We start from the raw sequence: 114,795 nt of genomic DNA on the forward strand, positions 1-114,795 counted from the left end.
TCTCGCCCGGATGAATGCCTTTGGGCAAATCCAAGAGCTTGTTCTCCACCCGTCCCGTATGGGTGACGATGATGGCCACCGCCTGCTGCTCATTGAGCGGGACGATCTGGATGGCTTTCAGCCGGTGTTCAAATATTTCCGGTCCCAGCACGATCGCCGTGTAGTTGGTCACCTGGGACAGGATGGATGCCGTGCTTTCAATCACCTGTTCGATGTGGTTGATCCGCTCGGCAAACACATTGCGGATATTGTTGAGCTCCTGCTCGGACAAATGCTCGGGACGAATCAGATTGTCCACGTAAAAACGGTACCCTTTGGTGGAGGGCACGCGTCCCGCAGAAGTGTGGGGTTGTTCCAGATAGCCCAATTCCTCCAAGTCCGCCATTTCGTTGCGGATGGTAGCGGATGAGAAACCGATATCGTTACGCTTGGAAATGGTTCGGGAGCCAACGGGTTCTGCGGAATGGATATAATTGTCAATAATCGCATTCAATATCAACCGCTGCCGCTCAGAAAGCATGCTGCTCCGCCCCCTTGAGAAACCTTGCTCTTCTTCCAATTTGTTAGCACTCCCGACAAACGAGTGCTAAACCATATAATAAAATTATCAATAGAAAAAGGTTTTGTCAATGTCTCTCCCTATCCGCGCAGGAAGCGGGCAAAAACCTCGTTGCCCAGCGGCAGCGCCTTCCTGGTCAAACGCAGGTGCGTCGGCGTCCGCTCCAGCATGCCTTTGGCCATCTCTTCGGCCACGATGCCGCCAAACTCATCATCCACGGTGCGGCCGAAGCGGTCGGCAAATCGCTGCAGATCGACGCCCTCCCGCAGCCTGAGTCCCAAAATCATCTGGTCCTCCATCGCTTCCTCGGCGCTGACTGCAAACTGCTCCACCCGGGGCAGTCCTTCCCTGCCCATCTGCATGTAGACGGCAAGCGGTCCGGCGTTGACATGCCGCATCCCGTTGACATACCCGTGGGCACCGGCACCAAGACCATAATATTCGTTATTGAGCCAATAGGTTTTATTATGCCTGCTTTCCATGCCCGGTTTGGCGAAATTGCTGATTTCATACTGCGGATATCCGCTGGCCTCCATCCGGTCGATTAGCATCAGGTACATGGCGAGCTCCGCTTCCTCCGTCGGCAGGGGCAGCTGCCCTTTTTGGTAGAGCGTATGAAAGAGCGTATTCTCCTCCACCTTCAGGCTGTAGGCAGAGAAATGGGTGGTGGGCAGGCGCAGCGCCTCCTCCAGCGTGGCCGCAAAGCCTTCCACCGTCTGGTCCGGAAGCCCGAACATCAAATCGATGGACAGATTGCGAAAGCCGGCCGCCAGCGCATTGTCGATGCTGCGGTATACATCGTCCGTGTCATGGATCCGGCCCAGGCGTTTCAACAAGCCGTTGTCAAACGACTGGACCCCGAAGCTGATCCGGTTCACGCCCATGGCATGCATCAGCCTGAGCTTTTCGCGGTCTGTCGTGCCCGGATTGGCTTCCATCGTGAATTCCATGCCATCCGCCATATAGGGGCCAAGATGGGCATGGACGATCTCCAGGAAACGGCGCATCTGCGCCTGATCGAGGAAGGTAGGGGTCCCGCCGCCGACAAAGATGGTCTCCACCCGCGCCGGGGGAATCTCGGCAAAGGTCAGCGCCATCTCCCGGTCCAGCGTCTCCAGGTAATCCCAGATCAACTGCGGGTTGTTGGTGACAAACGAATTGAAATCACAGTAATAGCACTTGTTGGTACAAAACGGGATATGAATGTAGACGGATGCAGGGGGCATCGGTTTCCCTCCTGTTTAATTAGAAAAACTCGGCTTGCCGCCCGGTCCTCATGGCGAAAGCCGAATTTCCCCTTATACTTTCATCCTATATCGCGGTAGCGAAATTGAACATTTGAAAGTGTAAAATAGGCAGCCTGACAGCAGATCCCCCCGCCAGGCCGCCTAATGACCACACCGCCCGAGGCCCCGTATCCACTTCCAGGGGCTTTCCCAGAATGTCCAAGGATGATGATCGTTATTTCTTGTTGTCCATGCGGAGCACGGCCATGAACGCTTCCTGCGGGACTTCCACCGAGCCCACGGCCTTCATCCGCTTTTTCCCTTCCTTCTGCTTCTCCAGCAGCTTCCGCTTCCGCGTGATGTCCCCGCCGTAGCACTTGGCCAGCACGTTCTTGCGCATCGCGCTGATGGTCTCCCGGGCGATCACCTTGTGGCCGATCGCCGCCTGAATGGGCACCTCAAACTGCTGGCGCGGAATCAGTTCCTTCAGCTTCTCGCAGATCACCTTGCCGCGCTGGTAGGCATTGTCCCTGTGAACGATGAAGGAGAGGGCGTCCACCACTTCGCCGTTCAGGAGAATGTCCATCTTGACCAGCTTGGACGGCTTGTATCCGGCCATCTCGTAGTCGAAGGAAGCGTATCCCTTCGTTCCCGACTTCAACAGATCAAAGAAGTCGTAGACGATTTCGGAGAGCGGCATGTCGTATTTCAGCTGCACGCGGTTCTCCCCGAGGTACTGCATGTCGAGGAAGTCGCCGCGCTTGCCCTGACAGAGCTGCATGACATCGCCGACGTAATCTTTCGGCACCATGATCGTCGCCGTGACATAGGGCTCCTCGATCTGCTCGATCTTCTGCACCTCCGGCATTTTGGACGGGTTGTCGATCTCGATGACGGTGCCGTCCGTTTTGGTGATCCGGTAGACCACGCTCGGGGCGGTGGTGATCAGGTCGATGTTGAATTCCCGCTCGATCCGCTCCTGGATGATCTCCATATGCAGCAGGCCCAGGAAGCCGCAGCGGAAGCCAAAGCCCAGCGCCTGCGAGGTTTCCGGTTCGAACTGCAGGGACGCGTCGTTCAGCTGCAGCTTCTCCAGCGCGTCACGCAGGTCGTTGTATTCGCTGGTGTCGATCGGATACATGCCGCAGAACACCATCGGGTTGATCTTGCGGTACCCCGGCAGCGGCTCGGCAGCCGGACGGGCGGCATCGGTGATGGTATCCCCGACGCGCGTATCGCCGACGGTCTTGATCGACGCGGCCACGTAGCCGACGTCCCCTACCGACAGCTCATCCACCTGTGTCTGGCGGGGCGTGGACGTTCCCACTTCCGTCACCTCGAACGTTTTGCCCGTCGCCATCATCTTGATCTTCATCCCTTTGCGCAGCGTGCCGTTGACGATGCGCACGGAGGCGATCACGCCGCGATACGGATCAAAATAGGAGTCAAAGATCAAGGCCTGCAGCGGCGCATCCGGATCTCCCTCCGGAGCCGGCACCTTTTTGACAACCGCTTCCAGGATCTCCTTGATCCCGATCCCCGCTTTGGCGGAGGCCAGGCACGCCTCGCTGGCGTCAAGCCCGATGACATCCTCGATCTCCTGCTTGACGCGCTCCGGTTCGGCGCTCGGCAGGTCAATCTTGTTGATCACCGGGATAATCTCCAGATTGTTGTCAAGCGCCAGGTAAACGTTGGCCAGCGTCTGCGCCTCGATCCCCTGGGCCGCATCCACCACGAGCAGCGCTCCCTCGCAGGCGGCCAAACTGCGGGATACCTCGTACGTAAAGTCGACGTGTCCCGGCGTATCGATCAGGTGCAGGATGTACTCCTCACCGTCATCCACTTTATAATTCAATCGGACGGCATTCAGCTTGATCGTGATGCCGCGCTCTTTTTCCAGCTCCATGGTGTCGAGAAACTGGTCTTCCATCTCCCGTGCGGAAAGCGCTCCGGTCAGCTCGAGAATACGGTCAGCCAGGGTAGACTTTCCATGGTCGATATGGGCAATGATGGAAAAATTGCGTATCTTTTTCTGTCTTTCTCGGCGATCCATTGTGTGTGATTCCCTCCCACGCAATCCGGAACTGTCGCTTCCCGACTTGCGAACTACCTGAAAAATGCACTAACGATTATTATAGCAAAGCCGCATGGGGACGGCAACCGCACGACAGCCGGATCGTCAACCGCACGACGGGTTCTGCTGTCCTTTTTCCTGTCAATCCGTCATGATGCGATACCGGGAGACGGTGCCGTCTGTATCAAACCAGATCACCAGCCACTCGCTGTCGATTCGCACCAGCCCCCGCTCCGGCCCGAGCTCATACACCCAATTGTTCTGTTCTTGAAAATAGGCTGTATCGGTCGGCTGCCCCAGCAGATTGCGAACCTCCCCGCGCGTCATCCCCGCCAGTTGATGCCGCTCAAGCAGGTCATCCACCATATAGACCCGTTTCTCCTTGGCAGCCATCCACTTGGAAGGGGTAAACCTTGATTCGTATTCATTCACGGCCAGTTTGGCAAAGGAGTACAAAAAGATGGCGGTGGCCGCCAGCGCCCCGAACACCAGACGCTTCCCTGGCTTTTCTCCCTTTTTCCTGTTCCGCCACACTACGAAGAGAATCCCCGTCACGATCAGGTACGGTCCCAGCACGGCGGGAACGCTGACGATACTGAACGATGAATGAAGCAGATCGATGACGAGGTTGTAACACATGTACAGCGCGACATACATCACAATGCCCACCGTCAAGGCCAACTTCCAGATCAGCTTTTTGGCAAATTCCGCATCAATCATGGGTACTCCTCTCGCCTGTTTTCCGGCAACGTTTTCATAAATGAAATGTAACATAAAAAATGCAAAAAATGTCAATCAGGGTTATAGAATGAAACCCTGACACGGATCGCACCGGGTTCTTGAAGAAAAAAGCGGATGTGCCGCTGCGGCTGCATCCGCTCAGTTGGACCGAACCCGTTCCTTGATCTTTTCCACCACTTTGGCGGGAAACATCTGCTCGATGCTCGGCCAGTATTGCTCCCCACCTGCCGGCAGCCGATGCCCCACCACCCGGTAGCTGCTGCCGTCAAACGCGATGTCAAATCGCGCAGGCGCATCGACTCCGGAAGAATTATACGGTTCCTCGGCCAATACGGAGACCCATGCATAGACCGTCTTGTGCTCGGCGTCGGGACTCTCCATGCCCAACAGCTCCAGCCCGATCCGATTCTCCTTTGATCCCCCGCCGAAGTCCTTGTGCGACTGCAGATAGCGGGTAATCAGGGGTTCCACCAGGCTTCTGTTGGCCGGAGAAACACCGGGCTTCACCTCGACAAAGACCAGGCCAAAATGTTTGCCGCCGGAGAGCACCTGCAGCTTCCAAATCCCCGGCTCCGGGAGGACGATCGATGACGGGAAATGGGCATCCGCATCATACAGCCTCCCCCCTACCTCCCAGGTGCCCAGATCCTTGCGCACGCCCTGTTCGTTGACGGCGACAATCTGCACCTCTTTGGCAACCGCCCCGTTGAGCAGCCACATCACCTTTTGCGCTTGCCCCTCATAGAACTCTTCGGTCATGATCCGCACCGGTTTTGTCCCATAGTAGGTGAAAGCATGCTGCCCGTAGGATTCTGTGTAACTGGGCGATGGCTTCCACAACGTGGGGACGTGCCAGACGGCTCCCGGAAGGATCGGCTCGGTTTCCTTATGAGGCTGACCGGTTTCCCGCTCGAAAGGAGGTCCCGCCGGTGCAAGCAGCGGAGAGACGGCCAGGATGGCCAGCGCCACCGCGGCAGGTACCAGCAAAGAGAAGGGGAACCCTCCCTTCCTCCTGCCCTTGCGCCGGATGCGCTCCCACACCCGCCGTTCCATCTCCGGGGTAAACGAGCGATCGCGAAGCAGCGTGGCATCGGCGGTTTCCTTCAAGTGGCGGAGCGATTGTTCCACATCCATTCCTTCCCCTCCTCCCTGGTCATGAGCGCTTTCAATTGCTGGCGGGCCCGATGCAGCTTCGTCCGCACCGCCCCTTCCGACGTTCCCAAAATCTCCGCAATCTCCGCCGTCGACAGTTCGGCGTAATAATGCAGGGCGATCACCTGGCGGTATGCCGGCGCCAGCTTCATCACCTGCCGGACGATGCCCTCTCTTTCCAGATTCGCCAGCACCTCGGCTTCCACCGTCCGCTCGGCCGTACAGTCGGCAAGCGGTTTCAGCAACAGGTTGCGGAACGACCAGGAACGGAGATAACCTTTGCACTCATTCACCGCAATCCGGTAGATCCAGGTGTGCATGGCGCTTTCTCCGCGAAAATCGGCAAGGTGGCGGTACACCTTCACAAACACATCCTGGGTAATGTCTTCCGCAAGTGAGGGATCCTTGACGAAAAAGCAGACGAGTCGCAGAATCCGGGTGCCGTACTCGCGCATCACTTGTTCGAAGCGGGCATCTTTCGTCTGTTGCAAGGTATCCAGATCGTCCAGCGTGCCTCACTCCCTTCGCAAGCGGTTTCTCCCCGCCTGCCCTTCTGTTAGATGCAGCAGAAGCAAACCTGTTACACGGAAAAATAACAGAAAAGACGCAGAAGATCCTGTGCGGACCCGCTGCGTCTTGCTTTTCCTCTTGTCTAGCCGATGACGGTCAATTCCTTGGGGAAGCTGGTTAACACTTCACACCCTGTCTCGGTCACCAGCACGTTGTCTTCAATCCGTACGCCGCCGACGCCCGGCAGATAAATGCCCGGTTCAATCGTGAAGACCATTCCCGGCCGCAGCGCATCCTGATTCTTGCCGTGGACGGAGGGATATTCATGCACATCCATCCCCATGCCGTGGCCCAGGCGGTGTGTGAAGTACTCCCCATACCCTTTTGCCGCGATCAGATCACGGGCCGTCTTGTCCAGGCTCGCCAGGGCAGCGCCGGGACGGACCGCTTCAATCGCTGCCAGATTGGCTGCGAGAACGGTTTGGTAGATCTCTTTCTGCCGCTCGTTGATCTCCCCTACGGCAAACGTGCGGGTGATATCCGAGACATAGCCATCAAGCGCCACCCCCATATCGAAGAGAAGCAGCTCCCCTTCCCGAATCGTGCGATCGCCCGGATGGCCGTGGGGCAGCGCCGAATTTTCTCCCGCCAGCACCATCGTGCTGAACGACGGCCCTTCGGCTCCCATGCGCTTCATTAGGTACTCCAGCTCAGCCACAAGCTCCAGCTCGGTGACGCCCGCCTTTACTTTTTTCAATCCTTCCGCCAGCACCTTTTCCACGACATCGATGGCTTTTCGGATGCGGGCCACCTCGTCGGGCGACTTGATCATCCTCATCTCCTGCAAGGGCGCTTCCAGATCCACATATGTTTCGGCTTCCAGCGCCGCAGCCAGCGCTTCATACCGGTTGACGGTCAAATGGCTTTTTTCCAGCCCCACCCGTTGCAATCGGCCTTTCAACAGCCGCTTCACAACCTCATAGGGATTGTCCGTATCGCTGTGCGTGGCGATCTGCTTGACGCTTGACGCCTGTTCCGCCGCTTCACGGTCCAAGGCCGGCACCACCAGCGTCGGCTCGCCGTCGGAAGGGATGATCAGCCCCAGAAAACGCTCATGCGGTTCGCTGAAAAAGCCCGTCAGGTAATAGACATGTTTGGGCAAAGTGATGATAGCTGCATCCAGCTGATGGGCTGCCATGAATGTACGCAGTTGCTGCAAACGGGATTCTGTCATCAGTTCCACCTACTTATCCAGTAATACTCCGAACATATCATACTTCCCGAAAGAACTGAAGAGAAAACAAAAGAAGTTTCCATAAACCGGCCAGCATATGCGCGTAGATGTGACGTGAAAAGCCTTCCTCCCTGGCAGGAAAAAGGCTTTTCATGCAAAAATCGATCAGTTTTTCATGCGCGGGTCGAGGGCATCGCGCAAACCGTCTCCGATCAGGTTGAAGCCCAGAACGGTCAGCATGATGGAGAGACCCGGGAAGATCAGGTTCCATGGCGCTTTTTGAATGTACTGCCGGGAGTCGGCCAGCATCTTGCCCCATTCCGGTTCCGGCGGCTGTGCCCCCAGCCCGAGGAAGCCCAGCGCCGCCGCCTCGATAATCGCCGTGGCAATGCCGAGCGTGCCGGTCACGATGATCGGCGCGAGGCTGTTCGGCAGAATGTGCTGCAGGATGATGCGCGAATCCTTCATCCCGAGCGCACGCGCCGCCATGACGAACTCTTCTTCCTTCAGGCTGAGCACCCGCGACCGCACGAGCCGTCCGAAGGTGGGGATGTTGATGATGGAAATGGCGATCAGCGCATTCTGCAAGGACGGCCCCAGAATGGCCACAATCGCGATCGCCAGCAAAATGCTGGGAAAGGCAAGCATGACATCGAAAATCCGGGAGATCAGCATATCGATCCAGCGGCCATAGTAGCCGGCGACAAGACCGAGCGCGGTCCCCACCACGATGGAACCCAGGACGGAAAACGTTCCCACCCACAGCGAGATGCGGGCGCCGTACACGACGCGGGTGAAGACATCCCGGCCGTTGTAATCCGTTCCGAACCAGTGTTCGGAGGAAGGCGGCTTGTTTTTCAGCAAGAGCTCCCCTTCATCATACTTGTAGTGGGTCAGCAGAGGAGCAAAGATGGCCACCAGGATGAAGAAGAAAATGATGACAAAGCCGGCGATGGCGGCCTTGTTTTTCCGCAGCGCTCTCCAGGCATCGCGCCATGGGGAGGATACCGGTTCTTCCATGGGCTTGCCGGTCGAGGTTTGTACGGTTATGTCTGCCATAGCGGAACCCTCCTTAGCGGTATTTGATGCGCGGATCGACATAGGCATACAGGAGGTCGACCAGCAGATTGATCAGGACAAAGATGGTGGCGATGACCAGAATGCCCGATTGAATCACCGGATAGTCCCGGTTTCCGATCGCCGTATAGATATACCGGCCGATCCCCGGCCACCCGAAGATGGTCTCGGTCAGCACCGCTCCGCCAAGCAGGAGCCCTGTCTGCAGGCCGATGACCGTCAAGACGGGGATCAGGGCGTTTTTCAGGGCATGCTTGTAAATCACGAAAAATTGCCCAAGCCCTTTCGCCCGTGCCGTGCGGATGTAATCGGAACGCATCACCTCCAGCATGCTGGAGCGGGTGATCCGGGCGATAATCGCCATCGGGATCGTCCCGAGCGCAATGCTCGGCAGGATCAGGTGATCGATCACATCGCGGAGTTGGTCCCATTTCCCGGCGATGATCGTGTCAATTATATAAAAATGCGTAATCGCCATGACCGGATCACGCGTACTGTCTCGTCCAACGGAAGGCAGCCATTTCAGTTCCTGGGCGAACAGCCATTGTTCCATGAGGCCCAGCCAGAAAATCGGCATCGAAACGCCGATCAACGCTACCAGCATCGCAATGTAATCAAACCAGGAATTCTGTTTCCACGCAGAGATGATCCCTGCATTGACTCCGATGATAATGGCAAACAGCATGCTGAACACCGTCAGTTCCGCTGTCGCCGCCAGATACGGTCCGATCTCCTGGCTAATCGGCACTTTTGTATGCAGCGACACGCCCAGATTGCCGGTAAGAATATCCTTCAGATAATGAAAATACTGCAAATACCAGGGCTGATTCAAACCGAGCGCTTCGCGCAGCTCTTCAACCGCCTTGGCACTCGCCCTCTCTCCCAAAATGGTAAGCGCCGGGTCTCCCGGGATGGCGTGAATGATGGAAAACACCACGATGGACATGCCAAACAGCACAGGGATGAGCATAAGGATTCTTCGTATGGTGTAGGACAGCAATGCCATCTCCTCGCTTTCCTCATAAATCATGACGAAAAAATACCCCGCCCGACTCAGATTTGTTGCTGGCGTCGGGCGGGGCCCCAAACACTAGAACCAGTCTTCGCAGATTGTCCCACGCTGCGTGGAGAAAAGGGCAAGAAGAGGCGCTTCCCTTACCCTTTTCGCTCAATCTGTCCGTTATTGCTGAATGTCAACCTTCTCCAGGCTCTCGGAACCTTTCGGATGCGGTTTGTAGTTGATGACGTTCGCTTTCGCGGCAAGCGCAGGCGTGGAGTGCGCCAGCGGTACCATCGGCACGTCCTTGAAGATAATCTCTTGCACTTGCTTGTACAGTTTTTCGCGTTCTTCCTTGGATGTGGCGGATTGGGCCTGCATCAGCAGCTTGTGGGCCTCTTCGTTTGCCCAGCGCGTACGGTTGTTGCCGCCGATGTTGTTTTTGTCAAGCAGGGTGGCCAGGAAGTTGTCAGGGTCGCCGTTGTCGCCCGTCCAGCCGAGCAAGAAGATCTCCTGCTCACCCTTCTTGGTCTTGTCAAGGTAGGTTGCCCATTCCATCGTGACGATCTCAGCATCCACGCCGATTTTCTTGAAATCCTGCTGGATGGCTTCCGCGATCTTCACACCGTCCGGCATGTACGGACGCGGAACCGGCATCGCCCAGAACTTGATCTTGAAGCCGTTCGGGTAACCGGCCTCTTTCAGCAGCTCTTTCGCCTTGTCAAGGTTAAACTCGCGGTCTTTGATATCGCTGTTATAGCCCCAAATGGACGGAGGCAGCGGGTTTACAGCAGGTTGACCAAGACCGGCAAAGAACGATTCCACGATCGCCGGCTTGTTGATGGCGTAAGCGAGGGCTTCGCGCACTTTCGGGTTGTCAAGCGGCTTCTTCTCCACGTTAAAGCCCACAAAACCGATGTTCATGGAAGGACGCAGGATCAGCTGCAGATCCTTGTTGTCTTTCACCGTTTGGGCGTCGTCCGGGTTCAGGCCGTCCATCAGGTCGATCTCGCCGGAAGTCAGCGCGGTCAGACGGGCGGTGTTCTCCGGAATCACCTTGAACACCAGCTTGTCCAGTTTCGGATAGCCTTTTTGCCAGTAGTCCGGGTTTTTCTCCAGCGTAATGGTGTCATTGCGCTTCCATTCCACAAACTTGAACGGACCGGTACCAACCGGATGCTCGTTGAACTTCTCCGGCCCCATCTCTTTCAGCGCGGTGGGAGATGCGATCGCGAAGCAGGACATCCCCAGGTTTTGGAGGAACGGAGCCAGCGGACGGTTCAGGGTAAACTTCACCGTGTACGGATCCACGACATCGACGGATTTGATCACATGGGTTTCGTCTCCCTTGTAGCCGCCGAACATGTCGTTGTAGTATTCAAAGCCTTCCTTGTTATGTAGCGGGTTGTTCTTGTCCATCCAGCGGTCAAAATTGAACTTCACCGCTTCTGCGTTGAAGTCGGTGCCATCATGGAACTTCACGCCTTGACGGAGCGTAAAGGTATAGGTCAGACCGTCCGGGGAAACCTCCCATTTTTCGGCCAGGCCCGGCACTACGTTGGTATTGTCTTCTTCGTAAGAAACCAGGGTGTCAAAAATATTTTCCGTAACCTTGAAGGATTCGCCGTCCGTGACGGTAATCGGGTCCAAGCCGACGGAATCGCCGCCGCGGCCGACGATCAGCTGCTTCGGACCGGTTTGCGCCGGTTCAGCCGCCGGTGCGGGCTGTTGGGATTGCTGGTTGTTTGCGGATTGCTGCGTCTCTTGCCCACCGCCGCAGCCGGCAAGCGCCATCGAGAGCGCCAGCAGACCGGCGAACGCAGCCGTTAGCATTCTTTTTTTCATAAATGAAACTCCCCCTTTTCGGTTGATCAGGCATCAGACGGAATCAGGCCAGTACAATCGTCGAGATCCGGCGCATCCCCCCTTTTTCAGTTGAACAGCCTCCTGCCCGCAATGGCCACCCCTATTCATGATAAAGATGGCAGGCCACGAAATGACCGTCACCGATGTCGCGAAACTCGGGCCGCACATTCGTGCAAACATCGGTCGCATGCGGACAGCGGGTGCGGAAGGTGCAGCCGCTCGGCGGGTTCGCCGGACTGGGAACATCCCCCTGCAGGATGATGCGCTCCCGTTTCACGTCGGGATCCGGCGTCGGCACTGCGGACAGCAGCGCTTTCGTATAGGGGTGCAGCGGATTGTCGTACAATTGCTTGCTGGTGGTCAATTCCACCAGGCGTCCGAGGTACATCACCCCGACCCTGTCGCTGATATGGCGCACCACGCTCAGGTCATGCGCGATAAAGAGATAGGTCAGGCCCAGTTCGCGCTGCAGGTCCTGCATGAGGTTGAGCACCTGCGACTGAATCGACACGTCGAGCGCGGAGACCGGCTCGTCGGCCACGATCAGCTTCGGATTGAGCATCAGGGCCCGGGCGATGCCGATCCGCTGCCGCTGGCCGCCGCTGAATTGGTGCGGATACCGCTTCGCATGGTAGCTGCTCAAGCCGACGACCTCCAGGATTTCGTGCACCCGTTTTTTCCTCTCCGCCGGTGTGCCGATCCCGTGGACGATCAGCGGTTCTTCCAATATCTTTTCAATATTGTGACGGGGATTGAGAGAGGCGAACGGATCCTGGAAGACGATCTGCATATCGCGGCGCATTTTGCGCATCTCTTCCTTCCCCAGGGCGGTAATCGCCTTGCCCTCAAACCATACTTCCCCGGCCGTCGGTTCAATCAGACGCAGGATGGAGCGGCCCGTGGTCGACTTGCCGCAGCCGCTTTCCCCTACCAATCCGAGGGTTTCTCCTTTTTGCACGCTGAACGAAACATCATCAACCGCTTTTACTACGCCTGTTTCACGCCCGAGGATGCCGCCCGTGATCGGATAGTATTTCTTCAGGTTTTTGACGGTCAGTAGTTCTGCTGCCACTTGCATGCTCCTTTCGGGGTTCTAGTCGTTCAGCCAGCAGCGGGAGCGGTGTCCTTCTCCCACGGTTTTCAGCTCAGGCATCTGTGCACGGCACTGGTCGGTCGCGTGTTCGCAGCGCGGAGCAAACCGGCAGCCCACGGTGAGCGAACCGGGTATCGGAACGTTGCCCGGAATGGAGTACAGCCGTTCTTTCGTTTCCTCCAGTTTGGGAATCGAATTGAGCAGGCCGATTGTATAGGGATGCTTCGGGTTCTTCAGGATCGTCCGCACATCCCCCTCTTCCACGATATTGCCGGCATACATGACCACCACGCGATGGCACATCTCCGCCACCACGCCGAGATCGTGCGTGATCATCATGATGGCGGTCTGGGATTCCTTGTTCAAATGGCGCATCAGGTCGAGGATTTGCGCCTGAATGGTCACATCGAGCGCCGTGGTCGGCTCGTCGGCAATCAGGAGTTCCGGATTGCAGGCCATGGCCATCGCAATCATCACCCGCTGGCGCATCCCGCCTGACAGCTGGTGCGGATATTCATCCACGATGGCTTCCGCCCGGGGAATGCCGACCTTTTTCAGCATTTCGATCGAGCGTTCGCGCGCCTCTTTTTTGCTTGCTTTCATGTGCAGGCGAATCGCTTCGCCGATCTGATTGCCGATCGTGTAGACCGGATTGAGCGAAGTCATCGGCTCCTGGAAGATCATCGCAATCTCATTGCCGCGAATCTCGCGCATGCGCTTTTCGCTCGCGGTGACGAGATCTTCGCCTTTGAATTTAATGGAGCCCCCGACGATCTTGCCGGGAGGGTTCGGCACCAGGCGCATGACGGAAAGGGAGGTTACACTCTTTCCACAGCCGGATTCGCCCACGATCCCCAGGATTTCTCCTTGGCGGACGATTATATCAATTCCGTCTACCGCCGGGATCTGGCCTCGGTCTGTGAAAAAGTGCGTTTGCAGGTTTTCGATCTGTAGTATGGGCTGTGTCACGTAGCGCACCTCTCTTGCCGACGATTGAACGATTTATTGTGTAATCAATTACCAACTGTGACCATTATGCCATGTACCCAATATTTTCGCAACATATGAAATTCACACTATTATTACTTGACAAAACAGAAAGACTAGATTTGCACGTGGCAAATCCAGTCTCTTCGCACGGCTGTTTTCTTAAATGGAAGCCGCCGCCCTGCTTCTGCGGCGATACAGGAGACGTCCCTGGGCGAAAAACAGCAGACTGCCGGCGGCAATCGCCGCCATGGCCAGAAACATGACCGTTCCCCCATACGCGGACAGCAGCATCCCGCTCAGCCACGGGCCGAGGAAGCTGCCCAGTTCGCTGAAGCTTTGTGCGCCGTAATAGGTTCCCCTCATGCCCGGCGGCGTGATCTCGTCAAGCTGTGCAAATTCGGCGGGTACCACCAGGATTTCGCCGGCTGTAAAAACGATCATGGAGACGATAAAGCCGGTCCACCCGGTGGAGAAGGCAAACCCAACCTCCCCCGCCGCAAACAGGGAGCTTCCCAGGACGATGCGCTGAAACAGGCTGAAGCGTTCCGCCCAGCGGGTCAGGGGGATCTGTGCCGCTATCACGGTAACGCCATTGATGCTCATCAGCAGGGCAAACAGCACGACGCCATCCGCAAACCGCTCTTTCAGGTACTGGGAGAGGGGGACGGACATCTGCCCGTGGACGGTTGTCAGGCAGATGCTGCCGAGGAGAAACAGCAGCAGCACACCATCCCTGCGCAGGACCCTCCATGCAGAGCCCGCGCTGATTCGCTCTGCACCCGCCTCTTCCAGCGGCTGAACGCGGCAGCGGCGAAGCAGGAGCATCAGGGCGGCGGCATAGATCAGATAGGCGCCAGCCGTCAGATAAAAGCCGGATGCATCCCCGCTGATGCCGAGCAGCGCTCCCAGCAGCGGCCCCAGGGAAAAGCCGATATTGTTCGCCAGATAGCGGTTGGCAAACACGCGGTACCGTTTCTCCTGCGGCGTCACATCCCCCATCAGCGCCTTGGAGATGGTGGCAAAAAACGATGCCCCCAACCCTTTTCCGATATTGAGGAACAGAAGCAAGAGCGGATCGATGGTGAGCACGAGCCCCGCATACGTGGCGGCCAGCAGCAACAGGGAGCCGATCATCAGCCGGGTCCTGCCGAAAACATCGGAGAGAACGCCGCCGACAAAGCCGCCCATGGTGGCAGCCAGGGCACCGGCTCCGATCACCACGCCGATGTCTGCATAATCCAGGCCCGTCGCTTCCCGCAGGTAAATGGCCAAAAACGGCATGCTCATCGAGTTGGACAGCGTGATGAATGCCGTGCCTGCCAACAGGACATGCACCATGGGATGATAGGCGGCCAGGTAGCGCCGGACGCGATTCATGAACGGGGCACCTCCTCGTCGAAAAACCGGCGCAGCTCGCCGTGCAGCCGGTCGATGAAACTGCTGCGCAGGCTGTAGTAAGCAGGCGTGGTGTGATCCAGAAAGTGGCTTCTGATCATGCCGGCGCGCCGCAGCGCGGTGATGTGATGGTGTACGGTGCTTTTGGCGAGGCCGATCTCCTGCTGAAGCTCACCCAGGGTACAGTTTTTTCTGGCCAGCAGCCGCAAGATTGCCAGCCGCTTTTCATCTGCAAGGCATTGCGCCATTTGCAGCAGCGGTTCGGCGGGACGGACGCTCAGGCGCACCGGGTAGAGGCAGGTGGCGATGCCGCGAAAGAAATCGAGAACCGTCCCTCCTGCGCAATGATACTGCGGGACAAGAATCACCTGGTTCAGGTTGGCTGTCGGCTCGATGCGCAGGCCATTGGTCGCCTGTTCAATCAGGTCGATCGGGGCGCAGTGCGCCGCCGCCTGCTCCTGTTTGCGCGCATCGGCCCGCAGGCGATCCATGATCTCCGGCGGGAGATGCCGGAAATAATGCTCGTTCCACGCGGACAGCAGATAGAGACTGCGGTCGCGTATCTCCCCCAGATTGAGCGGGATTGATTCCACCCACGGGGCCAGCCGTTCGTAGATTTCCCCGGCCGGCAGCCGCTCCAGCCAGTGCAGGAAGTCTTCCGCCGTCTCTTTCGCGGGAGCCTGGGAAATGAGCAGCACCATCCGGTGAAGCACTTCCCACCGCTCATCCTCCAATTCACGGGCGAACGACGCCGGAAGCTTCCTTTCCGTTTCCTGCCGCCAGGCGTGATCCGGGACGACGTTTTTCAGATGGTTGTGATAGATGTACACGTAGAAGCTGACGACCAGTTCATAAGCGGGAGAATATTCGATTTTTATGGAATATGAATGATTCATTCGATCACCTTCGAACAGATATTTTCGTTCGAGGTAATTCTAATTGCAAATGTTTCCAGCTGTCAAGAAAAAAACGCACGGGCACTCGAGAGAAGTCACCCGTTTTGGGGATTCTCCTCTCCCGCCAGCCCGTGCCGTTCACCGTTATGTCCTCACCGCCCGATACCATGATCCAACGGGATTTTGATTTCCAGCTCCTTGTTAAAATGAAAGGCCGAAATATGCTTGGTGACGACGCTGACGGTTTGATCTTTCCGCAGCGGGGGATATTCCCGTTCAAACGAGTATTTGCCGTGTTGGATGCCGACCAGCCTGGGTTCGCGCACCGCATCGACATCATTCCCCTGTTCGTCCCGCAGCCAGACAGGCAATGCCTGCGCGGAGGGATTCTGCCCTTCCGTCACGTAATGCAGCACCGTTTTATCCGCTTCGAAGTCAACGGCCGTGACGGTAAGGGAACCCGCTTCCCCCTGCTGCAGGGTGAACGGCAGACCAGTCAGCTCTCTGGCCGTTTCGCCTGTCTGGTGATTCCCGCCGGAGTGTTCGCCGCCGGTAAAGGGGCGAATCAGCAGGTATTTCGGCTCTCCCTGCACAGGGGTGAGAAACTCCTGCCCTGCAAACGTGTATGCATCTCCAGGCAGGCTTTCCCCGACGCCGTACAGGCGATCTAGCTGGACTCCCCGGTCATCGGTTACCTGAATGTCGTATGCGGGAAGACCGGGAGTCTTCCACCTGTAGCTGATGGCCGTCGCGCGCGGCGAGAGGGTGAGCCAGTCAACGGTGAACTTTACGTCTCCGTCCGCCCTGGTGATGCCCGGGACAATCTTTTGAAGCTGCGCATCGCTTCGGGCGATCGGAATGGCAAATCGCCAGTTCCCTTCTTTCTCACCGATTCGGGTAACCGCAAGTTCAAGGGTAAATCGTTCCGCAAAGGATTGCCCTTGAAACGGGAACAGATAAAACACGCCGGCGTTCCGGTTCGCTGCCACCCGCTCCACCCGGTATTGGAGGTCGGCGGGAAGGTTTGTCTGGATGGGTCCGTATCGCAGCGCTCCCGACTTGATTGCAGGCAGGGAGTCTGATCCTTGGGCGGCGGTCTCTGCAAAGCCGAGGGAGAGCTGGACGCCATCGTACAGATAGTCGGTGATGGTGAGCGTGATGCCTTGATCGGTTGCCGACATGTTGACCGGATGGGTCATGCCCTGCCGGTCGGCCGCCTGCAGTCCGGGATCGCCAAACAGCTGAAATATCCGCCCCAGGATCGGCATCTGCTGCAGCGTGTGCGCCAATGTCGGGGAAGCAAAGCCGGACGCGATCACGCTTCCGGCAACCAGCACGACAGCCGCCGCGGCGATCCACAGCCTGTTCCTCCGCCTCTTGCTGCGTCCCGGTCTTTCCGTCTCCGCCGCATGCCGTTCGGGCAGGGAGGCAAGAGTCTCTTCGATTCGCCTTTTGACCACTTCGGGCAGAGCCATGGAGCCGCCGGCACGCCCATCCGTTTTCTGGTCAAAGTGACTCATGCATCGACTCCCCCTTCTTTTTCAGGCCTAACATCCGGGATAGTTCCGTTCGTGCCCGGCTTAACCTCGATTTGATTGTGCCTTCCGGCTGGTCCAGGATTTGCGCGATCTGCTTGACCGGAATGTCCTGCAGATAATAAAGCGTGATCACGACGCGCAGCTCCTCATGCAGCGCATCCACCATCTCCCTGATTTCAACTTCCTGATAACCGTCGTTTGTCGCGCTCCGCTCCACCAGCTCCACCGTCGGGATCATCCGCTTCTGCGCCTTCAAGATCGTCCGGCATTGGTTGACCAGGATGCGCATGAGCCAAGCCTTGAACAATTTGGGGTCGCGCAGGGTGTGAAGCTGGCGGTACGCCTTGAGGATCGTCTCCTGAATGGCGTCCGCGCAGTCCACATCCTGCTTCAGAATCGATTTGGCAACGCGGTACATGATGCCTTCATAGTGCCTGATCAGTCCCGCGAATGCTTCCCTGCTCCCTTGTTGGGCCAATCTAACCTCCGCTTCCACATGCGCTTCCTGCAAAAGATGTCAACGCTCCTTTCCGTAACAGATACACCTATAAGATCATCGAGGTACCGGATCGGTTCACGTGGATTTCGCTTTTTGCGCAGCGGTTTCCTTCCGTCTTCTGCCGACAAGCGAAAAAGCAGCGCTGGTCAACGCTGCTTTCCGGAATCACACCGATTATCCATTCGCTAAAAAAACGCCGCCACCCATTCGATCAGCTTCCTGGTCCCGTCTTTGACGGCATCGCCCAACGTCTCGCCGAAACGGCTGACATAGGTGGTGGCTTTCCCGGCATCCGCGCTGAGCTGTTTGCCCATCACCGCGATCTCCATCTTCCCGTTATCCACCTTTTTGATATAAAAGGATTGCGGATTCTGCGCAGGCACGCCTTCCACCTTCTGCAGCCCCCGCTCCGCCGTCTGCAGTCCCAGCACGACGCCGACGAGCAGGATGGCGACGAGGCCGATAAACTTCAGGGTTACGTTCACATACGGTCACCTCTTGTCGGGCTTGTCAGCCATCTCCCCGGACACCCGTTCCGCCTGCCAGTAGTACTCGGCGAACACATCGGCCAGCGCTTCGGCGGTGTTGTAGCATTCCTGCAGGGTATTTTCGATGCCGCCGATCTCCACCAACAGGCTGCCCGGCGAAAACGACTGGTTATACTCGCCATTCCCTTCTTTTGCGCTTTTTTCCGTTACGCCGCGCGACAGGCCCGGATACTTCTTCTCAATCAGCTCGTGCAGCTCATGGGCGAACTGCGTGTTTTTCTCGTAGTTTTTATTGCGCAAACCGATGACAAAAAAGACGCGGGCGTACGCTTTGCCGTTAATGGTGACGGTTGTTTTGCTGCGCGGCTTCCCGTCCCGGTGAATATCGATGAAATACCGCAGTTCCCGGTGTTCCTGGGCGGCAGCCTTCACCGCCTTGAGCGACTCGGCGTAGGCAAGCGGGAAGCTGGCCATGCTGTAAAAATCTTTCGTCCCGTATTCGGCGCCGATCCCCCTTTCCTCCAGGGCTTCGGCAAACCGTTTCCCGACGAGCGAGATGTTTTTGGTCTCGTGATCGACTCCACCGGTGGCGGGATTCATTTTGGCCACACTTAACCAGGATTCCCGGTTGTGGGTGTTGTAGACAAAGACAACCTTCTTGCCGGCCGTTGTCGGATTGGGCGGCGGCGATGCCGGGCGTTCGGCTGCTGTTTTTCCTTCAGCATCCGTCTCCGTTTCCTCCGGGGACGGAGCGGGCACGTCTCCCGCCGGTGACGCATCGATCACCGTTCGCGGAGGGGCGGGCGATTCGACGTAGAGATCATCCAGCCCCGTTCCTTTTCCCGCCACGACCAGCCGGGCGTCGTCAAAGGTCAGCAGTCCCGGCAGTTCCCGGCCCAGCAAACTGCGCAGATCCCCCGGATTGATGCCGGTCAGCATGCCGAACGCAAAGCTGGTGAAGCTGTCCGTTTCCTGGCCGGTCCGGGGCTGCACCGTCTCCTCCAGCGCCGGAACTTCCTTGCTCATGAGGGAAAGCAGCGCGAGGCTGGAGATGTGGGCCGTTGCCTGCTGAACCGTCGACGATGAGAACACCGACCGATTGCCGCCAAGTGCCATCAACCCACTTAGAACGAAGAGAACGGCGGTAATGATTGAAAGCAGTACAAATTGCCGCTGCAAAAGCGCTGCCATGGTTCCTCCTCCTCTTCCCATTGCTGGCATGTCTTTTCTCTTACCTTATGAGAGAGAGAGAGAAGGTAGAACAGATTGGCAGAAAATAGGTATTTCGCTAGAGAAGCAAAATATCCCAGCCGCCCCCCGATCGTTCTTACGTCGCTTCAGCGCTTTAAAGAACTTGAACTTTCCTCTCTAGCAAGAGAGCGCCGGGATGGATGGCCGGTCAGTGGGTGTACGCGGCCGCATTCTCCCGGGATACCGCCCGGTGCAGCGCCGTATTCAAGCCGGTGGCAATGATGTTGGATATTCCCTCCATGAAATCATCCACCTCTTTTGGCGTCACCACGAGTTCCTGGCCAAGCGGCTGCAGCACTTCGCGGATCAGTTGTCCCTTTTCCGCGTCGGCCAGCTGCCCCACCAGGCCCAGAAAGGTTTTGCGGGCCTCCATGTCCGGCAGATCTTCCTCCGTGTAGGGCTCCTTGCGCTCCGGCACGCTGCTTATCGCCAGCCGGTTGAAGGCGCGGTTCTGTTCCTGCATCGACTGGCCGAAATGACCCAGCAGGTAGGTGATGGCATCGTTGACGATCGTGGAGGCGAAGACGACCGTCGGCACCCCGATGGCAATCACGGGGATGCCCAGGGTATGGCGGTCGATCGCTTTCCGTTTGTTGCCCACGCCGGAACCGGGGTGGATGCCCGTATCCGAGATCTGAATGGTGGTGTTGACGCGGTGCAGGGCGCGCGACGCCAGGGCATCGACGGCGATGACGAAATCCGGCCGGCTTTTCTCCACGACGCCAAACACTATCTCGCTTGTTTCGATCCCCGTAATGCCGAGAACGCCGGGCGACAGGGCGCTCACCTCCCGATAACCGTCCTCCACGGATTCCGGCGCAAGGGTAAACAGATGGCGGGTCACCAGCAGGTTCTCCACCACCATCGGCCCCAGCGCATCAGGCGTCACATTCCAGTTGCCCAACCCGACGACCAGCGCGGTCATCTCTTCCGTAATGCCCAGTTTCTGCAAAAATTGCGCAAACTCCCTGCTAAAGCGGCGCGCGACCTGGTCTTCCAGCATCGTATCGTTGTCGCGCAGCCCGGGTACCTCGATGGTGATGTAATGGCCGGGCAGCTTGCCGATCCGGCGGCCCGCTTCTTCGTCCTTCACCGTGATGCGGGTCACCTTGATGCCGGGTTCCCGGTCATCCACCTCCATCTCCACGCCCGGAATCTCGCTGCCCGTCTGCCGGCTCGCCTCTTCATGGGCTTCCAGCGCAAGATCGGTGCGAATGGTGTAACCAGCCAAGTCGATGTTATGCTGCACGATCGCTCGCTCCTTTCGGCTGCTTTCCTGTTATTCTAGCTTGCATAGATGTGGCAAATTTATTCGGAATCCTTTCTTGCATTCGCCCCTGCGGCATGCTAGAATATGTTTTGTTGCATTTCGTTCTTGAAATGATTGCTTTGCGTCTTAAGGAGGTGACACACATGCCAAACATTAAATCCGCGATCAAGCGCACCAAACAAATCGAGAAACGCCGCGCCCAACGCGCTTCTCAAAAATCCGATCTGCGCACCGCAATGAAAAACTTCGAAAAAGCGATTGCATCCAACGATCTGGAATTGGCGAAGTCTACTCTTTTGGTGGCTGTTAAAAAGCTGGACAAGGCTGCTACCAAAGGTCTCATCCATAAAAATGCCGCAAACCGTCAAAAATCCCGCTTGATGAAGAAGCTGAACGCAGCAGCGAACGCGTAATCGGGCAGGAAGCGAGAAACCCGTGAACCGGAATGGTTCACGGGTTTTTTAGCATGCGCCGCCCTTTCCACCGCATTGATGATGTGCTGCCGATGCAAGAAAAATTCGAAGCAGGAGGCCATGGCAGCCTGTCATGCCCTCCTGTGCACGTGTCCCGCCACACGGGTCATGAAGCGTTCGATCGCCAGGCGTTTGTCCACCTGTCCCGATTTCATCCGGTAATCCTCTTCCGCCAGTTCGCCGAGCAAGCGGCGCAGGGAGGCCTCGTCAAAGAACCGGGCCTGCTCCATCGCTTTTTTCACGGCATACGGATGCACTTTGAGCATGCCGGCCAGCTGCTGCTGCGAGTAGCCGCGCGGCGCCCAGATCTTCACCTGCAACAGCAGCCGGAACTGCCGGGCGAGCAGGGCGAGCAGCCTGATCGGCTCCTCCCCCAGCTTCATGCAGTCATACAGGGTGCGGAACGCCGATTCCAGCCGGCCTGCCACCACATCTTCCACCAGGGCAAAGACATCTTGTTCCAGTGTGCGGGAGGCAAGCTTCTCGATCATCTGGTCGGTGATCACGGCACCGTTTCCGCCTGCGTACAAGGCCAATTTTTCCAGCTCCTTGTCCAACAGTCGCAGATCGCTGCCTGTCCGCTCGACCAGCTTCATCGCCTGGGGGCGCTCGATCTTCGCCTGATAATGCACGGCCCTTCTTTCCACCCAACCGTACAGGTCGGCGTCGCGCAGCGGCAAAAACGGGATAACCACCGCTTTCTCCTGCAGGGCCTTTACCAGCTTTTTGCGCTCGTCCAGTTTCTCCGCCTCCACATGGAGAAACAGCGACGTATAGGCGGGAGGGTTCGCCAAATAAGCCAGCAGGGCGTCGGGATCGCTCTCCACCTTGACGGCTGGCTTGGCCCCCGTCAGAAAATAGGCTTGTTTTGCCACCACCATGCGGTGTTCCGCGAGAAACGGCAGCGTTTCGGCATCCTGCAAGATGTCGGCCAGCGATGTTTCCGTACAGTCGTACTGGCTTACATTCAGGTCGGCATAGGCGGGGTCGATCATTTCCCGCTGCGCGAGCTTGATCAGTTCCTCGGCCAGAAAGGTTTCGGTGCCATACAGGACATAAACGGGAGAGAACCGCTTCTGCCTGATATCCCGAATAGCCGAAGTCAGCGGCATGGGTTTCTCCTCCTTCCCGCTCCATCATTGGGCCATTATACCATATTCAACAGGACGGAAGGGAATCCGGAAAGCCGAAAAACCGTGACCTCCAACGGCTGTCACGGCTTTCTCTCGTATATTCGCACCTTTATGTAAACGCTTAGGGAGAAGCCCCGGGAACCCTTCTCCCTAAGCGGTAAGCAGGGGGTGCTGGGTACTGTAATATACGTTGGCTTGCCGGCAATGGTGCCAGTCCCCGACAATTTCCATTCCTGTCCGGATCGCTGCGGCTGCGCTATCTTCTCAGCATAGGGCCATGGAAATGGAGAACGAGATTCCGTACCAGATTCGCTGCCGGTTCCCCATCTTAATTTCTGTCTCTCCCTCGGCCGTCGCCGTTTCCTTTCTCATTGTCCCTGCCATTTCCTTTGTCGTTGCCTTTTTTGTCGTCGTCTTTCCCTTTGTTCTCCTTCTCATTTTTCCTGTCGCCGCCAGCCTCCCGCTTTTTTTCCGGATCGGGATTGTTCTTCTCTTTCTTATTGTCCTTGTCGTCATCTTTCTCCCGAATCGGTCTATCGTCGATGATGGCGGGTCTGGCGGGAGTCGCTGCCTTTCCTTTTTCATTCGCCGGGGTTGTGGCAACCGCCGGAGGGCTGTTCAGCTTCTGCGGCTTGGCGGCAGGGGCCTGTTTCTTGTTGGCTGGCGGGTTAGGTTGGGCGGGCTGCCCTTTCGCGGGCTGTTTGTTGTCAGGCTGCTGGGGCACATCGGGTTTGTCGGGCTGCTCCTGTGCCGGTGCCGACGGCTGGGGCTCGGTCTCAACCACAGCCGGCTTTTCTTCAACGGGGACGGGCCGACTACCGGTTCCGGTCCGATCGATAACGCCTTTCGCCATGACGAATATCCCCAGCAACAGGCAGGCTGCGGCTATGCCGGTTCCCACGCGCGCCAGCCACACCGGCAGCTGTTTGCGGCGGAACGGCTTCTTTTCCGGCTGTTTCCATTCCAGGACGGGCAGTTCCTCACGCATCGGCTTCACAGCGGCAGCCGCAGGCTTTACCGATGCTTTTTCCAACTGCGGCAGGATGGCGTCTACCAGACTGTATGGGGGGGTAACGGGAGGCAGTTCCGCCAGCTGCATCGATACTCTTCTCAGGCGTTCCTGCATGAGCTGCAGATCCGGATTTGAGGAGAGCAGCGCCTGCAGCCTTTCTTTTTCCTCCCACGAAAGATCATTGTCCAAATCGCGCTGAAGCAGCTCCATATCCGCTTCTCTGAGCATCAGCCAATCCCCCCTTTCTGGTAGTCATGCAGCAGTTCCTGCAGCTGCTGCCTCGCCCGGAACAAATACGATTTCACGGTATTAAGCGGAAGCTCCAGGGTATCCGCGATCTCCTGATAGGAGAGATCCTGCAGATAGCGCAGGAGCACGACCATCCGATACTGATGCGGCAGTTTGGCAATCGCCCGCTGAATATCGCTTGCCATGCTGCTCGCGAGAATTTCATCCTCCACATTCTGACGGTCCATCAGCGTCATTTCGTGCTCTTCGATCGAGACCGTCTCCTTTTTCGCCCGGAATTTGTCCATGCAGACGTTGCTGACGATTCGCTGCACCCACGTCGAAAATTTCGCTTTCTCTTGATAGGTGTCAATTTTGCGGTATATTCGGATCAATGCTTCCTGTGAAGCGTCAAGCGCATCTTGTTCGTTTCCTAGAATGTAGTACGCACTGCGGTACACAGAGTGTTCGATGGAACGGAGCAGCTCGACCATCGCATCATGATCGCCGGACTGCGCTCTTCTGACCAGCTCTGCTTCGCGCATATTCTCCTCTCCCCTCTACAGACGCGAGGCCTCTCAAAAAGGTTGCATCGGGCGCTGTACCAAAATCTGCGTCTGCCAGATCATTTTTTCCGGCTGGACGATCAGGGTGATCCCCCCTTGCCGGTCGGTCCGGTAGACATTGGCATCAACGTCTGCTAATCTTTGCAACACCACCGCTGAGGGATGTCCATATCGGTTGTGGCGGCCGACGGAAATCACGGCCGCCTTCGGTTTGATACGCTGCAGCAATGCCGGTGTGGTGGACGTGCGGCTCCCGTGGTGGCCCACCTTCAGCACGTCAACGGGCGGCAGCCTTTCCTGAAGCAGGGCGTTTTCGCCGCTTTCTTCCAGGTCGCCGGTGAATAACAGGTTCGTATCGTAAGCGGACAGCAGCATCACCACCGATGCATTGTTGCCGCTCCATTCGCTGCCCGGCCCGGGATGCAGCCATGTCCATCTCACATGCGGATTGTCCTGCCAGCTGTCGCCCGGTTTGCCGGTCCATATGGGTACGTGGCGGTCTTGCAATGCCTTGATCACTTGTTGTTCCGTTTCTGACGGTGGTTCGCCATTGACCAGCGCAGCGCCGACAGAAACATACGGCAGGATGGCAGGCAAGCCGCCGACATGATCTTCATCACCGTGCGTCATGATCAAGATATCGATATGTTCGATGCCTCGTGCACGCAAAAAGGGGAGCAAAACATCCTTGCCAACCTCGTAAGGATCGCGTTTTTTCCGCCACGCTTCCTCCTGTTGGAAGCGCGGCGTGCCACCCCCATCTATCAAGTATACCCTCTCTTTGCCAACCTCGACAACGATGGAATCTCCCTGACCCACGTCGAGGAAGGTGATGCGCACCTCGTCCCGGCCGGTGAACGGCTGCCGGGCCATGCACAGGAACAGCGCCAGACACAGCCCGTACGCAAGCAGGTCGCGCCTGCGGTGATAGCCATTTTTCCACAACAGCGGCAGCATCCACAAAAAGAAAAAATAGGCGGCGAGCCATACCCCATCCGGATGGGGCCAGTGCCGAAAGGGCAGAAGCAGCTGGTCCAGCCGGTCGAACGCCTGATGGATCCAATGCAGCAGGAACGCGGCACCACGCGCCGGCAGAATGGCCATGGCGGGATGAACCATGCCGAGCAGGAGGGCGATCAGGCCGAGGGGCAGCACAACCGCGGACAGCAGGGGAACGGCGAGCAGGTTTATCGGAAGCGATAACGGTGAAAACTGATGAAACCAATAGATGAGCAGCGGAAACGAAACCAGCTGCGCGGACAGCGTAACGGCCAAGAGCGAGCGAAGCCAGGCGAGTTTGGGAGAGGGCAGGCTCATCAGCAGCGGAACGAACTCGATCAGCCCCAGCGTGACGCCAAACGACAGCTGGAATCCGGCCTGCCACAGCTGATACGGATCATAGGCGAGCATGAGCAGGAAGGATGCCGCCCACATCTCGCGGACATCTCCCCGACGGCCGCCGAACTGGGCCAATAGTCCGAGAACGCCCATCACTCCCGCCCGCACGGCGGATGAACTCGCCCCCACCAGCGGCACGTAAAGGGCGATAACGCACATGGTCACAAGCAGCGCGGTTTGGCGGGAGAGGCCGCAGCGTTCCGCGAGCCAGAGAGCCAGGCTGCCGAGGATCGTGACATGAAGCCCCGAGATGGCCAAGACGTGCAGGGCCCCCAGATTGGCGTACACCTGCTGCAGTTCCGGCGAGAGGTCCGTCTGCAGTCCCAGCAGCAGCGACTTCATATATCCCGCCGTGTCCGGGTCGGGAAAGAGCGCTTCCACCTTCTTGCCCAGCGCGATCTGCCAGCCGCGGAAAACAGATGACAGGCTCCCCGTCCCCGGCTCCACCCGCACAGACGCGAAGGAGGCCGTCCCTGTGACGGAGATTCCCTGCCACCGCAGATAGCGGGCATAATCGAAGCCATGGGGGTTGCGGGCGGGATCCGGTACCGCCAGCGTCACCTCTCCCCGCCACCGCTGGCCGATCCGCCAGCTCTCCACCGGCTCGATCTGGCTTTTTTCCGTCAAGAGCACCCGCATCGCGATGCGTTCGGCACGGGGAAGCTTCGCCAATGAGCCGCCCGGGTCGCCGGCATCCTCCGCAGCCAAGGCAAACCGGGCCGTATCACCGTCCCGGATGACCGGCGAATCGATCGTTCCTGCCAGAACAAGGGTGCGCCCCTCCGCCGCCGCTCCCCACAGGGAAGAGCGGTGCTGCTGGTCATAGCAGGCAAAGTAGAAGGCGGCCGCGCCTGCCGCAAGCAGGAAGAGGGCTGCCTTCCTCCCCCATGCTTTCCTGCCGGACAGAAAGAGCGCCGGGACGATGGCCGCACTGAGCGCCCATAGAAAAGGAGGCAGATACACAACCGCCAGGAAGCCGGCAGTTACGGCCAGGCTCAGCGAAAAAAACATCCCCCGTTTCCACATCAACTCGGTTTTCCCCTCCATTTTGTTTGCCGTTAGCATAAAGCAGGAAAACCGGACAGAAAAAGCGCTTGACCGCTGGCAGAAGGGCAAAAATCGGTCTATCATGATAGAAAAACGGCAAGCCGCCAAAGGAGAGAAACCGAGTCACATTTCATTTCCCCGGCGAGTAATCCGCCCGATTGGGTATTTTGTGAGATTGCACTGCCCTGTCAGAAGTGATAGATTTAGCTATATCGCAATTTGAAGTTCTCTGAGAGGAAGAAAATCATCATATGTGTGGAATCGTAGCCCTTTTCAATAAACGGCAGCAGCCCGTCCAGCTTGATACGATCAGCGCGATGACCAACGTCATCCTGCACCGCGGACCCGACGACGACGGGTTTCATCTGGAGGAGAACATCGCCCTGGGCTTTCGCCGCCTCAGCATCATCGACGTAGCCGGCGGCCATCAGCCGCTTTTCAACGAGACAAAAGAGCTGTGGATCATCGGCAACGGTGAAATCTACAACTATAAAGAGCTGCAGAAGTGGCTGACAGAGCGCGGCCATGTTTTTCATACCGATTCGGACATTGAGACCATCCTCCACCTTTATGAAGAGGTCGGTTTCGACGCGCCCAAACATCTGCGCGGCATGTTCGGCTTCACCATCTGGGACAGCCGGCGCAAGCTTCTCTTCGGGGCACGCGACCACTTCGGGATCAAGCCGCTCTACTATACGGAGACCGCCGATGCCATCGCCGTCGGCAGCGAGATCAAAAGCCTGCTGGAACTGCCCGATGTGAAAAGGGAAGTGAATCAGACGGCTTTTTACCATTATTTGACCTTCCAGTATGTTCCCGATCCGGAGACCATGTACCGGGGAATTTATCGGGTGCCCCCCGCCCATTACTTCGTCATCGAGCATGACCGGATCCGGACGGAACGCTATTGGGATGTGGCGTTCCAGCCTGATGAAAGCAAACCGTTCTCGTACTTTGTGGAAGGCACCCGCGCGATCCTGCTGGAATCCGTCGACAAGCACCGCGTCAGCGAAGTGCCCCGCGGCGCCTTTCTCTCCAGCGGCGTCGATTCCAGCAGCATCGTGGCCATGCTGCGCACCTTCGAGCCGGTGAAAACCTTCTCCGTCGGTTCCGACATTCCCGGCTACAGCGAATTGGACTATGCGCGGCGCACCGCCCAGTATCTGGGGACGGAGCATCACGAAATCATCGTGAACGCCCGGCAGTATATGAATGAACTGCCCCGGCTGGTCTGGCATCAGGACGAGCCGGTCGCCGATCCGTCCGCCATCCTCCTCTATTTCGTCGCCGAGCTGGCGAGTCAGCATGTGACGGTGGTGCTGTCCGGTGAAGGGGCCGATGAATTTTTCGGCGGCTACAACATTTATCGGGAGCCCCACTCGCTGCGGATGTTTGCCCATATGCCGGGCTGGATGAAGCGTTCGCTGCGGCAGCTGGCCGAGAAGCTGCCCGATCATGTGAAAGGCAAGAGCTTCCTCATTCGCGGTTCCAAGTCTGTGGAGGAACGCTTCTTTGGCAACGCCCTGATTTTTTCCGAGGAACTGAAAGCGCAGGTCGTCATGGAAGACATCTTCCGTTCCGCCAGCTACCGTTCCCCGCTCACCGTCACGGAAGAGATTTATCGCCGGGCAAGCGATTATGATGACGTGACCAAGATGCAGTATCTGGACATCCACACCTGGCTTCGGGGCAATATCCTGATGAAGGCCGACAAGATGACGATGGCCAATTCCCTGGAGCTGCGCGTGCCGTTTATCGACACCAAGGTGTTTGAGTTCGCCGCGACGATCCCGACGAAATACAAGATCGCCAACGGCACGACCAAGCATGTCCTGCGGGAAGCGATGAAGGAGTTCCTGCCTCCCGAGATCAAGACGCGCCCCAAACTGGGCTTCCCTGTACCGACACGCCAATGGCTGAAGGACGAATTTTATCAATGGGCCAAGGAGCTGATCTTCGAGGCGAAGGTTGACGAGCTGATCAACAAGGCGTTTGTCCTGTATATGCTGGATGAACACCGCGAAGGAAAAGCCGATTACAGCCGCAAGATCTGGACCATCCTCATCTTCATGCTCTGGCACCAAATCTTCATCGAGCAAAAATATGCGTTTGAACCGTATGTGAGCCCGTCCGTAGAAGTCCGGAAAAGACGGTCTGCCGAACTGCAGCCGATCGGATAACCGAATAAAAGAGATGCAGCCCGGCGAATAAACGGGCTGCATTTTTTTGTGTATGGGAAAAAGGCATGAAATGACGCATCCTCATTCCGGAATTCCTTCTTTTTTATCAGACAGCGACAAATACATGTTCACGACGGCTCGGGCCAGACAGGCAGACGAATCCACAATGCAAAGATGTTCCCGTTTCTTGTCCGTGACAACATTCAAATCTGTACAAGCGATGATCACCGCATCCGCGGTCTCGGCCAAATCGGAACGGAGTTTTTCCCACAATGGAATGGCCTTATTAATTTGGCCTGTTTTTATGTTTGCTATCATTTGATTGACAGCCGTTTGCCAGCTTTCCTTGTGAACATAATCAAGTCCACATTTCAATAAAGCCTCGTGATAGATGCCGGATTGATCATTTTTCTTTGCATCCCCTCTCTTTCTTTGATTAGGGTGGAATCAGCAAAAGGATGGAAAGGTGGTATCTGCGTGCTGTATGAAATCTGGGAACGGTACGGGCGCTGGCTGTCGGCTGCGGGAATCCTGCTGTTTCTCGGGCTCAGTTTTTATTTGTACCGGGGAGCAGAACGTACAGGGTCTCTGCCGCTGGAGACACCTGTTTATGCGGCAGAGGTGAAGGATGCCGGGCAGGAAAGAAATGATGAGCAGAACGGCACGATCCCCCCGCAGCAAGAATCCGCCCCTCCGATGTATGCCGACATCAAGGGAAGTGTCAAACGGCCGGGCATGTACGCCTTTCAGCCCAACGAACGGGTCGCCCATCTTCTTGCCAAGGCGGGGGGACTTACCCCTGAGGCGGACCCGCTGCAGGTCAATCTGGCCCAGCCGCTGACCGATGGCATGTCCATATGGATCCCCGCCAAAGGAGAGAAAGGAAACGCCTCTTTCCCCTGCGCCCCTCCGCAAAGCCTGCATCCGGCGCAGCGGACAGCGGCTGCGGGGGCAGCCCCTTCGACAGGAAAAGTAAACATCAACACGGCGACACTGCAGGAACTGCAGACGCTGCCCGGCATCGGTGAGACGCGCGCACAAGCCATTCTCGCCTATCGGGAGAAGAACGGGCCGTTTGACAAACCGGAACAGTTGAAGAACATCGCCGGAATCGGCGACAAAACGTTTGAGCGGCTGAAGGACAGGGTCGTGGTGAAATAGCCCCATTCCGTCATGATCTCCACGCTTGGTTCATACAATGTCAGGAGAAGAGAGGATGGAGGGATTCACATGCACATTGGGTTTGTCGGGACCGGCAGCATGGGAAGCTTGTTGATCGACGCCTTCATCGCCGCTCAAGCCGTCCCCCCCAGGCAGATCATCGCATCCAACCGCACCCTTTCCAAAGCGGAGAAGCTGGCCGAGCGTCATCCCGGCTTGCAGGTCGCCGGGGATAACACAGAGGTTGCCCGCAGCGCACAGCTTCTGCTGTTGTGCGTGAAGCCGTTTGAATACAGGCAGGCGCTGAACCAGCTGCGCGAGGCGCTGTCCCCGGAGCATATCCTCGTGACCATCACCAGTCCGGTGAAACTGCACGAACTGGAACAGCTCGTCCCCTGCCAGGTGATACGCGTGGTACCCAGCATCACCAATGCGGCACACAGCGGTCTGACGCTGTTTGAGTATGGCGAACGCACGACGCCGGAAGCAAGAAGCAGGGTGCTCTCGCTCTTTTCACGGATCAGCTGTCCGCTGGAAGTGGAAGAAAAATTTCTGCGCATCGCCTCGGATATCAGCAGCTGCGGTCCGGCATTTGTCAGCTATATCCTGCAGCACATGATTCAATCTGCCGTGGAGGAGACAGGGATTTCCCGGGAAGCTGCCACCTTTCTGACCACGCAGATGATCATCGGCTTTGCGGATCTGTTGAAACGTGAGATCTTCACCCTGCCAGCCCTGCAGGAGCGGGTATGCGTGCCGGGCGGCATTACCGGCGAAGGTCTGATCGCCTTGGAAAACAGCATTCCCGGCGTGTTTAACGAGGTATTCAGAAGGACGCACGCCAAATTTGCCGAAGACAGGCATGAGATGAGCAGCCACCTGCTTGCAGACCCTACTTCATAACACAATCCATGACCAGATTGCCGAAATCTTTTACATCCCGCAAATAGTCGTAACCAGGTGAGCTCCCCCATCTGTTATACATGCGGACCGCAACCAGATCGCAATCCGGCACAACCAGCAGCGTGGCTCCTGTGTAGCCCAGGATTTGATAGGAGCCGGCCGGCACCCGCTCTCCCAATTCCGTGCGGGCGGCAGGCAGGTCTTTGACAAACCATAAGTAACCGTTTTGCGGAGAATCCTTGTCTTCCAGTAACGGGCTTTGGATCGTGGTTGCCGTTTCGATCAGCGATGGGGGGACGATCTGCCTGCCTTCCATGTTGCCTTTCTTCAGGTGCAGGTACCCCCAATATGCCAGCTCACGGGTGCTCACATACAGATTCATGCCAGCTCCATCCGGGCTTTGATCAAGCTTGACAACCGGCGGCTCATGCGGCCCCATCACAAGCTGGACAAGCTCCGGCGCCGCCTCCGTCTGCCAGCCCGTTTCCGTCATTTGCAAAGGAGCGAATACCTGCTTCTGCAGGATGGCAGCCACGGTTTGACCGGTCGTTCGTTTCACGATTTCAGCCAGCATCGCGATGCTTTCATTGCGATACTCCCAGGCTGTTCCTGCGGGAAACCGGCGGCAGAGATTCCCCTGCTCATCCGACCCAAGCCCATGCGTATGGGTAAGCAGATGGCGGATAGTTGTACCCGCTGCCACCTCCGGGTCCAATTCGGGGAGGTAGGCAAGGACGGGATCATCGATGCTGGCGATATCGCCGTTCAACACGGCATAAGCTGCGGCAAACCCGAGATAGCTTTTGCGGACAGACGCCACATGAAAGCGGGAATCCGCCTGAACCGGCCGACTGTCCGCCGCCGGCCCGTGACGCCCCCCGTAATGTTCCGTAACCACCTTGTCGCGGTGAATCACCATGACGGCCGTAGCGGAGCTGGACAGCACGTTTCCCATCCGCTCCACATGCTGGACAACCTTGTCAAATTGGTCGGTTAGCTGTGTTGGCAGCCGCATCCGCATCTCTCCTTCATACGATCATTTGTTCCCATGCAACCATTATAACTCTTTTGCCAGTTTGCGGAAAGAAAAAAACCGCACAGAAACCTGTGCGGTCAGACTGATGACAAACCTGTGAGAGGCATGGCGTGATGGGGCCAAGCGAGCTCCTTTGACGACCGACTCAGCGGAGAAAGGAAGACGCGGGATCCCAGGGGGCGTGAGTCTCACTTCGCTGTAACACCCAGATGTTGAGCCCCCTGCCCGCGTCGCGTTTCGGAGCGGACACGGCCAACTTCTGCGCGGGTCGTCAAGAGAGCGAGCAGGAACCATCACTCATGACATAACGAACTTGTCTACAAAAAACCGCACAGAAACCTGTGCGGTCTGGATGGCGGAATATTACCCGACCACGATATTGACCAGCTTGCCCGGCACGGCGATCACTTTCTTGACCGCCTTGCCTTCGAGCAAAGCTTTCGCCTTTTCATGGTTTACAACATGGGCTTCCAGCTCTTCCCTGGACAAGCCGTTGGGGACGACCAGCTTGTCACGTACTTTGCCGTTGATCTGGATGGCGATCTCCACTTCGTCGAGAACGAGTGCCTGCGGGTCATAGGTTGGCCACGGCTGTTTGTGGACGCTCTCCGTATGGCCGATCATCTCCCACAGCTCTTCGGCGATATGGGGCGTGATCGGCGCCAGCAGGATCACCAGTGTTTTCAGCGCGAACGCCAGCGTGCCGCGATCGGCTGTTTCCGGATACGCGTACAGTTTGTTCACCAGCTCCATGATCGTGCTGATGGCGGTGTTGAACATGTACCGCTCGCCGATATCCTCCGACACTTTCTTGATTGCGTAATGAACCATGCGGTAAAGATCTTTTGCCGCCTCATCAGCAGGGGCCGGCTGTGATACCGCACCGGCGAACAGGTCCGCATGCCCTTCCACCAGCCGCCATACGCGGTGCAGGAAGCGGTAGCTGCCCTCCACGCCCGTATCCGTCCAGTCCAGATCCCTGTCCGGCGGAGCGGCGAAGAGGATGAAGAGACGTCCCGTGTCGGCCCCATATTTTTCAATGATCTCATCCGGGCTGACCACGTTGCCTTTCGACTTGGACATCTTGGCTCCGTCTTTCAGAACCATCCCCTGCGTCAGCAGGCTGCGGAACGGTTCATCATAGGAAACCATGCCGATGTCATACAGGATTTTCGTAAAGAAGCGGGAATAGAGCAGATGCAGAATGGCGTGCTCGATCCCCCCGATATATTCGTCCACCTGCAGCCATTTGTCCACTTTCTCCTTGGAGAACGGCAGGCTGTCATTGTGCGCGTCCGTATAGCGGAGATAATACCAGGACGAATCGATGAACGTATCCATCGTATCCGTCTCCCGGCGCGCATGGCCGCCGCAGCTTGGGCATGTGGTATGGACGAAGCTTTCGGATGTGGTCAGCGGATTCCGTTTGCCGTCAATGACGACGTCTTCCGGCAGCATGACCGGCAGTTGATCGTACGGCACCGGGACAACGCCGCAGGTATCGCAGTAAATCATCGGGATCGGCGCTCCCCAGTAGCGCTGGCGCGAAATCAGCCAGTCGCGCAAACGGTAGGAGACGGCCGGTCCGCCTTTGCCCTGCTGCTGCAGATGCGCGCTGATCGCCTTGATCGCTTCCCGGTTGGGCATCCCGTCAAAGCTGCCGGAGTTGATCAGCGTCCCTTCCTCTGTAAAGGGGGCGTCGACCGCCACCTCTTCCGCCAGGATGTCCGGATCAGGTGGATTGATCACCACTTTGATCGGCAGGTTATATTTCTTGGCAAACGCAAAGTCGCGCTCGTCATGGGCAGGCACGCCCATGACAGCCCCGGTGCCGTAATCGAGCAGCACATAGTTGGCCACCCAGATGGGCACCTGCTCGCCGGTGAGCGGATGAACGGCATGGGCGCCGGTGAAGTAGCCGATTTTCTCCGCGTCGGCAGCGGTCCGCGTAATTTCGCTTTCCTTTTTCATCTGCTCGATAAACGCCCGCACCGTCGCTTCCTGCTCCTTGCCTGCGATCAGTCTCTCCACCAGCGGATGTTCCGGCGCGAGCACCATGTAGGTCACGCCGAACAAGGTGTCCGGGCGGGTGGTGAAAACCGTGATGGTGTCGTTGCCCAGCTCCGGAACGGTGAAGGTAACGTTTGCCCCCTCGCTCTTGCCGATCCAGTTGCGCTGCATCGTGCGCACCTTCTCCGGCCAGTGGGGCAGCTTATCCAGGTCATTCAGCAAACGTTCCGCATAGTCGGTGATCCGCAGGAACCACTGCTCCAGATCTTTTTTCGTCACTTCCGAATCGCAGCGCCAGCACAGGCCGTTGATCACCTGCTCGTTGGCCAGCACCGTCGAACACTCCGGACACCAGTTGACAAACGCCCGCTTCCGGTATGCCAGGCCCTGTTCATAAAATTTCAGAAAAAGCCATTGCGTCCATTTGTAATAATCGGGGGAGCAGGTGGTTACTTCCCGCGACCAGTCGACGCTGACGCCCAAACGGTTTTGCTGTTCTTTCATGTACGCGATATTTTCATAGGTCCATTTTGACGGTTGGGCGCCGAACTTGACGGCCGCATTCTCAGCCGGCAGGCCGAACGCGTCCCACCCCATGGGATGGAGAACCTGATAGCCGTTCATCCGCTTGAAGCGCGCGATGATGTCACCGATCGAGTAGACGCGCATATGTCCCATGTGCAGGCGTCCGGACGGATAAGGAAACTGCTCGAGGCAGTAAAATTTCGGTTTCGCATCATCTTCCACGGTCCGGTGGGCTGCGGTTTCCTGCCAGCGCTTCTGCCACTTGGCTTCAATCTCAGCCGGTACGTATTGCCTAGCCATGACGTTTTCCTCCTCAATCTCCACAAATGATCAAAAAATAAAAAACCCCCCGCCGCCAACACGCCTGTGTCAGGGACGAGAGGAAATTCCCGCGGTACCACCCATACTTGATGACTGGCATTGGATTGTTGTCCTGCCATTCATCCGCTCATTGCCTTCGTAACGTGAAGGATGGCGCCCGCCCTACGCAGCCGCGAGCGGCCTTCAGGCTGGGAGCTTCGAGGCGAGTTCAAAAACCGTTCGGGTTGACTTGCACCGGACGTCAACTCTCTGAAACCGAATCGCTGCTTTCTACTGGTCCTCATCATCGCTCTCATTTATTCAACAGATGTATACGCCGATTATAGTCAAACCTGACTCGCCGTGTCAATCCCGGGGGCGCCGCGCCGCAAAAAAGAGGCGCTCGCTTTTTTCATGGGGCGGCTGGTCGGTAAAGTCGGCTGTGATGGCAATATCGACGAAGCCGGCCTCCCGCAGCCATTTTGCCGTCAGCATCGGCTGGTAGGCCCGCTGCAGATGGCTTTCTTCCACCCGCCGATAAAGGCCGTTTGGCTGCTTCAGGAAAAAGGCCAGCTGATGTTCCACCTCGCAGCGTAGCGGATCGCAGAAGCATTCCCAGATGTAGGCGATATCCTCTTCCAGCAGGGTGAACGTGTGATCGGAAAATACATGCAGGATCTTGTAAGGGCTGTGCACGTCGAACAGAAACGTTCCTCCCGGCTGAAGATGGGCGTAGACGCGGCGGAATGTTTCCTGCACATCCGCCTCTTCCGTCAGGTAGCTGAGCGAGTCGCAAAAGGAGATGACGGCATCCGCAGGGGGCAGTTCCAGCCGGCGCATATCCTGCTCCACCCAGGTTACTTCCGTCTGGGCGCTGCGCATCTTGGCATAAGCGATGGACAGCATCTCCGCCGACAAATCCACCCCTGTCACCCGATACCCTCGTTTGGCCAGGGGAATCGCGATGCTGCCTGTCCCGCATCCGAGATCGATCACTGAGGTTGGCTTGCCGAGCTTCTGCCAGGTCTGCTCCGCCCATGCCAGCCACTTCTCGTAGGGGATGTCTGCCATCAACCGATCGTAGATGGCTGCCAAATGAGCGTACGACATTTTCCCTTACCCGCTGAACGTTACCTGGCGGGCATCGCTCCAGAGCCGCTCGATATTGTAGAATTCGCGCTCTTCCCGGTGGAAGACGTGGACGACCACATCGCCCAGATCCACCAGCACCCAGCGCCCTTCGTCCGCCCCTTCGATGCCGCGCACGGTATAGCCGTTCTTGTACGCCTGGTCGCGAATTTCCGTCACGATCGCCTGCACCTGCCGCTCGTTGTTGCCGTGGCAGATGACGAAATACTCGGCAATAATGGAAAGCTCGCGGATATCCATGACCAGAATGTTCTCCGCCTTCTTCTCTTCCGCCGCCTTGACGGCCAAACGCGCCAAATCTTCCGTCACTTTTACCATCCATTTCCTCCCTTTCGAACGAGATCATTATAGGCGAGCAGGGTTAGCGGATAAACCTGCTTTTTGCGCTCCACCAGATGGGTGATCGTTCCTCCCAGCGCAAACGCCAGCGCTTCATCCAGATTCTTCTCCGCCAGCCTGCGAATCTCATCCACGCCGGGAAACGATCGGTTCGGTTCAATATAGTCTGCCACACAAACCACTTTTTCTAACAGGCTCATCCCTTCCCGGCCGGTCGTATGATAGCGGACAGCCTGCAAAATCTCAGGATCAGTAACCCCCAGCTCGGTCTGGATCACCACCGCTCCGACAAACGCGTGCCACAGTTCCTTATCCCCGTCAATCAGTTCCCGGGGCATATCATGCCTGACGAGAATCTCCCGCATCTTCTCCACGGGCCAGCACTTGCAGTAGTCGTGCAGAATCCCCGCCAGCTCCGCCTTGTCGGGATCGGCCCCGTACCGTTCCGCCAGCGTGCGGGCGGCGTCAGCCACCCCGAGCGTGTGATCGTAGCGTTTCTGATTCATCTGCGCCCGCACCTGCGCGAGCAGTTTTTCACGGTCAGCCCACAGATTCATACAGTCGATGCTCCTTTATATAGCATTCCACCGCATCGGGCACCAGGTAGCGGATGCTCCGGCCTGCCGCCGCCCTCTCGCGGATCAGGGTGGACGAAATTTCCACCGCCGGCATCTCCACAAACGTGACATACGCGGAGAGCGCCTCTTCATCGTAACGGGAGCCGGGACGAGCGAGGCCAATAAACCGGACGAGCGTCACCAGTTCGTCGAAACGATGCCATTTCGGCAGCATTTCCACCATATCCCCGCCGATGATAAACCAGAACCGGTGCTCCGGATAAGCCGCAACCAGCTGCCGCATTGTGTCGATCGTATAGGAAGGGCCATCCCGGTGCAACTCGATATCCGTTACGCGAAACGCCGGATGAGGGGCGGTCGCAAGCTCCGTCATGCGCAGCCGATGGCCCTCGGCCGCAATATCGTTCCGCTGCTTGTGAGGCGGGATGCGCGCGGGCATGAACCAGATTTCATCCAGCCGGGCCTGATCGCGCGCCTGCTCGGCAGCCAGCAGATGGCCGTAGTGAATGGGATCAAACGTACCGCCGAAAATGCCAATCCGTTTTCCGCTCACTTCCATCATACACCTTACGGAAGCTGAATGGTCTTGTGTTCGGTCGATTCCTTGTACAGCACAACCGTGTGGCCGATCAGCTGGACCAGTTCCGCTTCCGCTCCTTCCGCCAGCGCAGCCGCCACGTCGTGTTTGTCATCCAGGTTGTTTTGCAGGATGGAAACCTTGATCAATTCCCGCGCTTCCAATGCTTCTTTGATTTGTTTCACCATGTTGTCGTTTACGCCGCCTTTTCCCACCTGGAAAATCGGGGTCAGGTGATGGGCCAGCGAGCGCAGGTACCGCTTCTGTTTGCCAGTCAACATTTATTTGCCCCCTTGCAGGAGTTGTTTCAATACCGTCAAGCGCATCAGCTCGGTGGGAGCGGTCTCGCCCGTCCACAGTTCGAAGGCAAGCGCCCCTTGATTGATAAACATGCCGACGCCGGAATGGGTTTTGGCGCCGATGGCCTGCGCGGTTTTCAGCAGCTTCGTCTCCAATGGATTGTAGATCAGGTCGCTCACGATCAGCCCCGGATGCAGCCATTCCTCCGCCACAGGCATCTCGTCCACATGCGGATACATGCCGATGGAGGTGGTGTTGATCAAGAGCGTGGCGTCGGCAATCGCCTCACCCGCCTGCTGCGGATCGACGGAAACGGTCGGCACCAGCGGATTCAACAGCTCGGCGAGCAGCTGCGCTTTCTCACGGGAACGGTTGACGATGCGGATCTGTTTGACGGCGTGTTCGGCCAATGTGCAGGCAACGGCCCGCGCCGCGCCTCCCGCCCCAATCATGGTTACCACCTGATTCGCCAGATTGATGCCCGTTTCCTCCACCAGCGAGCGGACATACCCTTTGCCATCCGTATTATAGCCGATCAGCCGGCCGTTGTCGTTGACCACCGTATTGACGGCGCCGATCCGTTTGGCCAGCGGATCGATCTCATCCAGCAGCGGCACAATGGCTACCTTGTGCGGAATCGTCACATTGACGCCGCGCATCCCCAGGGCGCGGACGCCGGCAACCGCTTCCGGCAGCTGTTCCGGCGCTACGTTGAAGGCGGCATAGGCATAAGGCAGTTTCAGCGCCGCAAATGCCGCATTGTGCATCGCGGGCGATTGCGAATGATGCACCGGGTGGCCCAGCAGTCCAACCATCTGTGTCTTGCTTGTGATCATTGGCTTCTCCTTTCCCCGAAACCCACTCAACGGCTGCCATGTGAACCTGCCTGGCAGGGGCTTTCCGCTGTCCGATCAGACCAGCGCTTTGCGGACGGCGATCCCGACGCCTTTGGGCACATGCACATCCACAACGGCCGGGTATTTGCCCTGCAGGCTGATCCAGCCCAGCCCCGAAATGACAATATCCGTTGGTCCGTTGGCTCCTATTTTCAAACTATGCTTGGTGAAGGGAGGGAGCTGCTTCACCGCTTCCCCGGTGGGCGGTGCCAGCAGTTCCCCGTGGTGCCTCGCGAAAATGTCGTCTGCCTGTTCCAGCTTGGTGCGATGAATATACAGATTGTTTGCCACATAAACGACAAACGGCTGATGTTCGCCGCGCACAAAATCCACGCGGGCCAGGCCAGCCAGAAACAGCGTCTGCTTGTCGTTCAGCTGGTACACCTTCGGATTGATGCGGGCCGATGGCGTCAGCTTGCGCAAATCCTGTGGGGTCACCATGTGGCCGATCTGATCCCGGTTGATGATGCCCGGCGTATCGTACAGGAAGCGGCCATCCTCCAGCGGAATCTCGATTTTATCCAAAGTTGTCCCCGGAAACGGCGAGGTGGTGATCTCCATCTCAGCCGATCCGTAATCATGCAGAATGCGGTTGATCAAGGTGGATTTGCCCACGTTGGTGACACCGACGATGTAAACGTCGCGTTTCTCGCGCAGCCGCCCGATCCGGCTGAGCAGCTCGTCGATGCCGATCCCCTTCTGCGCGCTGACCAGCACCACATCCGCCGGTTTCAGCCCCCGATCCTTGGCCTCATGCTGCATCCAGTTGCGCACACGGTTCAAATTGATGTTTCTGGGCAGCAAATCCACCTTGTTGCCCACCAGCAGAATCGGATTTTTTCCTACAAAACGGGGCAGTCCACGCAGCCAGGAGCCCTGAAAATCAAACAGGTCGACCACCATGACCACCAGGCTGTCCGTGGCGCCGATGCCGTTCAAGATGCGGAGAAAGTCGTCATCATCCATCGCAACGGGCGCCACTTCATTATAATGCTTGATCCGAAAGCACCTTTGGCAGACCACGACCTCGCGCGCCAAAGCCGACCTCGGCGTGTAGCCGGGCTTTGTCGGGTCTTCCGTCTGGATGGCCTTGCCGCAGCCGGCACAGTGGATTTGCTCCCCTGTTTCTACGACTTGTTCGTCCATGAGATCATTCCTTTCCTGCGCATCCAATAGAGCGCGATCCGCTCCAGCAGTCGGTTGAATCTGGTCAAGATGCCGTCCGTCTGCGCCACCGGAACGACCAGAATCGTGTGAAAGCCGAGCAGGTTCCCGCCCAATATATCGGTAAACAACTGGTCGCCGACGACCACCGTCTCTTCAATCGGAACATTCATGTCGCGCACGGCCCGCATAAACGCCTGTCCCAGCGGCTTGCGGGCCGCCCAGATAAAGCGCGCCTCAAGCGGTTCGCAAAACCGGTGAACCCTCTCCCGGTTGTTGTTGGACACCACCGTCACTTGAATGCCTGCCTGGCGCAGGCGGCGAAACCACTCGACCACTTCGGGGGTGGCGTCGGGCCGGTTCCATTCCACCAGCGTATTGTCCAGATCCGTAATCACACCCCGGATCTTTCGTTTCTTCAACTCTTCCGGATCAATGTGATGGATCGATTCCACAAACTCGTTGGGCATGAGCTTCCCCAGCACGCGAAGCACCTCCCTGTATCGGGACTTACTATACCATATTCCACCGCATCGTTGCAAAGAAAAAGCGGGGATCAGATCGCCGCCGGGAAGTGCGGGAAGACAGCTGCGCGAAAACATGAGAGAATAGGAAAATCAGGGAATACACGATAAAGGAGTGGAGCCGATGAAGCGGCTGGAACAACAAATCCGCTTTCTCCTCGAAATCGATCAATTGAAACAGGTGATGAGACAATCGCTTCTCGCGGATCAATCGCGCCGTGAAAACGATGCGGAGCATTCCTGGCACCTGGCGATGATGGCCCTGGTTTTGGCGGAATACGCCCAGGAGCCGCAGCTGGATCTGCCGCATGTGATCCGCATGCTGCTCATTCACGACCTGGTGGAAATCTATGCAGGCGATACCTACGCGTATGATGAAAAAGGCTACCTGGACAAGGCAGAACGGGAGCAGAACGCCGCGAAACGCCTGTTCAGCCTCCTGCCTGATGATCAGGCGGAAGCGTTCCATGCTTTGTGGGAGGAGTTCGAACGGGGAGAAACCCCGGAAGCCCGGTTTGCCAACGTCTGCGACAGGCTGCAGCCGCTCCTTCTCAACTACCAGACCCAAGGGGCCGTCTGGCAAAAACACGGGATTACCAGCGACATGGTGATGAAACGCATGCAGCCCATTGCTGACAATGGCGGGGAGCTCTGGGAATATGTCCGCGGGCTGATCCAGAGCGCCGTGGACAACAGCTATCTGGCAAAATGACGGGAACAAACGGGCAGCCAGGGACGATCATGGGCTGTCCATCCGATTCATTTCCTTGGCTATCAGCCGCTTCACCTTCTCCGTCGGGGACCAGCAGTGGAACTGCCACTCCGGCCGTGTCTCATAGGCAAGGCGGGAACAGCGGTAGACGATGCCCTGCTCCCGCTTCTCGGTACGGAAGTGTTCACAAGTGGCACAGCAGTGGAACCGATTCTCACCGGTCATCTGCCCCCCTCCTCCCCCAACAGGGTAAACAGACTCAATTGTTCGTAACGTTCTCCTGCTGCCCCGTCTGGCAGGAAATTGGAAAAACCGACCCCGACCAGCCGGACGCCCGGTTTGTAGTCAAAGGCATCCAACAGCTCCTCCAGCAGTTCTTTCCAGACCGCGCCTGCCGCTGCTTTTCGCTGCCTGGTGCGCAGGGTGAAATCGGCATACTTGATTTTCAACGTCAACGTCTGCGGTTGGACCCCTTCCTGCTCAACATCCTGCCATACCTCGTCCAGCAGCGCATGCGCCACGCTGGCGATGCTTTCCCTCTCATACAGATCGTAGGGCAGGGTCGTTTCCCTGCTGAGCGATTTGATGGGCCGATCCATCACAATCTCCCGGTCGTCCTCCCCGCGCGCTCGCCGATACAGCGCATCGCCGAACTTGCCAAACAGGCGGATCACCTCATCGCGCGACAGCGCCCAGAAATCACCGACCGTATGTATCCCCCTCTTCGCCAGCAGCTCCTGCGACTTCCTGCCGATGCCATGCAATGCCCCGATCGGCAGCGGACACAGTATCTCCAGCGCCTCTTCGGGCCGGATCACGACGAAGGCGTCCGGTTTTTTCAAATCGCTTGCGATCTTGGCCATGGACATATTGTAGGAAAGGCCGATGCTGCAGGTAAGCCCGGTTTCCTCCCTGATCCGCCGTTTGATTTCACGGGCGATTGGGACCGCATTGTCATAATGGGAGAGATCCAGATAGGCCTCGTCCAAGCCGACCGTCTCGTACAAATCCGTATAACCGCGATAGATGGCGGCGATCTCCGCCGACTTCTCCCGATAGCGCTCGTACCGAACCGGCAGAAAAATCCCCTGTGGACATTTCCTGCGGGCCAGGGCTGCTGGCATGGCGGAGCGGACACCGTACGCGCGCGCTTCGTAGCTGCAGGTGGCCACCACCCCGCGGTTGCCCGTCCCCCCGACAATCACAGGCTTGCCGCGCAGCTCCGGCCGATCCAGTTGCTCCACGCTGGCAAAAAAGGCGTCGATGTCGAGGTGCAGGAATTTTTTCATGCGGGTCACCCCAAACATATATTCCCCTTCCATTATCCCCGTTGGCAGGTGAAAGCGCAAGCTCTGTAAAGTGGGACGGACCGCCCGATCATCTCCGGTTCAAGTGACGGCGCAGCCCCTCCAGGGCGTCTCTCAAAGACATCTGCTTAATGTATGGCTGGAAAAACAGGGGGGTGAGCCTTCTTCTGATCGCGCCAAACAGAAGAACCCCGCAGACTTAAGCGAACGCTCCACCCACTCGACGATCGCTAACGCTCTACCCACTCGGCGGTAGCTATCGCTCTACCCACTCGGCGATAGCTATCGCTGTGCCGAGTGGGGCCCTCTATGCCGAGTGGGGTCCCTTGCTGGTGCGGCGGGGGCCCCCAAACTTTTCTCTGACAAAAAAAGCCGCAACCTGCTTCGCGCAGCGGCGGCTTTCCCATGAATCGCTATCGGTTGTTCAGCTGCTTGCGGGCAGCAAGGTCAACAAACGCTGCCGCCAGCTTCTGCATCGTGCCGTCATGCCCCCACATCCGCTCGGGATGCCACTGCACGCCGAACATCAAGCCGTTCTCGCTCTCGATCGCCTCGATCACGCCGTCCCCTGCCCTCCCCGTCACGGTGAAGCCGGGAGCGGGATCTTTCACCGCCTGATGGTGGGAGGAATTGACGAATACCTCGGTTTGGCCGAAAGCCGACGCAAGAAAGCCGGGTTTCAATTGGACTGTATGGGTGCCGTACTGCTTGGAGCCCTTCTGCGCATGCTGGTACGAGCCGGGAACCTGTCTTGGAATATCCTGGATCAGCGTGCCGCCCAGGGCCACATTCAGAATTTGCATGCCCCGGCAGATGCCGAGGATCGGTTTTTTCAACTCCACCGCCAACCTGATCAGCGCAAGCTCCGCAAGATCCCGCTCGTACGCCACTTCCCCGAGCCCGTGCTGCGGCGCCTCCCCGTACAGATGGGGAGCCGTATCTTCCCCGCCGGTCAGGATGATGCCGTCCAGCGCCTCCACCATCCGGCGATACGGCGCATCCGGGATGGTCATGAGCGGGAGGATGAACGGCGTCCCCCCTGCACGCGCAATGCCGTCCACATATCCGCTGCTGACATAAAAAAATTGATCCACGGTGTTTCCTTCAAGATACTTCTTCGGGCTGGCGATGCCAATCAATGGAGCCAACGGTCCTACCCCCTGTCTGTTTTCATTGGATGCATGCGTAAAGGCGATGAACCCCAAGGCATCAAGGTCCATATCTGTTACCAAATCCTGTATGCCCTATGGGACTCGAAACAGAATCAATGATATACTAGTATGAAAATTATGTCTATCCATTGAATGACTGGAGGAGTTTTGATGCTTGGCACCTTGCATGACCGGATCATGGCGCTCGTGGAAAAGGCGGGCGGCACCTGGGGAATCGTCCTCGAGGATGTACACACCAATGAACGCTGGACCTTGAACGAAGATCACCGTTTTTTTGCCGCGAGCCTGATCAAGGTACCGATCATGACGGCTGTCTTTGCCGAAGCTTACGCGGGGAAGTTCGCCTTCGAGGACAAGCTGAAGCTGCGGCAGGAAGATTTGGTCGGCGGCTCTGGCGTGCTCCAGCATATGACGCCCGGTACGGAGCTGACGATACTTGATCTGGTCACCCTGATGATTATCCAGAGCGACAATACCGCGACCAACCTCCTGATCGATCTCGTCGGCAAAGAAAGCATCCGGGAGATCATGCGCAAAACCGGGATGACCAACAGCCAGTTTTACAACAAGCTGATGATTATCCCGGCGGAGCTGGAAGGCTACAACGAAGTGACGGCCGCCGACATGGCCCGTCATCTCAAGCTGCTGGCCACGGGCAAAGCGATCTCATATGACAGCTGTCTGCGGATGATTGCGATCCTGAAAAAACAGCAGGTGCGCGACAGCCTGCCCTATCATCTGCCGGATCCTGACGCAGACATCATCGGCGGCCTGCCCCTGTGGGAGTTGGCCAACAAGACCGGCTCCGTCAGTACGAACGAACACGACTGCGGCATCCTGTACGTGGGGCAGTCCGCGGTTATCATCGCTGCCCTTTCCCACCAAGTGCCTACCAAAACGGCGCGGGATACCATCGGACGGATCGGCGAGCTTGTTTACAACCTGTATCGGAACGGACGATGAGCGCTGCCATCTGCAGATAGAAAACAGCTCGGCTTGTCGCCCTGCCCTTATGGTGAAAGCCTGAAAGAAATAAAGCCTTATGCCTCATGGCATAGGGCTATGGGTTGTTCCCCTGCTTGTTCACAACCGTGTAGGTAATCCCTTTGGTGATTTTCTTGCCTGTCTTGCTTTGGGAGAGCGTAACGGTAAACCGATACGTTCCTGTTTTCTCCGGTTTGAACTTGACCGTCCTGGTGTAGACGCCATTTTTGACGGTGCTTTTCACCAGCTTTACCTTGTTGCTGTACTCCAATTTATAGCTGTATTTGCTGTTCACGGTATAAGTGAGGGTCACCGTCACGTACTCTCCCAAAGTAACGGTCGTATCATTGGACGCGACGTTCAGCGAGAGCTTGTTCGGATCGATGACGTTTACCACTCTCATCGTGGCGCCGGTGCGGTCCGTGCCGCTGTTGTCCCGTACCTTGATGCCGAACAGCAAAATGTGCTTTCCTTCCGCTTTGGGGGTGTAGTAGCCGGTGGTGATATAGTATTTCTTATTGCTGGACAGCGTGGTTTTCACATTTTCCACCTTTTCGGCAGCGGAAGAGAGGAATTTGAATGTGCCTGGCTCGATCAGCTTTCCGATATTTGTGGTATAGACCTCAAGCTTGATTTTCTTGCCAACCGCCAAGTTATCGATAGGCGAACGGAAGTCGATTTCAAGCTTGTTGTCGGATGGCGAGGCTGCTCCCGCCGGCGCGTTGGCCATGCCGAATCCCAGGATCATGGCAAATGCAAGAAATACGTTCAACCATCGCTTCATAACCATCCTGCTCCTCGATTTTCCTTTCAAAAATTTCCGATATATGTATCATATTACCATTTCCTCGATGTTTCATCAAACCGGCTGCTCCATCCATTCCGCACTTATGGGTCCGGATCGATCGAAGGCTGGCTAGCGTTGCGATGGGCAAGGGCCGCTATGACGAGCAGTCCCAGCGTGCACACCCAGATCGCGTTGACGGTGGCCGGCATGATCGCCCAGCCGATCACATCGATTCCCGGTGTCTGCAGGAGCAGGTCTGCCAGAGCCGGAGCGGTCAGCCCGATGTAATTCCCCAAGAGCCCGTATCCGGCTATCCGGCAGTAATGGACACCCCGGATTCGGCCCCTCCTCAGATCAAACTCTTTCATGTGGTAAGCCAGTCCCGCAAACCACCCGATGATGCCGTTCCCGATGTCCCAATGCAGCCAGACATCCATGGACAGCAGGTCATTGATGAGCGCTCCCAGCATCCCGACGAAGAAGCCGGCGAGCCGCCCGTACAGCGCTCCCCACAGCGTTAGCACGACAATGGCTGGCCGCAGGCTCCCTCCCTCCACCGTGATGAACTGGGTGAGGTAGGAAAGGAATCCGTAAAGGATCGCGCCTATGCCGACCATCACAACCGTTTGTGTTTGTTTCCGAGTAGCGGTCGGTTGCAGGAACATACGGCATTCTCCTCCTGCCACTTCAAGATGGCTCCAAATGCTTCAACGATTCCCCAAGCTACTCGCTGCGCCGCGTCATCTGCTGCCAAACGGTGCCGCTTGCTGCCTCTCCCCTCTCGATTCGCTCAAGGGCCATCTTGATCTGCAGCCGCACCTCGAATTCGGGATCATCCTGTGCCTGGCGCAGCGCCTCCAGCGCGGTCTCGTCCCCAACTTCATACAGAAAACGGGCTGCACGCCAGCGCACCAGCTTGTTGGGATCCTGCAGCGCCTCCGCCATGGGGCCAATGGCGCGCGGGTCCCCCAGATCGGACAGCGTGTCTCCTGCGGTGCGGCGGACGGCGACCGAGTCGTCCTTCAGCGCTTCGAACAGATAGGGAAGCACATCCTCGCCGCCCACCATTCCAAGATAAACCGTCGCCAAACGGCGGATGGAGGGTTTGGGGTCATGCAGGGCCTTGACCAGAAACGGCAGATCTTCCGCGGTCGGATTCAGTTTTTCCAAAGCTGCGTATCGCTTCCGCCAGTCAGGATGCTCCAGCATTTCGAGAGCGGGTGGAGCTTCCGGTACGGGGGCCGGGAGCGGCTCGCCGGTTCCTTGCCGGATCGCCTGCTCCACCAGCTGCTGCAGCCGCTCATCGTCATAGGCGGCATCCACCTCCTGCGCCACCTCTTCCCCGATCTCGCGCAGTTCCCCATAGCGAATCCCCTGCTCCACCCACTGCCGTTCCATGATCAGATTGGGCGAGGCAGAGCCTGCGGTGACCGCCGCTTTGCCGAAACGCTCCGGCAACGCAGTCCGGATCTGTTCCGTCCCGGCCGTTACCTTCACCTGCATGGGAATATTGCGGAAAAATTGGATGTATACTTTCGCCTCGCCCCACCCCTCCTGGGGAGTCAAGGCATCTGACACTCCAGACGTCAGCTCCGTCTCTCCAAACGCTTCCTGCGCCTTCGCCAAAATGCGCTGCCAGTCTGCGTTGCTTTTCCGTTCCACCGCAAGAAAGTCCGCCGTGTGAAAAACGCTCCGCACCCCGTCGATCGCCAGCAGCCGTTTGATGAGCGGAGGAGCGCTCTCCGCCTTCTCCGGGGTATATTCCCGCTGCATGCCCTGCGGCAGCGTCTCGTCCACCGTCAATTTCATGGTGTTGGGACTTGGTGTGGGTTCAATGGATACCAGTTTCATCGTCCGTTCCTCCTTGCCAAACATGATGAATCGACCGCGCGATGGACCGGGAGAGAAAGCGGCTCACCGCTTCCGCCCGTTCCTCCCTGGTGGCAAACAGGGAGGGAGCCCCGCTCCCCGTACGAATGCGCATGGCTTCCCGCCTGAGCTTCTCCCACTCCGGCGAAGCAGCCAAATCAACGGCATTTAACGCTTCCTGCTTGGAGACGATGGTTCGATGTTGAAGCGTGTATAGGATGCGGGCCATCGTGCACAAGGCGAACTCTACTGCTTCGTCAGACAGCAAGAGATGGGGGGTCGCCGCTTTTTCAGCCCAGTAGGAAACCAGATTTTCTCGCATGGTGGTGAGAACATGTTCCCATGTCACCGTAAACGGCAGTTGCGAAGGAGGGCTGCCAATTAGGGCGATGCCGCGATGTTTGACGAGCCACCACGTTACATGGTTGACGTCCCAATAGCCGGATAGCTCCAAGATTCCTCTCTTGCAGTACGGATACGGAGAGATCTCCCGATTCGTTTTTCCGAGATCGGAAATAGGGAGGTACACCCCGTCCAGCCATGCTGCACAGGCATAGTCACGGGTTAAATCATGGTGCAGCCGGGCCAGGCGATTGGTTTCGGGAGAGGTCAGCGGTCGCGACGTTACCGCCAGAAAATCGACGTCGCTTTTTCCTGAAACGTACTCCCCCAAGGCGATCGATCCATACAGGTAGCAACCGGTAACGATGCCAGACCAATCCTCCTGCAGCCGTCTCACAAAGCCGTAAAGCAGCGGTCTCACTTCCATGGGCACACGAGCATCCATCATGCACGACTCCATCCGCATGCGATTGCCATGCATTTCTTTTATTTATTGTACCGCATTCCTCGCATGGAAACGATTCCTTTCTGTCGGAACGATGCGCAAGGGCCGGAAAGTAGATTCGCTTCTAAATCGGCTCCCGTTTTCATATAAATTTAGAAAGGTACTTTACAAAAGTAAGGTGTTACTATAAAATAACTAACGTAAAGTAAGTTAATAATTATTTTTAAGAAAGGAGTCATCATTTCATGGTTGATCTTGGCTTGCTTCTCATTCGTTTGGTGGTAGGACTGACGTTTGCCGGTCACGGCACGCAGAAGGTGTTCGGCTGGTTCGGGGGTTACGGGCTGAAAGGAACCGGGGGGTGGATGGAGTCGCTTGGCTTGAAACCCGGCGTCTTCATGGCGCTCCTGGCCGGCCTCAGCGAACTGCTTGGCGGCCTGCTGATGGCTGCAGGCTGGGGAATGCCCGTTGCGGCTGTCCTGTTTGTCATCCCCATGCTGGTCGCGATTGTGAAGGTTCACGGGAAAAACGGCTTCTGGGTGACCCAAAACGGCTTCGAATACAACCTGATCCTGATCGCGGTTGCCGTCGGCCTTGCCCTTACCGGTCCCGGCGCCTACACTCTGTAATAAACCCCGCCACGCTGTAAACAACCCGCCGACTTGAGCGAACGCTCCACCCACTTGGCAAAGCGATCGCTAATGCCGAGTGGGGCCTGCAATCCAAAAACCGGCTGTCCCTGCAGGGCGCCGGTTTTTGATTTGCTTTCCGGTTACCAGGTACGAATGCCAGGTGACCCCGGAGGTGCATGCTGGATCTGCTCCATGATCGGGTAGGCGTAGGCCAGCACGCACAGGACAGCCAGAACGGAAAGCCATACCGTCCAGCGCTCCAAAAGCGCCGGAGCGGCCTGTTCCCCGTCTGTCTCGCCGATCGGGTATTCCGTATACCCTTTCGGCGCGAAGAAAGCCAGATAGATCAGGATAGCGATGAGCAGGATGGCGGATACGAACAGGAGGCCTCCACCCATGCCCATTACTCGCTGCCATGGTATCCAGTTCAGCGCCTCCGGATTATCCATATAGGTGGTATAGGCCGTCCGGCGCGGCACGCCTTGCAGTCCCATCGTATGCATCGCAAGGGACATGATGCCCATCCCGACGGTCCAGAAGACGGTTTGCACCATCCCCATCCGGTTGGCTGTTGCGGTCAGCTTGCGTCCGGTCAATGCCGGCACCAGCCAGTACGCAACCCCGAAGAAGGTCATCGCCACAGCGGCGCCCACTGTGATGTGGAAATGGCCGGTTACCCAAATCGTGTTGTGCACGACCGCGTTCATCTGGTTGCTGGTGTTGATGATCCCTCCCGTACCGGCCGGGATGAAGAAGAGCATGCCGACAAACGGGGCAAAGAAGCGAACGTCCGTCCACGGCAGGTGTTTGAACCAGCCGTACAACCCCTTGCCGCCTTTGGCCCTTCCCGTCGTTTCAAAGACGGCAAACATCGAGAACGCCGTCATCAGGGACGGCAGCACGACCGCCAACGTCAGCACGACGTGCACCATTTTCCACGCAGGCGATATCCCCGGTTCCATCAATTGATGGTGGAACCCGACCGGAATCGAGAACAGCAGGAACAGGATGAAGGCCACGCGGGAAAGCGTATCGCTGAAAATCTTGCCGCCGATGATGCGCGGGATGCAGACATACCAGGCCGCATAGGCAGGCATCAGCCAGAAGTAGACCAGCGGATGGCCAAAGAACCAGAACAGCGTGCGGGAAAGGAGCACGTTGATGGTCGGTGTCCAGCCGAACGACCAGGGGATCAACTGGAACAAAACCTCAACGGCGACCGGAATCGTACATACCTGCCACAGGATCATCGTGGCGACCGCCAGATAGACAAACAGCGGCGATCTTTCTCCTTTGTGTTCCCGTCTCCATTTCGCGTAACTGGCGAACATGCCGTAACCGGCCAGCCAGCTGCCCACGACCAGCAGCGCGGTGCCGATGTAGAAATAGGGAGATGCTTTCATCGGTGCGTAGAAGGTATAAAGTACCGAGGCGTCACCGCTCAAAATGGTGACCACATCCATTACCGTTCCGATCACCATGGTGACAAAGCCGATCCAGCCCAATCTCAGAGCCGTTCCATGCAAGCTGCCGCCCGTGGTTCGGGCAATGCCTGAGAAGAAAAAGCCAATGATGAAGTAGGTGGTGAAAACCAATCCCATGAGTACGCCGTGAGCCGTCAAAATCTGATAATAGTTCAACCAACCCGGCAGTTCAAACAAGCCGCCGCGCACCATACCCTGCAGCATCCCGAACAGGGCCGCGATCCCAAAGGCGCTGAACGCCACCAAAATGTAAGCCAGGCTCAAGCGGGCTGCTGCCCGGTCGATGCGGGTCGTGTACGCGATGTGGTCCGCTTTTTGCGAAAGCATAGGCCGTCTCCTTTCTTCCCGTTACTTCACAATGATCTTGGTCGCCATCAGATGGTGACCGGCCCCGCAGTATTCATTGCACAAGATCAGGTATTCTCCCGGTTGATCGAACACCTGGGAGGCGGAGTTGACAAATCCTGGCTCCACCATGAAGTTGATGTTGGTTCCGGGAATTTCAAAGCCGTGCACCACGTCCTTACTGGTGACATGAAAGTTCACTTTCGACCCGACCGGTACTTCGATCACCGCCGGGGCATAGCTGAACGCATAGGCGGTCATGAACGCGTCGTATTCTTTCTCCCCGATCTGTTTCAGACCCGGCTTGTCAAAGGGAGGCGTCTGATCCACCTTCTGCGGGTCGATCATCTGCATATCGCTTGGCGGGTGCATGCCCATCGCAAATGCGTTCACGGCAAGCAGCACGATAAACAGCGCCAATACGGCCCCTCCAATCGCCAGCCAGATCTTTTCATAGCGATGTACCTGCATAATGGACCTCCTCTTACGCGCGATTCAGAAACAGGCTAAATACGGCAAACCAGCAAACCACGATAAATGCTCCAAGCATCAAAACCGAGGCGAACGTACCTTTCAGCGGCTCCTCCTCCGTGTGTGGACTGATCTTCCCTGTCTTTTTTTCCGTATCCGGCTGCATCGCCACTCCTCCTTCACGCCGTTTTCCGGTGCGTTTGTCACCGGTTTCATGGAAGGGCGCTGCCGTTTCCCAGGGTTTCTCGTTTTTCGTTTCTGCAAAGATGTCCGCAGCCCTTCCCTGATGACGGCTTCAGTATATCTCCTCCTTTAGTAAGGAGGTGTGAGGAAAGTCACATCATGAAAAAAAATCATCGCTCCCCCTCGGGTCACGATGATTTTTCTTGTTTCTCCCGCTGCTGCAGAATCCAGCGGTGCATGCACAGTTCGGCCATTCCCAGGAGCAGGCCCAGCGCCAGCGCGCCCATTCCCGTCACCCTGCTGCCGGAAAACAGGAACTGACTGGCCCACAGGACGGCGGTCATGAACAGGAAGCCCTGGAATGTGGCCGGCAGATTCCCCGCACGCGGTAAAATGGTCTCATCGGCGATCAGTCCGGTCAGGATGAACAGCCCGCTGATCGCAATCGGCTGCCACACGGTTGCGAACCGGATCAGACCGGGGAACAAGGCGGCAAACCCCCATATGAGTGCCGGAAAGACAAGCAGCTTGTAGCCAAGATTGACACCGGCCCGTTGCAGCAGCGTCATGCCGGTCGCCCTCCTTTTGTCAAACCCCGTCGACTCAAGACTCTTTTTGGCAGCGCGACAAATGTGACAAATGTATGGAATCGGCTCCTGTTATCCGGTAAGATAACCTTGCAATCCACCGGTTATGCAGTCGGCAGGATTTTCCCATCGAAAAGGAGTGAAAGCTGTGCTGGAAACGGAACGCTTGCTGTTTCGCCGCTACACGGACGATGACCTTGATTTTCTTACCTCCATGCTGACAGACCCCTTAATGGTACGCTATATCGGCCACGGCCAGATCCGCACCCGGGAGGAAATACGCGCCTTTCTGGACCGCATTCTCGGCCATTATGCGGCCGGCAAGGGCACGGGCCTGATGCTTGCGGTACAGAAACAAGACGGCCAGCCTGTCGGCCACGTCGGCCTGGTTCCCCAACAGGTTGAGGGCAGAGACGAAATGGAAGTGGGGTACTGGATCGCTCGCGCCCATTGGGGAAAAGGGCTGGCTTCGGAGGCCGCGTCCGCTTTCCTGGCGTACGGCCGGGAAACACTCGGGCTCCCCCGCCTCGTCTCTCTGATCCACCCTGCCAACGCCGCTTCGATCGGAGTTGCCAAGAAGATCGGGATGTCTTTTGAGCGGATGGTGACTTTTCGCGGGCGCGACGTCTGTCTGTATGCGGCAGGAGAGACGGCGTCCTGAGGGTTCGTCCGATTTTCCTCTCTTTTGATGAAACGAACCCGCACTTTCAAACGTATTGAAAGAGGGAGCATATTTCCGGTATACTTCGGATGTTTGACTCGACATGGAAAGGCGGTTTTGCAATGAATATCGTGAAGGAAGTCTGGAGTTGGGCGAAATCGTTACTCTTTGCCGTCGTCCTGGCACTGCTGATCAGCATCTTTGTGTTCCAGCCGTTCAGGGTGGAAGGACATTCCATGGATCCGACCCTGCATGACCAGGAACTGATCTATGTATCCAAATTGTCGCATACCTTCTCCTACCTTCCGGACTATGGGGATATCGTGGTCATTGACAGCCGCGTGGACCGCAAACGCACCCTGAAGGATGACATCATGGAAAATCCGCTGTTTCTTCTGCTTAAAGGGGAATCGGAAGATCACACGTATTATGTAAAACGGGTGATCGGCAGACCGGGCGATGTCCTGGAGTTCAAGGATCACAAAGTATACCGCAACGGTGTTGCCCTGGATGAACCTTACATCAAGGAGCCGATGGAGTACACTTCCGACAAGAAATGGGTCGTTCCCGAAGACCATGTGTTTGTCATGGGAGACAATCGCAACAACAGCAAGGACAGCAGGGACATCGGGTTTATCCCGCTCGATCATGTGATGGGATCAGAAATGCTGGGCATCAATTAATGCCAAACTGCCGGTAACCTTTTGAAAAAGGTTATCGGTTTTTTGCTTGATGGGAGCATTTTTTTGAAAGCAAAAAAGCAGGGTTTCCCCTGCTTTATCTTGTATCGAAATGGTGCTGGCGAAGGGACTCGAACCCCCGACCTGCTGATTACGAATCAGCTGCACTACCACTGTGCTACGCCAGCATGATCGCTCTGCGGTACCGTCCGCTCTGTCAACCGACCTGTCGGAGCGGACAATTGAGATAATAGCACAGAACCAACACCATTTCAATACCTTTTTTTAAAAAAGTCGTCTTTCTACGGATTGGCGGATTATTGGTCATCTTGTCCTGCTTCCGTTACGCGGCCGCCATTCCCCCTACGCAAAGCATGCCCAATGGCTGCCCGCCGCGAATCCTTGTTCCGGCTCGGTTGATCCATCCATCAACGCCGTGGATCGGTGGCGCGGGACACCTCGCGAATCACCGCCTCCGCTTTTTCAAATCGATCCCGCAGATGGGCCGGGATGTCCTGCGAGGTAAACCGCTGGCCGGCCTCTATCCCCGCTTGCGCCAGGACGGTCTGATATGTCATCTGCGCTTCGATATAGCGATCGAATGCTTCCGGCGACAGCACCTCCTTGGCCGAGCGCTCTCCGTTTAACCGGTCAAAATACGGCTGCAGCTCGCGGAGCAGCTGTTTCATCTCCGCCCGTTTTTCCGCAGGAAGCGCGTCGAAATCGATGTACCCTTTGCCGTTCCCGTACTCGTAGGCTGCCCGCACGTACTGTTTGAGCAATGCTTCGTACCTGGCGTATTCCTTTTCCCCCAATTGGGCCTGTGCGCCGGACAGTTTGCCCGCCAGCGCGGCGTACTGCTCCATCGTGACCGCCGTCATCTTCTTTTTCAATTGTTCAAAGGAGCCGTAGATCCGGTCGGCCAGCATCGGATTGCCGGCAAACGCGGCCGCCGGCAGCAGCAGCGCCGCACTGATGGCGGCCGCCATCACCCCGCGCCGGAACCGTGCGGGTCGAAAAGCTCCCTTCCCCATCGCTTGTTCCATCTGCTGACGGAGTCGCGCATGCATGTCAGGGGGACACTGCTGGCTGGAAGCGTACTGTTTCAGTTCATCACGTAGTTGTCGTTCCAAGATCATCTGTGGATGCCACCTTTCCCTGCGGCCGTTCCTCCAACTGCCGCCGTAATTTTTTCAATGCATGGTGATGCCTCGATTTGACCGTTCCGAGAGGGATCTGCAGCAGCTCTGCCATCTCTTCCAGGGTGTAGTCGTGGTAATAACGAAGAATGATGACCACCCGCAGTTTGTACGGCAGTCTGCGGACGAGCGTCAACACCTCCTGCCGCGTCTCCGCAGCCAGAACGGAGTCATCGGTCCAACCATCCGTCCCTTTCGCCCAATTGGCCCGCTTCAGCAGGCGCAGCCTTCTCCACGCCTTTCGCCGCCAATCCTGCGCTTTACGCACGATCAAGCCATGCAGCCAATAACGGAACGGACGGCCGGGGTCGTAGCGGGGGAGCGACAGCCACATGCCGACATACACCTCGTTCATCACGTCTTCGATATCCCCCCTGTTGACCAAGAGCAGAGACAAGGTGCGATACACATCCTGAAACGTCATCTCGTAGATGCGGTCAAACGCGGCAAGGTCGCCGGCTGCCAACCGCTTCAGCAACTGCTGTACTTCCCATTCATTCATCAGAGGGCCCTCCTGTACTTGTTACACCCATATATTCGCTCGTCGGAACAACAAGGTTCACCTTCGCGCCGACACCCAGAAATTTCTTCACAACCCGCAGCCCCCAGCGGGAAACAATAAAGGCGACAATCCGTTCAATCTGACGCGCGGAAGGAGAGGATGGCTATGCCAACCTATCGATGTGCTTACTGCGAGCACCAAACGGAAAGCGCCCACATGATCACCGTTTTCCAAGGACAGCAGGAACGCAATGAACTCCTGTGCGATACCTGCTATGCGGATTGGCTGGAATCACTGAAAAGCGAATGATAGCCCACGGCAAGCCCTCTTGATCGGCACCCCGGCGAGAGGGCTTGCCCGTTTCTAGTATCTTGCAGGATTCTTCGGGAAAGAGTTTCCCGTTATTGGTTCATTTAGTATAATAACGGTATGACCGAACCGTAACAGAATGGAGCGTCAAGGGCAAACCGGTGCGAAAGGCCGGGGCGCAAAGCCATGGGTCTACGGGATATCTCTATCCTATGACTGCCAGGTTGCCGCATTTTGGATCATTTCCACCGTTCCAAGATGCCTTGGATCGGTTTTTCTTTTGTATGAAGGAAATTGAGTGAATGGCGGGGGTGTCAACGATGAGCATGCATAAGCAGCACACGCCGGAGCAGAAGAAACTGGTAAGAGAGATGCTGACGGAGATCTCCAGGATCCCGGATAATGACGAACAATCCTCGGTGAGAGCATTGATCGCCCTGTTAAACAGGCTGCTGCGCACCAAGAACCTGGTGCCACCCACCGTGGAACTGATGTGCCATATCAAACAGACGAAACCGGAGTTGTACCACGCCACGCGCATGAGCATTACCTCAACCAGCAATCTCAATCTGCTGTTTCAATTGGATGCGGATCCCGAATTGGCCAACGCCAGGCTGCAGGAATATCTGGAAGACTAAGCCTTCTTCCAAAGAAACCGGTATTCTCTCATCACGGAGGATACCGGTTTCTTTATGGATTGACAACAGCTGGCGGCCCATTTTATTCTGTATTTATCGATCATTCTAATTTTCCAGAATAAGTGGGTGAACTTCCATGAACGCAAACGAGCCTTTCAAGGGCGATGCCATCCCTATCACGCTTGAGCAGCAAAAATTGCTGGCCAGCGCCATCCGCATCCAGATTCTGCATCTGCTGGCCCAGGAGCCGCGCACCGCCAAACAGGTGGCCGACCTGCTCGGTCAAAGCCCCGGCAATGTACATTACCATATCCAGCGGCTGCATGACGGGGGACTCATTGAACTTACGGAGACCCGGGAAGTCGGCGGGATCGTGGAAAAATACTACAAAGCCCATCACACCCGTTTCCACCTGATCGGCTTTCCTGACAGCCAGAAGGGAAAAGAGAGGTTGATGTCTCATTTGCTCCTGACCGCAAAGGAGCGTGAGGAACTGCGAAAGGAATTGGAAGCGCTCCTGCTGCGATGGGAAAGCCGCATCCCGACGCAGTCGGAAGAGCCTCTCGAGGAAGTCGAAGTCCTGATCCAGCTTCAGCGAAACAACAAGGAGGGAGGGAGATGACCAACCGCTTTCGGCAGGGCCGGTTATGGCATCGATCGTTTGCACTGCTGTTTGCTTCACGCGCCGTAAAGGATCTGGCGGATGGGTTCGCTTCGATCGCGTTTGTCTGGCTGCTGGTTGAATCCGGCGGCAATGCGCTCGGCACGTCCATCCTGTTTTTTTGCAGTGTCGTTCCCCAGATGCTGCTCAGTTCTTTTGTCAGCCCCCTGCTGACCAAAGGGAGACTGCAGCAGTGGATGTTTGCTTCCGATGGCTTCCGGGCGCTGGCCATCCTGCTGGTGCCGGTTTGCCATCTTCTTGGCGCGCTGCCTCTCTGGCTGTTTTTTGTCTCGGCCGTGCTGCAATCGGCGATCGGCTCGCTGTATCCCCCGGCATCCGTCGCCCTGCTGCCGCGGGTGGTGGCACAGGAGCAGCTGCAGCAAGCCAATGCGCTCTTGCAATCTTCCAGCCAGGTGATCACGATTATCGGGCTGGCTGGGGCTGGTGTGGTCATTCAACTCTTCTCCGCCCCCGTTACCTTGATGGTGACAGCTGCGTTGTTCCTGTTGTCCGCCCTGCTGATTCTTCTGGTTCGCACCGGGCATGTCAACCGTCGGGATGCCGCTCCTGCAGAAAAGGAATCGTACCTCGCGCAGGTCAAACAAGGCTTTTCCATTGTTCGCAGGCACCCGCTTCTCTTCGGGCTGAATCTGTTTGCCGTCTGCCTCAATGTGGGCGGCGCTCCCTTCCTGGCCCTTGCGCCCATCTATGTCACGGAGCATTTGAACGGCGACGCCTCCACCTTAACCATGCTGAGGGCGGGCGTTGCCATCGGGGCGTTGGGGATGGGACTTTTGCTGACCCGCGTGAAAATCCGCCGCCATGGCGCACTTTTTACCTATGCCGGCATTGCAGGCGGCCTCTCCACCATGGCGATGGGACTGACCGAGCAGCTGCCGCTTGTGCTCTTCGCCTGCCTTGTCTCGGGCATGGCCGTCTCAGCCATCAACGTCCCGGAGATGGTGATTGTCCAGACGGTTGTCCCTCCGCGCCAGCAGGCCCAGGTTTTTTCCGTTCTGATGACGTTCAGCTTCGCTCTGCTGCCGCCCGCCATCCTGCTGTCCGGACAGTTGGCAAGCTGGCTGGGAGCCGCCGAGGTGATCCTGCTGGGCGGCACGGTGACGGTGATATCCGGCATCGGGGTGCTCCTCTTTACCCCGCTGGTCAGGATGCGTACCGGTGCGCAGGAGCAGGGCGCATATCAGGGTTGACAGCATCTTCAGCAGGACTTTTGCTTGTTACATATAACGGGCTAACAATCCAATCATTACGCCAATCACAACAGAAGGCAGAAACATTTTTATGATCTGAATGGTAATGGCTGTGGAAAGACAGCCGATAAGGACCGGAAATGAAACAGCCAGCTGTCCATCCGTGGGTATGAAGATTTGTTTGATGATAAGAGCCGATATAATTCCAACAGGAACATATTGAAAATATAAACGCAAGATAGGACTCATCTTTCGTCCTGCCATGATTTCGACGCCGATGATGCGTGATACATAGGTAGACACGGCTAGTAATCCGATGAGAATCCAATTATTCAGCATCTTGGGACCTCCTCTTTACATAAAGACCCACAAGCGGCGACAAAACACCAGTAATAATGATGGTAAATTCATTGCCCGGCATTACACATTCGAGCCCAATCGCTAATCCTGCAGCAGTGAGCGCCGTTGCAATGACCGGTTTTTCTTGAAGACCAGGGATAAGAAGAGCGACAAAAGTAACCGGAAACGCTAAGTCCAATCCCCATTGTTGAGGATCAACTTGGTTTCCAATCAAAGCGCCAATGAACGAAGAGAAAGCCCAAGCCATATAGAACGTACCAACAACGATCCCAAAGTAAAGCGGGTCCGGTCCATATTGTTTAAACCTTGAACTCCCTAACACAAAAGGTTCATCTGACACACCAAAAGATAACAACCACCTCCACTTCTTGGCAGGAGCAAGACCTTCTGCAAGGGCAGCTCCGTATAACAAATTGCGCAAATTTAACAAAACGGAGGTAAACAGAATGCTTGTCAGATTTGCGCCCGCCGTCAACATTGCGACGGTTACCATTTGTACGGACCCGGAAAACACCAGCAAGGACATCGCCACGGCACCCATCAAACTAATATTGGCTTGAGTAGCGAGCACGCCATAAGATAACCCATACGCCGCAATGGCGACTGCTAGTGGCAAAGCTTCCGTAAAACCGGTTTTTATCGCGCTTTTTTTATCATTCATTTTCATCACACCTCCTTAGCTAAAATCCGTGTGGTGTAAAAGAAGCGCTGAAATGGTATAATAAACTTAACTTTTAGTTTATTATAATACACCATACCGAACAATGAAACCAGGTATTTCAGCCGAAGGAGGAAAACGTGAACATGAACACCGAAAACCCATGGGAAGACGGGTATGTAGGGAAGCGTATCGGCGCCAATCTGCGGCAGTTCCGGGTGAATAAAGGAATCAGCCTGGAGGCATTGGCGAAACAAACCGGAGTTAGCAAATTAACATTGATCAAGATCGAACGCGGGGAAGCCAATCCTACATTGTCGGTAATCTGGAAAATCGCAAATGGTCTAAATATCCCGGTAACCGCTCTATTGTCCATTGAATCGGATGTCTCCATCGCGAGGAAGAAGGATGGGCTGAAACTGATCAGTTCAAACGACGTATTTGTCGCTGAGCCTCTGTTTCATTCTCACGGCTTGTTTGAGCTTTATCGGGGATACCTGCAGCCTCGGGGGGAATATTTCTCGGAAGCACACCGACCGGGTGTGATGGAATTTGTTACCGTGATGTCCGGCCGATTAACGGTGGAAGTGGACGGCGATACATATCACCTGGATGAGTACGATTCCATTCGTTTTAAAGGGAATCGTCCCCATAAGTATGCCAACCCCTCCTCCTCCTTGACGATTTTGCACTTTGTCATTTCTTATCATAATCCTTAAAAAATTGCTGGATCTGAAATGTATTTGAGAAAGGCCATCTGTCTTCGGACAACAAACATCTCCCGCAAGATCGTCACTTTTTTTAAAGTGCTTCTTACGGGAGATTATTCGATGGCAATTTTGTCTGGACATCGATCCGCGTGATTTCAGATGCCCAAGGAATCAATCGGGGTTTCGCGCCTGCCGATTCTAAGTCATCTTAGCGGACTGCTGGGTCTCACGTCCACCGCCTAATTTAAATACCAAAACGCCACCGACAATCACCAGCACACCTATCAACTGCTTGATGGTAAAAGGGACCTTAACCAGACCGAACCATCCCAGTGAGTCCCACAATAAAGCAAACCCGAGCTGGGATGACAGCACGATTGAGATGGCGTACGTGGGACCAAGCAGCCTGATCCCCTGCACCAGGCAAATGACCACGCCTGTTCCGATCATCCCGCTGAACCAGTACCAGGGCTGCATATGTGGCAAGGTAAATAAATGTTTCCCTTCAAAGATCAGACCGATCGTCAGGGAAGCCAGAAATCCCATCCCTAACACTAATGTGGTGGTTGCCCAAGTTCCCGCGCGCTCATTCACCTTACTGTTGAAAATATTTTGCAAACTGACCAGCGATCCTGCGATAAGCGCCAATAATAGTCCTGGAATCATACCCTTTACTCTCCCGTTTGCTGATTGTATGCCGATGCGTAATGGAATGGCCTTGCCTGCGCGCTGCATGAATGAATAAGTCTATTCGTAGATATTGTGACTTGCCAGCGCAGCTAATCCTTCCCTGTCCTTCACAAGAATGAACCCTTTGTTGCGCTCAATCAGCCCCTCTTTGCAGAACTGTTGGATAACCCGATTTAGATGTCGATAGCTGGTTCCAATTAAGTTCGCTGCATCCACGAGACTGACAGGACTACGTTGCCCTTTCATGAGAGAATCGGATTCATCAAAGGAGACAGACAATAGATAACTTGCCAATCGCACTTCCACCGGATACATCAAATTGAAGCTCAATGAATTGGATTTCATGCAAAACTTTTTTGTAATAATTTCCAGTAGAAATTGCAACAGTGGGGCATAATCTCTTCCGTATTTTTTCAACCAACGATGATGAACCCCAATCATACAGACAGACGATACCGCCTCAACCGTATTTAGATTATGAATACCCTGTATATATTCAATATCCCCGATCACCTCAAGAGGTGTCTTAAAAGAGAGAATAAGTGTTTTGCCTTCCGCCGAGGTAGTATAGATTTTTATCTTCCCTTTTACAAGCACGTACAGATATTGTGCAGGTTCTCCTTGGGAACAGATGAGCTCCCCTTGATCAAAGCTGTATAGCGACAAATGGGGTATTAATTGTTCATGAAATATGGATTCTATTTGGTGAGCCTGCAAATATTGAATCAGCTGCTCACGATCTTTCATTTCTTTCATGCCCCGGTTTCACCTCCATCCTTTCACTTGTAGGATCAATATTTTAGTATCACCACACCAGCTATCATCATCCCGATGCCGATGAATTGCGGCAGCCTCATCTTCTGCTTCACCACGCCGAACCATCCGTTACTCTCAATGAAAAAGGTCAGACTCAGCTGGGCAATCAGTAAAGCAGATATCGTAAGGGTAACACCGATCTGCCGAATAGCCGTGACATTGCTAAAAATAATGACCGCCGCCAAGGCGCCGCCAGTCAGATATAACGGTTTCACTTGCTTAAACCCTTGCCATTTCCCGTCTCGGACGAACAGCAGGATAAGCAAGGCCGTTATGAATCCGGTTAACTGGGTGATCGTCGCCGTTTGCCAAGTGCCAATATCTTGACTAATCCGGGAATTGGCCACTCCTTGCAGGGTAATAAAGGCCCCGCCTAAGAACGCAAATAAACTCCCTTTCATCCTTCTCTCTCCTCCATTTCGATATTCCATAATTAAATGATACATCCTGGTATCTGGGGAAGGACATATGTCCTCGGACAACACAAATATCCCGTAAGATCGCACTTTTTTCAAAGTGCTTCTTACGGGTGACCGTTCACGTTAGCCTTTTTCAGGCATATAAGTTATCTATTCTGCGCCTGCTTCGACCAGTAAAACTCATCGAATAATTTCATCAATGCCCGTTTCTCGATGCGCGACACGAACGACCGGGAGATGCCGAGTTCCCGCGCGATCTCGCGCTGGGTTTTCTCTTTATCCTGACAGTCCGAAGCAACCGATGATAACCTCTTTTTCCCGCTCATCGAGGATATGCGGCATCCACCACTTCGTCCGTTTCCGTTCCCAGGACACCGATCAACGTGGTTTCATTTACCTTTATTGGTTATCTGTTTATGATATTGATATTAACACGTGGGTTAGGTAACTTCTTCCATGCACGCCGGCACATCGTTCTTCGCGTTGCTGCCGATGGCCGTGACCGGGAATGCACGCATCTCTCAAAAAACAAGAAATGGGGGATAAGTATGACAATAATGCATTTTCTTATTTCATTATTAATTAGTTTGTTATTTATAGGGGTTGGCATTGTAGGCGGATGGATTTTACTTTTTGGGCTGACTTGGGAGTATGGGCATTTTGGAGAACTATTATGGGTAATAATGATGTGTGCCTACCATTATCTTTATTTATTGACGTTGTGGTATTATTTAAAAAACAAAATCAGGACAACAATGAAGGTTTTCTTTGCATGGTCTTATTGTATAAGTGCAATGATAGCATGGTGGGCATATGAACTCCTTAATTAACGATGGGTTGGTGTTATTTATTTTACAAAGATCCTGTCGCTTTTCAGCCTCTGCCTGCAGCTTGTTCTCGTGGATCCGGATGAGATGGGTTTCCCCACGTTGTTTCTACATAACAAAGGGCTCCCCGCGGTCACAAATACCACGCCAGAAAAAACTTCTTTCACATATAGATGGATTTCATGTGACATAATAGCTCGGTTCAGCTCAGCCACATCGTAAACAGATACATTCCACCCAACGTGACGGCGGCGCTCTCGGTATCAGGGATTTTATGTTTTTAATTATGAGTTTAAGCAAAGGAGACAATCATCTTTCCTCCAATGCTTATGGTATAATTTGGTTGTTCTAAAAATTCCCAAGATAGTGGGGGATGTTCATTTTAAAAAGGTATTCCAATAAATATGCTCGATGGATTAAAGCGATAGCAGTAGTAATCATTGTCTTTGGGCTTATTGGTGGTTTAGTTATATTGCTGATGGATCCTTATGATCATTTTGGTCTGCTAATTGCCACGGTGTGCAGCACCATCGTCGGCGGCATTCTCTTACATGGCTTTGCTGAAATCATCGAGATCTTGCACCGCATCAATCAAAAACTGGAAACTGTTAGTGGTATTAACAGGATGAACAAGTCTGAGTAATCTATTTTTTGCCCCAACCGTCTGTGATATTGTCCCGGCACCAGTCGCAGTTAAACGTCTTTCGTGGTGAAGTTCCGCTGCAGTTTCGGGTGATTCTGGAACACCTTTCATGGCTTGTCCGGCAAGCCGGGCTTTCACCCGGTCTGTTTCTGGAACATTTCTTTGATGATCGCCCATTCGGCCATGTGCAGGCTCTACGATTACCCGACGAGCTCTCATACTGGAACCACCTCCTGCCATATGTTTATGTGGCAGCGATTGGGGACGGCTTTCCGCAGGGACTACCTCCCCTGCGCCTGCTTCGACCGGTAAAACTCATTAAATAATTTCATCAGTGCCCGCTTCTCGATGCGCGACACGTACGACCGGGAGATGCCGAGCTCCCGCGCGATCTCCCGCTGGGTTTTCTCTTTGTCCTGATCCAGTCCGAAGCGGCCGATGATGACCTCTTTTTCCCGCTCATCGAGGATATGAATATGCTGGTAAATTTTGTTGCTCTCCAGCTTCAACTGCACGGCATCCACCACTTCGTCCGTTTCCGTTCCCAGGACATCGATCAGTGTGATCTCATTCCCTTCCTTATCCGTGCCAATGGGATCGTGCAGCGACACATCTTTTTTCGTTTTCTTCAGGCTGCGCAGGTGCATGAGAATCTCCATTTTCCTGTCTAAGGGGCGCATGTGAAAAAGAGCCGCACGACGCGGCTCTTTTTCATTCATCAAAAGCATGCGAAATGCTCAACGCGGCGGATTTCCAGCGCGTAAAATCTCCATCTGTTTCCAGTCCAGCGATAACCGCTGGCCCCTCCTGGCACAACAAAAACAGGATAGAACCAGAACTGGTTGCCGTTTCGCAGCCACACAAAGGTGTTGCGGAACAGGCAGGGGCGAAACGACGAAAAGCGTTGTTGTTGAAAACCGCGGAAGGGAATGGTGGACGGGGGTGGACCAGGCGGCGGGCCGGGGAAGTTGCCGCCACCAGGAGGACCGGGCGGGAAGTTATAGGCCAACTCTTCATCACCTCCAACATGTCTGTTAACAGGAGATGCAGAAGCAGATGAAATGGCATGAGCGCTTGTCACGGGACACCAAACTATTTTCCGCGCATCCTCCTAGAACGTGTCCATTTCCAGACGCTGCGGATATACACGGATCTCCCGGATCACGTGCCTGATGAGCTCGCGCTTGTCGGAAACGGAAAGCTCATCCGGGGATGCAAGCAGGTAATGGTGAATCGCCTGCCGCAGCAGGGATCGCTCCATCCCTTCACCATGCTGCATCCGCTGCCGCTCGGTCAAGGCGGCAATCTGTTTTTGCAGCTGCTCCTCTTTCTGGGTCCATTCGGCCAGCACCCGCTGGACGTCCGTCAGCCCGATCGCGGTATCATGGGCGTACAGGTGGAGCAACCGGCGTTTCGCGACGGCCGCTTTTTCCTGTTCCTTCCGCAGCAAAGCCAGCTCGTCCTCCCGGATGTCCCGGCTTTTGTCCAGGTCGATGGCCTTGGCGACAGCCAGGGGATCAGCCAGCCACGTCCGCACCGCCTCCCATACGTGCTGTTCCGTTTCTTCGCATCTGATCCGCAGGCCGCAGCCGGTTTGCCCGGTTGGCGTTTGTTTTTTGTCGGTGTACTCCCTTGTCTGCCGACCCCAATTGTGGGCCTGTCTGCCGATCATCGTGCAGCCGCAAAAGCCGCAGCGCAGCAGTCCGCTCAACAGATAGCGCTGTTCGCCCCTGCCGGCCCAGCGCCGCCGCGACGCTTCCAGTCTCGCCTGGGCCAGCCGGAACGTCTCCTCGTCGATGATCGCCGGACAGGGGATGCGAATCCACTCCTCTGCGGGGCGTTCGCGCATGGGGCGCCGCGGTTGGGACGGATCGTGCCTGCTTGCGAGCAGCCCCTCCGTATTCCAGCGGTTTTGGTAAAATTCACCGATATAGGTGCGATTGGACAGTATCTGGCGGACGACCTGGCGATGCCAGACGCTGGCTCCCTTTTTGGTCGGAATGCCCTGCGCGGTGAGAAACCTGGCGATGCCATTGATTCCGTTCACCTTGTCATCCGGCTGCGTAAAGCGCGCAAAGATTTCCCGCACCACAGCCGCTTCCGCCGGGTTGATCACCAGCTGCTCGGATGCTTTATCATAATCGTAGCCGTAGATGTGAAAGTCGCGCAGCACACGCCCCTGGCGCGCTTTTTCCCTGCGGCCCCGGCTCATTCGCTCGTTGATTTTCGCCTTTTCAAATTCGGCGATGGCCCCGCGCATGCTGTAAAAGAGCTGGCCTTCGGGGGTTTTCGCGTAATCGCCGTTGACAAACACAAGCTCTGCGCCCCGCTTGTCAAATTCCTCGGTAATCAGCAGCTGATGCATCAGCTTGCGCGACAATCTGTCCGGATCGAGACAAACGATCCGGGTGATCACCCCGTTTTTCACATCCTGTCTCAATCGGGTAAGCGCCGGCCGATCCAGGAACTCGCCCGAGATCCCTTCGTCAATGTATTCGACACACGCCTCCGTTGCGGCTTTTTGCCTACACGCCCTGATCTGGTCGTGGAGGCTGAATCCGCTTCTCGCCTGTTCCTCCGTGCTCACCCTCGCGTAGATTCCGACCATTCCCCTTCTCCCTCCTGTACTTCGCAAGCAAGTAACGGTAACAGTCAGAACGGATACTGTCGGCAGAGCTGCCGGCGATGATTTGCACCTGCACCGCACATCCCCTCCCCTGCAGAGAAGATATGCACCAACCGCTTGTTTCCTTGACAGAAAGAGTACCCCGCCGACTTGAGCGAACGTTCCACCCACTCAGCGATAGTTATCGCTACGCCGTTGGTGTCCCTTGCTGGTGTCGGCGGGGGCCCAAAACCTTTCCTACTTCGCTTTAGCGCTTTAAAGATCTTAAACTTTCCTATAAACAGAAAGCCACCTGACGTATCAGGTGGCTTCGTATGCAAACAAAGTCCGGCGTTTCGTCCTTAATAGGGGCGTCCGCCCATCACGAAACGGTACTCCCACGATGTATCGGTAAACTTGGTGATTTTGACGCCGCCGGATTCCTTGCTGTAGGTATGCAGAATCCTGCCGTCCCCCAGATAGATGCCCACATGGGTAATGCGCTGCTTGGACTTGTCGATCCCTTGGTAATCGGATTTCTTGGAGCCTTTGTAGCTCATCATGAAAATCAGGTCGCCTTTTTGCAGATCCTTCACCTGATAGACAGGCGCACCGTATTTCTCCACAAACTCCTTTTGCGAACGGGAGTTTGTCGGGATCTTGATGCCGATATCCTTATAGGCATTGTAGGTAAAATCGGAGCAGTCCATATAACGCTTGTCCGAGCGGGAATCGCCAAACTTGTACGGCGTCCCCAGGTATTTCAGTCCCGCTGCAATCACCTTGTCCCCGATGGTTGCGGAAGGAGCGGGGGACTGCTTGTCCGGTGTCGGGCTGTTGCCCACGCTGGCTGCCGGCTCCTTCAGCAGGCGGCGCGCTCCGATAAAATCGCCGCTCCGCTTGGAGAACGGAACCTTGATCACTTCATCGGCGCTCTGGGAAGCGTAGACGAAGGTGTCATCGCCCACGTAGATTCCCACATATTGGGGAGTATGGGAACCGTTGCTGGAGAAAAAGACCAGATCTCCCGGCAGCAGGTTGCTGCTGTCCACTTTGTCGCCCACCTGATACAAAGAAGAAAGGCTGTTCTGCAAATCGAAACCTGCCTGTCCGTAAATGTAGGCGACGAATCCGGCAGAACCAAAAGCGTCCGGCCCCTCCGCGCCGTATTGATAATCTTCGCCAACCAGATCATACGCCAGCTTCACGACTTGTTCGGATTTCGCGGAAAGTTGCGAATTTGCCGCCGCCGCAGCTGCTTGTCCACCATCAGTGAACATCAACAGGGATGTACTGAGCAGGACGGCCACCGAAGATTTTTGCAACCAATCTCGTTTCGTCATTCCTTCTCCTCCTGGCTGTGATGTTTTCCCTCGTTACAAGCGACTGGGTACATTCCCATGATAATGGAAGTTATGTAAACTTATAAGGCTGTAAAACTTTCCAATCGGTTTTTTGAATCGATAGTCCCAATGCAGCCGATGCCGCCGCAATCGGCTGCAGATCGTTACCGTTTCCCGGTCTATGGTCCCGCCATGGCAAAAAGACCATCTGCCGGGGAATGGTCTTTTTGCATGGATGCTGTCAATCGGATGAGGACAGCCGGGTGGATGCCCTCCGCAGATACTGAACGGTCTCTTTCATCTTCATCTTGTGGGAAGCTTTCACCAGAAAGGTTGTGTTCGGCCGCAACCGGCGGCGCAGCAGCCTGTGCAGCTGCGCCTTTGTTGCGCAGTGGACCGCTCTTTCCTGCGGAAAACCGGACTGCGTCGCTCCCCGTTTGATGTAGCGGGCGCTTTTTCCGAGCGTGTACAGATAATCCACCTTTTTCTGCGCCGCATACCTTCCCACGAGCTTGTGCCCCTTCACGGCATAGTTACCCATTTCCAGCATGCTGCCGAGAACGGCCACGTTGGTTCCGGTTCCCACCTTGGCCAGCACGTCCAGGGCGGCTTTCACGGCGCTGGGATTGGCGCTGTACGAATCATCAATCACCTTGATTCCCCGGGACAAGCGATACATGGTTAATCTGCTCTTCGGCCTCCGAAAACTTCGCAATCCAAGCTGAATCGTGCCGGGACTGCAGTTCAGCTGATGGCAGACGGCGATGGCAAACAGCGCGTTGTAAATATTGTGTTCGCCCGGCACCGGGATAGAAAACGTGTATTCGGTGCCGTCCAATTTGACATCAAACGACATGCCGTTCTCCCTGTAACGGATGTTGTATGCCTGATAATCGGCATGCTCCTTCACGCCGATCCGGAAGATCCTGCCCCGGAATCCTCCGGTCGACAGCAGACGCGAATGGGGGTCATCCGCATTGAGGAACAGCTTGCCGGTTCGCCGCATGAAGCGGATCAGCTCCGATTTTGCCCGCGCCACTCCTGCGATGGTGCCGCCAACGTTGCCGATATGGGCTGTTCCCACGTTGGTGATGACTCCGTAATTGGGCTGAATGATCTGGCAATGCTTCCTGATGTGGCCGGCACGCAGCATCCCGAATTCCAGCACCACAGCACCGTGCGCAGCCGTTATCTTTTTCACAAGCTTCCGGGTGTACGGAACGGTATTCTGGTTATACGGCGTCTTGACGATCCGCCACCTTCTCCTTAAGACGGATCCGATCATTTCCTTGGTTGTGGTTTTCCCCGCGCTGCCGGTTATGGCGATCACCGGTTTTCTGAGGACTAGCGGTCGGTTCAACGAGACTCCCACCTTTCCCGATGAATTGCTTGCGTACGGGTGCATATCATTCTATGTCAAGGTTGGATCGCCTGTATAGACAGGTGTATACAGGACAGCTTGGGCGGTTGTCTACTGGCAGATTCCCGGCTGACCGAATAGACTGGAGCAAGCAAAGAAGCAGAAGGGGTGGAGCAATGACGACGACGATCCGTATCGCGGCCGTTGGCGACATCTTGATGTGGGGGAAGCAGATCGCCTCGGCGAAACGCACCGGGGAATCCGCCTACTCGTTCGATGAGATGTTTCAGCATGTCGCTCCCTATCTGAGAAGCGCGGATTTGACAATCGGCAACCTGGAAACGACCTTGTCGGGAAGGGAGACCCGCTACCAGCGGCGCAATCCCCGCAACGGCTATCCGATGTTCAACTGTCCGGATGAATTGGCGCCGGCCCTGAAAAAGGCCGGGTTCGACGTCCTGACGACCGCCAACAACCACTGCATGGATCGGGGGGCAAGCGGGCTCAAGCGAACGCTCAACATCCTGGACAAATACGGCATCTCCCACACCGGCACCTTTCGTACGGCAAGCGAAGCGCAATCCTTTTTGATAAAGGAAGTAAAAGGGGTAAAAGTGGGCATTCTTGCCTACACGTACGGCACCAACGGCATCCCCGTTCCTTCCTCCAGCCCGTGGATGGTGAATCGCATCCGCCGGAAAAAGATGCTGGCCGATCTGCAGGCGCTGCGCGGCAAAGCGGATCTGGTGATCGTCGCCCTCCATTTCGGTAAGGAATTTCATCGGTATCCAAGCGACAGCCAGCGCAGCCTCGTCCGTTTCCTCATGCGCAACGGGGCGGACGTGATCCTGGGCGCCCATCCCCATGTGCTGCAGCCGATGGCCGTGGTGCGGACCCCTGCCAAGCGTAAGTTCGTCATTTACTCACTCGGCAATTTCATCTCCGATCGGATGCTGGGCAGCCTTCGTTCGCAGAGCGGCGTCATTCTGCAGTTGACGATCTCGAAGCCTGCGAATGGCCAGGCGAGCGTAACCGGCGTTCACTATATCCCCACCTACACCCACAAGGGCTTGGCAAAGGGCCGGACGATGTTTCGCGTCCTTCCCGTCAAAAAGTTCCTTTCCAATCCAAACGGAACGCTCGGCAAGGGCACCCTGCAAACGTTGAGAACCGTATGGAGAACCACCACCTCCCATCTGAAAGGAAAGCCGCGATAAGAACCCCCGCCGACGTAAGCTGTCGCTGGCGTCGGCGGCTCCTACAAAACAAAAGCACCCGCCATGGGGTGCATTTGTCAGCAAAATCTCGTTTTCAATGCAGCGTGCAGCGTATGTCGCCAGTTTGGTGCCCTTGTCAACCTGGTAGCTTTCGATGGCTTTGATCAGGCCGATGGTGCCGATGGAGATCAAGTCTTCGCTGTCTTCGCCGGTGTTTTCGAACTTTTTGACGATGTGAGCAACCAACCGCAGGTTATGTTCGATCAGCTTGTTCCGCGCGAAGGAGTCCCCTTCGGCCATCAACCGCAGATACTTCTCCTCTTCCGCCTCCGGAAGCGGCTGGGGGAAAGCGTTATTCTTCACATACGCAACGAACATGACAAGCTCTTTAAAGAACAGCGACAGGGCCATGAAGATGCTGGACACAGGTGCCACCTCCCCTTTCTGGATGCTCCCTATCCCTACCTTATGTGGGCGGATGCCTACGCGTGCCTGTACGGAAAAAGGAGGGTGCCTCTCATCGATTGGAAATACGCAAGTCTGCCGTCCCCTGCACGCCATCGAAATCATCCACATCCCTTATCCCTTCGAACGAATAGGTGACCAGTCCCGTAACAGAGGAATTTTCTCGAATTTCTACAAATGCATCGATACGTTTTGGCGGTTCCGCAAAAGCGTTGATCAGCGTTTGGGCCAAATCAGGTGTTTTCGTGCCGGAAAGGCGCTCCGCCACCTCTTGAATAAACAAGAATTTTGACTCATCCTGATGAGGAAGAACGATTGGTTCCAGGATAATCTGGCTTTCAGCCCCAAACTCACTGACAGATTGAATGAACTTCATGATCCTGCTGCCGTTTTTTTCTTGCACAAAATACGTTCGAAACGTGTCATCCGATGCAGCTCCTTCTTCAAGGCCAAGCGTATACCCATACTTTGCGGCGATCTCGCTTATCAGCTTGATTTTATTCTCCATCCTGGTTTTATTATTTTCCAGCTTTAACCCCGTGGTCGTTGCGGCCGAATCTCCTGTTGTTTCAATGCTCGTCCCATCTGAAGATACATTGGCATTATCTTTTCTAAGAGGATTGGCTAGGTAGCCCGATTCCCTGCCGTACATGACCAACACATAAGCGAATCCTTCGCTAAAGCTATACGTTCCATCGTATTGCAGCGGGATGACCTCGTTGCCCTTTTTGTCGATATAGCCCCCCTTCCCGTTTTTTACAACTGCTGCGAGACCTTCTCGGAAGCTTTGAACCGTATGATACTGAGGTGAAATGACTACCCTGCCTGTCTTGTCGATAAAACCTCTCAGCCCGTTTGTTTCAACTCCTGCCAAACCCTCGCTGAAATCCGATGCCCAGCTATATGTCAGCGGAATCACTTCCTTGCCTGTCTTGTCGATATAGCCCCATTTCTTGTTCTTTTCGACCCACGCTAAACCCTCACTAAAATTTCCGGCATAATCATATTGGTTTTGCAGCTTTACTGCTTCTTTGCCGGTCTTGTCAACATAAACCAGCATTCCATTTTTCCTGGTTACCAATAATCCTTCACTGAAACGTTCCTTTCCCAAATAATATTCCAGAGGAAATACACCCCTGCCTGTCTTGTCAATACAAACTATCTTCCCTTTGATTCCTACAATCGCCAGTCCTTCACTGAAATTCGATCCCCAATCATATTGTGGCGGTATCACTTCTTTGCCGGTCTTGTCTACATAACCATACTTGTCGTTTTTTTGAACCAATGCCAAACCTTCGCTGAAGCTTTCCGCCCACTGATATTGCGGCGGTATCACTTCTTTGCCCGTCTTGTCGATATAGCCCCATTTCCCGTTTGCATAGACTGCCGCCAGTCCTTCCCGGAAGCTATGAACAAGTTCATATGGAAGCAGCAGGACTACATTCCCCGACTTGTCAATATAACCGTACTTTCCCTCGATTCTGGCTATCGCCATTCCTTCACTGAAACTGTCAGCTGGAAAAATTTCAGTGGGATAGAGCTGAGATTCCAGTACGAGAGTTGGAGACTCTTCCGCAGCAGCTGTCGAAATCATAACTGGTATGAAACCGGACAGTATTGCCATACATAACAATACCCTTACAAACCCCTTCAACTTCATCGTCTCCTTTCCTAGAAGTTAAAAACAATCCAACTCTACAAAAGAGTACTTGCCGGGAGCTTTGAACCATTACAAAACCTTCACGCTAACCTTGGCTGTCTTGCCGTTATTTTCAACTGTTATCGTTGCCTTGTCCCCTTTTTTCGCTGTTTTGGCAACCGTGACCTTGCCGTCCTTGCTCACTTTTGCTACTTTCTCATCGCTGCTTGTGTAAACCGTGCCAGTCGAAGCTTTCGTTACATCTTTCTTGGTCTTGTCCGACATGGTGGCTGTAACGGTCAGCTGATTCGTTTTGCCTGGTTTGAGTGAAACATTCGTGGGAGAAACGGTAATGCTGTGCACAGTGGATTGATCATCGGTAAGAGGGTTGGCGATGATGTAATAGCTTCTTTGACCAGCATCTGAAACGACAGCAAAACCACCACGAAAAGGCGTTCCCCAAAATTCAGGGGTATCAAATCCCAAGACTTCTTTTCCCGATTTGTCGATATATCCAAATACTTCGTCACCGTTACGATTCAGCTTTACAACCCCTGCCAGCCCTTCGCTGAAATCAAAAACAGAATCATCCAAGTTATTTGCCACATACTGAAGGCGAATCACTTCCGTTCCTTTCTTATCGATAAACCCCATTTTGTTGCCAACGCGAACGCTTGCGAAACCTTCGCTGAAATGATGCACTTCACTATACTTGGGCTTGACAACTTCAATACCCTTTGTGTTGATAAAACCCCATTTTCCATTCTTTTTAACCGGCGCCAGACCTTCTTTGAAGCTGTACGCATCCTCATATTGAAATGTAATGACTTCTTTGCCTGTTTTGTCGATAAAACCCCATTTCCCATTCTTCTTAACCGGTGCCAATCCATCTTTGAATACATGACCATCCTCATATTGAGGTGTGATGACTTCTTTGCCTGTCTGATCAATGTATCCAACTTTATGATTCTTTTTCACATGAGCAAGACCTTCACCGAAACTATTTGTATCTTCATACCGTAGTGGGATGGCTTCTTTTCCGAATTGATCCACATATCCCCATTTCTTATTTTTCTGCACCTGGGCAAATCCTTCACTGAACTTTAAAGCAACCGCATCATATTGAGGACTGACAACTTCTTTGCCTGTCTTGTCGATGTATCCCCATTTCCCATTTTTCTTAACAGCAGCCAGCCCCTCATTAAAACCGCTTACTTCCTCATATATTGCCTTAATGACGACTTTACCATTGGTATCAATAAAGCCATATTGCTCCTTCTCCATACCATTTTCCATGTCCATGCTTATGTCCAAATACCATGCCAGACCTTCACTGATCGAACCAACCATGTCGTATGGCAGATACTCGTGATCCTCTTCCGCAGCAGCCATAGGCATGATGCCAAACAGCATTGCAATAAATAGCAAGGCACTTACATATTTTTTCATTTGATCGTCTCCTTTCTGGCTGTATGTACAGTATTTTTCAAAATCATCATACGCAAAGTCCTTTCCATCGTCTGTTGACTATGAGTCACATCGTGCGGATAGAATGGCAAAGTTCTACCACTTTTGACCTGCTTTGCCGATATTGCTCGTAAGCAAAACATGCGTACTGTCAGGAGGTCTTTTCTTCATGGACATTCGATCCGAGTTTGGACAGCGAGTACAGGAACTTCGGACTAGAAGCGGCATGACGCAGGAGATGTTGGCTTACAGGGCGGGGTTGGATCGGACATACATAAGCGGTGTGGAGCGGGGGGAGCGCCTTATCCTACTTTAAACCAGTAGAAGTCCGTGCTCTTGTCGATCATCGGGAAATGAAGGTGAACGGAGAGCCGATTGTCTACTCGCCTCATGTTGCAGAGAAAGCAATCAAGATCTAAGAGAAAATCACCAAGTATTGTGATAAAATCGCTGTATTGTGCAACTCCCGATTTATGGTAAATCAACTGGATCAAATTGCCAAAATCAGTGGAGCATATGACATCGCCCATCACATATACGGTAAAGACAGACAAATGATCGACCAGGCTTATGGAATATTAAACATTCGCGGCAATGAATTGATTAAAGCTGCGAAATAATCCTTACAATCAACAGGTGAAAATGACTCGATACGTTCCCAAACGTGAAGCCTCGACCAGCCGGTTCCATGCTGCTTTTGAACCGGCTCTCTCATTGAACAACATGTTTTAAATTTTCCTCCGTTATGCCTTTTTGTTTTCCCTCTTCTGTAATTTTGTGCTCAAACTGCATTACTTCATTGTGTGCAAAATAGATATATTGGACATATGGTTCATCTTTAAAGACGACAACCACATAAAAGGGCGGCAGCTTAATGTTCCAAACGCCCTCAATCGATTTGATGTCCTCTTTTTTATAGCCCTCTTCTTCCAAAAGGTATGTGGTTACCCTGTTTACGTAAATCATTTTATTTACTTGGACATAAAGAAATGGCGAAAAAGCGATGGCGATTAAAATGACGACCCATACGCTTATGAAAGCGATTTTTTTCTTCACCTAAACTCCTCCCCCTCGACCCGTGGTATTTCTTTTCCAAAAGAACACACCGGCCAAGACGATCTGAAGCAGCGGAAACAACCCGATCAACTGAAAGGCATTTTCTGCTCCGATGAAATAATAAGCAATCGGCAGAAACAATACAGCGCTGATCAGCGACAACGCCGAGGACTGTGCCACGATTGCCAAAAATAAAACCCCAATGGAGAGTATGCCTGACATCCACCACAAGAAAATGATGAGATTCAATGGTATCACTCCGTCAATATTTTACAAATATTCCCATGCCATTCTCCCGGAGATTCCCTGAATAGTACAAAGCCCCACCCGGCACAGCAGATGCTGCATCAGGCGGAGCCATCTGTTTACCAGAAAGAAAGAATCGCTTCGCGGACGATCTTGGCCGCAAGCGCCGTCGTGATCCCGGCGTTGTCATGCGGCGGGGAAACTTCCACCAGGTCCATGGCCACGATATGTTGCCCTCTGAGCAGCCGGATGGCTTGCATGATCTCCGCGGAAGAGACGCCCCCGGGTTCCTGGGTGCCTGTGCCCGGCGCATAGGCGGGGTCCACCACGTCGATATCCAGCGTGAGATAGATCGGACGGCCGTCCAGTTCCGGCAGGATGGTCATCAGCGGGGCAAGCACGCCGTCCTGCCACAGATGCGTATGTTCCGCCGCATAGCGAAACTCATGCTGCTCTCCGGACCGGATGCCGAACTGATATATCCGGCGGGGAGGCAGGAATTCCATGATGCGCCTGATGACGGTGGCATGGCTGAGCCGCTCGCCAAAGAATTCCTCCCGCAGATCGGTATGGGCATCAAAATGGAGAAGCACCAGATCAGGGTAGGTTTCCGCCACGGCCCGCACCGCCGGATAGGTAACCAGGTGCTCCCCGCCGAGCAGAAAAGGAATTTGTCCCTGGCTGACAATCTCCCGTGTGGCTTCGTAAATGATGGCGAGCGACTTCTCCACGTTGCCGAACGGCAGCACCAGATCGCCGCTGTCATACAAAGGGATGGAGGAAAGATGGCGGTCCAGATGGGGACTGTATTCTTCAAAGCCCTGGGACGCCTGGCGAATGCCCTGCGGACCGAAGCGGCTTCCCGACTTAAAGCTCACCGTATAATCCATGGGCGCTCCATACAGAATCACTTTTGCACGTTCGCGGTCGGCTATGCTTTTGAGAAAGCTGCCGGCCTGAGTATATTGTACGTGTTTCGCAACCACCATGTCAGGCGACCTCCCCTTCCTGTTCGTTTTCTCCGTCTTTGGGAAAACGAAAGACGCGACAGATTCATCGACAGGAGGACGGCTATGAAAAATCGCTTGTCCGGCATACCATCACCCCGTTTGAAGCGTTTCCGGCTCGGATGGCTGTCAGGCAGCCTACTGGTAATTATAGGAAACCTTTTGTCTTGTGTCAAACAAGCGCCACTATTCAGATAAAAACTCCCCGCCCGCCCCGGCTGGTTTTTCCCGTTGGCAGGGAGGCAAATGTACGCACATCGTCATATCATATACCGTTCCGCTGTACAGTCGGGAGCTGCATGAGGAGGAATGGTTCTCTTGACGACACTCTATATTACCACACGGGCATGGAAACAAATCGAGCGGGCCGTACGCCGAGTTCCCGGAGTTGAAACCGGTGGGATCATGATGGGCTATCCGTTAAACGAGACGGATTGGGTCGTGACTTACGCGAGCGAACCGGGACCAAAGGCCATACATGAACGGCGATCCATCTTTTTCGATGATCAGTATCTGCGCGGGTTGATCCGCCGCCTGCACCGGCAGCGGTCCAAGAAGTGGCGTTATATCGGGGACTGGCACAGCCACACCGTGCGGCGGCTCTCCCCCAGCCGGGGCGACAGGGAAACCCTGCAGCAGAAGGCGGTTCAGGCCGTCTACAGTTCGTCCTCGCCGCTGATGCTGATCGTCGGCCTGGGCAAGCAGGACCAGATCCAGGCCCGCGCGTTCATTCTGGCGAACTCCCTGCGTGAGGTTCGTCAGATTTCGCTGATTGAGCGGCAAGCGCTCCTACAACTTGTGCGAACACAGCGGTTGCGAGATGGGAGCGGTTAGCCGGCTGGTTCTCCACCACGACGGCGATGGCATAGCGCGGTTCCTTGACCGGCGCATACCCGACAAACCACTGATGATACAGCTGTGCACCCGCCGATGCCGTCTGGGCGGTGCCGCTCTTGCCCGCCACCGTCCAGGCCGCGTGTTGAAGCATGCTGCCGGTGCCATCCTCGTCGCTTACCACATTCGCCAGCAGCCGCTGCAGCTTGTAGGCCGTCACCCGATCAATGCCCTCCGTCTCCAGAAGCTGGGGCGCAAAATGGTGGAAGGTCACGCCGTTGCGGTAGGTGATGTCGGAGACGATGCGAACGGTACCCGGCGTCCCGCCGCGCAGGATCGTCACCATCATGTTGGCTGCCTGCAGCGGTGTCATCCGCACGTCCCGCTGGCCGATCGCCGTCTGGATCAGCACGCCCTCGTCGCTGTGGGGGGCACCGTCCGCAAAGACGCTTCCCGCCTCTTCACCGTCAAACTGGCGAAAATCGGCAAGCTTGAACAGCTGCGGGGAAAGATGCCCAACCGGTGCGGCCAGCCCGAGCCGCCTGGCGTATTCCTCGATCTTTTCCCCGCCTACCCGCTTGGCGATCTGGGCGAAGGTGACATTGCAGGACTGGGCGAACGCCTCGTCCATCGTCAGCCAGCCATGCCCTTCCTTTCGCCAGCAGGAAAAGCCGTACTTCCCGTATTCGCCGTCGCAGAAAAAGCGTTCGGTGGGAGAGACCGTCCCCTCCGCCAGGGCAGCGGCGGCCACCACCGTTTTGAACACCGAGCCTGGAGGAAGCTGCTTCAGGGCATGGTTCTGCCAGGCCCCGCCAGCCACCTCCACCTTCGTCTGGTCAAAGGAAGGGCGGCTGACCATCGCGATCACATCCCCGGTCTTGGCGTCCAGCACCACGATGGAACCTTCCCGGATCCCGTTGTGGTCGGCGATCTCCTCCATGCGCTGCTGGATATCGCGGTCCAGGGTGGTGACGAGGGACAGCGGGTAAAAAGCGTTGTCCTGACGGTTGTAGCGCACGTTCAGCCCTTGCAGGGGGGCGCCGCTGCCATCCACATAATAGGAGAGGATGGACGGCTCCACGCCCTGCAGAAACCGGTCAAAGCTGCGCTCCAGTCCGGATGCCCCCACCATGCTGTCCAGGGTCATTTTTCCTTCTTTCCATTCCGGTTCATACGCCTGCCTGATGATGTCCGGATTCCGGTTGACATACCCGATCACGTGTTTGGCCACGCCATCCGGCGGGTATCGTTCGGTGACAGGCAGGGCCAGAATGCCGGGCAGATGAAGCTCATTGACGGCTTTCGCCTGCTGCTCCCCGAGCGGGACCACCTTCCCCTCCTCATCGCGCAGCAGCACCGGCGTTTTGGCCTGCTGCAGGGTACGCAGAAGTGCCGCCTCCGGTTGATGGACGATGTGGGCCACCCGCGCCAGGGCTTCTTCCAGATCGTCCCTCCCCTTGGCGAGCGGGAAAAGAAGCAGGGCTTGCTGTTCCACGCCGGTAAAGGAGCGCCCGTGCCGGTCCAGGATCTCTCCCCGGCCGGTATTCAGCATGATGCTTTGCTGCCGCTGTTTGACCGCGCTTTTCACCAGATCGATATCGTGGGCGGAGAAATGGTGCGTGGCGGCGATCTGAATCCACCACAGACGCAGGACAAGCCCCGCCCAGAGCGTCGTCAGCAGAAGCAGCAGCAGAAAACTGCGCCGTTTTGCACGCATTGCCGGATTCACCCGCGATTCCCCCTTCCTGTCTTATCCAGTATGCCCAACAGGAGGGGGAACCCAAAACAATGGCGTGCCGTATGCCGGCACGCCTCATCATGTAGACAAAGTCCATCTGTCAAGGATGATGGTTCCTGCTCGCTCTCTTGACGACCCGCGAGGAAGTGGGCTGTGTCCGCTCCGAAACGCGTCGCGGGCAGGGGGCTCAACATCTGGGCGTTTCAGCGATGTGAGACTCACGCCCCCTGGGATCCCGCGTCTTCGTTTCTCCGCTGAGCCGGTCGTCAAAGGAGCTCGCTTGGCCCCATCACGCCATGACGCTAACAGAAGTTTGTCAGCAGTCTGCGGCGTGCCGTATGCCGGCACGCCTCTGCTTTTGAAAAGATGATCAACAAAATCAGCTCAGCTGTTTTTCCGCCAGGATGTTGCGGATCTTGGTGGATAACAGGTCAAGCGCCACGCGGTTGTAGCCGCCTTCCGGAATGATGACGTCGGCGTACCGTTTGGTGGGCTCGATAAACTGCAGATGCATCGGCCGCACGACCGTCAGATACTGGTTGACGACCGACTCCAGGGTTCTGCCCCGCTCTTCGATGTCCCGTTTGATCCGCCGGACAATCCGCACATCCGCGTCGGTATCCACAAACACCTTGATATCCATCAGCTCGCGAATGCGCGGATCTTCCAGGATCAGCATGCCCTCGAGAATGATGACGTCCTTCGGCTCCACCAGAACGGTTTCCGGGCGGCGGTTGTGCACCTTGAAATCGTAGATCGGCTTTTGGATCGCCCGGCGTGCCAGCAGCTGCTGCAGATGGTAGAGCAGCAGGTCATTATCGAAGGCGAACGGGTGATCGTAATTGGTCAATGCGCGCTCTTCCATGCTGAGATGGCTTTGATCCTTGTAGTAGGAATCCTGTTCGATCAATGTCACGCTTTCATGCTGAAACTGTCGAAACAGTTCGGTCGCTACCGTGGTTTTGCCGGATCCGCTTCCCCCGGCTACCCCAATCAAAACGGGGTGACCCATGTTTCCAATCTCCTTCCTGTGTCCAAAAACTAGGATGTTCGCTGTTTTTTTATGCTGACCGCCATCCCGTCTCCCACCGGCAGAAAGGTGGTCTCCAGTTCGGAACGATGCGCCAGCCCCGCGTTGAAGCGGTTGATTTTCTCCACCAGCGGCCGCAGCCGTTTGTCGGCGGCTTGCGGTTCGGGTACCAACCCCCGGAACAGCACGTTGTCGCAGATGACCAGTCCGCCTTCCTCCAGATGCGGCAGATAGCGGTCGAGAAACGTCTGGTACTGCCCTTTGGCGGCATCAATAAACATGCAGTCGAAGCGGTAACGGTCCGGCAGGCCGGCCGTCGCATCCCCGTGGATCAGTTCAATCCGCTCTGCCACGCCTGCCTCGGCAAAATTTTGGCGGGCACGCGCGATCCGTGCTTCGTCCATCTCGATCGTAACGATGGTTGCCTCCGGCGCCGCCTCGGCCATCCAAATGGCGGAATAGCCGATCGCCGTCCCGATTTCCAGGATGGCGGAAGGCTTGTGCAGCTGCAGCAGCAGCCGCAGCACCTGAGCCGCCGGCAGCTGAATGATGGGAATCCCTTCCGCAGCCGCCTCCGCCTCCAGACGGGCCAGCAGCGGCGAGCGTTCGGGTGCCAGCTGTGTCAGGTAGGCCTCGATGGCTGGATTGGTTATCACGTTGTATCACCTCCCTGTACACGCAACCGCCACATTATACCACATCGCGCCGCCGCACGCAGAAAAAATCACCAGCTGCCGCGGCTTTTGGCGTCTTTGGCCAGATGCTCTTCATAAGTTTTGGAAAAGTAATGCTCGGACGAGCCGTCTTTTTTCGTCACGAAGAAGAAATAGTCGTGCTTGGCCGGCTGAACGACGGCTGCCAGCGAAGCGCGCCCGGGATTGGCGATCGGTCCCGGAGGCAGCCCGGGGTGGAGATAGGTGTTATAGGGGCTGTCCACCTTCAGATCATCGAACGTGATGCGGTCGCGCTGTTTGCCCAGCACAAACTGGACGGTGGCACAGGACTGAAGCAGCCAGTGTTCCCGAATCCGGTTGAAGAAGACGCCGGCAACAATCGGGCGCTCCTTGTCCACCACCACTTCCCGTTCGACGATGGAGGCCAGGTTGACGGCATCATCGATCGACATCTGCCGTTTTTTCAGCGTTTCCACCCATTCGGGCTTCATCTCTTTCTGGAACTGGGCCAGCATTTTGGCGATGATCTCATGCTCGGTAGCCCCTTTTTTTACCTCGTACGTGTCGGGGAACAGGTATCCTTCCAGGCGGTATTTCCGCTCCGCCTTTTTCGGGATGGCCGCCACGAACGGAAATTCGGGAAACGAACCCGTATTCACTTCTTTCAGAAACTTTTCTTTATCGACCAATTTCTGCTCGGCAAGCGCCGTGGCGATCTGCTCCACATTCCAGCCTTCCGGAATGGTAAACCGGACGCTGTCTGGGATGACGTCCCCGTTTACCATGCTCGCCACCATCTCATCGATCGTCTGCCCGACACGGAAGCTGTAAGTTCCCGCCTGCAGCCTGCTGCCGACGCCTTTGCTCCGGACATAGTAGGCGAAGATCGTGCCGCTGCGGATCAGGCCGTTCTCTTCCAGCAGACCGCCGATCTCCCGCACGCTCGCCCCCGGAGGAATCTTCACCTGTTTTTGCACCGCCTGGGAGCCTGGTGCAACCGGCTGCAGCTGGGCGTACACATAATAGACGCCGCTTCCCGCCGCCAGGACGAGCACCATGCAGAACAGCGCCAAAAACCGGAGCCAGCGGCGTCCCCGCCTCCGGTTGTTGCCGGAGTTGACCACCGCAATTCGTTCGTCTGCCGTCTCTTTGGTGTTGGCTTGCATATCGCTCCCCCTCTCCTGCATCGTCATCCATTATAGCGAAGATTGTCAGCGGTTGCATCCAGCCTGACCGAAAAAAGGAGGGACATGGCGTCCCTCCTCAGATTCCGTCTTCTTTTTCCAATTCGGCGATCAGTGTTTCAAACGTCGCTTCCACCTGTTCCCATTCCTCATCGTCTTCGATCGGCTGCAGCATATCGGTGCCGTCGTAGCGGAGGAAATGCACTTCGTATTCCTCTTCCTCCTCCTGGTCGACGGGAACCAACACCAGATAGGAACGGTCTTCGATATCAAAAATGTACATCACGCGGAAATCGCGCGCCTCATCCGTTCCTTCCTCGGTCAGCGCAATCACGTCGCCAACGTCGAATCCTTCCAACATCTCGTCACTCATCTGAGGTCACCTCGATCTTGCGTCCAGATAACCCTGCAGGATTAACGTGGCCGCCATTTTGTCAATCACTTTCTTTCGTTTCTGCCGGCTGACATCGGCCGCAATCAGCATGCGTTCCGCCGCCATCGTCGTCAAACGCTCATCCCACAATTTGACGGGAAGCGATGTCCGTCTGGCTACCATCTCCGCAAACGCCTGACAGCTCTCGCCGCGCGGTCCGATTGTGCCGTTCATGTTCTTCGGCAGACCCACGACGATCTCGGCGACCTGATACGCTTCGATCAACGCCTGCAGACGCGCGATATCTTTGTCGTTCGACTGCCGCCGGATGGTTTCCACCCCCTGAGCGGTCCATCCCATCTCGTCGCTGACCGCCACGCCGATTGTCCGATCGCCGACATCAAGACCCATTATCCGCATAGTGCCTCCTGCCTGTATCGGCCGCGGCGGCCATGATCCGCCGCCAGCCGGCTACTCTGACCGCTGCTGCGCCAAATACACCTTGACCAGCTCTTCCAGCAGACGGTCGCGTTCGATCTTGCTGATCAGGCTGCGTGCGTTGTTGTGGCGCGGAATAAAGGCCGGATCGCCCGAGAGCAGGTAACCGACGATCTGGGTGATGGGGTTGTACCCTTTGTCCTGCAAGGCATTGTATACCTCGATCAGGGTCTGGCGTACCTCCGGTTCATTCGATTCCTTCGGCACCGTGTATTTCATGGTATTGTCCATGGAACTCATTACCAACACCTCGATTCACCTGTAAAGAAGGATTACCTTCTCACGGTCATCTCTCTCTTACCAGTGTATTCTCCTTGCCGCTTGACAAATCCTTGTTGGCCAGCACATTTTTCACCGTTTGGGTTCAGGCGGGCTTACTTCGCCACGGCCTGGCTCTGCACCCATTCCGCCACCAGGCCGAGCGCATCCGCCAGCTTGGACGGATCTTTGCCGCCGGCCTGCGCCATGTCGGGGCGACCGCCGCCGCCACCGCCGCAGCGGGTTGCCACCTCTTTGACCAGTTTGCCGGCATGGAAGCCTTGCTCCATCAGGTCTTTGGTCACGCCCGCCACGAGGTTCACCTTGTCGCCATCGACGGCGCCCAGCACGATGACCGCCGAGCCCAGCTTGTTTTTCAACTCGTCCACCATGCCGCGCAGGCTGTCCATATCGGCGGCGGAGACGCGGGCGGCCAGCACGTTGATGCCGGCTACCTGCTTGATCTGCTCCGCAAGGGAAGCCGCTTCGATATGGCCCAGTTTGGCGCGCAGCGATTCATTCTCCCGCTGCAGCTCCTTGATCTGCTGCAGGAGCCCTTCCACGCGAACAGGGGTTTCCGACAGGAGCGGAGCTTTCACGGCCTGGGCCACTTCGCGCAGCGTTTGCAGCTGCTGATTCAGGTACTGGTATGCGCTGCGGCCGGTTACGGCTTCGATGCGGCGCGTGCCCGCCCCGATCCCGCCTTCGCTGACGATCTTGAAGAGACCGATATCGCCCGTGCTGCTGACGTGGCAACCGCCGCACAGCTCCAGGCTGTAGTCGCCGACCTGCACCACCCGCACGATGTCGCCGTATTTTTCGCCGAACAGCGCCATGGCTCCCATCGCCTTGGCTTCCGCAAGCGGTTTGTGCATGATCGTAACCGGAATGTTTTCCCACACCTTCTGATTGACAATCGCTTCGATCCGCTCCAGCTCTTCCGGCGAAACCGCGCTGATATGGGTGAAGTCGAAACGCAACCGGTCGGGAGCCACCAGGGACCCCGCCTGGTTGACATGGGGGCCCAGGACATCTTTCAACGCCTGATGGAGCAGGTGGGTCGCCGTATGGTTTTTGGTGATGTCCAGTCGGGAGGCGCGGTTTACCTCCGCCCGCACCTCTTCCCCGACGCGCAGGGTGCCGGCTTCGATCACGACGGAATGGACATGCTGCCCCATCGGCCCTTTCTGCACATCCTTCACGCTGGCTTTCACCACATCGGAGAACAGGATCCCCTCGTCGTTGATCTGTCCGCCGCTTTCCGCATAGAAGGGGGTGCGGTCAAGGACGACCTGGACCGTTTGCCCTTCTTCCGCCGCATCGACCAGTTGGTTGTTGGAAATGATCGCCGCCACTTTGGCAGTTGCTACCAATTCAGTATATCCAATAAACTCGCTCTTAACCGCCAGATCGGACAGCGGGCCGCCCTGAACCTGCATGCTGTCCACATCCTGACGGGCCGCGCGGGCGCGTTCGCGCTGCTCTTCCATCGCCCGTTCAAAGCCTTCATGGTCAACCGTCAGGCCTTGTTCCAGCGCGAAGTCTTCCGTCAGGTCAATCGGGAAGCCGTAGGTATCATACAGCTTGAACGTATCCTGGCCGGAAAGCTGCGTGTGGCCTGCCGCCTTGGCTGCTTTCACCATCTCTTCGAGGATCGCCAGGCCTTCGTTCAATGTCTCATGGAAACGCTCCTCTTCGCCGCGGATTACTTTTTCGATGAAGGCGCGCTTCTCCACCACTTCCGGATAGAATTCGCCCATCATGGTGCCCACCACTTCGGTCAGGCGGTAGAGGAACGGCTTCTCGATGCCGAGCTTCTTGCCCATGCGCACGGCACGGCGCAGCAGGCGGCGAATCACGTAGCCGCGCCCTTCGTTGGACGGCAGGGCGCCGTCGCCGATGGCAAACACCACCGTCCGGGTATGGTCGGCGATCACTTTCAGCGCCACGTCCAGTTCCGGATCCTGCTTGTACTTGACGCCGGAAATGGCGCTGGTCGCTTCGATCAGCGGGAACAGCAGGTCGGTTTCATAGTTGTTGTCCACTTCCTGCAGAATGGATGCCATTCGTTCCAGGCCCATCCCGGTATCGATGTTTTTCTTGGGCAGCGGGGTATAGCTGCCGTCCGGGTTGTGGTTGAACTGGGAGAATACCAGGTTCCATACCTCGAGATAGCGTTCGTTTTCACCGCCCGGGTAAAGCTCCGGATCGTTCGGATCATTGCCGAAGCGCTCGCCGCGATCGTAGAAGATCTCCGAGTTCGGCCCGCAGGGACCCTCCCCGATATCCCAGAAGTTGCCCTCCAAGCGGACGATCCGTTCCTCGGGAATGCCGATTTCCTTGTGCCAGATTTCAAACGCCTCGTCATCTTCCGGATGAATGGTCACGGAAAGCTTCTCCGGTTCAAAACCGATCCATTGCGGACTGGTGAGGAATTCCCACGCCCAGTGAATCGCCTCGCGCTTGAAGTAATCGCCGATGGAGAAGTTCCCCAGCATTTCAAAGAAGGTATGATGGCGGGCGGTGCGGCCCACATTCTCGATGTCGTTGGTGCGGATCGATTTCTGCGAGTTGGTGATGCGCGGGTTATCGGGAATCACGCGGCCGTCAAAGTATTTTTTCAACGTGGCGACCCCGCTGTTGATCCAGAGAAGGGACGGGTCATCGTACGGAATGAGCGACGCGCTCGGTTCCACGTGGTGCCCCTTGCCTTTGAAGAATTCGAGAAACATTTGGCGAATCTGGTTGCCTGTCAGCCTTTTCATGCTCTTTTCCTCCTTGCGTCAACGGATAGTATGCGGAATGCGTGCATGGCTCCGTGTGCAGACAAAGTCCTGCGTCGGTCGTTAAAGGAGCTCGCTTGGCCCCATCACGCCATGATCAAACAGAAGTTTGCTTCGGAATGCGCGCATTCCCCTCGATCAAATAAAAAAGCCCCCATCCCTTCAGGGACGAGAACTTTGATCTCGCGGTACCACCCTGCTTACAAACGCCTGGCATAGGCCAATGATCCGCGTCTGTCGCTTTGGGGCGGGTAACGGTGCCTAACCGCCGGTTTTTGCCCGGTCTCCGGATTAGCCTTCTGTCGCTCTTCTTCTGGACCATCTCTCAACCACGGATCGTCCTCTCTGTAGAAGGGCTGCAACATACTCGATCCTTCCAAGATCTCTCATGAACTGTTCAGTCCGTATTATAGAATGTTCACGGCAGGCTGTCAACTTTCATGCATGATGACGGCGATGCGGCTGATCACTGCCTTGCAGGCGGCAAGCACCGGCACAGCCAGGATCATGCCGATGATGCCTCCCACCGCCTCCCCGGCCAGCAGCGCCATGATAATCAGGAGCGGGTGAAGGTGAAGGGTGCGCCCCACGATGTTGGGGGAGAGAATATTGCCCTCCAGCACTTGGATCACCGTGTTGACCAACAGCACCAGCAGCGCCGTTTTGGTGGAGATCGACAGCGCCACCAGGATGGCCGGCGCCGCTCCAATGAGCGGGCCGATGTAGGGGATGATGTTGGTCAGGCAGACAAAGGAAGCCAGCACAAACGGATACGGCATGTCGAGCAACCAGTACCCCAGATAGGCCATCACGCCGACCACCAGGGCGACGATCATCTGCCCATGGATATATTTGCTGAGGGATTCATTGACATCACGCAGGACCGCCAGCGTCTGCCGACGGTACCGGGCAGGCAGCAGCGTCATCCCGGCGCGATGGATTTCCTTCATGTCTTTCAACAGATAAAAGGCGATAAACGGGACAACGGCATAGGCTAGGAGCTTGCCGAGCGTGTTGCGGGCATTGTTGACCAGCGTGCTGATCGCCTGGGACACTTTTTCATGCGACTGCACGATGACGCGGTCTACCCCGAGGGAGACGCTGTCCGGAAGAAAGTACTTGTGATCTTCCCACTCCCGCATCCACGCATGGTACCAGGCCATCAGCCGGGGCAGATCGTCGGACAGTTCCACCAGCTGGCGGGCAAACACCGGGATCGCATTGATGCAGGCGACGGTAAGGAGCAGCAGGAAGGAGAAGTAAATTAGCAGGACGGCGATCAGACGCGGCACTTTCCTCTTCTCCAGCGCCTGCACGACGGGATGCAGGAGGTAGGCGATCACCAGTCCGACGAGAAACGGCACCACCACTTCGCCGGCCAGATGGGAGAAGCGGGAGAGCAGCGGCCGCAGCAGCCAAAGCAGGTTCACGATCACCAGCGTCAGGATCGCATAGACCAAAAACGTGAAAAACCGGTTTCGCCATGGCTCGTTCACGGGCCATATCCCCCTTTCCTGCTTTTCACACACTTTAGCTTGCACAGACATTGGGGAAACATGTATCCCTTGACAGCTTTCTCTTCCCGGCATACAATGAGGATAACAAACGGATAACTTCCAAAGGGGAGTAGCTGAACAACAAACGTCGTCATTACGGGATGAGAGTCCCCGGCTTTGTTGGCAACGCGCACGTTGTAAGCAAGACCTTTGCCGAGCACGGTAAAGGTCTTTTCTTGTGCGGATATGGGAAAATGACCTTGCCTGCCAGGCGAGGTCTTTTTTTATAGAAAAAATTGGAATGGATGGGTGAGGAACATGGAGATCTTGTTTACGACGGCTTTCTGGTCTTCCTTATTTGCGATTATCGTGATTGATCTGGTGCTGGCGGGAGACAACGCGATCGTCATCGGTCTTGCGGCACGCAAACTGCCCAAGGAACAACAAACCAAGGCCATTGTCTGGGGAACGCTGGGAGCGGTCGTCATCCGGGCGCTGGCCACCCTGGCCGTGGTATGGCTGTTAAAAATCCCCGGCCTGCTGCTGATCGGCGGCTGTATGCTGGTCTGGATCGCCTACCGCCTGCTGTGCGACCAGAAGGAGAAAAACGAGATCAAGGCGGGTGACAATCTGTGGGCGGCGATCCGCACGGTCATCATCGCCGACGCCGTGATGGGCCTCGATAACGTGATCGCCGTGGCCGGAGCCGCCCATGGCGATCCGCTGCTGGTGATCGTCGGCCTGCTGGTCAGCGTGCCGATCATGGTATGGGGCAGCACCTTGATCCTCAAAATCATGGAACGCTTCCCCGTGGTGATCTATTTCGGGGCGGGGGTATTGGCGTGGACCGCAGCCGACATGATCATCAAGGAGCCGCTCGTCTCCCGGTACATTGCGGCCAGCCCGCTCCTGGAGTGGGGACTGAGCCTCATCCTGGTGGCCGGGGTCCTGCTCCTTGGCAGGATCAAAAACCAGCCGCACCGAAAAGAGGTTGCGGAACAATCCTAAGAAACCCCCGCCGACTTAAGCTATGCTTAACCCCAAAAAGTGACGTTGACCTTCGAAGCTTAATCCGGGTACTTTTTGGGGACCCCTGAACATGCTGTGTCGGCGGGGACCCCCATCATACCCCCGTCGAGGGAAGCTAACGCATGACCCACTCACAATAACGGATGCCGCAGCCCCCGGTTTATGGCGCTGCTGACCGCGTTTCTTTGCTCCGAATCACAAAACTGCATCCGATGCCTGCAGCAGACAGGAGAGCCATAAACAGATACAAAGCAGATCCGCTGAAAGTATCCATGAACCAACCGCCCATGACCGAACCGATGATGCCGGAAACGCCAAAAAACAGGACGGCAAGGACGGTTTGACCGGTAGATTTCCATTCATCAGGTACGATCGCATGCAGGTATTGAATGGCCGCCGTATAAAACAATACGAATGTCACTCCCTGAAACAGCTGGTACCAGACAATCAGAGCCGGATTCGGCGTTAAAGCGCACAGCAAAAAGCGCAAGGTATAAAAAAAGGCTGCGATGGCTATCACTTTCAGCTCGTTTCCCGGTTTGATGAAGCGGTGGGCCAGCGCGAAAAACACCACTTCAATCATGGTCATGACGAACCAAGCTTGACCTACGAGCTGCACATTTCCCCCCAATTGGCCGATATAAATCCCGATAAAGTAGTCGTTCATTCGTTGGGGCAAGGCTGAAATGAAGACGAGCATAAAGAAGCCGATCGTTCGTTTATCGGACACGAAAGCCTTTAGATCCTGCAAGCGTATGGGTTTGTTTGTGGTGGAAACATCCGCAAGCAGGAAGCCGAGCAAAAAGGACAGGATTCCATAACCGCAAAACAGATAGGTCAAGGCATGCATGCCCAATCTGTTCGCGATATAGCCGATCGACAAGGAAGAGATGGCAAAGCCAAGCGCTCCAAACATTCGCACGGAGCCATAGCTCACTTGATTCTTTTGAGATGTCTGATAATTGAGACTCTCCACCAGCGGGTCGGTTGGCAAGAAGAAAAAGAACAGCAGTGAGACCAGCAGCAATAAGAGTACCTGATCAGATGTTTGAAACAACATAGCGCCGATCAGGATGGAACAACCGAGAATCGGCTGTAATACCTTTTTGATGGTGCGCAGCTTGTCGCTGATCAAGCCCCATATCGGCTGGGATACGATACCGATAAACGCCCCCATGCCGATGATGAATCCGATATGTGTTTCCGACACTCCCTGGGCGGTGAGATAAACCGGAAGAAAGGACAGGAAAATGGCGAATAACGAAAAGTAGAAATAGTTATATATGCGCAAAAGAGTGACGTGCATCCGATTCTTCCTTTCCTGCGTTGTGTATTTCTGTTTTACCACTCACCATGCGGCAGTAATGGCGACGAGCCCCGCATCCAGCTCTTGAAACAAATATACGATACCCCTCTATCGTATACAATATGTTATGAAAAAATTTCTCATCAACTGCCGGTTCATCGAGAAAAAACGCCCGATCGATGATTGATCGGGCGTTTCCTCGCAAACCTGTTGTTACTGGGCAAAACGTGCCGCAGATCGCATGACCATTCGCCCCCATCTGCCCAGGTTGCGTTTGGCCAGTGCCCAGCGGAATGCTTTCATGGCTCTACGTGTAAAGCGATTTTTCCGTTGCGGAAGCAGCATGTACCCAATTCCGGCAATCAGGCCGCTGGTGAGGATCACACCAAGAAGACCGCGTCCCGTCATGGTTAACACCCCCCCTGAGCTTGCGAACCAGTTCTGTTGCCAAACAGGTACCTTTAGTGGGCGGGCATGGGCTGGTCTTCAAAAAACAGATCATTGAGCGAGTGCAGCGAACCATCCTCTTCCACCTGGTAAACGGAGGAGATCTGGTCACCGGCCACACTCATCTCAATAAAACAGTTCCAGCAGTAGTATTGGTTGGTACCGATTTTGCCAATATCTTTGGAGCCACAGTTTGGGCATATCACGCGCATATCCAGTCCTCCTTGCACAATCACGCCTGGAAACGGTTCGAATCCGGCACAATCAAATTCTCTTCCCCGATGGTGACGGACAAAGGCGCGGGCAGACGGCGCCGCCCTTCCTTCACATCCGCGATCCATCCATTGGAAACTTCGTATGCTACGAGTCTCTCCCAATTGGGGGAAAAATAAACATCTTCCACCTTACCTACATGTTCTCCGGATGTCGTATAAACCGATTTCCCCTTCAACGTGCCCTTGCCTGTCAGGAAACCGACCGTATCGCTGTCAGCAAGTTCGTGCAGAGAAGTGACTGCGCGATCATCCGCGACGGTGAGACAATCCGTGCCCACCGAACAGATCTTGTCCAAAGGAATGTAAGCTCCCTCCTGGAACCAGCCTGCTTCTTTCAACACAACCCCCAGCACGCTCCACTCCAGGTCGCACAGAATGTCCCGGACCCTGCCGATCTCATCTCCCGATTGGAGGGAGAGGACTGGCAGCCCGATTACATCCGATGCTTTGCGCATAAGGGACATCCCCCTTCCGCCTTCTTAGTATCGGCGGAAAGGGAGTATGCATGCGGAGTAAACTGTTCCAGCAGGATCACGCCTGACGCAGCCGCTCTTCCAGATAGGAATAACGAACGCCTTCATCATCATTCTCCACGGCGATGCGGAAGGCTTCCGGATCCCCGCAGAGAATGAGAAACGACTTGCTGCGCGTAATGCCGGTGTAGGCCAGTTTCCGTCGCAACATCCGGTAATAATTGCGGACAAAAGGCATCACCACGATGGGAAACTCGCTCCCCTGCGATTTGTGCACGGAACAACAATAGGCCAAGGTCAGCTGGTGATACTGGGAACGGCGGTATACCACTTCCCGGCCGTCAAACGAGACCACCAGCATCTCCTCGTTCTCTTCGTTTTCCTGGGGATAAAAGATGGCAACGATCTCCCCCATGTCCCCGTTAAACACCTGTTCTTCCGCGTTGTTCACCAGCTGAAGGACCTTGTCCCCCGTCCGGAACACCGTCTCGCCGAACTGCACTTCCCGTTTGCCGGGCGTTTTCGGATTAAACAACTGCTGCAGTTCCATATTCAGCTGGTTGACGCCTGCCGTCCCTTTGTAGAGGGGGGCGAGCACCTGGATGTCTTTTGCCTTATATCCTTTTTTTACGGCCCCGAGACAAATTTGTTTCACCACTTCCACCACATCTTGTGGCGAACTTGTGAAAAAACGGCGATCGGCTGTCGTGTCCATCAGATCAGCCGGCACCTTTCCCTGGCGGACATCGTGCGCGAGCCGGATGATGGAAGATTCCTCCGCCTGCCGGTAGATCTCCGTCAGCTGCACCCGCGGCAGCAGGCCCGACGCGATCATGTCCATCAGCACGTTGCCCGGACCGACGGACGGCAGCTGGTCAGGATCCCCCACGAGGATCACCTGCATGTCCTCCGGCAGCGAGCGGAACAGTTGGTTGGCCAGCCAGACATCCACCATCGACATTTCATCGACGATCAGCAGCTTCCCGCGCACAGGGTGCTCGGCATCATGCTCGAAGCCTTCCCCCTTCCAGCCGAGAAGCCGGTGGATCGTCATGGCGGGAAGCCCTGTCGCCTCCGCCATCCGCTTGGCCGCCCGTCCGGTAGGAGCCACCAGCAGGATCGGAAACGGGTTGTCATGCGGATCATACCGGCGCAGATCGAGGGAGATGCCGTGCAGAATGGCAAACACGCGGCAGATCCCGCGAATCACCGTCGTTTTCCCCGTACCCGGCCCACCGGTCAACAGCAGCAGCCCGGCGGAGATGGCCCGCTCAATCGCCTCCCGCTGCGCCGGGGCATAGCTGATGCCAAGCTCCTCCTCCACGCTGCCCAGCGCCTTGAAAAATTCGGACGCGGGAAAGGTGCCGAAATCGCTCCGCTCCGCAAACTGGCGCAGCCGATTGGCCAGGCCGATCTCGGCATAAAAGAGGGAGGGCAGGTAGATGCGCTCCTCGTCCCAGACAATTTTCTGTTCCAGGAACAAGGTGCGGGCAGCCTCCCGGACATCGTCGGCCGTAAACGGATGGCCGCCGATCTCGTTCAGCAGCCGAACGGTTTTTTCCGCCAGCTCGTCTGCCGGCAGAAACACATGCCCCTCGCTATAGGAACTCTCCTGCAGCACGTACAGGCATGCCGCCTGCACCCTCTCCGGCGAAGAAGCCGCGATGCCGGTCGCCCGGGCGATCTCATCCGCCCGTTTGAACCCGATGCCCTGGATGTCTTCGATCAGCCGGTAAGGGGTTTTGGTAAGCACATCCATGGTTTCCATCTTATATGTTTGAAAAATCCGCAGCGCCAGATGCACGCCGATCCCGAACTCGTACAGGAACACCATGGTCCGCTCCAGCGAACGGTGCTCCAGGACCGACTCGTAAATCTGCTTGGCGCGCGGTGTCGAAATCCCCGGAATCTCTTCCAGCCGCTCCGGGTGGTCTGCAATGATGGCGAGAGCATCCACGCCCAGATGGTCGACGATGCGCTTGGCCATTTTCTTGCCGATGCCGGAAAAGAGGCCGCTCGCCAGATACCGCTCGACGCCCGCCCGCGTCTTGGGGGCTTCCCGTTCATACCGGGACGCGGCGTACTGCATCCCGAAGCGGGGATGGTTTTTCCACTCCCCGTAGAAGGTGTACAGCTCCTCCGCGTGCGGACGTGGAAAATTGCCGACCACGATCACTTCCGATTCCTTGATCGGTTCGTTGGTTTCCTCTATTTTCAGGCGAATGATGCCGTACCAGTTGCTTTCGTTGTAAAAAATCTCCTGTACCATGTACCCCCGGATGAAACTGTCCGTAAACAGCGGGAGCATCTGCTGGGACATTTGACGCCGCCTCCCATCGAAACGTGTCATCCGCCCAAGCTCACGGCCGCCTGGAGATTGGGCAAAAGACACAAAAATCCACTTTGCAGCAAAGTGGATTTGTTGCCTGGTTAAATTGTAAACCCTTTTCCCCGCTATGACAACCGTTCGGCTTTCGACGTTTTTTGCACGATCTCGGCCGTTGTTCGGGCCGCCTGCCTGGCTTCGTCGACGGTATTGGTGATCCCGAAGCTGAAGCGGATGGCCGACCGGGCGCGCGCATCCCCCAGGCACATGGCCTGCAGGACGTGGGACAGCTCCAGCGAACCGGACGTGCAGGCCGAGCCGCTGGAGGCCGCAATGCCCGCCATGTCCAGATTGAGCAGCGTCGTTTCCGTATTCGTTCCCGGGAAGCTGACGTTCAGAATATGGGGCAGGCAGCGGGTCGGATGGCCGTTGACGTGGAAGGCGATGCCCGCCTTTTCCCATTCGGCAATCATCGCCCTGCGCATGGCCTCGTATTTGGCGCGCCGCTCTTCCCTCTCCGCCGCGGCGATTTTGGCCGCTTCCGCGAACCCGACGATCCCGGCCACGTTCTCCGTTCCGGCACGCCGTTTCCGCTCCTGGGAACCGCCGTGCAGATGCGGGTAAAAGGTGACGTTGCGGGCGATGTACAACGCGCCGATCCCCTTGGGCCCGTTTACCTTGTGGGCGGAGACCGAAAGCATGTCAACCGGCAGATCGCGAATCTGGAACGGCAGCGTCCCGAAGGCCTGCACGGCGTCCGTATGGAAGTAAATCTGCCGCTCCCTCGCCAGCTGCCCGATTTCCTCGATGGGTTGAATGGTGCCCACTTCGTTGTTGCCGTACATGATCGAGATCAGGATCGTATCGGGGCGGATCGCTTCGCGCAGGTCACCGATCCGCACCATGCCCGTGTCATCGACGGGCAGATACGTCACGTCAAAGCCGATCTTCTCCAGATACTCACAGGCATGCAGCACGGCATGATGCTCCACCTGCGAGGTGATGATGTGTTTGCCGCGCTCCCGGTTGGCCATGGCCACGCCGATGATTGCCAGATTGTCCGCCTCCGTGCCGCCGCTGGTAAAGACGAGCTGGGCGGGATCGGCCCCGAGAACGGCGCCGATCTCATCCCTGGCTTTCTCCATCGCCATGCGCGCGCGGCGGCCAAACCCATGAATGCTGGATGGATTGCCGAAAACAACGTCCAGATACGGCTGCATGGCTTCCCGGACGCGGGGATGCACCGGCGTGGTGGCGGCGTGGTCAAAATAGAGATATGAACGGGTAGCCACTTCCATTTCACCTGTCTTTTGTCCTTAAATGTAAAACATATAGCCGTCCGACAAGCCATCATCCTGATAGCTGATCAGATCTTTCAGCGTGGTGGAGTCCAGCACGGCCGAAATGCTGTCGCGGATGCGGAGCCAGAGATGGCGCTTGGCGGGATCTTCCTCTTCCGTGAATTCAACCGGACTGATCGGTCCCTCCAGCACGCGGATCACGTCTCCGGAGGTAATCTCTTCCGGCGGTTTGGACAGCACATAGCCGCCGTATGCGCCGCGGATGCTTTTAACCAGCCCCGCATTGCGCAGGGGGGCAATCAGCTGCTCCAGATAATGCTCGGACAGTTCATGACGCTGGGCGATGCTTTTCAGCGAAACCGGCCCTTCCCCGTATCGATTGGCCAATTCCATCATGATGGTCAGGCCGTAGCGGCCTTTGGTAGAAATCTTCAATGGACAACTCTCCTCTAGTATTGGCTTCATCCTGGTTTGATTAACATCAACTCTCATGCGGACATCGCACATGAGTCTTTCCCATGGGGTTCAGAATAGACAGAGGGGGTGACTGCGATGCCTACGAACAAACGCTCCGAAAAAGGGCGGAATCATCCGTCCCAGACACTGTATGACCAGCCTGCCGGAACCATCGCGCACAAAGCGCGCTACGGCGCGAGCGAAGTGAGCAAACAGCCGAACGAAGAAGGCGATCTGCCCAACAAACCGGGCGGAACCATCCGCACCTAGTCCCTAGGCGGCGCCCAACTTCGGACGGCTCCATCCATGAGGAGGTTCGGGGCCCCGCCCGGCACAGCGAGTGCCCCCGCTCGGCCAAGCATTCGCCGGCGCCGGGTGGGTGGAGCGGCAGCTTAAGGCCGGGTGGGTTTTCCTATCCTTCTTGCCGCTTCGACCGGGACGCCTGCCGCGCGCGGATCTCTTTCTCATACCCGATCTCCTTGGGATGGTAGAACCGGTCATCCACCCCATCGGGCAAATACTGCTGCGCCACGTAACCATCCGGGTAATCGTGCGGATAGAGATACCCTTCCCCATGCCCCAGCCGGGCGGCTCCCCGATAGCTCCGGTCCCGCAGATGAACCGGCACGGGCTTGTGGCCGTCCGTTTGAATCTTCGCAAGCGCCCGATTAATCCCGAGATAGGCGGCGTTGCTTTTCGGAGCCGTCGCGAGGTAAGTGGTGGCCTGCGCCAGCGGAATGCGCCCTTCCGGCATGCCGATCAGCTCCAACGCCTGAAAGCAGGCGACGGCGACGCCCAGTGCCTGCGGGTCGGCATTGCCGATATCCTCCGAGGCGGCGATGATCAGGCGGCGCGCGATAAAGCGGGGATCTTCCCCGGCGTCGATCATCCGGGCCAACCAGTACAACGCCGCATCCGGGTCAGAACCGCGAATCGATTTGATAAACGCGGAGATGGTATCGTAATGGTTGTCACCGTCCTTGTCATAGCGGACAGCCCGCCGCTGGATCGATTCGACAGCCACGTCAAGCGTAATGGCGATCGTCCCATCCGGTCCGTACGGCGTGGTGGTGGCCGCCAATTCCAGCGCATTGAGCAGCCGCCGCGCGTCCCCTTCCGCATACCGGATCAAATGGTCGACAGCTTCCGGCTCGATGGTGATCCTGAGCTCTCCCAAGCCGTTCTCCCGATCATTCAAAGCCCGTTCGATCACTCTGCGCAGGTCTTGTTCCGACAGGGGGTGCAAGGGAAAAATCTGGGAACGCGACAGCAGCGCCGCATTTACTTCAAAATACGGATTTTCCGTCGTGGCACCGATCAGGATGATCGTTCCCTCTTCCACGTAAGGGAGCAGCGCATCCTGCTGCGCCTTGTTGAAGCGGTGGATTTCGTCTACAAACAGCGTGGTGCGTCTTTTTTCCATCACCAGGCGTTCCTTCGCTTCCTCCACCACTTTGCGGATATCGGCGACGCCGGCCGTCACGGCATTCAACTCAACAAAACAAGAACGCGTCGTATTGGCGATCACCTTTGCCAGCGTGGTCTTCCCCGTCCCGGGCGGCCCATAAAAGATAAGCGAAGAGACCCGATCCGCTTCAATCGCGCGACGCAGGAGCTTGCCGGGGCCCAGAATATGCTCCTGCCCGAGCACGTCCTCAATCGATTTCGGCCGCATTCTGGCGGCGAGCGGCTTCAGTTTGCCTGCATCTTCCTGTTCATAAGCAAAAGAAAACAAGTCCATGATGCGCAACCTTTCTATATCCTACAAAACTGATCAATGATATCTATTTTACCAGATTAAGCAGGCAATACAAAGTGTTACGCCTGCTCAAATGCCTCGATTTTTCCTGCCGGTGCGCGGACCGCCCTTTTTCGCACCTGACCGATGAACAGTTTGCCGTAGGGCAGCAGGCTGATCGCTTTGGTGAGCAACAGGGAAACGGATGCCGCAAGCAGACATGCCACCATGGTCATGCCCAGCGCGTGATTCCACCCGATCCACCGGTTCAACCCGCTGATCACGCAGTTGAGCACCAGCGCATGGATCAGATATGCCCCATAGGAATAGGTTCCGATGGCGGAAAGGAATCGCTGCAGGCGGGGATGCATCTTGGCAATCCGTACAACCAGCGCATATAGCACCAGCATCTCCAGAACCGTAAACAAAAACATGCTTGGCTTCAGGGAAGTGGAGCGGTTCAGGTCGATTTTCCCCTGCATGACCATCTCCTGTCCCACCCACAGAAACAGGACCAGCATGAATCCCGCGTTCCACACCGCCGCCCGCGACATGCTCTTGCGCCACGTTTCCAGCGCCAGCCCCGCCACCCCGCCCAGGATGAAATAAAAGCTGTAAAACAACGCATTGCGGTCGCGATACTGAATTAGGACGGCATGCAGCCAGTCGGAATCGAAGCGGAACTGGCGAACGGGGATGTAGGTAGCGGAGAGCCACATTAAGAGCGCATAGCCGATGGCACATCCCCCCAACACCACCGCCGTTACGCTGGCACTCCTGTGTCTGCGCAGGCTTTGAAAAAGCTTGCGGCAGAGCGGATAGCCCAGATAAAACTGAAAAATCATCACCACAAACCAGAGATGGTATGCGCCTGTCCCGGTAACCAAGCGGTGAAACAGCTCCTTTCCCCATGCCAGATCAAGGGCTGGAACACCGTTGTAGTAAAAATCGTAGATGCCGGTCCACAGCACATAAGGGAGAAGAATCTCCCCCCCTCTCTTGCGGATGAAACTCGGATAGTGAAGCGTGTCGCCGTAGTTGTACACGAGCACGATTCCCGTGATAAACACAAACGTCGGCACCGCAAACTTTGCCAGATTAAACAGGCTGCCCAGCGCGATGGCCTGATCCAATCCGGTTTCCGGTCGGCGGATGTAGGAACCGATGGCATGCTGCAGGACAACCGCGAGAAAAGCCAATCCCCTTAATCCATCCAGTTCTGCAATGCGTTCCTTGTTCGCTGCTCCTCGGGTCAATCCGTTCCCCTCCTGTCTCTTGTGCAAACATCCACATCTGTTAGGACTTAGAAGGGAATGGATTCGTTACATATGGGTTTGGAGTCGCACAGCCCATCGCGCTGGGGGAACGGCAGGAGATCGCTTCCCATGAAAAACGGCTGCCGATCTCATCGACAGCCTGGTACATACGATTTTTCGCTTCGATTCGATTTATCCTTTCGCCGGCTGCCAGTCGAGAAGATCGCGCACCACGACGCTCGCCATGATCAAGCCGGCCACCGACGGCACAAACGCATTGCTCGCCGGGGGCTGCCGCACCTTGCGAATCGGGGAATTGGGGTCCTGCACAATCTGTTCGCGCACGTCCGTCCGGATGGTAACCGGAATCTCCTTGGAGTAGACCACCTTGACGCCTTTGGCAATGCCTGCCTTGCGCAGTTCACGGCGAACCACCTTGGCGATGGGGTCATAGCTGGTCTTGGAGATGTCCTCCACCACAAACCGCGTCGGATCCATCTTGTTGGCCGCCCCCATGCTGGAGATGATGGGAATCCCTCTTCTTTTGGCCTCCTTGATCAGATGGATCTTGGCGGATACGGTATCCATGGCGTCCACGATGTAGTCCAGCCGATGGGCAAAAAGCTGTTCATACGTCTCTTCGTTGTAAAACATGTTGAGTGTGACCACTTCGCACGCCGGATTGATCGACGCGATGCGCTCCTTCATCAGCTCGGTTTTGGGCTGGCCGATGGTGTTCAGGTTGGCGTGGATCTGCCGGTTGATGTTGGTGATGTCCACGACGTCCTTGTCCAGCAGCACCAGCTTGCCGACGCCGGTGCGGGCCAAGGCTTCCACCGTAAAGGAGCCGACACCCCCGATCCCGAGAACGGCGACCGCCGCCTTTTTCATCTTCTCCAGGCCTTCGGGGCCGAAAGCAAGCTCACAGCGGGAAAATTGATGCAGCATGAGTCCATAACAACCTTTCTATCAGGAAAAGTAGGATGAAGACGGAAAAAGAGCCCCATTATGCCGTGGCCATCCCTCAGTTTTGAACCTGCTGCCAGCAGGTGGGTGTGCCGCCAAACCGCCTCGGACGTCCACTCTCCGGAGGCATGTCATCGCGGTTCGGACAAAGTACTCCCTTTCACGTTCTTGTGGCTCAAAACCATCGGTTGTCACGTACATCGCAGGGCTTTTTTCATGCGTTACAGTTATGGTATCACAGTCAAAATCACGCTTTCAAGTTGAGCGGGCTTACGCCTTGCTCCCTTCCTTTACGGCCGTGGTCGCGATATGCAGTTCGCGCAGCTGCGCCCAATCCACTTCGCCCGGCGCGTCCACCATCAGGTCGCTGGCGCTGGCTGTTTTCGGGAAGGCGATCACCTCGCGCAGGTTGCTTCTGCCGGCCAGCAGCATGATCAGCCGGTCGAGACCAAGCGCGATCCCTCCGTGCGGCGGCGTGCCGTATTCAAAGGCATCGAGCAGGAAGCCGAATTTCTCCCTGGCTTCTTCCGGACTGTGGCCGAGCAGCTTGAACATTTTCTCCTGCACATCACGCTGGAAGATCCGCATCGAACCGCCGCCCAGCTCGTAGCCGTTCAGCACCAGGTCGTACGCCTGCGCCCGCATCTTGCCCGGTTCCGTTTCGAACAGGTGGAGATCCTCGTCTTTGGGACGGGTGAACGGATGGTGCAGCGCCACGAAGCGGCCTGCCTCTTCGTCCCATTCCACCAGCGGGAAGTCAACGACCCACAGGAAGGCGAACTTGCTCTGGTCGATCAGGCCAAGCTCCGCCCCCAGCTTGGAACGAAGCGCCCCCAGCGCGTCCGCTACCACTCTTGGCTTGTCGGCGACGAACAGGAGCAGGTCTCCTTCCTCAGCGTCCAGACGCTGCTTCAGGACAGCCAGCTCTTCCTCCTTGAAGAATTTGGCGATCGGCCCTTTGGCCTCGCCGTCTTTCAAGGCGATGTAGGCCAGCCCTTTCGCCCCGTAACGCGCCGCGAATTTCTGCAGATCGTCCGCCTCTTTGCGGGAGTAATGACCGCAGCCTTTGGCGTTGATCGCTTTCACCTGACCGCCGCTTGCCACCGCGTTGGCGAACACCTTGAAATCGCTGTGCTGCACAAGATCGGAGACGTCCACCAGCTCCATGCCGAAGCGGATATCCGGCTTGTCGGAACCGTAGCGCCCCATCGCTTCCGCATAGGTTAAGCGCGGGAAGGGGGTCGGAATATCGAGGCCGATCGTTTGTTTAAACACATGGGCCACCATCTGCTCCATCAGGGGCAGCAGATCCTCCATCGGCAGGAAGGAGGTCTCGATGTCCACCTGGGTAAACTCCGGCTGACGATCCGCCCGCAGATCCTCGTCGCGGAAACAGCGGACGATCTGATAATACCGCTCGAACCCGGAGACCATCAGCAACTGCTTGAAAAGCTGCGGAGACTGCGGCAGCGCGTAAAATTCGCCCGGATGCACGCGGGACGGCACCAGATAGTCGCGCGCCCCTTCCGGCGTGCTTTTGGTAAGCATCGGGGTTTCCACTTCCAGGAACCCGTGTGCGTCCAGGAAGTCGCGGAACGCCTTGGCCGCCTTGCTGCGCAGGATGAAGGTGCGCTGCATCTCCGGACGGCGCAGGTCGAGATAACGGTATTTCAGCCGCACCTGCTCATCCACATCCACCTCATCCTCGATCTCGAACGGCGGCGTCTTGGCCTTGTTAATGATGGTGATCTCGGAGATGTGCACCTCCACCTCCCCGGTCTTCAGCTTGGGATTGACCGCTTCCGGCGCCCGGGCGACCACTTCCCCCCTGACCGACAGCACATACTCGCTGCGGGCCTTGTCCGCCAGCTCCCACGCCGCCTTGTTGTATTCCGGGTTAAAGACGATCTGGACGATCCCCGTACGGTCCCGCAGGTCGATGAAGATGACGCCGCCCAAATCGCGCCGTTTCTGCACCCAACCGTTCAGCACCACTTCCTGTCCGATCTGTTCCTTGCCGACTTCCCCGCAAAAAATCGTTCGTTTGCTCCATTCCATCGTTCCTATCCTCCACTCTCCAGGTTGAAAAGCTGTTAATGTCCGCGGATGGCCTGCACCAGTTCCCCAGCCGGAATCTCCCGCTGCTCCCCGGTCGCCATCTCTTTCAGCACCACCGTGCCGTTCGCCAGCTCCGCTTCCCCGATAATGGCGGTAAAGCGGGCCGAGAGCCGGTCGGCCGCCTTCAGCTGCGCTTTCATCTTGCGGTCGAGGTAATCCATCTCCGCCGAAATCCCGGCCTGCCGCAGCTCGTCCAGCAGGCGGAATGCCTGTGCCTTCGCCTCGCTCGTCTGCAGCACGAGATAGCAGTCGATGCCCTCTTCCACCGGCAGCTGGATGCCCTGCTTTTCCAGGGCGAGCAGCAGGCGTTCGACGCCGAAAGCGAACCCGATCCCCGGCATATCGTCGCCGCCCAGCTCCGCCACCAGGCCGTTGTACCGTCCGCCGCCGCAGAGCGTTTCGACGGCGCCGATCTCCGCCATCTTGATTTCGAACGCGGTTAGCGTGTAATAGTCCAGCCCGCGCACCAGCCGGTTATCCACGACAAACGGAATGCCCAGGTCCGTCAGATAGCGCTGCACGGCTGCGAAGTGGGCGGCCGACTCCTCGCTGAGATAGGCGAGAAGAGACGGCGCATCCTTGGTCAGCGCCTTGCACTTCTCGTTTTTGCAGTCCAGCACACGCAGCGGGTTGCGGTCGATCCGCGACTGGCAGTCTTCACACAGCTCGCTGCGCACGTTGTTGAGAAAATCAAGCAGGTAGCTGCGGTGACGGGCCCGATCCTCCCGGGTTCCCACGCTGTTCAGGTCCACGCGCAGCCCTTTCAGCCCCATCTTTTCGAAAAAGCGGAACACCATGGCGATCACTTCGGCGTCGATGGCCGGATCGCTGGAGCCGAAGGTCTCGGCGCCGATCTGGGTAAACTGGCGCAGCCGCCCAGCCTGCGGACGCTCATGCCGGAACATCGGCCCGATGTAGTACAGCTTCGTTGGCTGGTTGGGAGAGCCGTACATTTTGTTCTCCACGTAGGAACGAACCACTCCCGCCGTATTCTCGGGCCTCAGCGTCAGCTGATCCTCGCTGCGCGGGTTGCGCACGCTGTACATCTCTTTCTCGACGATGTCCGTCGTCTCGCCCACCCCGCGTTGAAACAGCTCCGTATGTTCAAACATCGGCGTGCGAATCTCGCGATAGTTGTAACAGCGAAAATGTTCGCGCGCCTTCGCTTCAATGTACTGCCACTGCTCGACGGCGCCAGGCAGAATATCCTGGGTGCCGCGTGGAATTTGAATCCTCGCCATGTTCAAAACCTCCTTGCGTACTTGCCAACCTCATAAAAAAAACTCCCGTCGCTGACATGAGCCAAACGCCATGTCAGGGACGAGAGATTGCTCCCGTGGTGCCACCCTGCTTGGATATCCGCAAAGACGATATCCCGCTCAACGAACAGCCCGGGGGCTGTTCTTCCGCCGTTAACGCCGGCATACGCCTAACAGTTACTGGGTACGAAAGCCGTTCACTGGGGTCTTCCGGGAGGTCATTCGCCAAGTCGTGATAGAAAAGCGCTCTCAGCCGCGGCGCCTTCTCTCTGGCTATCCGGTGCCTGGGTACTTGGTCCCGTCATCAGATCACTTGATAAAACTTATATGGAATGATAGCAAATCGGCGTTGGCGAGTCAACGTCCCTGTCGGTAAAACTAATTTTAAGACCCCGCCGACGCAAGCGCCCCCTCCGATTCGCTGTACACCTTGTCCAGATCGGCCAGCTTCTCTTCGATCAACTGCCGGTAGGTGTCGTTGTAGGTTTTGGGATCTTTCGGGTTGGGCCAGCGCATCAGCTTGCCGGAACCGGGCTTCATCAGCTTGGAGACCGCCCCGCAGCCCAGGCCGAGGATGGTTTGCACCTCTTCCATGATCATAATGTTGTAAATGCTCTCTTTGCCCGGCTGCGCGTAGCCGATATTTTCCAGGTTGCCCAGGATGTTTTTTTGCCGGTAGAGGTAGTAGGGGCGGTAGCCGTGCGCCGCCGTCCAGGACGAGGCCAGCTCCATCATGCGCCTGATCTCGTCGCGGCCGGCCACCCGGTAGCGCTCTTTGTGCTGGGTCATTTCAGAAGCGCGTTTGAAGGAGAGCGTGTGGACGGTGAGCGAAGCAGGCATCAGCTGTTCCACCTGCTCCAGGCTGTGGGTCAGCTCGGCAAGCCCTTCATTGGGCAGGCCGATGATCAGGTCCATATTGATATTGGTCAGCCCCATCTCCATCGCCAGATAATACGTCTCAATCGTCTCCTCGACCGTATGATGGCGGCCGATCGCCTGCAGGGTCTCCTGCGTGAACGACTGCGGGTTGATGCTGATGCGGTCCACGTCCCATTTCTTCATTACCGCCAGCTTCTCCCGCGTGATGGTATCCGGACGTCCGGCTTCCACGGTCAGCTCCCGCACCTTGTCCATGTGGGGAAAGGATGCGTGGAGGGCGGCAAACAGCCGGTCCAGGTCATCCGCCGTCACGCTGGTGGGAGTGCCGCCACCAAAATAGATGGAGGTGATCCGCCTGTCCTGCCGCTTCAGCCATTCGCCCGTTTTCTCAATCTCGTAATGCAGCCCTTCCAGAAACGGATTGACGGAGGCGGTATGACTTCTGATGGCATAGGCAGGAAACGTACAGTAGGCGCATTTCGTCGGACAAAAGGGGATTCCGATATAGACGGACAGCTCTTGGTCAATGTCGTAAAAGTCGGGAACGACCTGCAGCTGCAGGTCAATAATTGCCTGCAGGAGCTTCAGCTTGTACGGGCGCACCATGTAATCGGCCGTCAGATGGCGGTGCGCTTCTTCCCGCGACATGCCGCTCGAAAGGAGGTGATGCAGCAGTTTGGCGGGACGGATCCCGGTCAGTATCCCCCAGCCCTGTTCGATGCCCGTGTATTCCTCCAACAGCATCAGGAGGGTATACATGACCGCCTGCTTGGCCGTCTTGCGCATGCCTTTTTCGTCATGGGCCGCATAGGGACGGAAACAGGCGCGGTCATGGCGCCGTCCTTCCGCTTCCAGCGAACCTGCGGCCTTCACTCCATCCGGCTTGGGTTCCGCCGACAGTCGAATATAGAGAGCGCCATTTTGGCGTTCAAATTCCTTCACAAACCGAATCGTCGGTTCCTCTTCGAAAAGGGCGAGGATCAAGCCGATCTCCCGTTCAAAGGAGTGCCCTTCACATATGACTTGGATCATGCGTTCACCTGCTTTTCAGTCTGCCATTTTTCATATTATCCGACCTGAAAAGCACGGTCAACGCGGAAAAGAACGGGATCAGCGCTTCATGTTCCGGCGCAGCAGCCGGACATCCCGCACGCTGATGTGAAACTCCTGGGCCAGTTCCACATCGTTCAGCTGGGCCTCCTTCTCGAGGAAATCGTGAAAATCGACAGAGAACAGCCGCCGATTCGACGCCTGGGCAAAACTCTCCTTGTGAGACTGACGCATCTGGACGCCTCCTTGGACGATGGGTTATTCCTATTCTTGCCGGGGATTTGGCGGAGAATGCGGGAAGATGTCGTATTGTGCAGGAAAATGAAGGCAGCATCCCGAATAGAAAACTGTCAAGACGATCCATATCGATCAACGCAGAAAGGATGTCATAGGTGTTCACTCGCAAAAAGCTTCACGGGCGTATTCTCACCATTTTGTCCCTGATCGCCCTGCCGTATACCGTGTGGGCTGCTGCCGGTGAAGTACAGGTGACTGTCGATAACTTGAACGTCCGTTCCGGTCCCGGCCTGAATGAGCCGGTTGTGACCACGGTTGCCAAAGATACCGTTCTTCCTGTGCTGGCTGAAGAAGATAACTGGGTACAGGTCAAACTGCCCAATGGAAACACGGGATGGCTGGCAAGCTGGCTGACAAGGGCCCTCCCGCCGAAAACCGCCGTCAATCAGGTAACCAGCCAGGTGCAGAACCTGAATGTACGCTCCGGCCCGAGCACGACGTTTCCCGTCATGGCCGCCATCAACCCCGACCGTTCCTATCCGCTTGTGCAAAAAAGCGGACAGTGGTACCAAATCCAGCTGCCCGGCGGCCAGAAAGGCTGGGTGGCCGGATGGCTGGTAAAGGAAACCGCCGGCGAAACGCAAGGGGCATCGGCTGCGGCTTCCCCGTCTCCTGCGCCGGTGCAGCCGCCCGCTTCGGTACCTGTGAATCAGGGCAGCACAAGCGCAGGCGATACCATCACCCTTCACCATGATCCCTATGTGTATCCGGAACCGGATGCGACGGTTCCCGCCATCGGTCAGCTGAGTCAGGGGCAAACCGTAACAAAACTGGCGCAGCGCGACGGCTGGATCCAGATCGATTACCAGGGGGTGCCCGCCTGGATACCACAGGAGACGGGAACGGGCTCAACCGTTACGCCAACGCCGGCGCCGCCGTCCGGCCAGGAGCAGTCGGAGCCTGCCGGAAGCGCGCCGCAGCAAGCTCGGCCAGCTGACAGCAGCAGCAGGACGACCGCCACCGTGTCCGGCTCCGGCGTAAACCTGCGCAGCCAGCCTACGACGCAGAGCGAACGGTTAGCCACGCTCGCCCTGGGGACAAGCCTGGAGGTTCTTCAAAAGCAGGGGGACTGGTATCAGGTGAAAACGCCCGACGGCAAAGTGGGCTGGATCGCCGGCTGGCTGATCGATGTGCAGGAGGCCGCCGTTCCTGAACAGGCTTATGTGACGGTGCTGAATCCAGACACCAACCTGCGTTCCGGGCCGGGCACCTCCTACGACATCGTGGGACGCGTGCAGGCGGGCGAACGCTACCCAATCGTCAAGCGGGAGGATGACTGGTTTCAGATTCGGCTGCCGGACGGGACCACCGGGTATATCGCCGGATGGCTGGTCAATGCCGACGGCACCGCCAATGTCGTGAGAGGAAACGAACTGGTCGGCAAAGTGATCGTGGTCGACCCCGGCCATGGCGGCGACGATAACGGAGCAACCGGCTCCAGCTTCTCCACGCTGGAAAAAAACGTCAATCTGCAGGTGGCCCTGCTTCTCAAAAACAAGCTGGAAGCGGCCGGCGCGACCGTCATCATGACGCGCAGCGACGACCGGAAGCTTACCCTGCAGAACCGCGTGGATATCGCCGTCAACAACAAGGCCGACATTTTCGTCAGCATCCATCACAACACCCATCCGAACGCGCTGACGAACGGCTCCATCGTGTTCTACTACAACCAGGGAAAATCAAGCACACTGGCTTCCTACGTACAGGCTGAACTCGTCAAGGCGACCAACTACAAAGATCTCTCCTCCCGCTTCGGCAACTATTTTGTCCTGCGGGAGAATCCGGTTGTCTCCATCCTGGCCGAGATCGCGTTCCTGTCCAATTATCAGGACGAGATCCGCGCCCGTTCGTCCAAGCAGCAGGACCTGGCGGCGGAAGGGATTTTCAAGGGGATACTGCGCTACTTCGCGGCGCAAAAGTAAGAGAAAAAAAGGAACGAGCCCTCGACGCAAGGGCTCGTTTTTGGCTGTCGGGCAAGCCGGCAGCCATTTTTATTTCGCAGCGCCTCCGGCTGCCCGTTCCAATCCACAATCTGCAAAGAAGCGAGCGCCGTTCATGATTGCCGGCTGAGGGCCTCCTGTGTCTTGCCGGTCAAGGCGGGAAAGTGCGGAAGAACTTCTTCCCCCAATTCCTCCAGCACCTCTTCAAAAGGACGGCGGCCGTATTTCAAGTTGAGGATCACATGGTTGACCCCCGCATCTTTCAGGCTCTCGATAAACGCAATGAGGGGATTGCGGCCGATTCGGAACCCCAGGTGTATGGGAATGGGCGGATGGTTCGGATCCTCCGTCAAATCGATATAGAGGGACTGACTGAATGGTTTGAACCGATCCGTCAGAGAACGCCAATTGTTAATCAGTTCCGCCTGGAAGCGCAAGTTGCGGGGATAGTACAGCCAGCCATCGCTGTGTTGGGCGATCCATTCGACGGACTGCGAGCTGTGGCCGGTGACCAGCACCGGAATGTCCAGCAGACGCGGTTTGGGCAGCATGTCCCCGTCCCGCATGTGGACCCGCGGCGACTGGATCACCGGAAAGTTCTCCTCCCACGCTTTTTTCATGACCGCCATGGCTTCCTGAAACAGCGCCCCGCGTTGTTCGAAGTCAACGGAAAAGGCCGGAAATTCGATCGGGCGATCCCCGGTAGCCACCCCGAGAACCAGTCGCTCGCCGGACAGCTTGTCGATGGAAGCGGCTGCTTTCGCAACATGCAAAGGGTGACGCAGGGTAAGAATGATGCTCGCGGTGCCCAGGGCAATGGTTTCGGTCTGGGCGGCGATATACCCCAAAAAGGCCCAGGGATCATACATTTGGCCCACATCCCCGAAATGGGGATCATGCAGCGGAACATCCCGGACGAACAAAGCGGCAAAGTTCAGCTCTTCCGCTCGTTTGGCCAGTTTCACCTGTTTCTCGATGTTCATCTCCGGGATGCTGCCCTCGTAGGATTCCAAGGGGAAAAACAAGCCAAGCGTCAGCTGGTTTTCCTGAAACATGCGTGAATATCCCTTATGGTTGGCAAACCTGTTCATGACGGCCCCTCCATATCTATATATCTATAATTATCGATATAATAATAAGACAAAAGCCTTGATCATTGCAAGGCCAAAATCTGTCAAGGTGCCTGTGCTGGAACGGCAATGTGAACTACAGCTCCCGCGACAACCATTCCATCATTTTTTTGATGTTCTCCTCATCCCTCTTGTAATACGTAAACTGCCCAATCCGTTTGGCTTTTATCAATCCGGCTTTTTGCAGCATGGACAGGTAAAGGGAAACGGTGGATTGGGACAACCCCACTTTTTTGTGGATATCGCTGACGCAAACCCCGTCTTCGTGGATATCGCCGTGCAGCGGTTTGGGAAAATGCCTATCAGGATGTTTCAGCCATTGGAGAATCTGCATCCTCGTTTCGTTGGACAAGGCTTTAAATACTTCCAACAGTTCCATTGCTGCCTCCCTGTTCATCTCGCAAGTATTTGCAATCTTAACCTTATATACCAAAAAAGACCGCCTGCATGAAAGACGGTCATTGGGCCAACATACCCGGTGCGATCATGTGCTGCGCTAAGATTCCACGATCAGGGTGACCGGCCCGTGGTTGAGGAGGCGGACTTCCATCATCTCGCCGAAGCGCCCCGTTTCCACGTGCAATCCTATCTCCCGCAAGCGTTGATTGAACCGGTCATACAGCGGTTCCGCCTGGTCGGGTCTCGCCGCCGCCATGAAGTTGGGGCGCCGCCCTTTCCGGCAATCCCCGTACAGGGTGAACTGCGAGATCGACAGGATCTGGCCGCCGGTTTCCAGCACCGAGCGGTTCATTTTCCCTTCCTCGTCTTCAAAGATGCGCAGATGGGCCACTTTTTCCGCGACAAAATCGACATCTGCTTCCGTATCGGTATGCGTGACACCCACCAGCAGGACAAGGCCGTGATCGATCTGCCCGACCACCTCGCCTGCGACGGTCACGCTCGCTTCCTTCGAACGCTGTACGACGACGCGCATGCTTCTCTTTCCTCCCAATCAAATGACCCGGCGGACAATATCATACAGGCTCTGCCTGCTTCAGACTGATGACAAACTTAGTAGCATGGCGTAATGGGGCCAAGCGAGCTCCTTTGACGACCGGCTCAGCGGAGAAACGAAGACGCGGGATCCCAGGGGGCGTGAGTCTCACATCCCTGAGACGCCCAGATGTTGAGCCCCCTGCCCGCGGCGCGTTTCGGAGCGGACACGGCCCACTTCTGCGCGGGTCGTCAAGAGAGCGAGCAGGAACCATTACCCATGGTAAAAAGGACGTAGTCTGCACACTGACGCAGGCTCTGCCTGCTAAGTGCTGAGAATCCGGCGGACGGAGTAGATATCCTTGATGCGTTTGATCCGTTCCACCACTTTGTGCAAATGATCCAGATTGCTGATGGAGATCGTCATGTGGATGGTGGCTACCTTGTTCTTGTCCGCCTTGCCGCTGACGGCGGAGATGTTGGTTTTTGTCTCTGCCACGGCCTGCAGCACGTCGTTCAACAACCCGTGCCGATCATGCCCGGTGATTTCGATATCCACATGGTAGTTCTGCTTGGGATCCCCTTCCCAGTCCACGTCGATCAGGCGCTCCGAGCAGTTTTCCGCCAGGACGTTGGGACAGTCGCGGCGGTGGACGGAGACCCCACGGCCGCGGGTCACGAACCCGATGATCTGATCCCCCGGCACGGGCGAGCAACATCGGGAAAGGCGTACCAGCAGGTTGTCCACGCCCCGCACCGTGACCCCCGATTCGCTGCGGCTGCTCCTGGCCGGCGTGGACGGCTTGAATTCGGGCATGGCCTGCTCTTCCCGCTCGCGGCGCAGTTTTTCCGTCAGGCGTCCGGCAATCTGGGCGGCGGTAATCCCGCCGTATCCCACTGCGGCGAACATATCCTCGGCGCCCTGGAAGTTAAACTTGGCGGCCGCCTCCTTCAGGTTCTCCTCGGTCAGCACTTCCTTCACGTCGAAGCCGCGCGCCTTGATCTCCGCCTCCACCATCTGCTGCCCTTTGGCGACGTTTTCCTCGCGCTTCTCCTTCTTGAACCACTGCTTGATTTTGTTGCGGGCGTGGGCCGACTTGGCGATTTTCAGCCAGTCCTGGCTCGGACCGTAGGAATGTTTCGACGTCAGGATTTCGACGATGTCGCCCGTGCGCAGGGGGAAATCAAGGGGAACGATCTTGCCGTTCACCTTGGCGCCGATACAGCGGTTTCCGACGGCGGAGTGGATCCGGTACGCGAAATCAAGCGGGACGGACCCTTTCGGCAGCTCCACGACATCGCCCTTTGGCGTAAAGACAAACACCGTATCGGAAAACAGATCCTGTTTCAAGGATTCCATAAATTCCTGGGCGTTTGGAATCTCTTCCTGTCCGCCCTGAATGAGCTCGCGCAGATTGCCCAGCTTCTCCGCAAACGACCCCTGCACAACGCTTTTGCCTTCCTTGTAGGCCCAGTGTGCGGCGATCCCGATCTCCGCCGTCCGGTGCATCTCCCAGGTACGGATCTGCACTTCCAGCGGTTCACCCTTGGGACCGATCACCGTGGTATGCAGGGACTGGTACATGTTGGGCTTCGGCATGGCGATATAATCCTTGAAACGGCCCGGCATCGGTTTCCACAGCGTGTGCACGATGCCCAGCACCGCATAGCAGTCGCGGATATCGGAGACGATGATGCGCAGCGCCAGCAGATCATAGATCTCATTAAACTGCTTGTTCTGCGTCACCATCTTTTTATAGATGCTGTAAATATGCTTCGGCCGGCCGGAAATCTCCGCTTCGATGTGAAGCTCCCGCAGTTTTTCCTGGATCATTTCCTTCGCTTCGTTGATGTACCCTTCCCGCTCGGTCCGCTTCTTCTGCATCAGATTGACAATCCGGTAATACTGCTGGGGGTTCAGGTAACGAAGAGCCGTATCCTCCAGCTCCCATTTGACGGAGGCGATCCCCAGCCGATGAGCCAGCGGCGCGAAAATCTCCAGCGTCTCGTCGGAGATTTCCCGCTGCTTCTCTTCCGACATGTGGCGCAGCGTCCGCATGTTATGCAGACGGTCAGCCAGCTTGATCATGATGACGCGGATATCCTGGGCCATCGCCACCAGCATTTTGCGGTGATTTTCCGCCAGCTGTTCCTCTTTTGACTTGTACTTGATCTTATCCAGCTTGGTGACGCCATCCACCAGCAGCGCCACTTCGCTGCCAAATTCTTCGCGGATATAATCCAGCGTGATGTCTGTGTCCTCGACGACGTCATGAAGCAGCCCTGCGGCGATCGTGACGGCGTCCATGTGCAGATTGGCCAAAATGCCCGCGACGGCGATCGGGTGCATGATGTACGGCACGCCTGACTTGCGAACCTGCCCCGCGTGCGCCTTCTCGGCCACTTCATACCCGCGCCGGATCAGCTTCAGATCGTTTTCCTGCAGATAGCTGCCCGCTTTCTGTAATACTTCTTCCATGCCCGTTGTCATAGTTCCCTTCCCTTATCCTCTCGATACGATACAAACAGTTTATGGCAAACCTCATAAGGGTGGAATTGCATCGTGGTGAATGGGTAAGCTTGTACCATGCGGCATACTCTGCCGACAATTTCTGCTGCATTTCATTATATTATCTTGTAATCCCTTTGTCATGTAAAGCAAATACGTCCATCAATTGTGGAGAAAGGTTGAAAAACGAAAAACGGGCAGATGCCCGTTGTCGTTTAATATGTCACCAGAGACCGAACCGGAATGTCTCCGAGCTTCTGCCGTCCTTCCAGATAAGAGAGCTCGATGAAAAACGCCGCTCCCACCACGACGCCCCCGAGCTGTTCCACCAGCTTGATCGTGGTGGTGATCGTGCCTCCTGTCGCCAGCAGATCATCCGCAATCAGCACGCGCTGCCCTTTCTCGATGGCGTCCACATGCATGGCGAGAGAATCTTTGCCATACTCGAGGCTGTAATCCGCCTTGATGGTTTCATACGGAAGCTTGCCGGCTTTCCGCACCGGCACGAACCCCAGTCCCAGGGCAGTCGCAAGCGGCGCGCCGACCACGAATCCGCGTGCTTCCGGTCCCGCCACCACCTGGGCATCCAGTTCCCTGGCGAATTGAGCCAGTTCATCAATCGCCGCTTTGTACACCGGCCCTTCTTTCAAAAGCGTGGTGATGTCCTTGAAACGGATCCCCGGCTGCGGATAATCAGGAATAACTCGAATGTACGGTTTATAATCCATGGATCATGGCCTCCTAAAGGGCGGGTTGTTCCACCCATTGATTCAAGTAACGAACGAGTGCGTCATAGGATGAGAGCAGCAGCTCGGTCGCGAGCTCGGATTCCTCCAGCCACTCGGTGTACAAGATTGAATTCTCCAGCTTTTGTTTGGCCGCCCCGGCGTGGAGCATGTAGCGCTCCGGCTCTTCCCGCACGATCGCCAGCTCCTGGAACACGGCCAGCATGCCCTCCAGCATCTCTCTTCTCACCTGCAGCTTCTGGGCCATTTTTTCCAGATGAATCTTCTCCACCGAGGGAAAACGGCTCAAGAACAGGTACAGGTGTTTGAACTGGTCGCGGCTGGGAGCATGCAGCAGCTCCAGGCCGAGATCGGGATCGCCGAACAGGCAGTAGATGCGTTCCATATGATGGCAACGCGCCATGATGGCGGCGAGCGCCGCTTTTTGCTTCGGCATGTCGTAGATCACCAGGGTATGATACCATTGTAGTTCATCCAGCATCCGTTCATACCCGTCACGGCGGTGGTCAACCAACAGAATGCGGCTGGCCGTTCGTCCCTCGGCCGCCGCGTGTCCGGAGGCAAGCAGCGCCTGGTAGGATGCTTCGCGGAAGGTGACGGTCAGCACGCCGGGATTTTCCGCGAGGCGCTGCCACTTCCGCTCCTTCTCCCTGCTTCCGCGCCAGTCGAAGATCTGCCGGTGCGAAATGGCGAGATCCCGGATCACCAGCTGCGGCTTCCGCACGCCGTTCCATTCGTTCACATCCAGCTCGCCCACGACCTGCAGCCGCGCTTTGGGCGCGATGTGGTCAAGCACCTCTGCCCACTGGAACCCGATCGCATCCAGCGCTTGCCCACCCTGGCAAAATGCGCATTTCAGATGGGACTCATCCCGCCCGATCCTGCGCAGCCCTTGTGGCTCCACATCGCTCAGCACGATGAGCGGCGTGGGATTGCCGATGCCAAACGGAGCGAGCGCTTCCATCTGTCCCGCCAGGTCGATGTCGATCTGATCGAGCCCGATCGCCAGATCCACTTTCGTGAGGGGGATGAAATCTTCTTCCGTCAGCCATTCGGCCGCCAGCTGATTCAACCGCTCCCGCAAGGCAGGCAGATTTTCCACCGGCAGCGTCATGCCGGCTGCCATCGTATGGCCGCCGAAATGGGGCAGCCATTCCTTGCAGGCGGTCAGCGCCTCATACATGTCAAACCCCGCAATGCTGCGCGCCGAGCCTTTGGCTATTCCTTTTTCCGGATCGATGCCGAGGACGATCGTCGGCCGGTAGAACTTCTCGACCAGCCGGGAAGCGACGATGCCCACCACCCCGACATTCCAGCCTTCCTTCGCCACGACCAGCACGCCGTTTTTCTCCGGCGGAAAATCGGCCTGCACCATGGCGATGGCTTCTTCCGTTATGGCCTGCACCAGCTCCTGCCGCTCCTGATTGAGCGCATCCAGCGTTTGTGCGTGGTGTTCCGCCTCTGTCGGATCATCGGTCGTCAGCAGCTTCACCGCCGCTTCCGCCGTCTCCAGCCGCCCGCTTGCATTGATGCGGGGCCCGATCGCAAAGCCGACATGGCCAGCGGTTACCGGCGTATCCGCCAGCCCGCAGACGCGGATCAGCGCCTTAAGCCCCACATTGCGCGTCTGGTTCAAACGGCGCAGGCCGAGGCTGGCAAGCACCCGATTCTCCTCCACCAGCGGCACGAGGTCGGCGATCGTTCCGATGGCGGCCAGATCCATCAGATGCACCGGCGGTTTTTCCAGCAACGCGTGGGCCAGCTTGAACGCGACGCCCACACCCGCCAGCATGTCAAACGGATAGGGGCATCCCGGCTTCTTCGGATTGATCACCGCCAAGGCGTCCGGAATCACGGCCGGCGGCTCATGGTGGTCGGTCACGATCACATCCAGCCCGAGCGCTTTGGCGTGTTCCACCTGTTCCACCGCACTGATGCCGGTATCCACCGTCACGATCAGCTTGTAACCCGCCGCATGCAGTTGGGTCAGCGCTTCCTTGTTCAGGCCGTAGCCTTCCTTGAAGCGGTTCGGAATATAGTAGTCGAACGTAGCCCCCAGCTCTTTCATCGTATGGTACATCAGCGCTGTGGAGCTGACACCGTCCGCATCGTAATCGCCATAGATACAGATCGGCTCCCCCCGCTTGATGGCTTCCCGGATGCGCTCCACGCTTCGAGCCATGCCATCCAGCAGGTAAGGATCATGGAATTGTTCCACGCCCACATGCAGGAACGCTTTGGCCCGCTCCGGGGAGTCGATGCCCCGTATCACGAGCAGGCGCGCAATCAGGGGAGAGATGCCGCACACCCGTGCGATCTCATCCGCCAGCGCTTCATCATACGTGGCCAGTTGCCAACGCGTTTTCGCTTTCAGCATAGGCCGCCCTCCAATCCCCATCTCATTATATGAAATGAGGGAGGGGCTGACAATAAGGCAGCGCCGACAGCGTCACCGGCGGCCTGCGGACGGCTCCTGGGCATCGCCGTCATCATACGGATTGATGTGCACGAAGACGTCGCGGACATCCTCGAAGCGCTGCAGGACCGTCTGTTTCACCAGCTTCCCGATGCTGTGCCCTTCCTCTACGGTGATATATGGATCGACGCTCAGCTTCACATCGACGATCTGATAGTGGCCATGCTCCCTGGCCCGCAGGGAATCGATGCGGATGACCCCCTGCACGCCTTCGATGGTTTTGCGCAGTTCGACCGTCTGCTCTTCGTGCAGCACGTGGTCGAGCGTATTGTGAATCGACTCCATCAGGATATTGTACGCCATCTGGAGCACGAGGATGGAGACGAAGATCCCGGCGATCGGATCGAGGTAGACGAGCCAGGAGATCCCGAGCCTTTCCCCCAGGATGGCGCCGCCGATGCCGATCAGGGCCGCAAAGGAAGAGTAGACGTCGGACCGGTGCTCCCAGGCATTGGCGATCAGGGAGGGGCTGTTCAGCTTTTTCCCCAGGTTGTACTTGTAGCGAAACATCGCTTCCTTGACGATCATGGAACCAATCGCGGCCCAGACGGCCATCATCGCGGGCGCCTGCGGCGGAGCAAACAGCGTCAGGACGGAGGCCCTTCCGATCTCAAAGCCGACCAGCGCCAGCAGCACGGAGACGATGATAGCCGCGATCGATTCGGCCTTGCCGTGACCGTAAGGATGATCCTCGTCCGGCGGCCGTTCGGCGGCGCGCAAGCCGATCAGCACAGCGATGGAGCCGGCTACGTCGGAAGCGGAATGGACGGCGTCGGCGATGAGCGCCTGCGACTTGCTCCAGAAGCCGATCATCAATTTGATTCCCGCCAAAAGCAAATTGCCTACAATCCCTACCCAGGCTCCAACCTGTGCCTGAGCCAAACGATTGTCCACTGCGAATCCCTCCAGAATGCCCACCGGTGCAGCCGGGCTGAACGCTGGCGGCGGCAGGACGATATTGACTGCCAACGACGGAAAAACCGCGGAATTTCTCCCGCGGCTGACTGCCCGCCCGACGCATCTCGCCGGCGTCGGTCAGGGCCTCTGCAATCATCCCCCATTGGGTGCTGATGACAAACGTTTTTTGGCCATTTCACGCTTTTTCAAGGTAACCCATACCTGCGCAGCGATGAAAATGGACGAGTAGGTACCGCTGACCAGTCCGAAAATCAGCGCGAGTGAAAAGTTGCGGATGCCCTCGCTGCCCAGAATGGTGATGGCAAGAGCCGTAAAGAAGACGGTTGCCACCGTGTAAATCGACCGGCGCATGGTTTGCCACAAACTGACGTTTACCAGGTGCTCCAGATCTTCCACTGTTTTGACTTTCATGGTTCTCAGATTTTCCCGAATCCGGTCAAAGATCACGATCGTGTCGTTGATCGAATAGCCGACGATGGTCAGAATGGCGGCGATAAACGTCAAATCGACCTCCAGACGGAGCAGGGAGAACAAGGCAATCGGAATGAATGCATCGTGCAGCAGCGCGATGATGCAGGCGATCCCGAACAGGAACTGGAAGCGAATGGCGATATAGATCACGATCCCAATCGATGCGATCAGGAGGGCAATCCCCGCTTTTCCCGCCAGTTCCCGGGCGATGGACGGATCGACGGTTGACTCTTGTTTGGTCACCTGCGGCCCGTACTTCGCTTGCAAGGCTTTTTCTATGGCAATCAGTCTGTCCTGCGGCACCACCTGATCAAAGCGGGTGGCTGCCTGGAAGTTCCCATATGTCGTAAGCGGCGTATGCGTGATATTCGGGACGTTGTCATTCAGGATCTTGTCGACGTCTGCCACGTTGAACTCCTTGCCGATCAACAGATCGAGCCGGGTCCCCGCCTTGAAGTCAACGCCAAGATTGAGCCCCATCACCAGCATGACCACAAGTCCCAAAACGAGGATCGCGCCGGAGAGGAAGTAAAATTTTCGCCGATTCTTCACGATGTCAAACTT

At 56.4% G+C, this 114,795-nt stretch carries 114 protein-coding genes, 1 tRNA gene, 1 other RNA gene, 3 pseudogenes, 1 riboswitch and 1 other annotated feature (2 of these 121 running past the window's edge); of the genes and pseudogenes, 21 read left to right on the forward strand and 98 right to left on the reverse strand.

Features of this window, described 5'->3' with window-relative positions:
* The 19 genes from hrcA to gpr form a co-directional block, all read right to left on the reverse strand.
* Positions 1 to 520, reverse strand: partial view of a heat-inducible transcriptional repressor HrcA gene (hrcA, locus tag G3578_RS03015; RefSeq protein WP_165208539.1) — the 5' portion only. It extends 506 nt beyond the left edge of the window; only the first 520 of its 1,026 coding nucleotides appear in the window; it begins with the start codon at positions 518 to 520; its stop codon lies off the left edge, out of view.
* Between the two features lie 119 nt (positions 521 to 639).
* Positions 640 to 1,785 carry a radical SAM family heme chaperone HemW gene (gene hemW / locus G3578_RS03020; RefSeq protein WP_165208541.1) on the reverse strand — a complete coding sequence of 382 codons (1,146 nt, stop codon included), beginning with the start codon at positions 1,783 to 1,785 and terminating at the stop codon, positions 640 to 642.
* 235 nt (positions 1,786 to 2,020) lie between these two features.
* On the reverse strand, positions 2,021 to 3,838 hold the full coding sequence (lepA, locus tag G3578_RS03025) for a translation elongation factor 4 (RefSeq protein WP_165208543.1): 1,818 nt from the start codon (positions 3,836 to 3,838) through the stop codon (positions 2,021 to 2,023).
* Between the two features lie 162 nt (positions 3,839 to 4,000).
* Complete coding sequence (gene bamE, locus G3578_RS03030) at positions 4,001 to 4,579, reverse strand: outer membrane protein assembly factor BamE domain-containing protein (RefSeq protein WP_165208545.1); 579 nt, start codon at positions 4,577 to 4,579, stop codon at positions 4,001 to 4,003.
* Positions 4,580 to 4,738: 159 nt separating this feature from the next.
* On the reverse strand, positions 4,739 to 5,734 hold the full coding sequence (locus tag G3578_RS03035) for a hypothetical protein (RefSeq protein WP_165208547.1): 996 nt from the start codon (positions 5,732 to 5,734) through the stop codon (positions 4,739 to 4,741).
* The gene (locus G3578_RS03040) at positions 5,704 to 6,252 is read right to left on the reverse strand and encodes a sigma-70 family RNA polymerase sigma factor (RefSeq protein WP_165209323.1); all 549 of its coding nucleotides are present in this window, start codon (positions 6,250 to 6,252) and stop codon (positions 5,704 to 5,706) included. Before G3578_RS03040 ends, G3578_RS03035 begins: the two co-directional genes overlap by 31 nt.
* 152 nt (positions 6,253 to 6,404) lie before the next feature.
* Positions 6,405 to 7,496: a M24 family metallopeptidase gene (locus tag G3578_RS03045; RefSeq protein WP_165208549.1), complete on the reverse strand. Its 1,092-nt coding sequence runs from the start codon at positions 7,494 to 7,496 to the stop codon at positions 6,405 to 6,407.
* A 165-nt stretch (positions 7,497 to 7,661) separates the two neighbouring features.
* Complete coding sequence (locus G3578_RS03050; protein ID WP_165208551.1) at positions 7,662 to 8,555, reverse strand: ABC transporter permease; 894 nt, start codon at positions 8,553 to 8,555, stop codon at positions 7,662 to 7,664.
* A gap of 13 nt (positions 8,556 to 8,568) precedes the next feature.
* Complete coding sequence (locus tag G3578_RS03055) at positions 8,569 to 9,579, reverse strand: ABC transporter permease (protein ID WP_165208553.1); 1,011 nt, start codon at positions 9,577 to 9,579, stop codon at positions 8,569 to 8,571.
* Between the two features lie 174 nt (positions 9,580 to 9,753).
* Positions 9,754 to 11,415: an ABC transporter substrate-binding protein gene (locus G3578_RS03060; protein WP_165208555.1), complete on the reverse strand. Its 1,662-nt coding sequence runs from the start codon at positions 11,413 to 11,415 to the stop codon at positions 9,754 to 9,756.
* Between the two features lie 121 nt (positions 11,416 to 11,536).
* The gene (locus G3578_RS03065) at positions 11,537 to 12,508 is read right to left on the reverse strand and encodes a dipeptide ABC transporter ATP-binding protein (RefSeq protein ID WP_165208557.1); all 972 of its coding nucleotides are present in this window, start codon (positions 12,506 to 12,508) and stop codon (positions 11,537 to 11,539) included.
* Positions 12,509 to 12,529: 21 nt separating this feature from the next.
* Entirely contained in the window at positions 12,530 to 13,498 is a 969-nt protein-coding gene (locus tag G3578_RS03070; RefSeq protein WP_165208559.1) for an oligopeptide/dipeptide ABC transporter ATP-binding protein, read from the reverse strand.
* A 180-nt stretch (positions 13,499 to 13,678) separates the two neighbouring features.
* Positions 13,679 to 14,896 (reverse strand): MDR family MFS transporter, encoded by a 1,218-nt coding sequence (locus G3578_RS03075; protein ID WP_165208561.1) that lies wholly within the window; start codon positions 14,894 to 14,896, stop codon positions 13,679 to 13,681.
* On the reverse strand, positions 14,893 to 15,810 hold the full coding sequence (locus tag G3578_RS03080) for an ArsR/SmtB family transcription factor (RefSeq protein ID WP_165208563.1): 918 nt from the start codon (positions 15,808 to 15,810) through the stop codon (positions 14,893 to 14,895). The genes G3578_RS03075 and G3578_RS03080 overlap by 4 nt, the downstream gene beginning before the upstream one ends.
* 152 nt (positions 15,811 to 15,962) lie before the next feature.
* On the reverse strand, positions 15,963 to 17,330 hold the full coding sequence (locus G3578_RS03085; protein ID WP_165208565.1) for a DUF4179 domain-containing protein: 1,368 nt from the start codon (positions 17,328 to 17,330) through the stop codon (positions 15,963 to 15,965).
* A complete protein-coding gene (locus G3578_RS03090) occupies positions 17,317 to 17,859 on the reverse strand; it encodes an RNA polymerase sigma factor (RefSeq protein ID WP_241254437.1) in 543 nt (180 codons plus the stop codon). The genes G3578_RS03085 and G3578_RS03090 overlap by 14 nt, the downstream gene beginning before the upstream one ends.
* A 173-nt stretch (positions 17,860 to 18,032) precedes the next feature.
* On the reverse strand, positions 18,033 to 18,332 hold the full coding sequence (locus G3578_RS03095) for a DUF3679 domain-containing protein (RefSeq protein ID WP_165208567.1): 300 nt from the start codon (positions 18,330 to 18,332) through the stop codon (positions 18,033 to 18,035).
* A 6-nt stretch (positions 18,333 to 18,338) separates the two neighbouring features.
* Positions 18,339 to 19,526, reverse strand: coding sequence for a stage II sporulation protein P (gene spoIIP / locus G3578_RS03100; protein WP_165208569.1), 1,188 nt, complete (start codon positions 19,524 to 19,526; stop codon positions 18,339 to 18,341).
* 208 nt (positions 19,527 to 19,734) lie between these two features.
* Positions 19,735 to 20,835 (reverse strand): GPR endopeptidase, encoded by a 1,101-nt coding sequence (gene gpr, locus G3578_RS03105; protein WP_165208571.1) that lies wholly within the window; start codon positions 20,833 to 20,835, stop codon positions 19,735 to 19,737.
* A gap of 164 nt (positions 20,836 to 20,999) precedes the next feature.
* On the opposite strand from gpr, the gene rpsT reads away from it, so the two are divergent.
* A complete protein-coding gene (rpsT, locus tag G3578_RS03110) occupies positions 21,000 to 21,269 on the forward strand; it encodes a 30S ribosomal protein S20 (RefSeq protein WP_165208573.1) in 270 nt (89 codons plus the stop codon).
* A 131-nt stretch (positions 21,270 to 21,400) separates the two neighbouring features.
* On the opposite strand, the gene holA is transcribed toward rpsT, so the two are convergent.
* The 4 genes from holA to G3578_RS03130 all read right to left on the reverse strand — a co-directional run bounded on the left by holA (position 21,401) and on the right by G3578_RS03130 (position 26,692).
* A complete protein-coding gene (gene holA / locus G3578_RS03115; RefSeq protein ID WP_165208575.1) occupies positions 21,401 to 22,441 on the reverse strand; it encodes a DNA polymerase III subunit delta in 1,041 nt (346 codons plus the stop codon).
* A gap of 349 nt (positions 22,442 to 22,790) precedes the next feature.
* Positions 22,791 to 23,702: an anti-sigma factor family protein gene (locus G3578_RS03120; protein ID WP_165208577.1), complete on the reverse strand. Its 912-nt coding sequence runs from the start codon at positions 23,700 to 23,702 to the stop codon at positions 22,791 to 22,793.
* A complete protein-coding gene (locus tag G3578_RS03125; RefSeq protein WP_165208579.1) occupies positions 23,702 to 24,247 on the reverse strand; it encodes an RNA polymerase sigma factor in 546 nt (181 codons plus the stop codon). Before G3578_RS03125 ends, G3578_RS03120 begins: the two co-directional genes overlap by 1 nt.
* A 33-nt stretch (positions 24,248 to 24,280) precedes the next feature.
* Positions 24,281 to 26,692, reverse strand: coding sequence for a DNA internalization-related competence protein ComEC/Rec2 (locus tag G3578_RS03130; RefSeq protein ID WP_241254451.1), 2,412 nt, complete (start codon positions 26,690 to 26,692; stop codon positions 24,281 to 24,283).
* Positions 26,693 to 26,964: 272 nt separating this feature from the next.
* Here G3578_RS03130 and asnB point away from each other — a divergent pair, with 272 nt between their 5' ends.
* Entirely contained in the window at positions 26,965 to 28,893 is a 1,929-nt protein-coding gene (asnB, locus tag G3578_RS03135; protein WP_165208581.1) for an asparagine synthase (glutamine-hydrolyzing), read from the forward strand.
* 81 nt (positions 28,894 to 28,974) lie between these two features.
* On the opposite strand, the gene G3578_RS03140 is transcribed toward asnB, so the two are convergent.
* Complete coding sequence (locus G3578_RS03140; protein WP_206529450.1) at positions 28,975 to 29,268, reverse strand: aspartate/glutamate racemase family protein; 294 nt, start codon at positions 29,266 to 29,268, stop codon at positions 28,975 to 28,977.
* A gap of 102 nt (positions 29,269 to 29,370) precedes the next feature.
* Between G3578_RS03140 and G3578_RS03145 the strand changes: the two genes are divergently transcribed.
* Positions 29,371 to 30,054 (forward strand): helix-hairpin-helix domain-containing protein, encoded by a 684-nt coding sequence (locus G3578_RS03145; protein ID WP_165208583.1) that lies wholly within the window; start codon positions 29,371 to 29,373, stop codon positions 30,052 to 30,054.
* A 69-nt stretch (positions 30,055 to 30,123) separates the two neighbouring features.
* Positions 30,124 to 30,957 (forward strand): late competence protein ComER, encoded by an 834-nt coding sequence (comER, locus tag G3578_RS03150; RefSeq protein ID WP_165208585.1) that lies wholly within the window; start codon positions 30,124 to 30,126, stop codon positions 30,955 to 30,957.
* On the opposite strand, the gene G3578_RS03155 is transcribed toward comER, so the two are convergent.
* The 10 genes from G3578_RS03155 to G3578_RS03200 all read right to left on the reverse strand — a co-directional run bounded on the left by G3578_RS03155 (position 30,947) and on the right by G3578_RS03200 (position 40,301).
* Positions 30,947 to 31,972 (reverse strand): serine hydrolase domain-containing protein, encoded by a 1,026-nt coding sequence (locus G3578_RS03155; RefSeq protein ID WP_165208587.1) that lies wholly within the window; start codon positions 31,970 to 31,972, stop codon positions 30,947 to 30,949. The genes comER and G3578_RS03155 overlap by 11 nt on opposite strands.
* Before the next feature lie 384 nt (positions 31,973 to 32,356).
* Positions 32,357 to 34,828, reverse strand: coding sequence for a leucine--tRNA ligase (gene leuS / locus G3578_RS03160; protein ID WP_165208589.1), 2,472 nt, complete (start codon positions 34,826 to 34,828; stop codon positions 32,357 to 32,359).
* 68 nt (positions 34,829 to 34,896) lie between these two features.
* Positions 34,897 to 35,145 (reverse strand) — a binding site (T-box leader).
* 49 nt (positions 35,146 to 35,194) lie between these two features.
* A complete protein-coding gene (locus tag G3578_RS03165; RefSeq protein ID WP_165208591.1) occupies positions 35,195 to 35,938 on the reverse strand; it encodes a class I SAM-dependent DNA methyltransferase in 744 nt (247 codons plus the stop codon).
* Positions 35,939 to 35,944: 6 nt separating this feature from the next.
* Positions 35,945 to 36,295 (reverse strand): ribosome silencing factor, encoded by a 351-nt coding sequence (gene rsfS, locus G3578_RS03170; protein ID WP_165208593.1) that lies wholly within the window; start codon positions 36,293 to 36,295, stop codon positions 35,945 to 35,947.
* Entirely contained in the window at positions 36,289 to 36,873 is a 585-nt protein-coding gene (gene yqeK / locus G3578_RS03175; RefSeq protein WP_165208594.1) for a bis(5'-nucleosyl)-tetraphosphatase (symmetrical) YqeK, read from the reverse strand. The genes rsfS and yqeK overlap by 7 nt, the downstream gene beginning before the upstream one ends.
* A complete protein-coding gene (locus tag G3578_RS03180) occupies positions 36,857 to 37,453 on the reverse strand; it encodes a nicotinate-nucleotide adenylyltransferase (protein WP_165208595.1) in 597 nt (198 codons plus the stop codon). The genes yqeK and G3578_RS03180 overlap by 17 nt, the downstream gene beginning before the upstream one ends.
* Positions 37,454 to 37,461: 8 nt before the next feature.
* Entirely contained in the window at positions 37,462 to 37,752 is a 291-nt protein-coding gene (gene yhbY, locus G3578_RS03185) for a ribosome assembly RNA-binding protein YhbY (RefSeq protein ID WP_165208596.1), read from the reverse strand.
* Entirely contained in the window at positions 37,753 to 38,607 is an 855-nt protein-coding gene (locus tag G3578_RS03190) for a shikimate dehydrogenase (RefSeq protein ID WP_165208597.1), read from the reverse strand.
* 75 nt (positions 38,608 to 38,682) lie between these two features.
* The gene (gene yqeH, locus G3578_RS03195; protein ID WP_165208598.1) at positions 38,683 to 39,813 is read right to left on the reverse strand and encodes a ribosome biogenesis GTPase YqeH; all 1,131 of its coding nucleotides are present in this window, start codon (positions 39,811 to 39,813) and stop codon (positions 38,683 to 38,685) included.
* Entirely contained in the window at positions 39,795 to 40,301 is a 507-nt protein-coding gene (locus tag G3578_RS03200; protein WP_481752717.1) for a YqeG family HAD IIIA-type phosphatase, read from the reverse strand. Before G3578_RS03200 ends, yqeH begins: the two co-directional genes overlap by 19 nt.
* 178 nt (positions 40,302 to 40,479) lie before the next feature.
* Here G3578_RS03200 and G3578_RS03205 point away from each other — a divergent pair, with 178 nt between their 5' ends.
* Entirely contained in the window at positions 40,480 to 41,067 is a 588-nt protein-coding gene (locus tag G3578_RS03205) for an HD domain-containing protein (protein WP_165208600.1), read from the forward strand.
* Between the two features lie 27 nt (positions 41,068 to 41,094).
* On the opposite strand, the gene G3578_RS03210 is transcribed toward G3578_RS03205, so the two are convergent.
* From G3578_RS03210 to G3578_RS03220, 3 genes are all read right to left on the reverse strand, one after another.
* On the reverse strand, positions 41,095 to 41,292 hold the full coding sequence (locus tag G3578_RS03210) for a hypothetical protein (RefSeq protein ID WP_165208601.1): 198 nt from the start codon (positions 41,290 to 41,292) through the stop codon (positions 41,095 to 41,097).
* The gene (gene dinB / locus G3578_RS03215) at positions 41,289 to 42,356 is read right to left on the reverse strand and encodes a DNA polymerase IV (RefSeq protein WP_165208602.1); all 1,068 of its coding nucleotides are present in this window, start codon (positions 42,354 to 42,356) and stop codon (positions 41,289 to 41,291) included. Before dinB ends, G3578_RS03210 begins: the two co-directional genes overlap by 4 nt.
* Positions 42,357 to 42,787: 431 nt before the next feature.
* A complete protein-coding gene (locus tag G3578_RS03220) occupies positions 42,788 to 43,522 on the reverse strand; it encodes a gamma-glutamyl-gamma-aminobutyrate hydrolase family protein (RefSeq protein WP_165208604.1) in 735 nt (244 codons plus the stop codon).
* 174 nt (positions 43,523 to 43,696) lie between these two features.
* On the opposite strand from G3578_RS03220, the gene G3578_RS03225 reads away from it, so the two are divergent.
* Positions 43,697 to 44,509 (forward strand): serine hydrolase, encoded by an 813-nt coding sequence (locus tag G3578_RS03225; RefSeq protein ID WP_165208606.1) that lies wholly within the window; start codon positions 43,697 to 43,699, stop codon positions 44,507 to 44,509.
* Positions 44,510 to 44,606: 97 nt separating this feature from the next.
* On the opposite strand, the gene G3578_RS03230 is transcribed toward G3578_RS03225, so the two are convergent.
* The 4 genes from G3578_RS03230 to G3578_RS03245 form a co-directional block, all read right to left on the reverse strand.
* Complete coding sequence (locus G3578_RS03230) at positions 44,607 to 45,314, reverse strand: hypothetical protein (protein ID WP_165208608.1); 708 nt, start codon at positions 45,312 to 45,314, stop codon at positions 44,607 to 44,609.
* A gap of 104 nt (positions 45,315 to 45,418) precedes the next feature.
* Positions 45,419 to 45,982, reverse strand: a complete 564-nt coding sequence (locus G3578_RS03235; RefSeq protein WP_165208610.1) for an ECF transporter S component — start codon at positions 45,980 to 45,982, stop codon at positions 45,419 to 45,421.
* 58 nt (positions 45,983 to 46,040) lie between these two features.
* Positions 46,041 to 47,168: a conserved virulence factor C family protein gene (locus G3578_RS03240; RefSeq protein ID WP_165208612.1), complete on the reverse strand. Its 1,128-nt coding sequence runs from the start codon at positions 47,166 to 47,168 to the stop codon at positions 46,041 to 46,043.
* Entirely contained in the window at positions 47,149 to 47,976 is an 828-nt protein-coding gene (locus G3578_RS03245; protein WP_165208614.1) for a nucleotidyltransferase domain-containing protein, read from the reverse strand. Before G3578_RS03245 ends, G3578_RS03240 begins: the two co-directional genes overlap by 20 nt.
* Before the next feature lie 242 nt (positions 47,977 to 48,218).
* Here G3578_RS03245 and G3578_RS03250 point away from each other — a divergent pair, with 242 nt between their 5' ends.
* Complete coding sequence (locus G3578_RS03250) at positions 48,219 to 48,602, forward strand: DoxX family protein (RefSeq protein WP_165208616.1); 384 nt, start codon at positions 48,219 to 48,221, stop codon at positions 48,600 to 48,602.
* Between the two features lie 143 nt (positions 48,603 to 48,745).
* Here the strand turns inward: G3578_RS03250 and G3578_RS03255 are convergent, their stop codons facing one another.
* From G3578_RS03255 to G3578_RS03270, 4 genes are all read right to left on the reverse strand, one after another.
* Entirely contained in the window at positions 48,746 to 50,416 is a 1,671-nt protein-coding gene (locus G3578_RS03255) for a b(o/a)3-type cytochrome-c oxidase subunit 1 (RefSeq protein ID WP_165208618.1), read from the reverse strand.
* 21 nt (positions 50,417 to 50,437) lie between these two features.
* Complete coding sequence (locus G3578_RS03260) at positions 50,438 to 50,905, reverse strand: cytochrome c oxidase subunit II (protein ID WP_165208620.1); 468 nt, start codon at positions 50,903 to 50,905, stop codon at positions 50,438 to 50,440.
* Positions 50,906 to 50,918: 13 nt separating this feature from the next.
* Entirely contained in the window at positions 50,919 to 51,071 is a 153-nt protein-coding gene (locus G3578_RS03265) for a cytochrome c oxidase subunit 2A (RefSeq protein ID WP_165208622.1), read from the reverse strand.
* Positions 51,072 to 51,276: 205 nt separating this feature from the next.
* Entirely contained in the window at positions 51,277 to 51,657 is a 381-nt protein-coding gene (locus G3578_RS03270) for a DUF2512 family protein (RefSeq protein WP_165208624.1), read from the reverse strand.
* 166 nt (positions 51,658 to 51,823) lie between these two features.
* Here G3578_RS03270 and G3578_RS03275 point away from each other — a divergent pair, with 166 nt between their 5' ends.
* Both G3578_RS03275 and lepB read left to right on the forward strand, forming a co-directional pair.
* Entirely contained in the window at positions 51,824 to 52,336 is a 513-nt protein-coding gene (locus G3578_RS03275) for a GNAT family N-acetyltransferase (RefSeq protein ID WP_165208626.1), read from the forward strand.
* A 122-nt stretch (positions 52,337 to 52,458) separates the two neighbouring features.
* Positions 52,459 to 53,019 carry a signal peptidase I gene (gene lepB, locus G3578_RS03280; RefSeq protein WP_206529452.1) on the forward strand — a complete coding sequence of 187 codons (561 nt, stop codon included), beginning with the start codon at positions 52,459 to 52,461 and terminating at the stop codon, positions 53,017 to 53,019.
* Positions 53,020 to 53,129: 110 nt separating this feature from the next.
* On the opposite strand, the gene G3578_RS03285 is transcribed toward lepB, so the two are convergent.
* From G3578_RS03285 to G3578_RS03295, 3 genes are all read right to left on the reverse strand, one after another.
* Positions 53,130 to 53,204: transfer RNA gene (locus G3578_RS03285), tRNA-Thr, on the reverse strand.
* 240 nt (positions 53,205 to 53,444) lie between these two features.
* Complete coding sequence (locus tag G3578_RS03290) at positions 53,445 to 54,155, reverse strand: DUF3600 domain-containing protein (RefSeq protein ID WP_165208628.1); 711 nt, start codon at positions 54,153 to 54,155, stop codon at positions 53,445 to 53,447.
* On the reverse strand, positions 54,130 to 54,717 hold the full coding sequence (locus G3578_RS03295) for a sigma-70 family RNA polymerase sigma factor (RefSeq protein WP_165208630.1): 588 nt from the start codon (positions 54,715 to 54,717) through the stop codon (positions 54,130 to 54,132). The genes G3578_RS03290 and G3578_RS03295 overlap by 26 nt, the downstream gene beginning before the upstream one ends.
* 165 nt (positions 54,718 to 54,882) lie before the next feature.
* Here G3578_RS03295 and G3578_RS03300 point away from each other — a divergent pair, with 165 nt between their 5' ends.
* The 4 genes from G3578_RS03300 to G3578_RS03315 all read left to right on the forward strand — a co-directional run bounded on the left by G3578_RS03300 (position 54,883) and on the right by G3578_RS03315 (position 57,536).
* The gene (locus G3578_RS03300; protein WP_165208632.1) at positions 54,883 to 55,026 is read left to right on the forward strand and encodes a hypothetical protein; all 144 of its coding nucleotides are present in this window, start codon (positions 54,883 to 54,885) and stop codon (positions 55,024 to 55,026) included.
* 142 nt (positions 55,027 to 55,168) lie between these two features.
* Positions 55,169 to 55,258: riboswitch (cyclic di-GMP riboswitch) on the forward strand.
* Positions 55,259 to 55,346: 88 nt separating this feature from the next.
* Entirely contained in the window at positions 55,347 to 55,664 is a 318-nt protein-coding gene (locus G3578_RS03305) for a hypothetical protein (RefSeq protein WP_165208634.1), read from the forward strand.
* Positions 55,665 to 55,800: 136 nt separating this feature from the next.
* Entirely contained in the window at positions 55,801 to 56,286 is a 486-nt protein-coding gene (locus G3578_RS03310; protein WP_165208635.1) for an ArsR/SmtB family transcription factor, read from the forward strand.
* The gene (locus G3578_RS03315) at positions 56,283 to 57,536 is read left to right on the forward strand and encodes an MFS transporter (protein WP_165208636.1); all 1,254 of its coding nucleotides are present in this window, start codon (positions 56,283 to 56,285) and stop codon (positions 57,534 to 57,536) included. The genes G3578_RS03310 and G3578_RS03315 overlap by 4 nt, the downstream gene beginning before the upstream one ends.
* 27 nt (positions 57,537 to 57,563) lie before the next feature.
* Here G3578_RS03315 and G3578_RS03320 read toward each other — a convergent pair whose 3' ends face one another.
* Together G3578_RS03320 and G3578_RS03325 are read right to left on the reverse strand one after the other, a co-directional pair.
* Complete coding sequence (locus G3578_RS03320) at positions 57,564 to 57,875, reverse strand: AzlD domain-containing protein (protein ID WP_165208637.1); 312 nt, start codon at positions 57,873 to 57,875, stop codon at positions 57,564 to 57,566.
* The gene (locus G3578_RS03325) at positions 57,865 to 58,557 is read right to left on the reverse strand and encodes an AzlC family ABC transporter permease (protein WP_165208638.1); all 693 of its coding nucleotides are present in this window, start codon (positions 58,555 to 58,557) and stop codon (positions 57,865 to 57,867) included. The genes G3578_RS03320 and G3578_RS03325 overlap by 11 nt, the downstream gene beginning before the upstream one ends.
* Positions 58,558 to 58,700: 143 nt before the next feature.
* Here G3578_RS03325 and G3578_RS03330 point away from each other — a divergent pair, with 143 nt between their 5' ends.
* Positions 58,701 to 59,273 carry a helix-turn-helix domain-containing protein gene (locus G3578_RS03330; RefSeq protein ID WP_206529453.1) on the forward strand — a complete coding sequence of 191 codons (573 nt, stop codon included), beginning with the start codon at positions 58,701 to 58,703 and terminating at the stop codon, positions 59,271 to 59,273.
* Positions 59,274 to 59,462: 189 nt separating this feature from the next.
* On the opposite strand, the gene G3578_RS03335 is transcribed toward G3578_RS03330, so the two are convergent.
* The 4 genes and pseudogenes from G3578_RS03335 to G3578_RS03350 form a co-directional block, all read right to left on the reverse strand.
* Positions 59,463 to 59,930 (reverse strand): DMT family transporter, encoded by a 468-nt coding sequence (locus tag G3578_RS03335; protein WP_165208639.1) that lies wholly within the window; start codon positions 59,928 to 59,930, stop codon positions 59,463 to 59,465.
* Positions 59,931 to 60,011: 81 nt separating this feature from the next.
* Entirely contained in the window at positions 60,012 to 60,710 is a 699-nt protein-coding gene (locus G3578_RS03340) for a Crp/Fnr family transcriptional regulator (protein ID WP_165208640.1), read from the reverse strand.
* A 35-nt stretch (positions 60,711 to 60,745) separates the two neighbouring features.
* Positions 60,746 to 61,171 (reverse strand): DMT family transporter, encoded by a 426-nt coding sequence (locus tag G3578_RS03345; protein ID WP_165208641.1) that lies wholly within the window; start codon positions 61,169 to 61,171, stop codon positions 60,746 to 60,748.
* Positions 61,172 to 61,335: 164 nt separating this feature from the next.
* Positions 61,336 to 61,522 (reverse strand): annotated as a pseudogene (locus G3578_RS03350) (sigma factor-like helix-turn-helix DNA-binding protein); the annotation flags it as partial.
* A 50-nt stretch (positions 61,523 to 61,572) separates the two neighbouring features.
* On the opposite strand from G3578_RS03350, the gene G3578_RS03355 reads away from it, so the two are divergent.
* On the forward strand, positions 61,573 to 62,019 hold the full coding sequence (locus tag G3578_RS03355; protein ID WP_165208643.1) for a hypothetical protein: 447 nt from the start codon (positions 61,573 to 61,575) through the stop codon (positions 62,017 to 62,019).
* Positions 62,020 to 62,563: 544 nt separating this feature from the next.
* Here the strand turns inward: G3578_RS03355 and G3578_RS03360 are convergent.
* The 6 genes and pseudogenes from G3578_RS03360 to G3578_RS03385 all read right to left on the reverse strand — a co-directional run bounded on the left by G3578_RS03360 (position 62,564) and on the right by G3578_RS03385 (position 67,967).
* On the reverse strand, positions 62,564 to 62,878 hold the full coding sequence (locus G3578_RS03360; RefSeq protein WP_165208644.1) for a hypothetical protein: 315 nt from the start codon (positions 62,876 to 62,878) through the stop codon (positions 62,564 to 62,566).
* 62 nt (positions 62,879 to 62,940) lie between these two features.
* Positions 62,941 to 63,315: pseudogene (locus G3578_RS03365) on the reverse strand (sigma-70 family RNA polymerase sigma factor); the annotation flags it as partial.
* Between the two features lie 62 nt (positions 63,316 to 63,377).
* The gene (locus G3578_RS03370) at positions 63,378 to 63,668 is read right to left on the reverse strand and encodes a transporter (protein WP_165208648.1); all 291 of its coding nucleotides are present in this window, start codon (positions 63,666 to 63,668) and stop codon (positions 63,378 to 63,380) included.
* Positions 63,669 to 63,770: 102 nt separating this feature from the next.
* Entirely contained in the window at positions 63,771 to 65,267 is a 1,497-nt protein-coding gene (locus G3578_RS03375) for a recombinase family protein (RefSeq protein ID WP_165208649.1), read from the reverse strand.
* Positions 65,268 to 65,626: 359 nt separating this feature from the next.
* A complete protein-coding gene (locus tag G3578_RS03380) occupies positions 65,627 to 66,607 on the reverse strand; it encodes a C40 family peptidase (protein WP_165208650.1) in 981 nt (326 codons plus the stop codon).
* Positions 66,608 to 66,848: 241 nt separating this feature from the next.
* Positions 66,849 to 67,967, reverse strand: coding sequence for a UDP-N-acetylmuramoyl-tripeptide--D-alanyl-D-alanine ligase (locus tag G3578_RS03385; RefSeq protein ID WP_241254438.1), 1,119 nt, complete (start codon positions 67,965 to 67,967; stop codon positions 66,849 to 66,851).
* Between the two features lie 176 nt (positions 67,968 to 68,143).
* Here G3578_RS03385 and G3578_RS03390 point away from each other — a divergent pair, with 176 nt between their 5' ends.
* Positions 68,144 to 69,184, forward strand: coding sequence for a CapA family protein (locus tag G3578_RS03390; RefSeq protein WP_165208652.1), 1,041 nt, complete (start codon positions 68,144 to 68,146; stop codon positions 69,182 to 69,184).
* Positions 69,185 to 69,262: 78 nt separating this feature from the next.
* On the opposite strand, the pseudogene G3578_RS21250 reads toward G3578_RS03390, so the two are convergent.
* The 3 genes and pseudogenes from G3578_RS21250 to G3578_RS03405 form a co-directional block, all read right to left on the reverse strand.
* Positions 69,263 to 69,610, reverse strand: a pseudogene (locus tag G3578_RS21250) (sigma-70 family RNA polymerase sigma factor); the annotation flags it as partial.
* A gap of 91 nt (positions 69,611 to 69,701) precedes the next feature.
* Entirely contained in the window at positions 69,702 to 71,303 is a 1,602-nt protein-coding gene (locus G3578_RS03400) for a WG repeat-containing protein (protein ID WP_165208653.1), read from the reverse strand.
* Between the two features lie 75 nt (positions 71,304 to 71,378).
* The gene (locus G3578_RS03405; RefSeq protein WP_165208654.1) at positions 71,379 to 72,737 is read right to left on the reverse strand and encodes a WG repeat-containing protein; all 1,359 of its coding nucleotides are present in this window, start codon (positions 72,735 to 72,737) and stop codon (positions 71,379 to 71,381) included.
* A 187-nt stretch (positions 72,738 to 72,924) separates the two neighbouring features.
* Here G3578_RS03405 and G3578_RS21345 point away from each other — a divergent pair, with 187 nt between their 5' ends.
* Positions 72,925 to 73,071, forward strand: a complete 147-nt coding sequence (locus tag G3578_RS21345) for a helix-turn-helix domain-containing protein (protein WP_165208655.1) — start codon at positions 72,925 to 72,927, stop codon at positions 73,069 to 73,071.
* A gap of 395 nt (positions 73,072 to 73,466) precedes the next feature.
* Here the strand turns inward: G3578_RS21345 and G3578_RS03415 are convergent, their stop codons facing one another.
* The 3 genes from G3578_RS03415 to speB all read right to left on the reverse strand — a co-directional run bounded on the left by G3578_RS03415 (position 73,467) and on the right by speB (position 75,046).
* On the reverse strand, positions 73,467 to 73,811 hold the full coding sequence (locus G3578_RS03415; protein ID WP_165208656.1) for a DUF3139 domain-containing protein: 345 nt from the start codon (positions 73,809 to 73,811) through the stop codon (positions 73,467 to 73,469).
* Positions 73,812 to 74,060 carry a hypothetical protein gene (locus G3578_RS03420; protein ID WP_165208658.1) on the reverse strand — a complete coding sequence of 83 codons (249 nt, stop codon included), beginning with the start codon at positions 74,058 to 74,060 and terminating at the stop codon, positions 73,812 to 73,814.
* 116 nt (positions 74,061 to 74,176) lie between these two features.
* The gene (speB, locus tag G3578_RS03425) at positions 74,177 to 75,046 is read right to left on the reverse strand and encodes an agmatinase (protein WP_165208660.1); all 870 of its coding nucleotides are present in this window, start codon (positions 75,044 to 75,046) and stop codon (positions 74,177 to 74,179) included.
* Positions 75,047 to 75,382: 336 nt separating this feature from the next.
* Between speB and G3578_RS03430 the strand changes: the two genes are divergently transcribed.
* A complete protein-coding gene (locus tag G3578_RS03430; protein ID WP_165208662.1) occupies positions 75,383 to 75,898 on the forward strand; it encodes a Mov34/MPN/PAD-1 family protein in 516 nt (171 codons plus the stop codon).
* Here the strand turns inward: G3578_RS03430 and G3578_RS03435 are convergent.
* From G3578_RS03435 to G3578_RS03475, 9 genes are all read right to left on the reverse strand, one after another.
* Positions 75,792 to 77,627, reverse strand: a complete 1,836-nt coding sequence (locus G3578_RS03435; protein ID WP_481752716.1) for a peptidoglycan D,D-transpeptidase FtsI family protein — start codon at positions 77,625 to 77,627, stop codon at positions 75,792 to 75,794. The genes G3578_RS03430 and G3578_RS03435 overlap by 107 nt on opposite strands.
* 388 nt (positions 77,628 to 78,015) lie before the next feature.
* Positions 78,016 to 78,648, reverse strand: a complete 633-nt coding sequence (udk, locus tag G3578_RS03440; RefSeq protein WP_165208663.1) for a uridine kinase — start codon at positions 78,646 to 78,648, stop codon at positions 78,016 to 78,018.
* A 29-nt stretch (positions 78,649 to 78,677) separates the two neighbouring features.
* On the reverse strand, positions 78,678 to 79,322 hold the full coding sequence (locus tag G3578_RS03445; protein ID WP_165208664.1) for a class I SAM-dependent methyltransferase: 645 nt from the start codon (positions 79,320 to 79,322) through the stop codon (positions 78,678 to 78,680).
* Positions 79,323 to 79,390: 68 nt separating this feature from the next.
* Positions 79,391 to 80,506, reverse strand: a complete 1,116-nt coding sequence (mltG, locus tag G3578_RS03450; protein WP_165208665.1) for an endolytic transglycosylase MltG — start codon at positions 80,504 to 80,506, stop codon at positions 79,391 to 79,393.
* A 97-nt stretch (positions 80,507 to 80,603) separates the two neighbouring features.
* Complete coding sequence (locus tag G3578_RS03455) at positions 80,604 to 80,897, reverse strand: DUF1292 domain-containing protein (protein WP_165208666.1); 294 nt, start codon at positions 80,895 to 80,897, stop codon at positions 80,604 to 80,606.
* 6 nt (positions 80,898 to 80,903) lie between these two features.
* Positions 80,904 to 81,317 carry a Holliday junction resolvase RuvX gene (gene ruvX / locus G3578_RS03460; RefSeq protein WP_165208667.1) on the reverse strand — a complete coding sequence of 138 codons (414 nt, stop codon included), beginning with the start codon at positions 81,315 to 81,317 and terminating at the stop codon, positions 80,904 to 80,906.
* Between the two features lie 51 nt (positions 81,318 to 81,368).
* Entirely contained in the window at positions 81,369 to 81,635 is a 267-nt protein-coding gene (locus G3578_RS03465) for an IreB family regulatory phosphoprotein (RefSeq protein WP_165209344.1), read from the reverse strand.
* A 134-nt stretch (positions 81,636 to 81,769) separates the two neighbouring features.
* Positions 81,770 to 84,418: an alanine--tRNA ligase gene (alaS, locus tag G3578_RS03470; RefSeq protein WP_165208668.1), complete on the reverse strand. Its 2,649-nt coding sequence runs from the start codon at positions 84,416 to 84,418 to the stop codon at positions 81,770 to 81,772.
* Positions 84,419 to 84,867: 449 nt separating this feature from the next.
* Entirely contained in the window at positions 84,868 to 85,932 is a 1,065-nt protein-coding gene (locus G3578_RS03475) for an AI-2E family transporter (protein WP_165208669.1), read from the reverse strand.
* 318 nt (positions 85,933 to 86,250) lie between these two features.
* On the opposite strand from G3578_RS03475, the gene G3578_RS03480 reads away from it, so the two are divergent.
* Positions 86,251 to 86,940, forward strand: coding sequence for a TerC family protein (locus G3578_RS03480; protein WP_165208670.1), 690 nt, complete (start codon positions 86,251 to 86,253; stop codon positions 86,938 to 86,940).
* Positions 86,941 to 87,121: 181 nt separating this feature from the next.
* On the opposite strand, the gene G3578_RS03485 is transcribed toward G3578_RS03480, so the two are convergent.
* From G3578_RS03485 to cymR, 7 genes are all read right to left on the reverse strand, one after another.
* A complete protein-coding gene (locus G3578_RS03485) occupies positions 87,122 to 88,267 on the reverse strand; it encodes an MFS transporter (protein WP_165208672.1) in 1,146 nt (381 codons plus the stop codon).
* A gap of 213 nt (positions 88,268 to 88,480) precedes the next feature.
* On the reverse strand, positions 88,481 to 88,675 hold the full coding sequence (locus tag G3578_RS03490; RefSeq protein ID WP_165208674.1) for a hypothetical protein: 195 nt from the start codon (positions 88,673 to 88,675) through the stop codon (positions 88,481 to 88,483).
* A gap of 53 nt (positions 88,676 to 88,728) precedes the next feature.
* Entirely contained in the window at positions 88,729 to 88,926 is a 198-nt protein-coding gene (locus tag G3578_RS03495; RefSeq protein WP_165208676.1) for a DUF2797 domain-containing protein, read from the reverse strand.
* A 20-nt stretch (positions 88,927 to 88,946) separates the two neighbouring features.
* Positions 88,947 to 89,444 (reverse strand): PRC-barrel domain-containing protein, encoded by a 498-nt coding sequence (locus tag G3578_RS03500; protein ID WP_165208678.1) that lies wholly within the window; start codon positions 89,442 to 89,444, stop codon positions 88,947 to 88,949.
* Between the two features lie 76 nt (positions 89,445 to 89,520).
* A complete protein-coding gene (gene recD2, locus G3578_RS03505; protein ID WP_165208680.1) occupies positions 89,521 to 91,782 on the reverse strand; it encodes an SF1B family DNA helicase RecD2 in 2,262 nt (753 codons plus the stop codon).
* A gap of 134 nt (positions 91,783 to 91,916) precedes the next feature.
* The gene (locus G3578_RS03510; protein ID WP_346773948.1) at positions 91,917 to 93,080 is read right to left on the reverse strand and encodes a cysteine desulfurase family protein; all 1,164 of its coding nucleotides are present in this window, start codon (positions 93,078 to 93,080) and stop codon (positions 91,917 to 91,919) included.
* 24 nt (positions 93,081 to 93,104) lie between these two features.
* Positions 93,105 to 93,524 carry a cysteine metabolism transcriptional regulator CymR gene (gene cymR / locus G3578_RS03515; RefSeq protein WP_165208684.1) on the reverse strand — a complete coding sequence of 140 codons (420 nt, stop codon included), beginning with the start codon at positions 93,522 to 93,524 and terminating at the stop codon, positions 93,105 to 93,107.
* Between the two features lie 117 nt (positions 93,525 to 93,641).
* Between cymR and G3578_RS03520 the strand changes: the two genes are divergently transcribed.
* Positions 93,642 to 93,815, forward strand: a complete 174-nt coding sequence (locus G3578_RS03520) for a hypothetical protein (protein WP_165208686.1) — start codon at positions 93,642 to 93,644, stop codon at positions 93,813 to 93,815.
* A gap of 142 nt (positions 93,816 to 93,957) precedes the next feature.
* Here the strand turns inward: G3578_RS03520 and G3578_RS03525 are convergent, their stop codons facing one another.
* The 8 genes from G3578_RS03525 to G3578_RS03560 all read right to left on the reverse strand — a co-directional run bounded on the left by G3578_RS03525 (position 93,958) and on the right by G3578_RS03560 (position 103,045).
* Entirely contained in the window at positions 93,958 to 95,286 is a 1,329-nt protein-coding gene (locus G3578_RS03525) for an AAA family ATPase (protein ID WP_206529455.1), read from the reverse strand.
* A gap of 77 nt (positions 95,287 to 95,363) precedes the next feature.
* Positions 95,364 to 96,539, reverse strand: coding sequence for an acyltransferase (locus G3578_RS03530; RefSeq protein WP_165208688.1), 1,176 nt, complete (start codon positions 96,537 to 96,539; stop codon positions 95,364 to 95,366).
* Positions 96,540 to 96,731: 192 nt separating this feature from the next.
* On the reverse strand, positions 96,732 to 97,487 hold the full coding sequence (locus G3578_RS03535) for a tRNA threonylcarbamoyladenosine dehydratase (protein ID WP_165208690.1): 756 nt from the start codon (positions 97,485 to 97,487) through the stop codon (positions 96,732 to 96,734).
* A gap of 48 nt (positions 97,488 to 97,535) precedes the next feature.
* Positions 97,536 to 97,717, reverse strand: a non-coding RNA gene (ssrS, locus tag G3578_RS03540) — 6S RNA.
* A gap of 58 nt (positions 97,718 to 97,775) precedes the next feature.
* The gene (gene aspS, locus G3578_RS03545; protein ID WP_165208692.1) at positions 97,776 to 99,563 is read right to left on the reverse strand and encodes an aspartate--tRNA ligase; all 1,788 of its coding nucleotides are present in this window, start codon (positions 99,561 to 99,563) and stop codon (positions 97,776 to 97,778) included.
* 35 nt (positions 99,564 to 99,598) lie between these two features.
* A complete protein-coding gene (hisS, locus tag G3578_RS03550; protein WP_165208694.1) occupies positions 99,599 to 100,864 on the reverse strand; it encodes a histidine--tRNA ligase in 1,266 nt (421 codons plus the stop codon).
* Positions 100,865 to 101,266: 402 nt separating this feature from the next.
* Positions 101,267 to 102,793, reverse strand: a complete 1,527-nt coding sequence (locus G3578_RS03555) for a coproporphyrinogen III oxidase (protein WP_165208696.1) — start codon at positions 102,791 to 102,793, stop codon at positions 101,267 to 101,269.
* 78 nt (positions 102,794 to 102,871) lie between these two features.
* Entirely contained in the window at positions 102,872 to 103,045 is a 174-nt protein-coding gene (locus G3578_RS03560; RefSeq protein ID WP_165208698.1) for a hypothetical protein, read from the reverse strand.
* A gap of 158 nt (positions 103,046 to 103,203) precedes the next feature.
* Between G3578_RS03560 and G3578_RS03565 the strand changes: the two genes are divergently transcribed.
* Complete coding sequence (locus tag G3578_RS03565; RefSeq protein ID WP_165208700.1) at positions 103,204 to 105,030, forward strand: SH3 domain-containing protein; 1,827 nt, start codon at positions 103,204 to 103,206, stop codon at positions 105,028 to 105,030.
* Positions 105,031 to 105,161: 131 nt separating this feature from the next.
* Here G3578_RS03565 and G3578_RS03570 read toward each other — a convergent pair whose 3' ends face one another.
* The 8 genes from G3578_RS03570 to secF form a co-directional block, all read right to left on the reverse strand.
* Positions 105,162 to 106,139, reverse strand: coding sequence for an LLM class oxidoreductase (locus tag G3578_RS03570; protein ID WP_165208702.1), 978 nt, complete (start codon positions 106,137 to 106,139; stop codon positions 105,162 to 105,164).
* A gap of 115 nt (positions 106,140 to 106,254) precedes the next feature.
* On the reverse strand, positions 106,255 to 106,557 hold the full coding sequence (locus G3578_RS03575; RefSeq protein WP_165208704.1) for an ArsR/SmtB family transcription factor: 303 nt from the start codon (positions 106,555 to 106,557) through the stop codon (positions 106,255 to 106,257).
* 117 nt (positions 106,558 to 106,674) lie between these two features.
* Entirely contained in the window at positions 106,675 to 107,112 is a 438-nt protein-coding gene (gene dtd, locus G3578_RS03580; RefSeq protein WP_165208706.1) for a D-aminoacyl-tRNA deacylase, read from the reverse strand.
* A 324-nt stretch (positions 107,113 to 107,436) separates the two neighbouring features.
* Positions 107,437 to 109,602, reverse strand: a complete 2,166-nt coding sequence (locus tag G3578_RS03585) for a RelA/SpoT family protein (protein ID WP_165208708.1) — start codon at positions 109,600 to 109,602, stop codon at positions 107,437 to 107,439.
* 233 nt (positions 109,603 to 109,835) lie between these two features.
* On the reverse strand, positions 109,836 to 110,348 hold the full coding sequence (locus G3578_RS03590; protein ID WP_165208710.1) for an adenine phosphoribosyltransferase: 513 nt from the start codon (positions 110,346 to 110,348) through the stop codon (positions 109,836 to 109,838).
* Positions 110,349 to 110,361: 13 nt separating this feature from the next.
* Entirely contained in the window at positions 110,362 to 112,743 is a 2,382-nt protein-coding gene (gene recJ / locus G3578_RS03595) for a single-stranded-DNA-specific exonuclease RecJ (protein ID WP_165208712.1), read from the reverse strand.
* Positions 112,744 to 112,815: 72 nt separating this feature from the next.
* Positions 112,816 to 113,736, reverse strand: coding sequence for a cation diffusion facilitator family transporter (locus G3578_RS03600; protein ID WP_165208714.1), 921 nt, complete (start codon positions 113,734 to 113,736; stop codon positions 112,816 to 112,818).
* A gap of 156 nt (positions 113,737 to 113,892) precedes the next feature.
* A protein-coding gene (gene secF, locus G3578_RS03605) for a protein translocase subunit SecF (RefSeq protein ID WP_165208716.1) crosses the window boundary here: on the reverse strand, positions 113,893 to 114,795 show its 3' portion. It continues 30 nt past the right edge of the window; 903 of the gene's 933 nt are visible here — the last part of the coding sequence; its start codon lies off the right edge, out of view — the gene reads right to left on this strand; the stop codon is at positions 113,893 to 113,895.

The organism is Brevibacillus sp. SYP-B805, assembly GCF_011059135.1.
Classification (GTDB): Bacteria; Bacillota; Bacilli; order Brevibacillales; family Brevibacillaceae; genus Brevibacillus_F.

Bases quoted from the DNA above. Each gene is read 5' to 3' on its own strand.
- G3578_RS03270 (WP_165208624.1), bottom strand. From the start codon at position 51,657: ATGACGCTGCTGCAACGGGCCGGTGTCAATCTTGGCTACAAGCTGCTT.
- G3578_RS03240 (WP_165208612.1), bottom strand. From the start codon at position 47,168: ATGAAACTGGTATCCATTGAACCCACACCAAGTCCCAACACCATGAAA.
- G3578_RS03575 (WP_165208704.1), bottom strand. From the start codon at position 106,557: ATGGAACTGTTGGAAGTATTTAAAGCCTTGTCCAACGAAACGAGGATG.
- G3578_RS03205 (WP_165208600.1), top strand. From the start codon at position 40,480: ATGAAGCGGCTGGAACAACAAATCCGCTTTCTCCTCGAAATCGATCAA.
- G3578_RS03380 (WP_165208650.1), bottom strand. From the start codon at position 66,607: ATGACGAAACGAGATTGGTTGCAAAAATCTTCGGTGGCCGTCCTGCTC.
- G3578_RS03360 (WP_165208644.1), bottom strand. From the start codon at position 62,878: ATGAGAGCTCGTCGGGTAATCGTAGAGCCTGCACATGGCCGAATGGGC.
- G3578_RS03375 (WP_165208649.1), bottom strand. From the start codon at position 65,267: ATGGTCGGAATCTACGCGAGGGTGAGCACGGAGGAACAGGCGAGAAGC.
- holA (WP_165208575.1), bottom strand. From the start codon at position 22,441: ATGCCGCTGACTTCGGCTATTCGGGATATCAGGCAGAAGCGGTTCTCT.
- speB (WP_165208660.1), bottom strand. From the start codon at position 75,046: ATGGTGGTTGCGAAACACGTACAATATACTCAGGCCGGCAGCTTTCTC.
- bamE (WP_165208545.1), bottom strand. From the start codon at position 4,579: ATGATTGATGCGGAATTTGCCAAAAAGCTGATCTGGAAGTTGGCCTTG.
- G3578_RS03075 (WP_165208561.1), bottom strand. From the start codon at position 14,896: ATGAATCGCGTCCGGCGCTACCTGGCCGCCTATCATCCCATGGTGCAT.
- G3578_RS03335 (WP_165208639.1), bottom strand. From the start codon at position 59,930: ATGATTCCAGGACTATTATTGGCGCTTATCGCAGGATCGCTGGTCAGT.
- G3578_RS03230 (WP_165208608.1), bottom strand. From the start codon at position 45,314: ATGAAGCGATGGTTGAACGTATTTCTTGCATTTGCCATGATCCTGGGA.
- dtd (WP_165208706.1), bottom strand. From the start codon at position 107,112: ATGCGCGTCGTCGTACAGCGTTCGAAGGAAGCGAGCGTGACCGTCGCA.
- G3578_RS03120 (WP_165208577.1), bottom strand. From the start codon at position 23,702: ATGCTCAGAGAAGCGGATATGGAGCTGCTTCAGCGCGATTTGGACAAT.
- G3578_RS03340 (WP_165208640.1), bottom strand. From the start codon at position 60,710: ATGAAAGAAATGAAAGATCGTGAGCAGCTGATTCAATATTTGCAGGCT.
- G3578_RS03405 (WP_165208654.1), bottom strand. From the start codon at position 72,737: ATGAAAAAATATGTAAGTGCCTTGCTATTTATTGCAATGCTGTTTGGC.
- G3578_RS03560 (WP_165208698.1), bottom strand. From the start codon at position 103,045: ATGCGTCAGTCTCACAAGGAGAGTTTTGCCCAGGCGTCGAATCGGCGG.
- G3578_RS03330 (WP_206529453.1), top strand. From the start codon at position 58,701: ATGAACACCGAAAACCCATGGGAAGACGGGTATGTAGGGAAGCGTATC.
- yhbY (WP_165208596.1), bottom strand. From the start codon at position 37,752: ATGTTGACTGGCAAACAGAAGCGGTACCTGCGCTCGCTGGCCCATCAC.
- G3578_RS03225 (WP_165208606.1), top strand. From the start codon at position 43,697: ATGCTTGGCACCTTGCATGACCGGATCATGGCGCTCGTGGAAAAGGCG.
- G3578_RS03290 (WP_165208628.1), bottom strand. From the start codon at position 54,155: ATGATCTTGGAACGACAACTACGTGATGAACTGAAACAGTACGCTTCC.
- G3578_RS03190 (WP_165208597.1), bottom strand. From the start codon at position 38,607: ATGATCACAAGCAAGACACAGATGGTTGGACTGCTGGGCCACCCGGTG.
- recJ (WP_165208712.1), bottom strand. From the start codon at position 112,743: ATGCTGAAAGCGAAAACGCGTTGGCAACTGGCCACGTATGATGAAGCG.
- udk (WP_165208663.1), bottom strand. From the start codon at position 78,648: ATGGGTCACCCCGTTTTGATTGGGGTAGCCGGGGGAAGCGGATCCGGC.
- G3578_RS03255 (WP_165208618.1), bottom strand. From the start codon at position 50,416: ATGCTTTCGCAAAAAGCGGACCACATCGCGTACACGACCCGCATCGAC.
- G3578_RS03130 (WP_241254451.1), bottom strand. From the start codon at position 26,692: ATGTGGAAACGGGGGATGTTTTTTTCGCTGAGCCTGGCCGTAACTGCC.
- yqeH (WP_165208598.1), bottom strand. From the start codon at position 39,813: ATGGACGAACAAGTCGTAGAAACAGGGGAGCAAATCCACTGTGCCGGC.
- leuS (WP_165208589.1), bottom strand. From the start codon at position 34,828: ATGGCTAGGCAATACGTACCGGCTGAGATTGAAGCCAAGTGGCAGAAG.
- yqeK (WP_165208594.1), bottom strand. From the start codon at position 36,873: ATGAATCTGTGGGCTGACCGTGAAAAACTGCTCGCGCAGGTGCGGGCG.
- rsfS (WP_165208593.1), bottom strand. From the start codon at position 36,295: ATGGTAAAAGTGACGGAAGATTTGGCGCGTTTGGCCGTCAAGGCGGCG.
- G3578_RS03480 (WP_165208670.1), top strand. From the start codon at position 86,251: ATGGAGATCTTGTTTACGACGGCTTTCTGGTCTTCCTTATTTGCGATT.
- G3578_RS03085 (WP_165208565.1), bottom strand. From the start codon at position 17,330: ATGAGTCACTTTGACCAGAAAACGGATGGGCGTGCCGGCGGCTCCATG.
- G3578_RS03585 (WP_165208708.1), bottom strand. From the start codon at position 109,602: ATGACAACGGGCATGGAAGAAGTATTACAGAAAGCGGGCAGCTATCTG.
- G3578_RS03300 (WP_165208632.1), top strand. From the start codon at position 54,883: ATGCCAACCTATCGATGTGCTTACTGCGAGCACCAAACGGAAAGCGCC.
- G3578_RS03165 (WP_165208591.1), bottom strand. From the start codon at position 35,938: ATGTCGTACGCTCATTTGGCAGCCATCTACGATCGGTTGATGGCAGAC.
- hemW (WP_165208541.1), bottom strand. From the start codon at position 1,785: ATGCCCCCTGCATCCGTCTACATTCATATCCCGTTTTGTACCAACAAG.
- G3578_RS03265 (WP_165208622.1), bottom strand. From the start codon at position 51,071: ATGCAGCCGGATACGGAAAAAAAGACAGGGAAGATCAGTCCACACACG.
- rpsT (WP_165208573.1), top strand. From the start codon at position 21,000: ATGCCAAACATTAAATCCGCGATCAAGCGCACCAAACAAATCGAGAAA.
- recD2 (WP_165208680.1), bottom strand. From the start codon at position 91,782: ATGTCCCAGCAGATGCTCCCGCTGTTTACGGACAGTTTCATCCGGGGG.
- G3578_RS03345 (WP_165208641.1), bottom strand. From the start codon at position 61,171: ATGAAAGGGAGTTTATTTGCGTTCTTAGGCGGGGCCTTTATTACCCTG.
- G3578_RS03260 (WP_165208620.1), bottom strand. From the start codon at position 50,905: ATGCAGGTACATCGCTATGAAAAGATCTGGCTGGCGATTGGAGGGGCC.
- G3578_RS03500 (WP_165208678.1), bottom strand. From the start codon at position 89,444: ATGCGCAAAGCATCGGATGTAATCGGGCTGCCAGTCCTCTCCCTCCAA.
- lepA (WP_165208543.1), bottom strand. From the start codon at position 3,838: ATGGATCGCCGAGAAAGACAGAAAAAGATACGCAATTTTTCCATCATT.
- alaS (WP_165208668.1), bottom strand. From the start codon at position 84,418: ATGAAAAGGCTGACAGGCAACCAGATTCGCCAAATGTTTCTCGAATTC.
- G3578_RS03390 (WP_165208652.1), top strand. From the start codon at position 68,144: ATGACGACGACGATCCGTATCGCGGCCGTTGGCGACATCTTGATGTGG.
- G3578_RS03245 (WP_165208614.1), bottom strand. From the start codon at position 47,976: ATGATGGATGCTCGTGTGCCCATGGAAGTGAGACCGCTGCTTTACGGC.
- G3578_RS03310 (WP_165208635.1), top strand. From the start codon at position 55,801: ATGAACGCAAACGAGCCTTTCAAGGGCGATGCCATCCCTATCACGCTT.
- G3578_RS03295 (WP_165208630.1), bottom strand. From the start codon at position 54,717: ATGAATGAATGGGAAGTACAGCAGTTGCTGAAGCGGTTGGCAGCCGGC.
- G3578_RS03485 (WP_165208672.1), bottom strand. From the start codon at position 88,267: ATGCACGTCACTCTTTTGCGCATATATAACTATTTCTACTTTTCGTTA.
- G3578_RS03320 (WP_165208637.1), bottom strand. From the start codon at position 57,875: ATGCTGAATAATTGGATTCTCATCGGATTACTAGCCGTGTCTACCTAT.
- G3578_RS03055 (WP_165208553.1), bottom strand. From the start codon at position 9,579: ATGGCATTGCTGTCCTACACCATACGAAGAATCCTTATGCTCATCCCT.
- G3578_RS03305 (WP_165208634.1), top strand. From the start codon at position 55,347: ATGAGCATGCATAAGCAGCACACGCCGGAGCAGAAGAAACTGGTAAGA.
- lepB (WP_206529452.1), top strand. From the start codon at position 52,459: ATGAATATCGTGAAGGAAGTCTGGAGTTGGGCGAAATCGTTACTCTTT.
- G3578_RS03060 (WP_165208555.1), bottom strand. From the start codon at position 11,415: ATGAAAAAAAGAATGCTAACGGCTGCGTTCGCCGGTCTGCTGGCGCTC.
- G3578_RS03455 (WP_165208666.1), bottom strand. From the start codon at position 80,897: ATGAGTGACGAGATGTTGGAAGGATTCGACGTTGGCGACGTGATTGCG.
- G3578_RS03235 (WP_165208610.1), bottom strand. From the start codon at position 45,982: ATGTTCCTGCAACCGACCGCTACTCGGAAACAAACACAAACGGTTGTG.
- G3578_RS03045 (WP_165208549.1), bottom strand. From the start codon at position 7,496: ATGACAGAATCCCGTTTGCAGCAACTGCGTACATTCATGGCAGCCCAT.
- G3578_RS03210 (WP_165208601.1), bottom strand. From the start codon at position 41,292: ATGACCGGTGAGAATCGGTTCCACTGCTGTGCCACTTGTGAACACTTC.
- G3578_RS03050 (WP_165208551.1), bottom strand. From the start codon at position 8,555: ATGGCAGACATAACCGTACAAACCTCGACCGGCAAGCCCATGGAAGAA.
- G3578_RS03035 (WP_165208547.1), bottom strand. From the start codon at position 5,734: ATGGATGTGGAACAATCGCTCCGCCACTTGAAGGAAACCGCCGATGCC.
- G3578_RS03495 (WP_165208676.1), bottom strand. From the start codon at position 88,926: ATGCGCGTGATATGCCCAAACTGTGGCTCCAAAGATATTGGCAAAATC.
- hisS (WP_165208694.1), bottom strand. From the start codon at position 100,864: ATGGCGAGGATTCAAATTCCACGCGGCACCCAGGATATTCTGCCTGGC.
- G3578_RS03490 (WP_165208674.1), bottom strand. From the start codon at position 88,675: ATGACGGGACGCGGTCTTCTTGGTGTGATCCTCACCAGCGGCCTGATT.
- G3578_RS03535 (WP_165208690.1), bottom strand. From the start codon at position 97,487: ATGCTGCATCAATTTTCCCGCTGTGAGCTTGCTTTCGGCCCCGAAGGC.
- G3578_RS03200 (WP_481752717.1), bottom strand. From the start codon at position 40,301: ATGCCCAACGAGTTTGTGGAATCGATCCATCACATTGATCCGGAAGAG.
- ruvX (WP_165208667.1), bottom strand. From the start codon at position 81,317: ATGCGGATAATGGGTCTTGATGTCGGCGATCGGACAATCGGCGTGGCG.
- spoIIP (WP_165208569.1), bottom strand. From the start codon at position 19,526: ATGGCAGCGCTTTTGCAGCGGCAATTTGTACTGCTTTCAATCATTACC.
- G3578_RS03180 (WP_165208595.1), bottom strand. From the start codon at position 37,453: ATGGAAGTGAGCGGAAAACGGATTGGCATTTTCGGCGGTACGTTTGAT.
- G3578_RS03590 (WP_165208710.1), bottom strand. From the start codon at position 110,348: ATGGATTATAAACCGTACATTCGAGTTATTCCTGATTATCCGCAGCCG.
- aspS (WP_165208692.1), bottom strand. From the start codon at position 99,563: ATGGAATGGAGCAAACGAACGATTTTTTGCGGGGAAGTCGGCAAGGAA.
- G3578_RS21345 (WP_165208655.1), top strand. From the start codon at position 72,925: ATGGACATTCGATCCGAGTTTGGACAGCGAGTACAGGAACTTCGGACT.
- G3578_RS03125 (WP_165208579.1), bottom strand. From the start codon at position 24,247: ATGCGCGAAGCAGAGCTGGTCAGAAGAGCGCAGTCCGGCGATCATGAT.
- dinB (WP_165208602.1), bottom strand. From the start codon at position 42,356: ATGAAAAAATTCCTGCACCTCGACATCGACGCCTTTTTTGCCAGCGTG.
- G3578_RS03520 (WP_165208686.1), top strand. From the start codon at position 93,642: ATGCCTACGAACAAACGCTCCGAAAAAGGGCGGAATCATCCGTCCCAG.
- comER (WP_165208585.1), top strand. From the start codon at position 30,124: ATGCACATTGGGTTTGTCGGGACCGGCAGCATGGGAAGCTTGTTGATC.
- G3578_RS03570 (WP_165208702.1), bottom strand. From the start codon at position 106,139: ATGAACAGGTTTGCCAACCATAAGGGATATTCACGCATGTTTCAGGAA.
- G3578_RS03250 (WP_165208616.1), top strand. From the start codon at position 48,219: ATGGTTGATCTTGGCTTGCTTCTCATTCGTTTGGTGGTAGGACTGACG.
- asnB (WP_165208581.1), top strand. From the start codon at position 26,965: ATGTGTGGAATCGTAGCCCTTTTCAATAAACGGCAGCAGCCCGTCCAG.
- mltG (WP_165208665.1), bottom strand. From the start codon at position 80,506: ATGCAAGCCAACACCAAAGAGACGGCAGACGAACGAATTGCGGTGGTC.
- G3578_RS03325 (WP_165208638.1), bottom strand. From the start codon at position 58,557: ATGAATGATAAAAAAAGCGCGATAAAAACCGGTTTTACGGAAGCTTTG.
- G3578_RS03155 (WP_165208587.1), bottom strand. From the start codon at position 31,972: ATGCGGCTGCCAACACAGCTAACCGACCAATTTGACAAGGTTGTCCAG.
- G3578_RS03315 (WP_165208636.1), top strand. From the start codon at position 56,283: ATGACCAACCGCTTTCGGCAGGGCCGGTTATGGCATCGATCGTTTGCA.
- G3578_RS03080 (WP_165208563.1), bottom strand. From the start codon at position 15,810: ATGAATCATTCATATTCCATAAAAATCGAATATTCTCCCGCTTATGAA.
- G3578_RS03525 (WP_206529455.1), bottom strand. From the start codon at position 95,286: ATGGACTTGTTTTCTTTTGCTTATGAACAGGAAGATGCAGGCAAACTG.
- G3578_RS03465 (WP_165209344.1), bottom strand. From the start codon at position 81,635: ATGAGTTCCATGGACAATACCATGAAATACACGGTGCCGAAGGAATCG.
- G3578_RS03555 (WP_165208696.1), bottom strand. From the start codon at position 102,793: ATGATCCAAGTCATATGTGAAGGGCACTCCTTTGAACGGGAGATCGGC.